Raw genomic sequence first — 115343 nt, forward strand, 5'->3', positions numbered from 1 at the left:
TCGTGGACCGTGGGCTCATCGTTCGGTCCGCAGGCCGCGGCCGACGTATCGAGCACGCCCTCACCGAGGCGGGGCGTACCGCGCTCGCGGCGGGCGGCAGGTGGCAGGCGGCAGGCGGCGGCGACCGCGCCGCCCGCCTCACGGCGCGGCGGCGCGGGACGCCGACGGGACGGCCGGGTGTGCCGCGCCGTCCACCGGCAGCTCCGCCCGCACCACGAACCCGCCCTTCCCCCGCGCCCCGGCCGTCAGCGACCCGCCCGCCGCCGCCAGGCGTTCCGTCAGCCCGGTCAGGCCCGTGCCCGGACCGGCCGACGTGCCGCTGGGCCCCGGACCGTCGTCGGTGACGGTCAGCCGGACCCGCTCCGCGCTCCCGAGCACCGCGATCTCGCAGCGGCTCGCCCCGCTGTGCCGTACGACGTTCGTCACCGCCTCCCGCACCACCCACCCCAGCAGTGCCTCCGTCCGCGGCGGCAGCGGCGGCCCGGACCGGTGCACCACCGGTGCCACGTCGGCCGCGGACAGCGCCGACCGGGCCCGGTCCAGCTCCGTGCCGAGGCTGCCCTCGCGGTACCCCGTCACCGCCTCCCGGATCTCGGTGAGCGCCTGGCGGCCGACCGCCTCGATGTCGGTGACCTGGGTGAGGGCCGCCGGGAGGTCACGGGAGGACAGCCGGCGGGCCGCCTCCGCCTTCACCACGATCACGGACAGGGTGTGGCCGAGCAGATCGTGCAGGTCGCGGGAGAAGCGCAGCCGCTCCTCCGCCACCGCCCGCCGGGCCAGTTCCTCACGGGCGGCCCGCAAGTCCCGTACCACGTCGGACAGGCCCAGGATGGCCGCCGTCACCATCGTCGACAGCAGGGTGCCGTACGCGATGTTCACACCGCTCCAGCCGTCCTTGACGCCCGCGACCACCCCCGCCAGGGTCGCCAGCGTCCAGCCCCACCGGGCCAGCCGCCGGCCGCGCAGCGCGGCGCCCGCCGCGAGGCCCAGCAGCGGGAAGAACAGCAGCCAGGTGCCGCCGTAGCCGAGGCCGAGGACGCAGGTCAGCAGGCCCATCAGGACGAGCGCCAGCCGGGTCGCCGGCGACCGGCGCTTCGTGTGGTCGAAGGAGCGGAACGTGACGTAGACGTAGAGCGAGTTGAAGGCCAGCAGGCCCGCGCCGGCCAGGATCGGCTCGGACGTCTCGTCCTGGAAGATGTTGGCGAGCGAGCCCAGCCCCATCAGCAGCCAGGGCAGCAGCGCGAAGCCGGTGGGCGGCGGGCCCGGCGGCTCGTCCCCGCCGCGCGGATCGCGGGCCAGGTCCCAGGCGTCCAGTCGGCAGGCGATCCGGCGCGGCAGCCGTGGTCGGGTCATGGTTCCGGTCCTCTTTCCTCGCGTTCCCTCGCGTTCCTCGCGTTCCCTCGCGGTGCGTCCGATTCTCGTCGGGGGCGGCGGGGCGCGGCAGAGGTGCTTGTACGGGTTTCGGCGGGACGAATGTCCTGGTTCCCTCGGAGCAGCCGGTCAGCAAACAGGAGAGACAGGAGAACCGTGCCCGTCGACGCCGCAGCGGCCCTCGCCGCCGCACCCCGCACCACCGAGATCGCCTGGGACCACAAGGACGTACTGCTGTACCACCTCGGCATCGGCGCCGGTGTCCCCGCCACCGACCCCCGCGAACTGCGCTACACCCTGGAGTCCCGGCTGCACGTACTGCCGAGCTTCGCCACGGTCGCCGGCGCGGGCGTGCCCGGTGTGATCGACGGGCTGTCCTGGCCCGGCGTCGACGTCGACCTGGCCCGGGTCCTGCACGGCGGCCAGCGGGTACGGGTACGGCGGCCGCTGCCGGTGCGCGGCACGGCGACCCTGACCTCCCGGATCGTCGCCGTGTACGACAAGGGGAAGGCGGCGGTGCTGGTGCTGCGGCGGGAGGCGGCGGACGCCGACGGGCCGCTGTGGACCGACGACGCCGAGATCTTCGTACGCGGGGCGGGCGGCTGGGGCGGGGAGCGCGGGCCGGCCGGGCGGGCCGAGGTGCCCGGCGGGGAGCCCGGGGCGGTGGTGGAGCGGCGGGTGCGGGAGGAGCAGGCGCTGCTCTACCGGCTCAGCGGCGACTGGAACCCGCTGCACGCCGATCCCGCGTTCGCGGCGCGCGCCGGTTTCGAGCGCCCGGTCCTGCACGGGCTGTGCACCTACGGCAGCACGCTCAAGGCGGTCGTCGACACGCTGCTGGACGGGGACGTGACCCGGGTGCGGGACTGCCGGGCGCGGTTCGCCGGGGTGGTGTACCCGGGGGAGACGCTGCGGGTGCGGATGTGGTGGGAGCGGCACGAGGACCCGGCGGTGGCGCGGGTGGCGCTGGCGGTGGGGGTGGCCGAGCGGGCCGACGCCCCGGTGCTCACCGGTGCCGTCGATGTCCTCCGGGACCCCGGTGCCGACGCCCTCGGTGCCGGTTCCGGTGCCGTGCGGTGACGTGCGACGGCCCCGGCCGTCGTGCTGACGGGCGGGGCCGTGGTTTCGCGCGGTGTGCGTCAGGCGGCCGTGCCGTTCTCCTCGGCCGCCTCCTTGCGGTGCCGGCCCTGCGGGGCCGTCTCGGCGTCCTGTGCGGAGACCGGACCGCGGTGCCGGCCGTGGCCGAAGTCGGCCGTCGCCCGAACGTCGGCACCGTCGGCCCGCATCGGCTGGTTCGTGCTGGCGTCGTTCATCGGAAGGAATTCACCCCGTCAACATGATCTTTCCACAGCCGAAGGAGTGTATCCGGCACGCCTCGGGGCGAATCCAGACGGCCGTACCAACCGGCACTACTTCGTTACAAGCCGCGCCAGCGGGGCCTCCTGGAGCGGGACGGGACGGGGGGCGGCGGAGGCCGGCTCCGGCTCCCGTTCCGGGTGCGGCCCGGAGCGCGGGTCCGGGCTGCCCGGCACGGCCAGGGCGGCCACGGCGCACGGGCGTTCCGCCGTGCTGTACGGCAGCTGGAGCAGGCCGTCGGCGGACCACCAGCCCGCCCCCGCCAGCCAGCCCCGCGGCGCGGGCAACTGGTGCAGGTGCCGCTCGGAGGGCCGCCACATCCCCACCCAGCTGCCGGTCGGCCCGTCCACCCGCAGCGCCACCGCGCACCGCTCCGGCGTCAGCATCTGGCCGGGCTGCGTCGCGAACGGCGTCACCACCCGGTCCGGCAGCCGCAGGCAGCGCGGGAAGCGGACCGGCAGCGTGCTGCCCAGCACCCCCCAGCCCAGCCGGGCGCCCTGCCCGGGGGCGGGCGCGTCCGAGCGGATCAGCAGCAGCCCGCTGTCCGGATCGGCCAGCAGCAGCCGGTCGTCGCTGCCGGCGGCGATCTGGAGCAGCGGCGAGACCTCACCGCCTCGTTCCAGGTCCACCACGACCGTCTTGACCACCGGTCCGGCGGGCCCTTCCACCGCCCGGTCCAGGGCGAGTATCCGGGCCGTGCGGTCCAGCCACACCCCGCCCGAACAACGACCCGGCACTTCGGCCAGGTGTTCGGGCCCGAAGGTGCCGCCGGCCACCAGCCACACGGCCGTGGACCGCGGTCCGACCTCCAGGGCGTACGCCGTCTCGCCGTCCGGCGCCGGCGGCAGCAGCCGCAGCCGGGTGCCGTCGTCCGGACACCGCACACCGCCCAGCGGCAGCTCACCGGTGCCGGGACCGGTCGGGTAGAGCAGCGCGAAGACGTGCCGTCCGGCGGTCCGGCGGTGGATCAGCACCCGGCCGTCGCCCATCGGCTGCACCTCGGTGTCCGGCTCCTCCGGCTGATTGCCGGGCAGCGGTACGGCGTACGGCTCGGGGCCGTCCAGCGTCCAGCGCTCCGGGTAACGGGCCTCGCCCCGGCCCGCCAGGCGCGCCGCGTACGTCCCGTCCACGGTGAGGGAACAGCCCGCCCGCGGTGTCCCGTCGTTCCCCTGGTCCGCCGAAGGCTCGATAGCACAGGCTGTCATCGTTCGGTCACCTCCGGCGACGAACGCTAGTTTTCGCACGCACGGACGTGGCACGGGCAGCGCCCGCTTCACACGAACGGATGGGAGCGAAACGGTTCGCCTGAGGGAGGAGCAGCGGATGTGCTGGTCCGGCTCGGGCCGGCGACGGGGGCGGCAGCGACGGTACTGCGCCGCGAAACAGGCAGGTAGCCTTGGGTCCGTGCCCCGTCTGTCAGAAGTCATCGCCGCGCTGGAGAGCCTGTGGCCCGCCGAGCGGGCCGAGTCCTGGGACGCGGTGGGCACGGTCGCGGGCGACCCGGACCAGCAGGTCAGCCGGGTCCTGTTCGCCGTCGACCCGGTCCGGGAGACCGTCGACGAGGCGGTCCGACTGGGCGCCGATCTGCTGGTCACCCACCACCCGCTCTACCTGCGCGGGACGACCACGGTCGCCGCCTCCACCGTCAAGGGCCGCGTGGTGCACACGCTCATCAAGCACGACATCGCGCTGCACGTCGCCCACACCAACGCCGACACCGCCGACCCGGGTGTCTCCGACGCGCTGGCCGGCGCGCTGGACCTGCGGGTCACGGGCCCGCTGGTGCCGGACCCGGCCGACCCCGCCGGCCGCCGCGGCCTCGGCCGGATCTGCGCCCTCGACCACCCGCTGACCGTCCGCGAACTGGCCGCCCGCGCCGCCGAGCGGCTGCCCGCCACCGCGCACGGCATCCGGGTGGCCGGCGACCCCGAAGCCCTGGTGCGCACGGTCGCCGTCAGCGGCGGCTCCGGCGACAGCCTCTTCGACGCCGTACGGGCGGCCGGCGTCGACGCCTTCCTCACCGCGGACCTGCGCCACCACCCGGCGTCCGAGGCCCGCGCGCACAGCTCCCTCGCGCTGCTCGACGCGGCGCACTGGGCCACCGAGTGGCCCTGGTGCGAACTGGCCGCCGGCCAGCTCGACGAGATCTCCGACCGGCACGGATGGGACCTGCGGGTCCACGTCTCGAAGACGGTCACCGACCCCTGGACCAGCCACTCCCCTTCACCTGGAGCCCCCAACTGAACGCCGCGCCCGCCGACCAGATCCGACTCCTCGACGTCCAGGCCCTCGACGTCCGCCGCCAGCAGCTCGCCCACAAGCGGCGCTCGCTGCCCGAGCACGCCGAACTGGAGTCGCTGAGCAAGGACGCCACCCAGCTGCGCGACCTGCTCGTCGCCGCGCAGACCGAGGAGAGCGACTGCGCCCGCGAGCAGACCAAGGCCGAGCAGGACGTGGACCAGGTGCGCCAGCGCGCCGTCCGCGACCAGCAGCGCCTGGACTCCGGGGCCGTCACCTCCCCGAAGGACCTGGAGAACCTCCAGCGCGAGATCGCCTCGCTCGCCAAGCGCCAGGGCGACCTGGAGGACGTGGTCCTGGAGGTGATGGAGCGCCGCGAGTCCGCCCAGGAGCGGGTCGCCGAGCTGACCGAGCGGGTCTCCTCCGTGCAGACGAAGATCGACGACGCGACCGGCCGCCGGGACGCCGCCTTCGAGGAGATCGACGGCGAGGTGGCGTCGGTGACCAAGGAGCGCGAGGTCGTCGCCGCCTCCGTCCCCGCCGACCTGCTGGGGCTCTACGACAAGCTGCGTGAGCAGCAGGGCGGCATCGGCGCCGCCAAGCTCTACCAGCGCACCTGCCAGGGCTGCCGCCAGGAGCTGGCCATCACCGACATCAACGAGATCCGCTCGGCCGCGCCCGACACGGTGGTGCGGTGCGAGAACTGCCGCCGCATCCTGGTGCGTACGTCCGACTCGGGCCTGTAGGCCGCGGGCGGGCCGGGGCGAGGTGGTGGCCGTGCGGGAGTTCGTGGTCGAGGCGGACGGCGGGTCGCGGGGCAACCCCGGTCCGGCCGGTTACGGCGCGGTGGTGCGGGACGCGGCGAGCGGCGAGACGCTCGCCGAGACCGCCGAGTACCTGGGCGTGGCCACCAACAACGTCGCCGAGTACCGGGGCCTGCTGGCCGGCCTGCGCGCCGCCCGCGAACTGGACCCGGCGGCGCGGGTGCGTGTCCGGATGGACTCCAAGCTCGTCGTCGAGCAGATGTCCGGCCGCTGGAAGATCAAGCACCCCGACATGAAGCCGCTCGCCACCGAGGCGCGGTCGGTCTTCCCGCCGGACCGGGTGACGTACGAGTGGATCCCGCGCGCGAGCAACAAGCACGCCGACCGGCTCGCCAACGAGGCGATGGACGCGGGCGCGCGGGGGGAGCGGTGGTCGCCGTCCGGGTCGACGGCGGAGCTGGACAGCGGTGACAGGGGTGACAGGGGTGACAGCGGTGGCAGCGGTGGGGGGACGGCGGTGGCTGACGCGGGTGCCGCGAAGGCGGTGGCTGACGGGGACGCCGCGAAGGTGGTCGAACAGGCCGTGGCTGACGGGGACGCCGCGCAGGTGGTCGAACAGGCCGTGGCTGACGCGGGTTCCGTGCAGGCCGTAGCTGACGTGGGTGCCGCGCAGGCGGTCGCCGCCGCCCCCGGCTGGGGACCCCCGGACCTGGGCGCCCCCGCCACCTTCGTGCTGCTCCGGCACGGCGAGACCCCGCTCACCCCGCAGAAGCGTTTCTCGGGCAGCGGCGGCAGCGATCCGGCCCTGTCGGACATCGGCCGCGGACAGGCCGAGAAGGTGGCCGCCTCGCTCGCCCGGCGCGGCACCGTCCAGGCGATCGTCGCCTCCCCGCTGGCCCGCACCCGGGAGACCGCCGCGATCGTCGCCGCCCGCCTGGGCCTGGACGTCACCGTGGAGGAGGGCCTGCGCGAGACCGACTTCGGCGCCTGGGAGGGCCTGACCTTCGGCGAAGTACGGGACCGCTGGCCGGACGACCTGAACGCCTGGCTCGCCTCCCCGGCGGCCGAACCCACCGGCGGCGGCGAGTCCTTCGCCGCGACCGGCGCCCGGATCGCGGCCACCCGCGACAAACTGGCCGCGGCGTACGCGGGCCGGACCGTGCTGCTGGTCTCGCACGTCACGCCGATCAAGACGTTCGTGCAACTCGCCCTCGGCGCACCGCCCGAGGCCCTGTTCCGGATGGAACTGTCGGCGGCCTCCCTGTCGGTGGTGGCCCACTACGCCGACGGCGGCGCCAGCGTCCGGCTCTTCAACGACACCTCACACCTGCGCTGAGCGGCGCAGCCCCGCCGCCTCCCGGGCCAGCGCCTCCACCCGCGCCCAGTCCCGCCCGGCGACCGCGTCCGCGGGCAGCATCCAACTCCCGCCGACGCAGCCGACGTTGGGCAGGGAGAGGTAGTCGGGGGCGGAGGCGAGGGTGATCCCGCCGGTCGGACAGAACCGCGCCTGCGGCAAGGGCGAGGCCAGCGCCTTGAGATAGGCGGTGCCACCCGCCGCCTGGGCCGGGAAGAACTTCATCTCCCGCACCCCGCGCTCCAGCAGCGCCACCACCTCCGACGTGGTCGACACCCCCGGCAGGAACGGCACCCCGGACGCCCGCATCGCCGCCAGCAGCGCATCCGTCCACCCCGGACTGACCAGGAACCGCGCCCCGGCCGCCACGACCGCCTCGACCTGCGCGGGCGTGATGACCGTCCCCGCGCCCACGACCGCCGCCGGCACCTCCGCGGCGACCGCCCGGATCGCGTCGAGCGCGGCCGGCGTCCGCAGGGTGACCTCGATGGCGGGCAGCCCGCCCGCCACCAGCGCCCGAGCCAACGGCACGGCATCGGCGGCGTCCTCGACGACCACGACCGGGACCACGGGTGCGAGGTCAAGTACGGAGGGGGCGGGGATGCTGGGAGCGGAGGGGGCGGAAGTGGCAGCGGAAGTGGCAGCGGAAGTGCCAGCTGGGGTGGCAGCGGGGGTGGCGGCGGGGGTGGCGGCGGGGGTGGCGGGCGGCACAGACGTCATGCCGCCATCGTGCCCGCCCCCGCCAGCATGCGCAACGATCGTTGCACATGCTGCAATCGCGCAATCGGACCCTCTTCGGTCAGTGCACCTCGTCCACCAGCACGTCCAGTGCCCAGGCCCGCCCGGCCCGCCCGGGCGCCGCCGCCTCCACCACGTACCCGAGATCCCGCAGCGCCTCCACCAGCCCGGCCGGGTCGGCGGGCGCGACCCCCTCCGCCAGCAGACTCCGCACGATCCGCCCCTTGGTCGCCTTGTTGAAGTGGCTGACCACCTTGCGGGTGGGCGCGTGCAGCACCCGCACGGTCGCCGTCCGCCCGGCCACCTCGCCCTTGGGCTTCCAGGCAGCCGCGTACGCCGCCGACCGCAGATCCAGCACCAGCCCGTCGCCGGCGGCCGCGGGCAGCACCTCGGCCATCGGCGCCCGCCAGTGCCCGGCGAGCGCCCCGATCCCCGGCAGCCGCACCCCCATCGAGCACCGGTAGGAGGGAATCCGGTCGGTCACCCGGACCGCACCCCACAGCCCGGAGAAGACCAGCAGCGACCGCGCCGCCCGCCGCTTCGCGTCCGCCGCCAGCGAACCGAGGTCCAGGGCGTCGTACAGCACCCCGGTGTAGATCTCCCCGGCGGGCCGGGCCCCGGCCGACCGCAGCGCGGCGTTCTTCCCGACCTCACCGCGCAGCCCGTCACTCAGCCCGAGCACTTCCCGCGCCTTCTCCTCGTCCCCGGCGCACAACTCGACCAACTCGTCGAGCACGGCGGCCCGCGCCCCGGCGAGCCCCGGCAGCGACAGCGACTCCGGCTTCAGCGGGGCACCCCGCCCGGACGACGCCTTTCCCTCGGACGGCGGCAGCAGGACAAGCACACGTACTCCTCGAATCCGGTTCCGGGCCCCGGGACAGGGTACGGGCCCGGCCCGTGTGCCACGATCGAGGGAACGGTTCCCGATCCCGGCGACAGGTGATCTTCCGATGTCCCACTCTGGCGAGCGACCGAAGGAGGGGCGTGACATGACCGCCATGGCCCACGAACCGCTCACGCAGGCGGATGTCCTGCTGGAGGGGTTCCTCGCCCTCGACACCCCGGAAGGCTTCCGGGCCGAGCTGATCGAGGGGGAGATCGTTGTGACACCGCCGCCGGACGGGGATCACGAGGATTACATCAATCTGATCGTCAAGCAGGTGATCAGGAAGTCCGCGACCGACATGGACTTCTCGGGCAACAAGGGCCTGAAGCTGAGAAGCGGGGACGGCTGCCCCAAGGATCACGCGATCCCGGACGGCACCTTCGCCCCCACCCGGCTACGGCTCTACCGCGGCGCCGATCCTTGGATGCCCTGTGACGGCGTCGCCATGGTCCTGGAGGTGACCTCCACCAAGCCCCGGGCCGACCGCGAGGCCAAGCGCCGCTGCTACGCCCGCGGCGGCATCCCGCTCTACCTCCTCGTCGACCGGGAGGATGCGTCGATCACGCTGTTCAGTGATCCGGAGCGGGTCGATCATCGGGACGACTACCGGGACCACCGCACCCGCCCCCTCGGCAAGCCCCTCCCCATCCCCGCCCCCTTCGCCTTCGACCTGGACACCGCGGATTTCCTCTGACGTCCGGCCCGGTACCATGGTCGACACGGCAGACGAGCCGGGCGGACGGCCGCGTGAAGTCCCTCACCGGGCTTCCCGAGGAACGTCCGGGCTCCACAGGGCAGGGTGATGGCTAACGGCCACCCGGGGTGACCCGCGGGACAGTGCCACAGAAAACAGACCGCCCAGCACCCAGGTGCTGGGTAAGGGTGAAACGGTGGTGTAAGAGACCACCAGTGCCCAGGGCGACCTGGGCAGCTAGGTAAACCCCACCCGGAGCAAGGTCAAGAAGGAAGCACCTTGGTGCTTCTGCGCGGACGATCGAGGGCGGCCCGCCCGAGTCCGCGGGTAGACCGCTGGAGGCCGGTGGCAACGCCGGTCCTAGATGGATGGCCGTCGCCGGACGGTCCGCGAGGACCCTCCGGAACAGAACCCGGCGTACAGCCCGACTCGTCTGCCGCTCTACGTTTCAGCAGGTCAGAGGCCATGTTTAGTAGCTGAACAAACCCTTCGGGTCGAATCCGGGTCGAATTCGCCCTCGCGTATTGTCCGGTGTGTCCAACCCGTCGAGGGGCAGACGGGTCATTTCGGACGCCCCGGGGGTGTAAGGGGGCTCAGGAGGCGGCGGGCGGCGGGACGGGAAGCGTCGAGCGCACTCAGCAGTATTGTCCGGCGCGTCCCATGTGGAGAGGGCTGGTGTCACGGGGGAGGCCGCGCCCCCCGGGTCGGGGAGGTCGCCACGGGGCAGCCGCCCGGCGGGCCACGGTCTCCGCGCGGATCAGGATGCTGGAGAAGAAGGAGGACCGACGCGGCAGCGAGGTCGAACTCGCCGCCCTGCGGAGGCTGTCGGAGCTGGCCGCCAACCGTGCCGAGGCGGACTCCGCCAAGTTCGCTGCTCTGGTGAGGCAGTTGTGCGACGAGATCGGGGTGGGATCCGGCTCCGAGGCGGGGCAAGACCGTCGACGTCGCTGGACTCCGTCTGGCTGCCCGGTGACGGCGGCGCATCGGTCAGAGCTGTCCCCCTCTCCCCCCACTCGGCCGGCTCGGCGAGCGGAAGCCGGTGGGCACCAGGGTTTGCTGCACCGCGATCTGAAGCCGGCCAATGTATGCCTCGGCCCGTTCGCTTGTTCGCCATGGCGGGGCCGACCCCGACGCGCCTTAGGAGGGACCGCTAGACCACGCCTTGAGGGATGGGCATGCTACTCAGCTCGGGTGGCACGGGCGAACCCTGATCCGGGCCGTGGTGAAGGTGCGACGGTTCCGCAGGACGGACGCCTCGCGTCACTCTTCGTCGGCCGTGCCGGTGTCCGGATCAGCGACCGGAGGTGGCGTCGGCGGAGCCTGCGTCGGCTCGGGCCGACTGCCGACGGGCCGGTACCCCCTCTTCCCGTTGGGGTCCAACTGCGGTCGTGTCTCGGTCACCTGCCGTGTCTCCCTCTTCGGCCCCAGGAACCTCGACGAAGTCGAGGAACTCCACATCATCCATCCGAATATAGATCCCGCCGGAATGCGGCAGCGGACGTTCGAACGATCCGGCGCCGGACATGGCCCACGTGGTCTGCAGATACAGGTCTGCGGCTTCCGGGTAGCCGGAGGTGTAGGACCTCTCCCCGTAATACCCTCCCACCCAGTGACCGCTCTTCAGACGGGCACGTACCAGACAGTGGCTCCGACGCTGGAAGAGCTTGTCCCATGCTGTGGGGATCGGGTCGTAGGTGGATCCGCTTCCTCGCGAGCCCAGCCATGACGTGAGCCCGGCGGCAGCCGCCGGCACCACGATAAACAGGGTTGTCGCTGTCAGCGCGGCGATGCGAGGGTTGTCGGCCGCGCCGGTCAGCCAGCCCCGGCGACGGTCGTAGACGAGGTGCACCAACCACGGGCCGGCGAGCAGGACGTAAAGGGTGTCGAGAGCGATACCCGCGGTCACGGCTCGGAGTATGCGCTCTCCGAGGTCTCTGTGGCCCGGGATCGGACCCCGGGCGCGTTCGCGGACGAACTGGTAGGTCACGCCGGGGAGTACCAGAAGAAGAACGATCACGACCTGGGTGACCGTGGTGGGTGCGTGCGGCATCGTCGTATGCCCTTCCGGACAGCGGGTGCAGGATCCTCGCGACCTGATGGCCTGATGTCCCCTGACCCCGCGATGACTTGTGGGTACCGCAGACATACTGGCGTGGCGATTGCTCACTGTAGGGGAGGCCGGGACGAGTGATGCGGGACCATCTGCTTCGAATACGCACCACATGGGTCGACGGCCTAGCAAGGCAGGTCTGCCACAAACTCAGACCCGAGACATGCCGTTCCGACATGTTCCCCTCATGGGTCGCGGATGATCAGCTGACGCTTGCTACCGTGCTGACCCGCATCGCAACGGATGACATGGGATGCAGCTCTCCGCAGACCATCGGCAATCAGCTCCGATCGACCGGCCTTGTCGTCCCAGGGGTACCCGAATCAGTGGTGGCCTGCGACCTCGTCATGCCTGTCCTGCGCACGGTTCGCAGCGGTGGGGTGCCGTGGGAACGGTGGTGGGACGTGGGCGGACTCCACGCCTTGCTGATTGAGTTGTGGGCGGGACGCCAGCTGTCGACACACTCACCGGAGAAGGTCCGCGACCAGCTCACGGCGGTCTGGTGCCTTGAAGGCGACCGGCTTGTCGACGGCGTCCTGACCAACGCTGCGGATCCCTTCGCCTTTCTGCCCCCGGATCTCCTGCACGAGTCCGCCACCGGAACGGCGAAGGCGTGCGCGCAGTTCCTCGTCACCAGAGGCTTGATGAAGATCACCCTCCCTGATGCTTTTCTGAGCACAAGGCCGGGGCTGGCTGATAGGCCGGACCTCACGGAGGTCGTGAAGCGTTGGCACCACCGCCTCGATCTGGAAGACACCGTGCATCGCGTCAGGGGCCTCTCACCAGAACTCTTGACGGGTTTACGCAGGGACCTCGACGCGTGGGATGCGCAGATGGGTCAACTGGCATCTCACCTCACAGCACATGAGCTCAAGCTGATCGTGCCCATGACGGAGGATGAACGGTACGGAGAGGAGTGCCTTCGGGCGGGCTGGGGCATGCATCGAGCCGAACTGAGTCCAGATGACGCCTTGTTGTGGCAACCGGATTCCGTCGCCCGGAACTCCTCGGTACCCGACTGGATGTCCGAGGAAATCATTACATGCGGAACCCGCTTCTTCCACAGACAGGCAGGTCCTCACCCCGTCTGGCTGGCCACAGTGGAGACGGACACGCATATGGCGGCCGTGCGGGAGTTTATGGAGCCGCCAACACGGTATGGCATCGGAGTCGAGGACTACGGTGATGGTCTGAGGCTGTGGTTCGAGTTCCCCACGCTTCCGGCCGACCCTGACCCTCCGTTCCGGGCTCCGTACACCTACTCCCTCTCCTGGGCGGAGCAGGCTTGGGAACTGCTGCATCTTGCGACCGTTGGTTACGCCCGCCTCAGTATCGTCCGGCTTGTCGGCGACGGTGAGCTCAGGGCCGTGGGGAGCATCCGGCTCGGTCTGTCGGAAGAGGTGTGCGCCCGTGTCAAGGAAGCTGCGATCGCGGCGCTCCGCCGCCTGGTCGGGGACGAGACGCAGACAATAAGGCAGAGGATCGCCCTTGAGGGCCACGATCAGGCCGCAGAGGTCGCCTTCCAGACCTGCGAAACGGCGAAGGGCGAGGACATTCATGACGAGCTAGTCCTGGAGTCCGACGGCGCTGAGTACCAATCTTTCGTAACGGCCGCACGCCACCTCGCCCGGGTACGTGCTCGGCATGCCGCCGGCCTGCTCGACGGGGAAAGCTCATTGGAGGTGGGCGCGGAGTTGAAGGCCGCTGTCGAGGGCAGGCAGCGCACTATGGAACTCCTTCGGGCGGCCACAGGGCGAGGGAACGGCAAGGCACGGTTGAGCGGCCGTTCCGGCCAGCCCTCGGTGGACGAACAAACGGCGTTCGTCCACCTCATCAACCGGTACGGAACACTTCAGCTCGCGGTGTGCCGGACTAGTGCGGGCCACTCGCACTTCGATCTGGTTACGTGCGAGGAGTTCCCCCTCGGGCCTCTGGCCAGCGCGGTTGATGAATGGACACGGCAAGCACCGGATCACCCGCGACGTGCGTGGCACGACTACCTGGAGCAGTTGGTCGCCGAGTGCGTTGGGCCGGCACAAGCCATCATCGAGACGGTTACGCCCCATGAAGTCCGTCGGTTGGTGCTCAGCCCCACGGCTCCGCTGGAGCTATTGCCTCTCCACGCAGCTCCGCTTGACAGCGCGCGCACCTCAACCTTGTCCGATGCTTTCGAGCAGGTGGTCTACGCCCCTACGGCTCGACTTGTGTCCGCCATCGAGAGTTCCCAGCGGCATGCGGCCGTGGTCGAGGTGTTGGTGGTGGCACACGGCGGTGGTCACCTCCCCGGCATCGAGCTGATCGGCGGGCCACTGTGCGAAGCCGACGTGATCGCCGGTCTCCACGACAGCGTCGAAGTTCTCACGCAGGAGGAGGCGACCCCGGACCGCGCTCTGCACATGATGCCCATGGCCCGGATCGTCCACGTCGCGGCACACGGCCTCACACATCCGAATCGCTGGGCTGCCGGACTCGCTCTGCACGGCGGTTCGCTGGGGACGGCCATGCTCACTTCCAGCGGGGTCCTCGCAGACGGGGCCTTCTCCAGTGTCGACCTGGTCATCCTGAACGCTTGCAGAACGGGCACGCACGAAGGCACCGGTCGTACTGTGCAGACCTTGCGTAGCATCGAGTCCGCGTTTCTCGCCCGCGGCGCAAGAGCGGTGATCTCCACTCTGTGGGACATCACTGACCTGCAAGGCGTCGTGTTCTCCGCTGTGCTTCACGCATACCTCGGCGTCGGCGCGGACTCCAACACCGCTTACGCCGACACCATCCGCTACCTACGTGAGCACCGGTGGCGAGTGTCCTCGGAGGCAAGTCCGGTGTGCGCCGCCGAATCAGCAATCGATGCGATGCTTCCGGACTGGCGAAGCCACCTTGACCAACAGGTCGCCGACAACCCGCTGTTCTGGGCTGCATTCAAGATCACCGGAGTTGTCTGAGCCACATCTCCATACCGCTCCCTTTTGGCATGCTGTCAAGCTCAGAGCTGCCCACGCCGGAAAGGTGTCGAGAATGACGTGTCCGATGCCCGAGCCACAAAGGTTGCCCCATTCCGTAGTGCGCCTGCCGGTGTGTCGATGTGTGAGAACGCTGTTCCGAACACGGTGACCGTGACTTCCTCTACAGCGAGGGGTGGGTGGGCGTAGGTGTCCCAGGTCTCGGAGAATTTGGCGTGCCGGGAGAGTGCCTGCACTGTCTTCGGATCGTGCCTGCCGGAGCCGCCGAGCGTGGTGGTGTAGAAGTGCTTGAGGTCGTGGAAGCGGGTCCTTTCCGGAAGCCCGGCTTGCTTCACTGCTTTTCGCCATTTCTGATGGAATTCGCTGATCAGTACGGGCCGGCCATAGCGGTTCGTGACGATCAGGCCCTCGTCCGGCGGCTCGACGTAGCCGCGTGCCCGGCGGCGGCGCTCGGCGCCTGGCGAGACGGGCTCCGGTTCGGAGAACCGTGACACGTGGTGTGTCAGCCGCTCGGTCAGGAAGCGATCCACCGGCAAGGTGGCGTAACTGGCCTTGGTCTTGAGGCGTACGGCCCTACCTCGCTGCCGTTGCTCTTCGATGTGAAGCAGATCGTGTTGCCAGGCCACCTGACTTCGTTTCAGCCCGAAGGCCTCGCCCTGGCGTAGTCCGGCACAGGCGCCGAGCCAGATCAGGACCTCATACCGCGGCGCGACCTTCCGCATTGCCGCTGCGGCCGCCGCGACCTGCCCAGGGGACAGTGCGACCTTGACGCGGGGGGTGACATCCGGGAGCTCGATCCGCGCCACGATGTTGGGAGGGAGCGGGACATCCTCGTCCAGCATGTAATGCACGAGGATGCGCCAGGTCTTGAAGATCTGGACGACGGTGCAGGCCGAGTCGATACCTTCCTTGTCGAGGAGGTAGTCGACGAAGGTCATGGAATCGGGGCGGCGCAGGCTGCTTGCAGTGCGGTGGCCGACGAAGGGCAGGATGTGGCTGCGGAGATGGCTTTCGTAGGTATCGCAGGTATTGGAGTTCTTCTTCCTCTTGCGTCTCCTCTCCATCATTTCGGCTGCGAAGTATTCAACCTGCAGGCTGCCCGGATTGTTGTCCCGCGACGCCTTCCTATCGGATTCTGTGAGCACCTTGTCCAGGCAGTCGCGGGCTTCCTGCCAGGTGGCAAAGGCAGGCCGTTTCTCCCTTCCTGAACTGTCGGTGTACCGGGCCTGCCAGCGATGGCCCCTGCCGTGGTCGGCGGACGGATACAGGGGCTGCAGTGGCGTGCCGCATCGGCACGGCACGTCACCGCGTTCTGGTTTTGGATATCTCTTGTGCCAGCGGTCGAAAGGCTCGACTGGTTTGCTCATGTGTCCTGCCCACGAAACTGAGCTGCGTGCCGGACCTGTCGCCGCCCCCTTTCGCACTGGCTTGGCGACGTGTGCGGCTGCCTGGTTGCTGTCCGCCAGGGCGATGCTGTCCGCTACAACCAGTAGTTATGCACAGCTGTTCATGGTGTACGCAAAGGTGTGACGGTCGAGTCGCCGTGTGCCAGCACGTGAACCGTCACCGGACCCGCGACTCCTGTCCCTGGGTATGCAAATCCGTCGCCTCAGAGAGGGGCGGGGATACAGCCTGGAAGAACTCGCAGAACGCAGCGGACTGAGCTTCCGGGGTCTCATCTATATCGAGCACGGACAGCGCAGCCCCAGCGTTCTTACGCTCTTGGACATCGCTGCAGGGCTCGATGTGGAACCGGGGGAACTCGTCAATCACATCGCCCAGGAAGAATCCGGTAAATCTGCCCCTGATGGTTTGAGGTGACAATCCGAGGATCGTGATTTCGTCAGGTGCGCTGGGGCCGTGGATTGTCCTCGCTGTCTGGCGGTTCGTCCTGAGTCCCGCGCGTGTGGTGGGCAGGAACCCGTCGAGGCATCCAGCCCTTGCCGCACTCCCGTGCATGGACGGCCTGAAGGCCACCTACCTGCGGCCGTCCCGGGACGCGGAGGCTGAGCTGCGCTCGGGCCGGGGATCGAGGCTGTCGCAGATCCTCGCTAGCTACCCGGCCACGCGCGCCCAGGGCGAGGACGACTTTCGACGAGGAGGGTGACAGCGCCAGCACCCTGGTCGGGATCCTGCGCCGCGCGGAACACCACATCAGCGACAACGATGCGATGGCCGCGGCCCGGGACGACATCAACACCGGCTACCTGCAGAAGTTCTCCATCGGCTCCGACGTCCTGCGCGGCGAGATCGGCGTCGCCGGCGACGCCACCCTGGCCCACGCCTTGGAGCGGCTGGAGTTGACCCTGTTCGCGGGCGCGGGGGAGTGGACCAGGCACGGACTGGGCTACAACAACGCCCTGTTCATGGCGGCCGAACTGCTCCTGCTCGGCAATAGCGCCATCGCGTCGCTGCTGCTGATCAACTTCAGCGTCGTGTGCTTTGGCCTGCATGCACGGATCCCGGAGTGATCGATCAACGGCCCTGCTCATGAGGTGCTGGGCGGCTCCGCCACATAGTCATCGTCCACGTCGGGTTCCGTGGACAGTCCGGCTGCATCGGTCAGGTCTGGGTCGAGGTCCTCTGTTCTCTGTTCTGCGTTGGCCTCAGTGGCTTCCTCGCCCGGGTTCTCGTCGCGCTCGGCAAGAACAGGGAGGACGTAGGCCTGGGCCAGTCCCGCCAGATGAAGTGGCAACGGGAGCGACAGCGCTGAGACATAGTCCGGTGCCTGGCGCAGCTGGTGCATGGCGAGGGCGAGTGCCTCGGCGTCGTCGGCCTGTCCCGGTACTCGGGCATTCAGGTCGGCGTCCTCGTGGCAACCCAGTACCGCGATCTCCATCAGAGTTGGGTTCCAGGCGCTGGTGCCCGCCTGCGAGGTGAGGTTGCCTGCCGCGTTGACCCTGGTGGCGAGCCGGTCGAGGGAGGGTGAGACCGGGTGGCTTGCGGGGCGTTCTGTGGTGCTGTAGAAGATTCGCTCACTCACGGGTTCTCCATGGTCCTGGCCGGGAGTCTGCTTCCAGAAACCGGCCGGTTGACCATGGGGATTGCCAGGGTCAGCCAGTCCCCACCACTGGGCGCTCTCGCGTCCACCGCACCCGCGTACACGGACGAGCCGGAGCTCGTCGTCGAGACGGCCGGCGGGGGCGTGACCGGTCCTGATTAGGTCGCGTTCGATGCGCCCGTCCTGGAGCCACGGCCAGTGAAGCCTGCTGTTCTGCGCATGGGTGATCAGGACGGTGGGCTGCCCGCGCAGGGAGTGCAGGACGCGCTGGAGGAAGGCCGCGGTCTCCTTGCGCTGCTGGGTGAGGTTGGTACGCCACTGCTTGCCGGTGACTCGGGGCGCGCTGGTGTGCGGGCCATCGGTCGAAGGCTCGGGCTCCGCGAATCCTTCGGGGTCGATCTCGGCCTGCTTCACCAGGCCTAGGAGGAAACGTGGGTAGGAGACCCACTCCCCCGTACTGTCGTCCCAGCCGCGTACGGACGCGATGCCTTCCCCATCCGGCAGCGGGGTGACCAGGACGGCCACGGGCAGGTGCTTTGGCAGCCGGGTCGGGCCATCCTTGCGGCGCTTCACCATCCACACCGCCGCGTATTGCAGCGCGTCGGGGAGGTCGTCGCCGAGGGTGTGCTGGGGCAGGACGCGGACGCCGAGCTGGCGCAGTCCGTCAAGCCAGGAACTGTGCGTGCGGTGATCGATATCTTCCGCGTTGTCGATCTGACGGTCGGTGGACGGGGTCACGACGAACTGGGTCAGCAGCCCGGCGTCGGCGCACCCGAGACGGACAGCGAACTTTGGGTCCGTCGATGTGGGACGGAAGGTGCTTCGGTGCGCGATCTCCACCAGCGCGAGGCCCGGCCGGGAGGGGACAACACCGTCCGCGTGAAGCCAGGTATGCAAGGCGCGGCGACGTTCGGCGACGGCCGATGCGAGGGCTGCGTCCCTTGCCTTGACGGCGGGATCGGGTACAAGCCGGTCACCGAGCCCATCGGCGAGGGGCAAGCAGCGCAGGCGGAGGGTAAGTTCAGCCGTCCGCCATTCGAGGACGATCGGTGACCCAGGCCTGGCCTCGTCGAAGTCCTGATCCGTGACGTGTGCGACGGAGACACCGCCGTCGCCATCGAGTCCCAGGACCTCAGCAAACTGTGCCACCGCCTCCTTGCGTACCTCAGGCGACTGCCACAGCAGCCGGGCTTCCACCACGGGCGGGGCATCCTGGTGTGGACCACGGCCGTCGATCCGGGCTTGCGTTGCGAGTGCCACGCGCCGGGCCTGGCCCTCGGCTTTCTTGATTTCGTCGGTCCTCTTCTTGGGCCGCCGGTTCTCCGGCGCGGCGATGCCCTTGCCGCGTCCCCGTGTCAGATCGGGCACCCGGACCAACGCCTTGGGAAGGGCCTGTTCGGCCCATTCGGTCAGCTGGGCCCGCTGGTTGGGCATGAAGCCGACGCCGATCTCGTGCTTGCCCATCCGGGTGCTGTGGACAACGGCGGCGCGGACGCCTCGGCCCTCGCCGATCCAGGAGACCGGCTCGGTAAGGAGTTGTTCGGGGTCGGGGAAATTGCCGGCGAGGCTGAGTCCGCGCAGGATGCCAGCGGTGTCGTTCTCTGACCAGACGAAGGTATCGGCGGCCCGGTCGCGATGCAGCCGGGCGACGGCGTAGCGTTCGGTGGCCGGTGCTCCGGGGAGCCAAGGGATGGTGGGACGGAGGTAAGCCGTAGTGGCCTCACGGTAGGGCAGGTTGAGGCGCTTGGTCGTGCCCCGCGGGTGGGTGGCCCAGCGTCGTACGCCCCAGTGCAGGTGGAGGCGCGGCCTGGGGTCGAACGGTGTTGTGTGCAGTGAGATGTTCAGGACGACGGAGAACCACCATTCCTTCCGCTTGACGGTCCGGCATAGGGGCTGCGACATGAGCTCAGCGCCCTGGTCCCGCGGCCCCCGGGGCAGAGCACGGAAGCGCAGCTGTCCGCCCTCGAACGGGTAGGCACCGAGGGCCAGGATGCGGCGTGCCAGTGCGTCGGTGGCGAGCTGGAACTGCCTTGGCTCGGGGGCCGCGGTGCCGCCCGCGGTGGTCGGCGCGGTGAGCAGTTCGACGCCGGCGACCGGTTGCCACGTGGGCAGGTTTCGCTTCAGGTCGGCGCTGCTGGCGAGCAGAAGCGAGCGAAATCCGGGGTCCTGTGCGGCGCCCTTGGGACCCAGTGTGCGCAGCCAGGCATCAAGGAGCTGTTGCATCGAACGGCCCGGCAGCGGATCAGGGACCGAGGCGGGTACGTACATCCAAAAGTCCTCGGCTACCTGCGGACCCGGCTCGACGGGCGTCCGGGGCCGGGGGCGGACGATCACGTCAGGGGCGAGGGTCTGGAGGACACCGTCGAACCGGCGGGTGGGTAGAGTCAGCAGCTGCTTCCCCTCGTCCCGCCCGTGGTTGTGCAGATCGAGGAGTCCGGCGTGCCAGTGTTCGGGGAAGGCCAGCGCGCGGAAGTCCTCAGTCCAGGGAGCGCTGTCTTCGGCGAGGTGGTACGCGGATCGGCGGGTATTTTTGTACATGTCGGTTCTCCCTGCGAAGTCGTACGTGGTCGATGGCAGGCCAGATCATCGACGGCGTCGGTCGATGCCTGTCAGCCCGCGTCGAGAGGGTCGGGCGGAGGCGCTCCCATGACGCACAGCGCCTCGTATAGCGGGCGGTAGAGCAGTTTGACGAGCTCGGCGTCAGCGGGGTCGGGGAGCGCGCCCCCAAAGGCGCCCCCGCTCTCCCCGAAGTACGGGGCGAGGACGTCCCGCAGCCGCACGAGCAATCCCGGGTCACTGGTACGGCGGGGTCGCCGTCCCTGTTCGGTGAAGGGCGCCTGGGCCGCTGCGAGCTGTGGCGCGAAGGCCGCGTCGACGAAGACGACGCGGGCGGGCACGCCGCCGCGCACGAGGCGTCCGATGACCTGCCAGATGGTGACGAGCTGGTCCCAGACGAAGGATTTCTTCTCGTCTTCAGGGAGCGAGGAGTAGATATAGGGCCGGGACAGCAGGTGCCGCCAGACGCCGCGCGCGGTGGTTCGGAAGGCGCCGCCAGCCGCGTCCAGGCTGCCCGCCTCGGCAACCAGCTCGTCGAATGTCCCTTCCTGCCATGTCAGTTGACCGCGTACGAACCGGGTCGCCCAGTCGTTGACGGCGAAGACGGCCAGGGTCAGGTCGTCGGGGCGCGGGTGCGGTCGGACCAGAAAGAACACCGTCCCGAACGCCGCCACTCTCTCCTCGCCCGGACGCTGGGGGACGGTGAGGATGTTGTGCCCTCGCTCGACGGCCAGGAGGGGAGCGACGAGGAGTTCGGCGTCCGAGTCGTCGGCGAAGGAGGCGAGGTCTCCGCGCCGGACCGCTCCGGCCCCTGATCCCGTACGCGATCCGGTGTCCGATGTCCGGCTGCCCGATGGGGGCGCACCGTCGACCGCGGTCTCCAACTCGGCGTCGTCAGCTGCCAGAACACGCACCCGGCCGCGCCAGCGCGGGATCTCGTCCAGGGCGGCGGCGGCCACCTTGGCCTCGGCGTAGCTGCCCACCAGGAGCAGGGCGCGCTTGCGGCGCTGGTCGGGGATGCGGGCCAGTTCACTCTGCAGCGGAGAGGAGTTTCCGTCGCCCCGGGACCGGGCGAGCCGGTCGATCATCAGACGCAGGACGTCCTCGCGATGGTCAGGGTCCTGCCCGGAGAGCCGGATCGGCTGCCCGGCGGCGTCGTAGAGGAACTCGGTACGGAAAACGGTCTTCCGGATGGCGTCCAGCGCCTTTCTCTGCGGTTTGAGTACCGCGCGCACGGGAGCCAGGACGTGTGCCCTGGTGGAGGTGCCGGCCCAGCTGGTGCCCGACATCAACAAGACATGCGGGCCCGCCTGACCGCGGCCGGGGTCGGCGCCGAGCTGGGGAAGGTTGAGAAGCAGCTCGCGGCCCACGCCTGCGCAGCGGAAGAAGCGTAGAGTACCGGTGCGGTGACCGTCCTTGTTACGGGCCGCGGCACGTTCGTCTACCAGGTACTGGAAGCCGAGCACATTTCCCATGGGCGCCTCGGGTAGGAGGGGCGCGTAGTCGAGGGGCGGGCGGCGGGTCAGTTCGTGGCTGGCTGCGTCGAGCCGCAGTGCCGCCTCCACCTGGGGCCACAGGAACGTAACTCGGTCCAGGCGTTGGTGCAGGGCAGCGAGGACGAGGGTGAATTCCAGTCGGCGCGCGTTGAGTTCGCGCCATGCCTCGGTGAGGGGTACGTCCTCGGAGGCCGGTTCCTTGCCGCGCTTGGTAACGGGCGCGCGGCGCTGCTCCGGCACCGGCGCTCCGATGAGGAGCGAGTCGAGGAGGCTGCGGACGCGGCGCCGTGTCCGCTTCTCGTCAAGGGTGTGCAGAACGTCGTGGGCGAGGGCGGTCAGCTCGTCTGCGGGCGTCCCGTAGGGGCCGCGCCCGCCGAGCGGATCGTCGCGGAACGTGTCGAAGAACCGGGTGATCTCGATACGGCGCTGTGCCCAAGGAGCCTCCGGAGCTGTGTTGTCGCCGTCGTCTCCGAGACCGTCTTCGTCTTCGTACAGCGCGCTCTCATCTTCGATACCTCCTTCGTCCGTTCGGTCGTTCGACTGCCCTTCGGCCCGGCCTGACACTGGCGGGTACCAGGCGTGCAACAGCTTCTCCTGGAGGGTCCAGGCGCTGAAATAGTCGATCTGCGCCCAGTTCCGCAGCCCTTCGTCGTCGATGAGCATGGCGTACAGCCTGTCTGCTGCGGATCCGACGATGTCCAGTGCGGCCGACCACCGTTCCACGTCCTGCTCGGAGAGTTGGAGTCGTCCCTGCCGGGCGAGTTCGGCGATCTCATGGGTCTGCAGTTGGTCGAGCCAGGATTCGGAGACACCGGTGGTGACGAGGGTGGCCGACGGCGCGAACATTTGGTCGAGCTGCATCTGTACGCGGTCGGCCTCGTCGACAATCAATATGTCGCTGCGTAGGCAGGCCAGTTCCAAGTACCGCAGGCGTTCGGCGTTGAGTTGGCGCGGTACGGCGGTCTGGACCAGGCTGGCGGGGTTGGCCACCCAGATAAGCGCGTCGACGAGGTCACGGGCGGATGAGTGCCGGGGGCAGACGCTCCACAGCGGACAGGCGTGCGGGGTGCCCAAGTCCTCGTTGTCGGCATCGTCTGCGGGCGTCTCCCTCCCGACGGCTCCGCGGGCGCGTTCGAGTTCGCGCACGACGCGCTCGCCTGCCAGCTCCTCGATGGCTGCTTTGCTGGGCGCGGGGTGGAGGGCGCCGCACGGTGCGTCGGTGTAGCGCAGCGGCTCCGACGTGTCGAGGGCCCGGAGGGCGTCCAGCGGGCATGCAGTGCTCAGGTGGCCGAAGACGGGGAGGGTGTGGGCCAGCAACGAGTGTTCCCCGCGAGCGGCGAGCCTGCGGTGCAGCCGCTGGGTGTGCTGGGGCCGCGTGGTACCGCCCTGGACGAGGGCGGCGTTCAGGCCGAGCGCGCGGAACAGTTCGGTCAGGGTGAGCTGTTCGGCCACGTCGCCGACCACAAGGGTGATGCGCAGGTCGTTCCGGTGAGCCCAGACGGCTAGCAGGGTCATCAGGGTCGACTTGCCGGCGCCGACCATGCCGACGAGGTGGGTGAGCCGGTCGAGTCGCAGTGCTTCTGCCTCTTCGAAGGCCGCTGCGTCCGGGGTGCGGGTGTCGAGATCGAGGTGGTCGAGGCGCTCCTCCCAGTTTCCCGCCGCCAGCCCACGCCGCCCCTCCTCCGCATCCATCCACCGTGCTACATCCGCGAGTTCGTCGAGTGGTACATCGAGGGGGCCTGCGGTGGCCGGGCGTTCGGAGGTGAGGGGGTGGCCGGGGAAGGGGTCGCGTACGAGGTCGGCGGGGATCGAGACGGAAGTGCGCCGGTGGCGACGGTCCATGAAGCGGTGTTCTCCTGCCTCCGCCTGAGGGAGCGGCTTCGTAGTGAAGCCGGGGAGGTCCGCGAGGGCGTCGTCGTAGGTGGTGAAGCGATCGGCGGCCACTTTGAGGGAAAGCCGGAGAGCAGGCTCCCCGGCCGCCGGTACGTAGTACGCGCGCAGCCGTTCGGGCAGCTCCAGGTAGGCATCCAGGCTCTGCCGCCACATCCGGCCGCGGCGCATCGGCCAGAGCAGGTGTCGGGCTGCGGTCAGCGCGGTCTGCTCGGCGGTTCCGATGGGGAGTTTCGCGGCCTGCGCGAACCGGAGACCATGACCGCCGAGAAGTGTCCACGCTCCGTCGGCCGCGTGGCCGGGTGCCACGGTCTCCAGTAACCGCAGGGCGAGCTCGACCTGGCAGAGTAGGGTCGGCCGGGTCCGGGCATGCTCTTCGGGCCAGGGACCCAGAGCGGCGACGACTGGCTGGTACCAGCTGCTGCGGTCACGCATGATCCGCTCCGTTCTTCCGGGCGCCATCGGCCGGCGCCGTGTGGTTTCCGGTCGGGGGCGACTGGGTGCGCACTGTGCGGGTGGGCGCGATGGACGCGTCCGGTCCGCGTTCGCCGGACAGCCGCAGCCGTGCGGCCCGTATCAGTTGCTTGTCAGTCAGAAGCCGCAGACCGTCCGCCCCCGCACCACGCTCCCGGGTGTAGACGTCGAGGTAGTCGCGGCGGGCGCGCACCCGGAAGCTCGGCACCACCCAGCAGGCCTCGTCGTACGGCGGCTCGGCGCGGACCGTGGTGGCGGCGCGTCCGAGGAAGGCGGGGTGTGCCCAGTCCTTGACGTCGACGGCCCACACGTGGCCGTCGGGGAAGGTGACACGCAGGTCGTACGCGTCGAAGCCGGGCCACATCTCGACGGTGAGCCCGAGGGCACGCAGTTCGCTCTCCAGCGATACCTCGGAGCGTCCGGGACCGGTGACGAACTGCCGCAGGGGCTTGCGCAGTTGGCGCAGCTCACCCACTTCCGCCGCGACGAGTTCCCTCCCGTGCGGTGCGGGGCCCCGGTGCCGACACTGGTCACGCTCGCACCACCACTCGTTGTTGGACACCGGGTGGAGCAGGGTCAGGCAGCGGTGGCAGCACAGGTAAGCCCCGTTCCGGCGGAACCCGAGGGGGACGGGGGCGTAGATCTCCTCGATGAGGAAGCGGACCGGGTCGAGGAAGAGGTCCGTACTGACCTCGGTCCAGTCCGCCTCCGTGAGCACAGGCTGGGTGACCAGAAGGCGGCGGAAGGCCGTGTACGACTCGGGCGATGACATGGCGCGGCAGGCACGGAGGGCCTCGTGGATCACCAGACGGTCGTACTGTCGTCCGGTGCTGTCGCCGTGTCCCCGCACGGCGAGTTCGTGGCAGAGCTGCGCGGGCTCTCCCGAATCCGCGTCGATGAGTCGGTCGGCGGCGTCGAACAGGTCGGCGGGCAGCCTGTCGAGGGGCCAGCTGCCCAGGGGACGGGCTCGGGCCCAGCGCATCATCTCGGGCACCCCTGCTGGAGGCTTGGCCCTGTTGCGCAGGCACTGGAGCACGAGGGCGTCCAAGGCGCGCTGCGCGGCGGGCGGGTAGGGCAGGGTGAAAGAGTCGAGGCGGTCGACGGCCGCCAGGTGTAGGACGGCGGTGGCGACGTCCCGGAGGAGGACGACATCGGGGTTGGACAGCCAGTCCGGTACGAGTTGCTGGTCAGTCATGAGCGGAGGCCTCTCCTCTCGGTGTGGGCCCCGCATCCGGCGAGGTCGCTGCGCCTGGGGCGGACAGGCGGTCGGGCGCAAGCTGCTGGTCAGGTACGCGCCGGGGTGTCTCCTCGTAGGGGGTGTCCACGGCGGGGCTTCCCGGGCGTGGATGGTCGTTGACGTAGGCGGTGCCGGGCCGGCACCAGATCCGGGCTTGGCAGCCGTGGCAGTGGCGCCCGGTCCTCGGTTCGTACGTGGTGTCGTCCAGGAGTGGCTGGGCGAGTTCGGCGATGACGGCCCGGGCTTCGTCGACGTTCTCAGCGCGGCCGGGGTCGATGGGTTCGAGCCGGCTCTCCCCATGACCTTCGCGTAGGTGCTCCAGTTCGACCCAGGACCGGCGCGGCTCGGCGCCGAGCGCACCTGCATGGAACAGCAGTACCCCGAGGGCGAGTTGAGGGTAGGTCCGGAGCAGTGACTCGCGTTCCCACAGCGGGCGGGCCGACGTCTTGGTCTCGCGCCAGATCCATCGTCCGCGATGGGTGTACACCAGGTCGGGTACGGCGAGGACGACGACGTCGAGCTCGGGCACGTACGTCGTTACTCGATGCTGTACAAGCACCTCCTCGTCGGCGCCGAGCCCGTTGAGCGGACACAGCAGCCGGTGCTCGGCGAGCATGGCGGCGGCCTCGCGTGCAGACGCGTCGTCGAGTACGGTACGGGCGCGAATGTCGACCGCCCCCGGGGGCTGACGGTCCCGGCAGCCCCGCGTTGGGCGTTCGGCGTGCTGCGCGTCGAGCCAAGCATCGACGGCCCGGCCGCGCTGTGCGCCCTGGTTCTCTCTGGACAGATCGTTGAGGTGCAGCCGCCGTACCAGGTGGTACTGGGCAGGACACTCGGCGTGCAGGCGCAGATCCCAGACAGATATGGAGCGGCGTTTGCGAACGGGGACCGGGGGCCGCCCGTTCCACAGCCGCGGGGTGCGTTTGAGATCCGTACAGCTGGCGAGGGCCTTGCAGTCGACGCAGCTCTCCCCGGGCCGCACACCGGTTCCGGTCGCGGCGGAGAGGAAGGCAGGCACGGCGTCTTCCGTGAATCGCCGGCTCGCCTCGGCCGGGTCTGTGGAGAGCAGCCCCTGTACGGAGCCGTCGGCGCATCCGACATCGAAGACGCGGACCAGTCCGGGCGGCCGGACGACATCGGTCGCAGTGGGCGGAGGTTCGCTGCGCGCCTTACGCCGCGGCGTGGGCGCGCCGTACGCCATCACCTTGGCCACGGCCGCGAGTTCGGCATCGGGGCGGCCGGTCTTGGCGCGGCCCAGGGAGGGGAGCCACAGGTCGCGCACCGTTCCGTCCTCAGAGGCGTACATTCGCCCCCAGAGGGTGTGCTCGTACTGCCGGACACCACGCGGATCGGGGGTGTCCGTGCGGAGGGTGCGCCACGTCCATGGCTTCAACACCGGCTCGGTCGGGGGCAGTCCGGCCTCGACGGCAGCAGCCTGCTCCTGGTGGCGGGCGGCCACGTAGCGCTCCAGGGTGTGGGCGGTCCAGGCCAGGTGAGCGGGGTGGACCGGGGCGCCCCACCCTCGAAAGGGGCCGCGGGTGTTGCGGAGTTCCTCACGCACCCGCTCGATGGGCCAGCCACTGTGCTCCACAAGGTCGAGGGCCGTGAAGAGAGGGGCGAACGGGAACTCCTCGCGCGGGTCGGGCCGGAACGGTACGGGCGGTTCGGCGACGAGGAGGGGGCGCATCGCCGTGCGCCGGTGGGTGGGACAGGCCGCGTCGTCGGGCCGGGCCATCCGGGGGCTCGCCTTGATCAGCCAGTCATGGCCGACGACACCCGATGGATTCTGCATGGTGACCCCCGTGGATGGCGGCATGGGCAGGAGGTGCCCAGGACTGATGGGACTCCATTGAGGCCCAATGCCAGTCGAGCATGACATACGTTTGTGAACTCAGTCCATGGACTACTCGCGTGACGCTCCCTTCACGCTACTCTGGTGTGCCTGATAAAGCAGGAGCGCAAAGGGGCATGGCGGTGGATGCGGATACGTACAGGCCCAGTGCGGGTGATCTCATCGACGGGCGTTACGAGTTGAGAGACTCGCTCGGCAAGGGCGGGATGGCCCAGGTCTGGCGGGCCCGCGAGGTGTCCGGGGGCCGGGAGGTGGCGGTGAAGTTCCTGCGCCACGACTCCGAGGCCCTCTATTGCCTCGAACCGTACGAGCGGGAGGCCGAACTCGCAGTCAGGAACGCCCGGTTCCGGCGTGAGGCCGGCCTCCTGGGTACGCTCGACCACCCGGGTATCACGGAGCTGTACGGCAGCGGATCGCACCAGGGCATGCCGTATATCGCCATGCGACTGGTGAACGGGGTGAGCCTGCGGACCTTCCTCGACGAGCACAATCCCCTGCCCCTTGCCACGGCGGTCGCCGTCGCCGCGCAGATGGCCGGGGCACTGGCCTGCGCGCATACGCTCCCCGTCGTTCACCGGGACCTCAAGCCCGCGAACATCATGATTGACGACGAGGGGGCGGTGGTCCTCATCGACTTCGGGATCGCCAAGCCACTGCGCGCCGATGCCACGCGGTACACGGCGCACGGTTCGACGCTGGGCACCCGTGGCTATCTGGCGCCGGAACAGCTCCTGGAGCTGGAGCCGACCGCTCGTACGGACGTCTACTGCTTCGGCTGCATCTTCTACGAACTCCTCACCGGACGGCCCCCGTTCCCGCTCGGTGCGGACTCCGGCCTGACCGACAAGCACCTCCACGAGGAGCCGCTGCCGCCGAGCGTGTACGCCGCGGGCATCCCGGAGCCGATCGAAGATCTGGTGGTACGGATGCTTGCCAAGAAGCCCGAGCAGCGTCCCGCCGTCGGCGAGGTGCTGGCGATCCTGGCCCCGTTCGCGCCTCGGCCCGGTGCCCCAGGGCCCAGTCCGCGTACGCACCCCGACCCCACCGCCCCGTTGCGTCGGCCGCAGGAGCGGACCCCGCGCCGCCCCGCCCCCGCTCCCTTGCCCGCCGAATCCGCGTCGACCGAGGAGGAGTGGTTGGATCAGGGTGCAGTCGACCAGCTGTGCACGCAGGCCGAGTCGGAGATCGCCTCCGGCGAGCCGGGCGACGCGGCCGCCGTGCTGGTTGGCCTGACGGAACGGGTCCGCAGCGAGTGGGGAGAGCGTCGTCCCCTGGTACGCCGCGTGTGGCAGGGAGCGGCGGACGGACTCCGCTTGGTCGGCGATTTCGGCTCCGCGACCCGACTTTATCAAGCCATCGGTGACGACCTCATCCACGGGGACGGCCCGGCCGAGCGGGCCGAACGGGCGGTCATCCGGCTGCGTCTCGCCGAGTGCCGCCTCGCCTTCGGTGAGCTGGAGTCCGCCATCAGGGCGGTCGAGGCGGCGGGCCGCACCGCCGCCGGGTTGACACCGGATCTCGCGGCCCGCGTCGAGGCCGTACGCGTCGCGGTCGACACCCAGCTCTCGGCCCGCCTGGCGGACCCGGGGGATGTGGGGGCGTGACCGCCCGCCGAGCAGCTGGGCGATGTCGTCGACGCACGGCCGCATCCTGCGGACGACCGGAGACGGCCCGCTGGTCCCACGGACACGAATACGTAAGCACGGTCCGCGCAGGCGGCCGCATGACGCTCACAGTTGGCGGCAGAGCCGTTGCGTGAGCCACACGGACCCGGCCACCGTGTCACGTTCGCCGTCCTACGCCCCGCCCGCCAGGCGTCCGGCCGCGACTTCGTCGCCGAGGTCGCGGACGAGGTCCGCGCCGAGGTCGGTGGCGCGGCGCAACACCCGCTCGAAGGAGTCCAGTTCACGGAAAACCTCGCCGTAGCGGCGCTGTTCGCTGAGCGGGACCTGGCGGACTTGGAGGCGGCGGACGTCGATGCGGGAGGAACTGGTCGTGTGGGTGCCGGCCTGCCGGGCGTTGGCCGGGGCGCGGAGCGAACCGGCGAGGAACCAGGCGTCGAGCTGCTCGGGCTGCACCCGCACGGCATGCAGCTGCGGACCGAGGGCGGTCGGCGGCCCCTCGTGGACCCAGGCGGAGAATTTCCGCGCCACGCCCACGACCACGATGTCCCCGGGTTGGACGATCACGGCCTCGCGGGCCGAATCGCCGTCGGAGGCGAGCCAGCCCCCGGGTTCCCCCGTCCCCAATAGGTCGGGAACGGTGAGGAAGGGGATGTCGCCGTCGGACGAGGGGCTGGTGCGGATCGACTTCTCCGGTGGCTGTTGGCCGCCGCGCAGGGTGAGTGCACCGGCCCGGGCGAGTTCGGCGACGGTGGTTGCTGTCGGTGTGTCCGCCGTGGCTGCGACAAGGTCGAGCGCGGCGAGCAGCTGCGCCGACTTGTCCACGCTTGCGGTGAGTGCGGTGAACTCCCCCCAGGACGCGGCCAGTCGGGGCACGGCGTCCGCTGGGGACGGGCTGATGTGGCGTCCCGGGGTGAGGTCGACCTCGTCGTCGAGGAGTTCGATGACGGGCACCTGTGCGACGTAGGCGGGGAGCTGCGGGGAGTCGGCCTGCTCGACGGCCTCGCGGACGAAGGCGCCGATCGATGCCCAGTCGGGGGCGGGGGCGCTCTCCCGCGTGGAATCCCGGGGGAAGCGTGACGCGGCGTCGGCGACCAGGAGCCGCTCGCCCGCCTGCTTCTCCTTCCCGGGCACGGGCGTTTGCAGCAGCCACAGGTGCAGGGAGACGCTGTGTGGTGCCGCGCATCCCGGCGGCAGTGCGACGACGGCCCGGAGGTGGCCGGTGCGCAGCAGCGAACCGCGGATTCGTCGTCCGGCCTTCCTGGCGGCGACGGCGGGCGGCAGCAACAGCACAGCGGCGCCGCCGGGACGCAGCCGGGCCAAGCAGTGCTGGACCCACGCGAGTTCGGGCTCGGTACGCGGGGGCAGCCCGTAGCTCCAGCGGGAGTCGGTGGCGAGCTCCTCATATCCCCAGTCCCGTTCGCTGAAGGGCGGATTGCACAGGACGATGTCGGCGGGGTCATCGGCGAAGGGGTCATCGCGCAGCGAGTCGCCGGCTCGCACATCGATGACGGCCCGCCCGCCCTCCCTCTCAGCGAGTCTCAGGCGGGCGTCCGCAAGTGCGGCGAGGACAGGGTCGCGGTCACCGCCGAGCAGGGTGGGCTCCCCGCCTCCGGCTGCCTTCACCGCTTCGGCCCCGGCTACGAGCAGGTGCCCGGTGCCACAGGCCGGATCCATCACTGTGACGCTGTTTGAGCCGCTCCCAGCGCTGGTGGCCGCGCTGAGAGCGAGGCCCGCCATGAGTGCCGCTAGGGGTTCCGGCGTCGTGGCGATCTGGCGTACGTGGACATCGAGCCACCGGCGCAGCAGGAACGCGAATGTTTCGGCTTCCCCCTCGCGCCGACCCAACTCCACGGCCCGGTCGATCAACGCCGCAGTTTGAGGGGGGAGTTGACCACCTTCCTCGTTCTTCTGGCCAGCGAGGCGCTGTCCCGTCCGTGCGACGGCGGCCCCGGTCTCGTCGCGTCCGCCGAGCGTCTCGAAGCGAGGCCAGAGCCATTCCCGCTCGACGGACTTCTTGAGTTTCTTGTTCTCGCGCAGCCAGCTCTCGATGTCGGTCATGGAGAACTGCGGGTTGACGTCGGTGCCCGCGATGCGCTGGGGGAAAGTCGGATGCCGCCGCCGCCAGTTGCTGACGGCAGCCCGCCCGACGCCGGCGAGGCGGGCGATTTCGGCCAGGGTCACCGGTACGGCGCGAGGCGTGGTCATCTGCACTCCCAGGGCGTTTCTGATCGAACGAGGATTTGCCCCCGACAGCGGGTGCGTGATCACGCCACCCTTCCTTTCTTACGCCTGACAGGCTACTACGGCCATTGACTTTGTTCACAGGTCAGACGTGGCCGTCCGGGTCTTCTCTTTCACCTATGACGTCTCCCCACGACGGGGGAACGCGGTGTGCGCCCTGGGGTCGGCCGATAGTGTCACCGCTGGTGATCGAGCCGGGGCAAAGGCCACCCCAATCCGACGGGGAGCATGAGCTGGCCCGGCAGACAGTGGGGGAGAGGCGCGTGCACGCTCAGGAGACCACGTTCAAGGAGCTCGTCCAGGGCGAGAAGCAGTTCCAGGTACCGCTTTACCAGCGCACCTACAGCTGGCAGCAGGACGAGCTGCAGCAGCTCTGGGACGACGTGCTGGAGCTGGTTGAGGAGCACCTGGAGGGCAGGACGCCCGCGACCCACTTCCTCGGCTCCGTGGTGCTCGCCCCGGGAAGGATCACCGCGGGAGGCATGCAGCGTTGGCTCGTCGTCGACGGGCAGCAGCGGCTCACCACCCTCATGCTGGCCCTCACCGCGCTGCGTGACCGCTACCGGGAGCACGGCGCCGAGCGGGACGCCGACCGCATTCACGACCTCGTGCTCGTCAACAGGTACCGCAACGGCGACGACCACTACCGTCTCCTGCCGACGCAGGCGGACCGCGAGGCCTTCACCGCGTGCGTCGAGAACACCCCCAAGGCCGGTGGCCCCGGCAATGTGGGCGCCGCCTACCGCTTCTTCATGGCCGTCCTCACGGAGGGCGAGGAGAACGGCGGCGAAGCGTGGACGGGCTCGGTGGAAACCGTCCTGAGCAGTCTGGTGTCCATCGTCGAGATCACCGCGGCCGAAGGCGACAACGTCTACCGCATCTTCGAGTCCATCAACAACACCGGCGTCGGTCTCCGCCAGAGCGACCTGCTGCGCAACTACCTCTTCATGTGCCTGCAGACCCGCGGCGAGTCTGTCTACCGCAACCACTGGCTGCCCATGCAGGACCTCCTCGGTCCCGACCACCTCGAACTGCTCGTCTGGCTCGACCTGGTCGTGGCCGGCAACAGCCGGGCCAAGCAGAGCGAGATCTACCGCGACCAGAAGAAGCGCCTGGAGCCGCTGAGCACCGACGAGGCGGCACTGGAGGCCGAGATCGCCTCCCTCGCCCGGCGGGCCGAACGGCTGATGCGCATCCTGGAGCCCCGGCGGGAGCCGGACCCGGAATTGCGAGAGGTCCTGGAGCGGTTGTCCCGTTGGGGCGGTCAGACCCACTACCCGCTGGCGCTCCAGCTGCTCGACCGTGTCGACGGCGGACGGGCCACGCCCCAGCAGGCCGCCCGAGCGCTGGCCTACGCCGAGAGTTACATGGTGCGCCGCCTCTTGGCGGGCCTGTCCACCACGGGCAGCAACCGGGTCTTCATGGAGATGCCCAAGGAACTGGAGAAGGACGACGACCCGGCGGAAGCCGTACGCCGTTTCCTGTCGCGGAACAGGACGGGGGCACGTGTCTGGCCCGGTGACGACGCGCTGCGCGAGGCTGTCCGCACCCGCCCCTTCTACAAGGCAGGCCGCAGCAACCAGCGGTTCCAGGTGCTGCGCCGACTGGAGGAGAGCTACGACGGTAGTGAGCCCGTCGACTACGCCAAGGCATCCCTCACCGTCGAGCACGTGCTGCCGCAGAGCCCGGCCCAGCAATGGTACGACCTTCTCGCCGAGGACGCCGAGGACGGCCAGAGCCCGGACGAACTCCACGCCCTGCTCGTCCACACCCTGGGCAACCTCACCCTCTCCGCGGACAACGCGCGCCTGTCGAACCACCCCTTCCGCCGCAAGCAGGAAATCCTCGATGCCAGCGCCCTGCGCATGAACCAGCGGATCGCCGCCGAGGAACGGTGGGCGAGGAAGGAGATCCTCGCCCGCGCCGACGAACTGGCGGACAAAGCGGTGAGGTTGTGGCCCGGCCCCGCCGAGGGAGTCGTCCAAGCAGAGGACGAATGGGCTGGCTGGAAGGAGCTCCGGGCTGCGCTCCTCGCCATGCCGGCTGGCACGTGGACGACGTACGGCGATGTGGCGGCACTGATCGGCACCCATGCCGTCCCAGTGGGCCAGCACCTGGCGACCAGGGTTGGTCTGCACGGCGCGTACCGCGTGCTGACGGCGGACGGCCGCGTCTCGGCGGGCTTCCGGTGGCCGGACGGCAAGGAGTCCGGCGACGCGCGAACCCGCCTGGAAGCGGAGGGAGTTCCCTTCGACGACGCGGGACGGGCCCGCCGGTCCCACCGGCTGACCACCGCCGACCTGGCTGCCCTGCTCGGCAGGGACACCGCAGATGAGTCCGTGCCGTCCGCGCAGGCCGAAGTCGAGCAGCAGACAAAGGCCGACCGGTTCGAAGTCCAACTCCGCGACAACCAGACCGAGGAGACCGTGCAGGGCGTCCTCGGCGCACTGCGTTATTGGGAGCAGCAGGGCGGCCACCTTGCCTACGGCCGAGCCGACGAGACCAGTTGCTTCCCGATGGTGCGGTTCGGCGACACACGCGACACCGCCCGTGCGCTCTGGCCGCTGGGGATCTACCCGGTCGCGGGCACTGTCGAAGTGGTCTTCCAATACTTGAAGCGGCGGCCTCCGTTCGATGACGAGCCAGTGCGCCGGGAGCTGATGATCCGGCTGAACGGCATCGAGGGCATCGACCTGGCGGAGGCCAAACTGGACCTGCGTCCATCCTTCCCCCTGGAGGTCTTCTCCGGGCACAGCGAGGAGGTCTGCGCGGTGCTGGAATGGTTCGCGCAGACCGCCGCTCTGGCTGAGGCCCGCCGCATGATGGACGACGGTCCGGACACGCTCTGACGTTGTCAACACGTGTGTGAGGCCCGAGAACGCATGGGCCCCACACACGTCGAACCCAAAGTGCTACGGACGCGGACCGCTGATGACCGGTGCCAGGAACGGGCTCGGCGTCCCGTGCCAGGACACACGTAGTGCCTCCCGCGCCCGCGTGCACGCCACGAACAGCACGCTCAGCTCGCTATTCATATCTTCCTGGTGCTGCTGGGCGTCGACGTCCACCGGAGTCACGGCGGACGTCATCGGGACTGTGCCGTCCATCACCCCGGCAACGGCGACGCAGCGGAACTCCAGTCCCTTCATCCGGTGCATGGTGCCTATCCGCACCCCCGCACCACTGCGCCCGGCCCCCAGGACGAAAGCAGGGATCCCGGCGTGCTCCAGGGCCTTGGCGATGTCCCGCCCGAACTGGATGAACCGCACGGCGATGGCGATGTGTTCCGCCTCCACGCCCGAGGCTATCCACTTCTCCACCTGGGCCACCAGCGCCGCCGTCTCCTCGGGCTTCGTGGCGTGGCCCGCGGTCTCGGGCCGGTCGCCGTGCATGGTGGAGCGATAGCCGGCCAGGGTCTCCTTGTCGTCGTCCATGTCGTCGGGCTTCTCTCCGGTCAGCAGCGCGGTGGACCAGACGAGGATCTCCTGCGTGGTGCGGTAGTTGACCCGCAGCCGGTACGAGCGTCCGACGACCTCGATGCCCAGCGAGCGAAGCGAGACCCGGTTGCCGTAGATACGCTGATGGGTGTCCCCGGCGAGGAACAGGTCGTCGGCGCCGGAGCCGACGAGGGCCCGCAGGAACCGCCACTGGGCGGGGTGCAGGTCCTGCGCCTCGTCTACCACGACATGCCGGAAGGGCCGCTCACCGCTCCCGTCCAGGACACGTGCGGCCTCCGCGCACACCTGCAGGAACGTCCATTCCCCGGCCAGGCGCAGCTGCTCCTCGAAAGCGGAGACCGCGCGCCACACCTGAAGGCGTTTCAGCGGCCCGAGCCCGCTCCCACGGCCTGTCCGCAACACTTTCAGGTACTCCTCGGGAGTGGCGACGGCATGCGCGAGGACGACGTGCCGCCACTCCTGGTCGAGGAAGACGTCCGTGAAGTCGAGGTTCAAGCGTCGCGCGATCCGCGCCCACCGGGCGGTGATCTCCTTCTGGTCGAAGACCAGTTTCAGCGGTGCACCGCCGCGGTCCGCCCGTACGATCTCGTTGGCCAGGGCGTCGACGTTCACCACCCGGATTTTCGCGCGGACGGCGTCCTCCGTGATCAGCAGCTCCATGCAGCGCTGCAGTTCGGCGGCCAGGTCCTTCGTGTAGGTCGTCAGCAGCACACAGCCGTCGGGCGCGTCGGTGGGCAGGCGCCGCGCGAGGTGGTATGCCCGGTGCAGCGCGACGACGGTCTTGCCCGTACCCGGCCCGCCGGTGACCCGCGCCGACCCGGCGTGACTCTCCTGGTAGGCCACCCGGTACTGGCTCGGATGCAGGAAGACCCGCCAGGCGTCGAAGGGGCGCTGAAGGATCTCCAGCAGTTCATCGGCTCCGGAGACGAGGGCGATACGGCCGCGTGAGCGGCCCATCGCGGTGCCCAGCTCGTCGCCCTCGGAGGCGCGGGCGCTCTGCACGGCGGTCCGGGCGTACGCCTGCACGAGCTCGCGGTCGATCTCCTCGGGCTTCATACCGGTCGCGAGCCCGAGCAGCACGTCGTACTGCTGCTCGGGAAGCACCTTGTGCAGCGCCTCCAGGTGGGCCTCGTCGGGGACCAGCCGGATGATCGGCAGGATCTCCTCGTCCACCCCGAGGCTGCGCAGCACCTTGTCCGGATACGCGGCGGCGGGGAACAGACGGGACGGCTCGTCGGCGGCCAGCGCCCGCAGCCCGGCTGTGGCCCGCTCCAGGGCCACGTCGTTGCGTATCTCGATGCCCTGGGTGGCCTCGTTCACCGACGCCCGGTGCTTGGCGGCCCAGTCGTTGGCCTTGTCGTGCGGGAGCACCTTCAGCAGCAGGTAGCTGTCGCCGGACTCCGCCTTGAGGACGACGCCGCGCCAGAAGTCGGTGATCCGGATGGTCCGCAGCCGCGGATCCTTCTGGTGCGTGAGCTTCTCCAGATGCAGTCCCGCGTGCGTGGCTGCCGCGAACTTCTCGAACACCTCGAAGACACGTTTCTGGACAGGTTTCTCCAGGGCGGCGAACTCCATCAGAAAGTCCCGGTGCATGCCCAGCGTCGCCATCCCCGCCCCCTCCGGCCAGCCTTCCAGGAACTACGATCACTTTACTGATCGCCCCGCCAGGAGGGGGAGTTCGTGCACACCATCGGCCAGGGCACCGTGCTCGGCGACCGCTACGCACTTGACCGACCTCTCGGACGCGGCAGCATGGGGCAGGTCTGGCAGGGACGCGACCTGCACCTGGGGCGTCCGGTCGCCGTCAAGACAGTCGCCGCAGAACTCCTCGCCGAGGCGGAGGACCGCGAGCGGGCGCGGCGCCGCTTCGTACGGGAGGCGAAGGCCGCGGCGGCGCTCGACAGCGACAACATCGCCACCGTCCACGACGCGGCCGTCACCGGTGACACCCACTGGCTCGTGATGCAGCTCGTCGATGGGGCGACGCTCGGTACGGTCATCGACGAGGCCGAGGAGGAACGGCTCGACGTGGCATCCGCAGCGGCCGCCGCCGCCCAGATCTGCTCCGGCCTCGCCGCCGCGCACGCCGCAGGTCTAGTCCACCGGGACCTGAAGCCCGAGAACGTCATGATCCGTCGCGACGGCGTGGTGAAGATCCTGGACTTCGGCTTGGTGAAACTGATGGCGGACGACGGCCCGAGGCTCACCGCCACTGGTGAGCAGCCCGGCAACCTCCGCTACGCGTCGCCCGAACTGCTGTCGGGCGACGCGGCGCTCGACGGACGCAGCGACCTGTACAGCGTCGGCTGCCTGCTGCACCATATGCTCGCCGGAATCCCGCCCTTCCCCGCGGAGCGGCCGATGGCCGTCCTGCGAGGGCATTTGTACGACGCGCCGCCCAGCCTCGCCACGGCGGGCGTCCCCGTACCGGACGCGCTCCAGGAACTGGTCCTCGCCCTGATGGCTAAGAGCCGCGACAATCGGCCTGCCTCGGCCGCCGAGGTGTACGGCGCGCTCGGACCGTGGCTGCCCGCCGCCCGCCCCGGACCCGGCACCCTGCGCGGCTTCGGTCCCGAGGACCCACGCCGACCGTTCGTACTCCCGCAGGGCCCGTACCCGGTGTGACCACCCGATCACCAGGCGCGTGAGAACATGCCGTACGGGCGACCGCACGAACTGGGCAGGGGGCCGAGCGCGGCGTGACACGACGGATCAGAGGACACTACGAGCTGATCGACCGCCTGGGCCGCGGTGGCATGGGCGATGTGTGGTCGGCCCGGGACCTGCGGCTGGACCGGCCCGTCGCAGTCAAGTTCCTGTCGGCGGGTGGCCGCGGTGTCGACCTCGACCGCATGGAACAGCGCTTCCTGCGCGAGGCCCGCCTCACCGCCCGGATCCGCCACGCGAGCGTGCCGGTCGTCTTCGACTCGGGTCGGCTCGACGGAGACGACGGCGACGGACTGTACCTCGTCATGGAACTCGTGCAGGGCGATACCCTCTCCCGGCTCCTCAAGCGCAACGGCCCTTTCCCGATCCACCTCGCCGCCGAGGTTGCCGCACAGGCGGCCGACGCCCTGGCCCACGCCCACCGCATCGGCGTCGTCCACCGTGACCTGAAGCCGTCCAACCTGATGCTCACGCCGAACGGCACGGTGAAGGTGCTCGACTTCGGCATCGCGGCGGCCCTGGAGCCGGACGTCGGCGAACCCCGGCTCACCCGCACCCAGGAAGTGCTGGGCACACCCGGGTTCATCGCACCGGAACAGGCGGACGGCGGGCGGGCGACGGAGCGGAGCGACCTGTACGCCCTGGGCTGCGTGTTGTACGAGATCCTGGCGGGCCGACCGCCCTTCACCGCGGGGACGGCCGTAACACTCCTCTACCGGCACGCGTACGAGGAACCGCCCCGGCTCGGCGATCTGCGCGGTGACATACCCGCGGGCTTCGCCTCCCTCATCATGGAACTGCTGGCAAAGTCCCCCGACGACCGCCCGTCGACGGAAGAGGTCCGCAGCGCGGCACGCCCATGGCTCACCCGGTCGCCCGGCCGGGCTGTCCCCGGGAGAACGTCCGCCACCTCCGGGAGCACGTCTGCCAAGCCGGGCAGCGCGGCAGCCACCGGCTCCGGTGCCCTGCGGTCCGCTTCCGTCTCCGTATCACCCCCGGCCGGCCGCTCCCTTTCCGGGCCGATCCCTGCCCCGCGCCCCGCGCCTACCGCAGACCCCGCCCCGGCCGCCGCCATACCTCAAGAGATCCTCGACCAGGCCGCCCGGGGCGACCACGCGGCGGCTGCCGCCTCGCTGGAGCGGATGCTGCACGAGACGGCCCGCCCGCTCGGCGACAGCGAGACCGTGGCGGCGCGGCTCACACTGTGCGACCTGCTGGTGAAGTCGGAAGAGTTCACCCGCGCCCACGGCGGCTACTCCGCACTCGGCGACGCGCTCCGCCGCAGCCGCCCGGCCACCGACCCGGATGTACTGGCCTGCCGGGCCGGCTCGGCCACATGTCTGGCCGAGCTGGGGCACACCACCGAGGCGCTGCACGAGTTCGAGAGTCTCCTGCCCGTGCAGCGGACCGTCTTCGGCGCCGCCGATTGGCGCGTGTTCGACACCAGGTTCCGGATCGGCTCGCTCGTTGCCCGGATGGGACAGCTGCGCGAGGCGCGTGACCAGCTCACCGCCCTGCGGCAGGAGCAGCAGCGGATTTTCCCGGCTGACGACGAACGCCACGCGCGTACAGATAGCCTGATCACCCGATTGGAGTGGATGCTGACGGATTCCGAAAGAGGTTCGTGAACTTAGTTCACAAAGGTCGATGCTGGCTTACTGCAGGAGGCGGGGCGAAGGCCCTGTATTGGCTAGTGTTCTGGCCGTATGCCAGGCCAAGGGGAGGCGGAACACCGATGACGCAGACGGCTCACCGGGAGCGAGGTGCGGCGGCTCCTCAGGAGCGACTGCCCGGGGACGGTGAGCTCGTCGAAGTACGGGGTCAGAGCTGGGTCGTCGCCAGGGTGGAACCCGCCCCGCCCTCCGACGGCCGCGCCGCCACCCTCGTCCACCTCCAGTCCGTCGCCGACGGCCGCTTCGGGGACACCCTCTCCGTCATCTGGGAAGTCGAGCCCGGCCGCCGCGTCCTCGACCGCGGCTCCCTGCCCGACGCGTCGACCGGACAGTACGACCCGCCGTACCGTCTCGCCGCGTTCCTCGACGCCGTCCGCTGGTCGGCCGTCGCCTCCGCCGACGTCAAGACCCTCCAGGCGCCGTTCCGCTCCGGCGTCGCCGTCGAGCCCTACCAGCTCGAACCCGTCTCCCGCGCGGTCGGCGCCCCCCGTGTCAACCTGCTCCTCGCCGACGACGTCGGCCTCGGCAAGACCATCGAGGCTGGCCTCGTCGTCCAGGAGCTGCTGCTGCGAGGGCGTGCCCACCGCGTCATGGTGATCTGTCCGGCGGGCCTCACCCTGAAGTGGCGCGACGAACTCGCAGAGAAGTTCGGCCTGGACTTCACGATCGTCGACGCCGAGCGCTGCGCCCGGCTGCGCCGCACCCACGGCACCGCCGCCAACCCGTTCCGCGTCCACCCGCTCACCATCGTGTCCCTGCCTTGGCTGCGCGGCACCAAGGCGCAGCGCCTCCTCGACGAGGTCGTCCCGACCCGCCAGGAGACGAGGGAGGACGGAACCGACCGCCGCTTCTTCGACCTGCTAGTCCTGGACGAGGCCCACCACGTGGCACCCGCCGCGCCCAAGCAGGTGTACGCCGTCGACTCCCAGCAGACCAAGCTGATCCGGCGGCTCGTCCCGCACTTCGAGCACCGCCTCTTCCTCTCCGCCACCCCGCACAACGGCTACCCCGAGTCGTACACCGCACTGCTGGAGCTCATCGACAACCAGAAGTTCGCCCGTGGTGTCGATCCCGACGAGCAGGCCCGCAAGGAGACCGTCGTCCGACGCCTGAAGTCCACCATCGCCAACCCCGACGGCTCCCCCCGTTTCCGCACCCGCCGCACCCGCGAACTCCCCGTCGAGTACACCGACACCGAACGCGAGATCCACGGTGTGCTCAGCAGCTTCTCCGACCTTCGCCGCAAGCGGATGACCCCGAAGGCCCGCGGTGGCCGCCGCGCCGCCGACCTGGTCACTCTCCTGCTGAAGAAGCGGTTGTTCTCCTCCCCGGCCGCCTTCCTGCACACCGTTCAGGTCTACCTCTCCCACCTGGACGACACCCGGACCCGTTCCCGCTCGGCCGCTGCCGAAGTCCCCGATTGGCTGGAGGACTTTTCCGACCTCGTCGCCGAACTCGACGACCTGGGCCTGGCGGAGGCAGAGGACGACGCCCTCACGCGCTCAACCAGCCTCACCCCGCAGGAGGACGGCGAGGAACTCACCCTTCTCCAGCAGATGGAGCGCTGGGCACTGACCCACGAGGCCGCCGCAGACTCCAAGGCCGACGCGCTCATCCGCGAGCTGAAGGCCATCTGCCGCCCCGATGGCCAGTTCTGGACCAACGAACGCGTCGTGATCTTCACCGAGTACCGCGACACCCAGAAATGGCTGCTCAACCTGCTCCAGCAGCAGGAACTCACCGACGGCGGCCGCGTCGCCGTCCTCCACGGCGGACTCAGCACAGACGACCGCGAGGACATCCGCCTCGGCTTCCAGGCCCATCCCGCCACCGACGAGGGCAAGGTCCGCATCCTGCTGGCCACCGACGCCGCCAGCGAGGGCATCGACCTCCAGAACCACTGCCACCGCCTGTTCAACTACGACATCCCCTTCAACCCCAACAAGCTCGAACAGCGCATCGGCCGCATCGACCGCTGGGGCCAGAAGACCGACCCGGAGATCACTCACTTCATCGGCGCCGGCTGGGAGAACGCCGCCGCCGGATCCTACGAGGCCGACCTGGAGTTCCTCTCCCGCATCGCCCGCAAGATCGCCCGCACCGAAGCCGACCTGGGCTCCGTCAACGCCGTCATCGCCGACGCTGTACAGCGCCGTATGACCGGCGACACCACCCCCGTCGACATCGACAACGCCAAGCCCAAGCAGATCGCCGGTCGCCGCACTGGCGGCACCGTCGCCGCCGAGCAGAACGTCACTGCGCAGGCCAAGCGCCTCGCCGAGCAATACCAGGAGACCGTGGACGCCCTTGGCCTCACCCCGGCCAACATCAAACGGGTCGTCGACACCGCTCTCACCCTGGACCACCAGCAGCCCCTGACTCCGCACTACAGCGAGGACATGGAAGGCCTCTGGACCGTCCCGCCGCTCTCGGGCACCTGGGAACGCGCCACCCGCGGCCTCGCCCACAAACTCCGCCCAGCCGAGCAGCGCCCCGTCACCTTCACCCCGCAGGTCGCTGCCCTCGGCCGCGACGACGTGGTGCTCGCCCACCTCAAGCACCCGCTGGTCGCCCTCTCCGCCCGCCTGCTCACGGCCGCCGTGTGGAACGCCGACACCGTCGGTCTGCACCGCGTGACCGCCGTCGTCACCGACGACCCCGCCGTCGAGACCGCCCTCGTCTCCGCCTACGCCCGTTACGTCCTCGTCGGCAACGACGGCACCCGCCTTCACGAGGAGATCCTCTACGCGGGCGGCTGGTTCGGCGACACCGGCCGCTTCCGCCGCTGGGAGTCCGTACGCACCCAGGGCGCAGTCCTCGCCCGCGCGCTCACCGACGGCGCCGAGGCCGCCCCCGACCTGCGGCACGCCTTCACCGACGCCTGGTCCCGGCTGGAGAAGCCCCTCCACGACTCCCTCACTGCCCGCGCCCGTGAACGCGGCACCTCCCTCGAATCGGCGCTGGCCGCCCGCCGCACCGAGGAGGAGAACCGCATCCGGGCCACCCTGGACCGCTTCGAGGCCACCCTGCGCGCCAAGCTCAAGGAGGAGGGCGACGACGACAACGAGCAGATCGCCCTCTTCGGCACCCGCGAGGTCACCACCGCCGAACAGCGCCAGTACCGCGAGGACCGAGACCGCTGGCAGGCCCGCATCGAAGGCCTCGCCGCCGAGCGCGAGCGTGAACTCGCCGCCATCGCGGCCCGCTACCACGAGCCGCGCTCCCACCTCTTCCCCGTCGCCGTCGTCGTCGTGATCCCCGCAAAGGAAGCCAGCCGATGAGCCGCTCCGCCGCCTCTTCCGTCCGTGGCTCCTCCCGCGGAGTCGCCGCCGCCAGGGCCAAGGCCATGGACGGCCGAGGTCAGCACCAGGAATGGCTGGACCTCACCGAGGTCTCCGGCCCTTTCCTCACCATGCCCATCCTGCTCCAGGCCTGGCCCCAGCTCGACGCCCTCGACAAGGACCAGCGCACCCGGCTGCGCGCCCGCCACGCCGACTGGCAGGCCGACACCAACGCCGGCCGCGACGAGTGGACCGGCTACATCCTGCGCTCGCTGCTGGAGTGGGGCGATGCGCTTGTTCTGCGCGAGGGCCAGGACGACGACCTCTCCCTGGACCGCCTCACTCTCGACATCCCCGAGCACAACGCCCGTGTCCGGGCCGACTTCGCGCTCACCGAGCCTGGTACGGAACTCGCCGCCGAACCGGACACGGGGTCTGCTGCCAAGCGCGTACGCATGCTGGGCATGACCATCCCCAGCGGCACCGCCCCAACGGCCCGCCCGAGCTGGGGCGACGACTGGGCGGCTGGCCCCGCCGACCGCCTCGCCCGACTCCTGCGCCACCACGACGTACCCCTCGGCCTGGTCACCGACGGCCGCTGGTGGTGCCTGGTCTGGGCCCCGGTCGGCGGCGTCACGACCACGGCCGTCTTCGACGCCATCGGCTGGAACGAGGCCGCCGAACGCACGGTCGTCCGCGCCTTCGTCTCCCTGCTGCGCCGCCGTCGCTTCTTCGAATACGACGAGTCCGAGACTCTGGTCGGCCTGCTGAGGAAGAGCCTCGACGCGGGCGACGAGGTCACCGAGGCCCTCGGCATCCAGGTCCGCCAGGCCGTCGAGCAACTGGTGGACGCCATCGGCCGCGCCGACGCCAGCGCCATGGAACGCGGTGCCCCCGGCCTGCGCGCGAGCGGCGCCGAGGCGAGCGAGGTCTACCGGGGCGCGGTCGCGGTCATGATGCGCATCGTCTTCCTCCTCTTCGCCGAGGAACGCGGACTGCTGCCCGCCGACAACGAGGTCTACGCCCGCTCCTACTCCGCCCGCTTCCTGCGCGCCGAGCTGAAGTCCCGTGCCGACGCCGAGGGCGAGGCCTCCTTGGAGTACACGACCGCCGCCTGGCACCGCCTGATCGCGCTGTTCCACGCCGTGCACGGCGGAGTGCTGCACCCTGAGCTCGAACTCCCGGCGTACGACGGCTCCATCTTCGATCCGGACAAGTACCCCTGGCTGGAGAACAGCTTCCCCCTTCTCCCCATCGACGACCGCACGGTGCTGCACATGCTCCAGTCCGTGCAGGAGGTCCGTGTCGGCACGGGCAGGCAGAGGGAGACCCGCACGCTCAGCTTCCGCGCGCTGGGCGTGGAGGAGATCGGCTACGTGTACGAGGGCCTGCTCTCGTACGACGCCCGGCGCGCCGTCGAGACGATGGTCGGCCTCATCGGCCCGGACGGCGTGGAACACGAGGTACCGCTGAGGGAGTTGGAGTCCCTGGCGGCCACGTCGAGGGACGTGAAGACCCTCGCGAAGAAGATCTACGAGACGTGGAAGGACCCCAAGCCGCCGGCGAGCGCGGTGCGGCTGGAGAAGCTGCTGGCCCCGGCGAAGGCGGAGGCCGCGACGGAGGCGAGGCGTCTGCTGCTCGCAGCCTGCCGCGACGCGGCCCTGACGGAACGTCTGCTGCCCTTCTTCGGTGTGATTCGGAGGGACCTGCGGGACCTGCCGGTGGTCATCCCGGCGGGCGCGCTGTTCGTGACGGAGTCCTCGCTGCGGAAGAACACGGGTACGCACTACACCCCGCGCCGGTTGGCGGAGGAGGTCGTGCTGCACGCGCTGGAGCCGCTGGTGTACGAGCCGGGGCCGCTCCAGACGGCGGACAGGGATGCCTGGGTGCCGAAGACAGCTGAGCGGATCCGTGAGCTGAAGGTCGCGGACATCGCGATGGGCTCGGCGGCGTTCCTGGTGGCCGCCTGCCGGTACTTGGGGGATCGGCTGATCGAGGCGTGGGAGCGGGAGGGCCGCGAGGAGGCGGTCAAGTACCGGGCGGGGCGCGCTGTTGACGCGGTCACTGCAGCGGACGCGGAGTCCGACCCGGTAGTGATCGAGGCCCGGCGCCAGGTGATCGAGCACTGCCTGTACGGGGTGGACATCAACCCCATGGCCGTGGAGATGGCCAAGCTCTCGCTGTGGTTGGTCTCCATGGACCCGACGCGTCCGTTCACTTTCCTGGACGACCGGTTGGTGGCGGGGGACTCGCTGCTGGGTGTGCACAACATGGAGCAGATCAGAGCGGAACACCTGGAACCGACCGAGAAGCGCAGCCTGCTCACCAAGCACGCCGACGAGCGCGCGGAAGCACTGAAGAAGAAGGCCAAGGAACTCAAGGACCTTCGCTTGGCGATCACTTCGGTCAGGGGTGTGGACCTGGTCGCGCTGCAGCGTAAACGGGAGAAGCTCTCCGAGGTGAACCGCCACTCCGCACGGCTACGGCTTGTCGGCGACCTTCTCGCCGGTGCGGCACTGGCTACCTGTGCCTCGGGACGCGTCGAGTGGTACGTGGAGGACGGTGGCAAGCGCATCAAGGATCTCTTCCCGCAGGCTGAGCTCATCGTGGAACGGATCATCGACGAGGAGGTTTCGGAAGACTCGGATGAAGTGCGGGAAGCCCATGCCACCGCTCAAGAGTGGCTTTCCTCCGAAGCCCCGAGCGGAGGGCTGGCCCGACGACCTCTGCACTGGCCCCTGACCTTCCCTGAAGTCTTCACGGAACATGGAGGCTTCGACGCGATCATCGGCAACCCGCCGTTCCTCGGCGGCCAGAAACTGACGGGCGCTCTGGGTGAGGCGTACCGCGAGTACATGGTCGACTACCTCGCTGACAAGAAGCGTGGTAGCGCCGACTTGGTGGCCTACTTCGAACTCCGCGCTCACCAGCTCCTCAACAAACATGGCCAGACGGGACTCATCGCCACCAACACTCTGGCTCAAGGCGACACCCGTGAGGTCGGCCTGGACCAGTTGGAGGAGAAGAGGAAGGTCAGCATCCGGCGGGCGGTGAAGAGCGCACCCTGGCCTTCAAAGTCGGCGGCCTTGGAGTACTGCGCCGTCTGGACTTCGGTGCCGCCGCTCGCGAACGAGGCGGACAGAGTGCTGGACGGCGAGAAGGTTCGGGGCATCACGACGTCGCTGGATCCGCAGTCACGGGTGAAGGGACGGCCGTATCGACTGGTATCCAATGCCGGACAGTCGTTCCAGGGATCGATCATCCTGGGCAAGGGATTCATTCTGCCGCCCCAGCAAGCCGAGGAGCTCATCCACCGGGATCCACGCAACCGCGACGTCCTCTTCCGCTACCTCAACGGCGAAGACCTCAACTCCCGTCCGGACTGCTCGGCCAGCCGTTGGGTGATCAACTTCCACGACTGGCCCGAGGAACAAGCACGCGAGTATCCCGACGTCTTCGCCATCGTGGAACGCGACGTGAAACCCGAACGACTGAAGAACAACCGCAAGGTACGCCGAGAACGGTGGTGGCAGTTCGCAGAGCGCGCCCCAAGGCTCTACGCATCCATCGCCGGACTGGAACGCATTTTGGTGGTAGCGCTCGTGTCGCGAACCGTGATGCCGGTTCCGGTACCGACAGGACAGGTCTTCTCGCACATGCTCGGGGTGTTCACAACCGCGGACTCTTCCCACTTGGCGTTGCTTAACAGCGGAATTCACTACTCGTGGGCGATTACACGCGGATCCAGCCTCAAGGGAGACCTCCGATACACGCCGTCAGACATCTACGAGACGATGCCGCAGCCAGCTAGCAGTACCTCCATGATCGCTGCAGGTGCTGAACTTGATCGGACCCGGCGCTCCATCATGGCTCAACGAAGTGTGGGGCTGACCAAGCTCTACAACCTTCTCCATGATCCCGCTTCAAAGGATGAGGAAATCGAAGCTCTGCGACAATGCCACCGAGCCGTGGATAACGTGATCTCAGAGGCCTACGGGTGGACCGACCTGAGCTTGGAGCATGGCTTCCATGAGACTCGCCAAGGCGTGCGCTACACGTTTCCGATGCGTACTCGTACCGAGATCTTGGACCGACTTCTGGAGCTCAACCATGAGAGGCATTTTCAGTCACCCACAGAAGATGGCGAGGGACTACTTTTCTGACCTTCAAAAGAGAACGGAGTCAGCTTTCCCTGTGTGCTGGGCGTAGTTCAGTTCGAGTAGGCGATCGATGACTTCAGTCTGGATCACCTGCGACAGGCTGAACCGCATCCCTTGTCGAGTCGTTGTGAAGCCGTGGTACAGGTTCAGGTCTTGCCAGTTGTAGGCATCCACCACGGCGTGGTCGACCTCTACATGTGCGGCGCGCAGAGCCTGAATGTCTCCGTCGATCACGCTTGGATCGTGGACGAGGTTGTACAGCCTGGTCAGGCCAACCTTACGCTGACTCATGATTGAGCGCCTGATCCGATCGAGTTCGGCGCCCGTGGTGGCCATGGCGGTGGTGCGCGATGGCTGGGGCAATGTCTCGTAGATATCCGACGGAGTGTAGCGGAGGTCTCCCTTGAGGCTAGACCCCCGTGCGATTGCCCACGTGTAGTGGATGCCGCTGTTGAGCCAAGTAAGGTCCTCAAGGCGATCGGAGGCGAACACTACAGTCTGTTCGCTCGTGACCTGACCAGTGGGCACGAAGACTGGTAGCCCCGTCTTGCTCACGCGTGCTACCACCAAGACACGGTCCAGCTTTCGGATCTTTGAGTACAGGTCTGGCCTGCTGCGCTCGTAGAGCCACCACTTCTCGCGCGCGTTCTTGCTGTGCGTGATCTTCAGTCGTTCGGGTTTCACGTCGCGTTCCACGATGGCGAAGACGTCGGGATACTCGCGTGCTTGTTCCTCGGGCCAGTCGTGGAAGTTGATCACCCAACGGCTGGCCGAGCAGTCCGGACGGGAGTTGAGGTCTTCGCCGTTGAGGTAGCGGAAGAGGACGTCGCGGTTGCGTGGATCCCGGTGGATGAGCTCCTCGGCTTGCTGGGGCGGCAGGATGAATCCCTTGCCCAGGACGTAGGAGCCGATATAGGCGCCTGGTCGCCCCGGGGCGTCCCCAGATACCAGTCGGTGCTGAAATATCTCATTTTAAGACATTGTTGAATGTTTTATGGCCATGTGAGGATGATCCCGGTTTGGCTGCTCCGATAGTGCACACGTTCCCCTCATGGTCCTCGATGCCTTCAGTGCTGCACAGCATGTGGACGGATACTCGATCAACACCATCCGTGCCAGAGTCCGCTGTATTCGCGCCATCGCCAAGGCGGCCCTCGTTCGAGTTGAGGACTTGACCGTCGATCATGTGATGGCCTACTTCGCGGCGCGCTCGCTCAAGCCGTGGTCCCGGCGGACTTATCTCAATCACCTGCAGGCTTTCGGTAGATGGAGAGGCGTAGACCTTGTCACCGGCATTCGAAAGCCGCCGGCACCACGTTCAACGCCGAACCCTCTGCCGGAGGGGGACCTGTCCCGCATTACTTCAGTCGCGCGCGGCCATCATCGCGCGTGGGTGCTTCTGGGAGCCTTCTGCGGTCTGCGAGCGCATGAGACAGCCAAGCTCAGGCGTGAGGACATATCGGTCCTCCAGGATGGCGAGGTAGTCCTGCGGGTGCAAGGTAAAGGCGGACGTATCGATGTCGTCCCGGTCCCTCCTGTTGTTACTCAAAAGCTGGACCTCACGGCCGAGGGCCGTCTGTGGGGCGGAGTCACCCCTGAGCGCGTATCGCGCACGGTCGCTGCCATCGCGGCCAAGGAGGGCATCCGTATGCGCTACCACCAGTTGAGGCACCGCTTCGGGACGGCCGTCTATCGCGCCTCCGGCCGCGACCTCCTGCTCACCCAGCGCCTGATGAGGCATGCTTCGCCGGCGACGACCGCAGGGTATGCGGCAGTGGCCGACGATCAAATCCACAAGGTGGTCGGGTTGTTGCCGGGCGCAGACCCCAACCGCAAGAGGCGCGATGGTGAGCGAGGGGTGACAGGCTGTCAACAGTGTCGCGCCCGCATCGCCTGATCCCGCACAGCTGCATCTTGCAGGGTGCACGGTTAATCCTCTGCCGATGCTGACACCCAGCCTCATGCCCAGGGCGGATGGTGGCGGGACGGGGGCGTGAGCCGGAAGTTTCAAGTCTCGTACCTCGGCGTGCACACCCCAGCCCCAGCCCAGGCTGCCGGCCCTGTCGTTCCGCGAGCAGCTCACTTCGACCCGGCGAGGGGCCCGGCTCGCCCGGCTGCTCGTCGTGCAGTAGCTCGGCGACTGGGGACTCCCCGAGGCGGCCGTACGGCGTCCGCCGTGGCGGCCGTCGCCGCCAACGCCGTCACGCACGGACGGTCGCCCGGACAGGACTTCGCGCTGCGCCTGACACTGACGCCGGAGTCGGTGCACGTCGAGGTTACCGACACCCGGCCGGACAGGCTCCCGCTGGCACCCGGGAAACTGCCCGAACTGCCCGAACTGCCGCTGCCGGAGGCGGAGGCGGAGTCGGGGCGCGGCCTGCTCCTCGTCGAAGCCCTCGCCGACCGATGGGGCATGGGACCGCGGAACCCCTACACCAAGACGCTGTGGGCCGAGATCGATCGGGCATCCAGTCACCGCTGACGGCTTCGATGCGGCCTTCCGGCAAGGGTAACTACAGTCCACGAGTGCGACATTGGGTAACGCGACTCGGTATCGCCACGACTGCAGTCCTCGGCTTTCCCTCCCTCCGCGCGAGGCATGCCGGATATCGTTCCCGCATGACGTATGGGGGGACCGAGCGAACCGACGTGTCGTTTGGCGCAGGCGTGGCGCCCTGGACGCCGGCACCGCCCGTGATACGGGATGCCACGCATGATGCGGTGATCGTGGTGCCGGGGATCATGGGCAGCGCTCTGCGCGACACCACGACCGGGCGGTTGGTGTGGGGACTGCGTGATCCACGGTGGGTGGTCGCGGCCTGGCGCCACGAGGACGGGATGCGCCCGCTGCACCTGGACGACGACGAACGATCCGGCCGGTACGGCCGGATCGAAGCCACCGAGTTGCTACGCGTTCCGACCGCGGCGCCGTTCCTGAAGGGCTTCGAGCCCTACGGCGATCTTCTTGAAGCCGTCCGTGCGGTCGCCCGCCCCAAGGCCATACTTGAGTTCGCGTACGACTGGCGGCTCCCCGTCGCCGTCAATGGAGCGCGTCTGGCGGAAGCCGCTCACGATCACCTGGCGCGGTGGCGCGCCAGCGAGGAGCACGCTCGGGCACGTCGCTCGCATCCGGACGAGCGCGAGGCCCGTCTGGTGTTCGTCGCCCATTCCATGGGCGGCCTGGTCACCCGGGCCGCCTTCGCACATGCCGCCTCCCAGGGCAGCGATCTGGCCCCTGAGACCAGGGCCGTGGTCACCCTCGGCACCCCGTTCCTGGGTTCGGTCATGGCGGCCGTCACCCTCAACGGTGACCACTCCGGCCGGCTGCCCGCCCGGCTGCGGCGCCGCATGCAGGCCCTGTCCGCGACACTGCCCGGCGTACACGACCTGCTCCCGGACTACCGCTGCGTCGACGCGGGTCTCGATGTCCACCGGCTCACCCCGGCCGACGTGGCAGCGCTGGGAGGAGACGCTGAACTCGCCCGAGAGGCAAGGGAGTTCCAGCAGCGCATGCGGGAGAAGGGGCCTGCGCTGCCGGGCCACCGCGCTGTCGTCGGCGTCGCGCAGCCGACCGTACAGAGTCTGCGCCTCGACAGTGGTTTGGTGCACGAGCAGTACCTCTCGTTCGAGCGCAACGGTGACGGCGATCTGGCCCGTGACCGCAACGGCATCCCGCTCCGCAGGGACCGGGCCGGGGACGGCACGGTCTACCGGGACGCCGCTTCTTTCGGCCCGACCATGGGCGTGACCTCACTCCCGCTGCAGCACGGTGCACTGGCCAAGGACAGCGTCGCCATCACCTACGTCCGTGCGGTGCTCACCGAGCACGACCAGGACCTCGGCCCCGCGTTGGGTGAGGGGGACATCGGTCTGGACGTCCCGGACTGCGTCGAGGCGGGGCGGCCCTGGCTGCTGCGTCTGCGACCCGGACCGGGTTCCGTCCTGGACACGTATGCCGGGATCACATGCACCGTGCAGGACGCCGAGACCGGCCTGCGCGTTGCCACCGGCCGGCTCGGCTGGCACGACGGTGAGATCGGTGCCTCGATCACCCTTCCCGGACCGGGCCTCTATCGGGTCAGGGCCGATACCGGCGGCAACGCCCCCGTCACCCAGCTCGTGCTGGCGCTCGACTCCGACGACGACTGAGCGCAGTGCGTCATGACCATCTCCGACAGCACTGACGAAAGACCTCTGCAGTTCTTCCCCATCGGAATCGGTGTCTATCTCCATCACCCGGGGCTGGAGACGGATCCCGAGATCGAAGGTATCGAGGCGCTGCTGAAGCCGTTCGGTTCCCAGACCGAACCCTGGCCTGTTTCCCCGGAGGACCGCGGGGTCGAAGCCGTCACCACGCGCCTGACGACGTGGTCCGCTCCCCGAGACATCGGCGACACCGTCCTCTACTGGGTCGGTCACGGCTTCAGCGACGGAGGGCCCACCTCGTTGCTGGCACACGCCCACAGTCCCAAGCTTGTCGCCCCGGACGGCATCGACCCACCCACTCTGCTCCGGCACCTCAAGGCCAGGCAGGGCAGGAACGGCGCCGGCTGGGCCATCGTCATCATTGACGCCTGCACCTCCGGGCGCTTCGTCGAACTGCTGACCGGGGACGCCTACCGGGACGGGGACGTCCACAACTTCCTGCTGGTGGCAACGTCCAAGGACGGAAGCACCACGCTCGGTGCGTTTCGCAGAGCGCTGACCACCGTCCTCACGGTGACCTTCCGCGCGCAGCAGACCATCGACCTGCACGACCTCGCCACAGAACTGAACCGCAACCTCCACGGCTGCCCTGTCACGCCGAAGACGGATACGGGGCGTGCCGTGCTGCGGCGCATGCGGTCGACCATCGCGGCGCATACTCAGGCACCGCTGGATGTGGTCGCCGAGATCGATGCCGTCATCGCGTCCCTGACCGACGACGAACGGCGTCACTTCGTCCCCAAGGCCAGTGGTGCCGAACTCGGCGAGCAGACCTGGTACTTCCAGGGGCGCGTCGAGGAACGTCATGAGATCCTCTGCTGGCTCGACCGTGCCGCAGCGGGCATGCTCGTTGTCACCGGAGCGGCAGGATCGGGAAAGTCCGCCTTGCTCGGGCATGTCCTGGTGCACTCCCGGCGTGAGCTCTCCGACATCCTCATCCGCCACCGGCAGCTTGACCCCCTTCCCCTTGGCAGCCCCCGCCCCTATGAAGCCTTCGATCTGGTCCTCCACCTGACTGGGGCGACACCCAGGGAGGTCGTGCTGCGGATCGCCGTGGCAGCCGGGTTCCCCACCCCTCCCGAGGGGCCGATCGCCGAACAGTGCACGTGGCTGATCCAGCAGTTCCGCAGGACGGACGACCCTGTTGCGGAACATGTTCCTGAGGCCGACGATCCCGCGTTCACCGTCCTGGCGGACGCACTCGACGAGGCCCGCCTGCCTCTGACGATCGCCGAGCGGATACTGAGCCCTCTGGCGGATCTCCCCGGTGTTCGGGTCGTCGTCGGCACGCGCGGCTCCACACTCGAAGGCCCCGACCTGCCGGAGCCGGCGGACCGGGACCTCACTGACGCTCTGGGCGTCGGGGAGCAAAACCGGAAGGTCGTCCACGTTGACCGTGACGAGGAGGCCATGACCAGCTACATCCAGCGGCGCCTGGAGGTAGCGCGCAGCAGGGGTGAACTACAGGTGGAGCCCGCACAGATCGACCACCTGGCGAAAGCACTCGGGTGCCTTGAGCGTGAGTTCCTTTACGCACGCCTGGCCGTGCACGAGATTATCGCCACTCCGGGACTCGCCGACGGCCCCGGGCCGCTGCTTGAGGACGACCACCGTCGGCTCTTCGCCCGCGCCGTCGACCGGCTGGCCGAGAAGGCTCCTGTCAACCAGGCCCTGCTGGAGGCACTGGCCCTGGCACAAGGACACGGCCTGCCCCTGACCGGTGGTGTGTGGGCCGACGTCGCCACAGCACTCGCCGACAGCCCCGACATGAAGGTCACCGACGCGGATATCGAAGAACTGACATGGACGGCGGCCCCCTACCTCCTGCTTGACACGGAATCCGGGCAGAGCGTGTACCGACTGGCCCACCGGACCTTCTCCGAGCACTTCACCCGGACGGTTCCGCCCTCCGCGCACGACGACCGGCACCGCCGTATCACCGAGCACCTGGCGGCACCCCCGACCGGTACGCTGCCGGAGCAGCGCGCCAACCCCTATGTCGTGCAACACCTGCCCACCCATGCCGGTCTCGCCGGGCCCGACGGATGGCAAGCCCTGGCGGACCGTCCCCAACTACTCGACCGGCTGAACCCCTCGGCGGTCGTCGCCAGCGTCATGCTCAGAGCTCTTGGCCGATTCGAGCTGCCTCCGGCGGTGGCGGGAGTCCTGTTCGCCCGAGAGCAGCTCACCAAAGCGGACCCCCGGGACCGGCGAGGACTGCGCGAGCTGGCGAGCCTTCGCTGCACGCCGGAGACCGTCGTACAGCGCTTCGGCAGGAGATCTTCCGACCCTGATGCGGCCTGGTCCGTGGCCTGGGGCCAACTGAAGCGCCATGCACCCCACTTGTGTCTCACCGGTCACACCGGCTCGGTGCAGACCCTCGTGGCGTTCACGGACGCCTCACAGCGGGTGCTCCTGGCTTCGGGCAGTGACGACGGGGCGGTGCTGATCTGGGATCCGGTGAGGGGGGAGACCGTGGGGGACCCGGTGACGCCGCACGACGGCGCCGTCCAGTCGATCGCGGAGTTCACGGGCCCGAGGGGGCGGACTCTGCTGGCCACCGGGGGCGCGGACGGCACGGTACGCATCTGGGACCCTGTCAGGGGAGAGTCAGTGGGGGAGCCACTGACCGGCCACGACGACTGGGTTCACTGCGTGGCGGCGTTCGAAGACGCCGACGGGCAAACGCTGCTGGCCACGGGAGGCGGAGACGGGACGCTACGCGTCTGGGAGCCGCTGACCGGCAAAGAACTGGCGGTGGGAGGCCTGGACGAGTATGTGATGGACCTGGACCTGCACACCGACCAGGAGACCGAACGGCTAGTGGAGACCGGCCACGACGGCGACGTCTACTCGGTGGTGGCGTTCGCTGGCCTGGACGGCCCAGATAGGCATGTTCGCCTGGCCACCGCGGGCAACGACGGCACGATACGGATCTGGGACCCGGCCACCGGGAAGGAGACCACCGATCCCCTCACCGGTCACGAGGGAGCCGTCTTGTCCGTCGCGGCGTTCAAGGGGCGGGAAGGGCAGGTGCTGCTGTCGTCGGGCGGTGAGGACGGGACGGTACGGATCTGGAACCCGGACACCGGCAGACAGACCAGGGCACCTCTCACCGGCCACGGCAAGCCGGTCCGCGTGGTGGGAACGCTGGTCGAGAAGACCGAGGCCGGTGCACGGACCTTGCTCGTCAGCGCCGGCGAAGACAACGGCGTACGACTGTGGGATCCGGTCGGCGGCGAGCCGGTGACTGCACCTCTGACAGGCCACGAGAACTGGGTGAGGACTGTGTCGCCGGTGCCGCCTCTTTCTGGCACACACGCGCTGCTCGCCACCGGCGGTGATGACCACACCCTACGGATCTGGGCACCGCACGACGGCCGACCGGCAGGCGTGCTTTTCGAGGACGCCGTGACGACCACGCGGACGGTGACGTCCTTCGGCGGCGAGGAAGAACAGACCCTGATCGCTGCCGTGGACGCCGGGGGAGTGCTGCGTGTGTTCGACCCGGCTGAGGGAGAGCAGGACGATGTCGGGCTGCAGACCGAACACGACGGAGACGTCCTCACGGTGACCACGATCCGAGTCCGCCAGGACGATGAAGACAGGCTCGTCTTCGCCACGGGTGGTGAGGACGGGGTGGTGCGGTTGTGGGATCCGGGTACCGGTGAGAAGACCGGTGAGGTGGTGACGGATCACGCCGGTGGTGTGCGGGCGCTGTCGGCGTTCGTCGGATTCGGTGGGCGGGCTTTCCTGGCCACGGGTGGTGAGGACGGGGTGGTGCGGTTGTGGGATCCGGGTACCGGTGAGAAGACCGGTGAGGTGGTGACGGATCACGCCGACGGCATACGGGCCCTGTCCGCGTTCATCGGACTCGGTGGGCAGTCCCTCCTTGCCGCGGGGGGCGCGGAGGGGATCGTGCGGCTGTGGAACCTCATGACCGGCCAGGCCGTAGGGGAGCCGTTCGCCCATCCAGGCGTGACCGCCGTGGAGTCGTACCCGATCCCGGGCTGCGAAACCATGCTGGTCACTGGTGATGACGACGGAACCGTCCGCTTCTGGAACTGTGAGACGGGAACCGAGGCGCTGCGGATCCCCCTGGGCCTTAGCGTGCACGACGTCGCCTTCGTCGACGGAGACCTGGCCCTGGCCACAGCGGAAGGCCTGGTGCAGGTGAGCCTCGAAGCGGCATCGAACCTCACGGGCGGGTCCTGAACCCCGCTTCCGGCCCAGGTGCCCGGCCTCCCGCCCGGCAGCGGCGCACTCCGTGTCGGCCTGGCCGTGCCGGACGCCAGGCACCTTGCTGCCGGTCGGAGGTGGCGTCAGCCCGTGGTGGCGATGAGCTCGTCGAGCAGTTGCTCCAACAGGCTGTTGTCGCCGAGGAAGCTCTTCACCGAAGCGTCCTCATTGCGCTGGGCGTCCATGCCCGACCAGTTCACGTCGTATCCCGCGTCAGCGCTGAGCTGGGCCAGGAACGCCCGCTGGGCGCGGCCGTTGCCCTCGCGGAACGGGTGGAGGACGTTCATGTCGCCGTACAGCTCGGCCAGTTGGATTGCGAACTCCTGGCGGGGGAGATCCCGCAGATGGCCGGAGGAGGCGAGACGACCGAAGACCTCTGCGGCGTAGGGCACCAGGTTTCTCGCCGGACAGAACGGCGTGCGCTTGGCGATGTTCACGGTGCGTAACTCGCCTGCCCACGCATAGATGTCCCCGAAGACCGCGGCATGGAACGCCTGGAGATGACCGAGGTCGTACGCGCCAGGCAGGGGGCGTTCGGCGAGCAGGACGAGGCGCGCCCGGGTGATGTCCGCTTCCGCTGCCGCGAGCGGTTGATGGTCGGTGATGCCCAGCTTGTTGCGCAGCACGCCGTTGGGCATGGCGTACGGATCGTTCACCCTGCCCGCCGCTCCGAGGTCTGACGGTGGCGGGTGATCGCGCGGGCGACAAGGGCGTCCGCGTCGAGGTCGCCCTTCACATACGCCTCGGTGTCGCGGTCGGAGGCCTCGGAGGCGTGGAGCCCCTCGGCCTTGATGGAGCCGGTGGCCGAGGCGACGGCCGCACGTCGTGCCGCTCGGCTGCTCAACGCCTCGAAGGCCTCGACGGACAGGAGGACGCCCTGGGGCTTGCGGTGGGCGCCGATCAGGACCGGGTCGGCATCCGCGCCGGACTCCGACAGGTCGGTCAGGATCCGCGACAGTCTCGCGCGCGCGTCGCTGACAGTCACGACTTCGGGGATCTCCATGCTGTCACCGTACCCATATAGAGTCTTGATTCTGTACAGATTCTAGTACGGATTCCGGTGGGATGCGTGGGTGTGGCGGAGAGCGCGGCTCATTACGTCCGCTGATCTCGCGAAACTGGTGTGAACTAAGTCAATCGACATCATGCTGAAGTCGCTCGCACTGTCACACCCCCGCGATAGCCTCACCCCATTGGCTCACCACCTGGCAGAAAGGGCCCGCCCCATGCCGTCGTCCCCGCCCGCCTCCCCCGGCGTGCCGCCGCATCCGTTGAATGAGGTGCCGCAGACCTTCCGCCCCGGGGACTCGTACGACGTACGTGACGGGCTGGTGACGTACATCCGGCGGGACCTCCTCGGCCCATGGGACGGGGAGACGGAGGAACTGCCGCATCGGTCGGCGGGGCCGCGCGACCGGTACCTCGTGGGCATGCTCGGGCCCCGCCCGGATGGTGGCGACGACGCCCGCCGGATGGCTCGCAGTGCCGCCCAGACCGGCGACGACGAGCTCGGCAGCGACGACGGGCAGGCCGCCGAGGGCGGCGAGCTGCCCGAACGCCTCACCCCGCAGGCCGCCGGCCGTATCTGGGCCTCCTCCATGGGGCTGTCCTTCGTGGTCCCGGCGTCCATCGGCACCCTCAGCGTCGCCGCCCGCTGGGGGCGGTACTCGCTGACCGACAGGATCGTCGACACCAGCCCCAACCCTGTGCGGGTGTGGGGGCGCGAGCCCGTGATGCACCACCCCATCGACATCCAGGTCACCCGTGCCGGCGACCAGCGCCGCGTCCTGGAGGGGGACGACACTCACGGCATCCACCTCGACGTACAGGTCCGCGAACGCCCGGCGGGAGCGGTCGGCGAGGACCTGCGCGTCGTGGAGGTCGCTCTCGTCAACCGGCTCCCCGAGAGCACGTCCGACCGCAGGGACACCCAGTGGCTGTTCCAGGCCGGTCTGGAGATGACCGCGTTCCCCGACGACCGGGCGGCCGTCTTCCTGCCCATCGACGACCCGCTCGACCCCCGGTCCGCTGGGGCCTCCGAGGAACCGGAGGAGCGGCGGCTGCGCCTGCTCTACCGCGACAGCCTCCGCTTCGCCGTCGGCCGCAACGTCGCCGTCACGGCCGGCGTCCGCCACGGCGAGCGGCGGGCCCACCGGCTGGCCACCACCTGGCTGCCGGAGTACGACGTGCGCGCCACCACCGCCCCCAAAATCGACGAACAGCCGCTGCTGGCCGGGCTGGAACTCGGCATGGACGAACTCGCGGCCCTCACCGTGCCCGGACGCCGCGCGGAACTGAGCGCAGCCCTGGCCCCGCTTGCCGACGGCTACAGCACCTGGCTCCAGACCCAGCGGGAGAAGACGCGGACCCTCCCCGCCGACCTGCGTACAGCCGCAGAGGCGGCCATCGACCAGGCCGAGGACGTGTGTCACCGCATCGCCTTCGGTATCGACGTCCTGTCCACGGACGACGACGCGCTCGAAGCGTTCCGGTTCGCCAACCGGGCGATGGCCCTCCAGCGGCGCAACACCGCCATCGCTGGCCGACGCGCCGGACACGAGGACGACCCCGCCTCCTACCGACGCGCCCATGAGGAGGTGCACGCGCAGGGCAAGGAGGCGGCCGAATGGCGGCCCTTCCAGCTCGCCTTCGTCCTGCTCAACCTCGCCTCACTGAGCGCACCCGGCCACCCGCACCGCGGCACCGGCCGCGAGGCCTTGGTCGACCTGCTGTTCTTTCCCACCGGCGGCGGCAAGACCGAGGCCTATCTGGGCCTCGCCGCGTACACCTTCGCCCTGCGCAGGCTCCAAGGCATCGTGGGCAGCGGCACCGAGGCCCACGACGGCAGTGCGGGCGTCGCCGTCCTCATGCGCTACACCCTGCGGCTGCTGACGGCCCAGCAGTTCCAGCGGGCCGCTGCCCTCATGAGCGCCTGTGAGGTGCTGCGGCGCGAGGAGTACGCGCGTGACCGACGCTGGGGCGGCACCCCGTTCCGTATCGGACTGTGGGTGGGGACCTCCGTGTCTCCCAACTGGTTTGGCGAGGCACAGGAGCAGATCGCGGGCGCCCGGGAGAGTGCCAGCGACAAGCACGCACGCGTCATCCAGGTCCTCAGCTGCCCATGGTGCGGACAGGGCCTGACCGCCCACTCCAACATGGACTACGACGCCGACCGGCGCCGCGTGCTGCTGTACTGCCCGCGAGGCGAGGGCGAGGACCGCTGTCCCTTCTCCCGGCTCGGTTCACCCGGCGAGGGTATCCCCGTGCTCACCGTCGACGAGGAGATCTACCGCCTCGCCCCCGCAATGGTCATCGCTACCGTCGACAAGTTCGCCCAGCTGCCCTGGAACGGCTACGCCGGACTGCTGTTTGGCCGAGTCACCGAATGGTGCCCGCGCCACGGCTACCGCCACGACGACCTCGACGAGCGCACCGGCTGCCGCAGCCGCCACACCCGAAAGGGGACGCTGGAAGCGGTGGCTGCCCAGCCCGTCACCCGGCTGCGGCCCCCGGACCTGATCATCCAGGACGAGCTGCACCTGATCTCCGGCGCCCTCGGCACCACCGTCGGACTCTTCGAGGCCGCCATCGACCAACTGTGCAGCTGGACGTACTCCGACCGCGACGGCGTACGTCACGACGTCGGTCCGAAGATCGTCGCGTCCACCGCCACCACCAAGCGCGCCGCCGAGCAGGTGCGCGGGGTCTTCGCCCGCCAGGTCGCCGTCTTCCCGCCACAGGTCCTCGACGTTGGCGACACCTTCTTCTCCTGGCAGGTGGAACTCGCCCGGGACAACCCCGGCCGCCGCTACCTCGGCGTGTGCGCCCACGGCACCCGGCTCAAGGCCGCCGAGATCCGGGTCGCCGAGATCCTGCTGCTCGCCGCGCAGGAGCAGTTCGACACCTACGGAGACGTAGCCGACCCGTACATGACGCTCGTCGGCTACTTCAACGCCACCCGTGAACTCGCTGGCATGCGGCGCTACCTCGACGACGACATCGCCACCCGTGTCCGTAGCAACGGCGGCCGCAAGGGGCACGACACGATCGCGAACCGCATCCCCACCAAATCTGGGATGCTCACCATCCAGGAGCTGACCTCCCGCATCTCCTCGGCGGACATCAGTGCCACCCTCAAACGGTTGGAGTCCCCCTTCGACCCGGAACGGGACACCACGGAGCGCCGCAGAGCCTTCGCCGCCGAGTACGTGGCGGCACGGCGGGACAAGCGCGAACCGCGGGCCCGCATGACGCCCGTGCAGGAACGCGCGGTGGACGTCGTCCTGGCCACCTCCATGCTTCAGGTCGGCGTCGACGTCTCCCGCTTCGGCCTGATGCTCGTCGTCGGCCAGCCCAAGAACACGGCCGAGTACATCCAAGCGTCCTCCCGCGTCGGCCGTGACGCGCGACGTCCCGGCCTGGTCGTCACCCTCTACAACTGGTCCCGGCCGCGCGACCTGGCGCACTTCGAGGACTTCGCGCATTACCACGCGACCTTCTACCGTCAGGTCGAATCCCTGTCGGTCACCCCGTTCACCCGCCGCGCACTCGACCGCGGCACCGCACCGACGTACATCGCGGCGCTGCGACAGGCCGCGTACGAGAACTCCCGCAACACCGACGCCCAGCACGTGGACCTTCACGGCGACCTCGCCCGGCAGGTCGAACAGCGGCTGCTGGAACGGGCGGACCGAGTCGGCGGTCAACGCGCGCAGGACTATCTCACCGAACGCATCGACGCCCTCAAGGACCGCTGGGAGGAACGGCGCGAAGGCGGTGGCATCCTGGGCTACCGCAAGGAGAAGAAGAAGGACACCCTGGTCACCGGACTTCTCCACCGTGCCGACGGCTCGCGATGGGACGAACTCACCGTGCCCATGTCCATGCGGGAGACGGAGAATGAACTCAACCTGCTGCTGCCCGGCGGCGGTAACTTCGTGGACCAGCCCACCAACGGCGGCCCCGCCTGGTACTTCGGGGCTACGGGCAGCAAGGACACGTCCGGCGATGAGGACACCGACGGTGACGGCGGCACACCGGTCGACGCCGACGAGTACGGAGACGCCGCCACCGCGGCAGGAAAGGGACGGCGATGAGCGGCAACTACTATCGGCGCGTGGGTGCCGCACGCCCCAGCCACCTCATGTATACGGCCGGCGTCGGCGCGCTCGTCGACCTGCCCAACTTCTCCGTCCTGGTCAAGGGACTCGAATCCTGGAGCCACACCGGGCTCCTCCCCGACGATTACCTCATCGAGGAACCCCGGCTGCGCACCGCCGTTAACAGGGCCCTCCAGCTCTACGGCCGGGCACAGATCAGTGAACTGCGCTCCGCTCCCTGGATGGAAGGTGCCGACGGCGCCCCCAAGGACTGGGCCGCCCAAGGCATCGGCGTGCCCGTCACGCCCTTCCCGCAGTGGCTGCGCTGCACCGCGTGCAACCTGCTCGCACCCATCGACTCAGAGGCTTTCACCTTCCTCAACAACAACCCGCGCACCCCGCACGAAGCGAAGTTCGCTCACAGCGACTGCAAGTTCGGCAGGCCCCTCGCTGTGACCGCCCGCTTCACGCTGGTCTGCACGAATGGGCACCTCGACGAGTTCCCGTACGCGATGTTCGTGCACCACGGCAACCCGTGCGCGAAGAGTCCCCGGCCGCTGATGCGCATGAAGGACCACGGCGGCAACCAGGCGGCCAACGTCACCCTCGAATGCGTCGCTTGTGGGGAGAAGCGCAACATCCGTGACGCGATGGGGGAGCGGGGCCGCGCCGAGCTGCCCGCCTGCCGCGGCCGCCATCCGCACCTGTCCGCCTTCGAGAGCGACGGGTGCGACCGCGAGGCCACTCTGATGGTGGCGGGCGCCTCCAACCAGTGGTTCCCGATGACGCTCAGCGCCCTCGCCCTGCCACCGAGCAGAGACCAGGACCTGACCGAACTCGTCGAGGAACGCTGGGTGGAGCTCCAGAACGTCACCTCGCGCCCGGTCTACGACGCACTGGCCGCCATGCCGCAGTTCACCTACCTCAAGGAGTATGGCCCGGACGCGCTGATCGCTGCTGTCGAGGCCCGCAGGCAGGGCAACGCCGGACAGCAGATCCAGCCCGCTGCGGAGGTGGCGGCCGACCTGCTCAGCCCCGAATGGGACGTGCTCGCCGCACCGCACGTACCCGACCCGACCGACGACTTCGCGATGGAGAGCATCACCGTGCCCCCGGCACTCGGCGAACTCTTTGCGGACGTCCGCCAGGTGCAGCGGCTACGAGAAGCCCGAGCGCTGGTCGGCTTCACCCGGCTCGACGCCCCCGACCCTGAATCGGACGAGATCGCCACTCTCGTACGCCTCTCTCGCACCTCGCAGAACTGGGTACCGGCTAGCGAAGTCCGCGGCGAGGGCATCTTCCTGCGGGTACGCGAGAACCTGATGGCGGAGTGGGAGGACCGGATGCAGAAATCACTGCAGATGGCCGCCCACCGGGAGGCCTTCGGCCGATTCCGCAGCAACCGGAAGTCGGACCGGATCACCGGGCCCTTCGACCCCATGCGAGGCTGGCCCGGCGAACGCTACATAGTCCTTCACACTCTCTCCCACCTGCTGATCCGCACCATCGCCCTCGAATGCGGCTACAGTTCGGCAAGCCTCGGCGAACGCATCTACGCCGGAGACGAGGAGACCACTCGTACCGGCATCCTCATCTACACCGCCGTTCCCGACTCCGAGGGCACTCTCGGCGGCCTCGTCTCCCTGACGGAGGACGCTCATTTCGAAAGAATCGTGCGCAGGGCCCTGGAGGACGCGGCCCGTTGCTCATCCGACCCGCTGTGCGCCGAACGGCTGCCGAAGGACCCTGCGGACTACCTGCACGGCGCGGCCTGCCACGTCTGCCTCTTCGTCTCCGAGACCACCTGCGAACGCGGCAACCGCTTCCTGGACCGGCGTTTCCTTGTCCCGCTCGGTGACGACACCGACCAGGTACTCACCCCCGCGAGTCTGAGGCCGTGAGTCGCCAGGGATTCGAGGCGGCAGCCGAGCAGGCGGTCATCCTGCTGGGGCCGTCTCGGACCAAGGACTTGGCGGGTGTGTTCGCCCGCGGCCGGGGCCTGGAGCACGCCCTGCTCCTGGTCCAGGTCCCGGCTGCAGGCGACGCCATCAGGGCGCTGTACGAGGCAGCCCAGAGCGATTGCATACCGTCGGCCGAGGCTGCTGCCTACCTTCGCGGCTTCGTGGCGGGGTGGTCCCGGCGCGGAGACGAAGTAGAGGTACGGACGGTGTGGAGCGGGCCGGCGACACCGGGCGTCCCGGTCCGCGCGACTGCACGCGTACTCACCGAGGTCGTCAGCCGGGCCCGCTCTGAACTGCTGGCCATGACATACGCGGCCCGCCGCCACCCACCGCTCATATCGGCCCTGCGCGAAGCCGTCGCACGAGGCGTGGAGGTCCATGTCGTCGTCGAAACCCGGCAAGGTGCGGCCGGACTGCTCGACGGACCCGAACCTGCTGCTGCGTTCGCCTCGGTGCTCGGCCTGAGACTCTGGCACTGGGCTCCTTCTGCACGCGAGCACGAGCGTGCACGGCAGCACGCCAAGCTGGCTGTGGCCGACCGCCGCGTCCTTCTGGTGGGCAGTGCAAACCTCACCGAATCCGGAGTACGCAGGAACCTGGAAGCCGGCGTGCTTGTCACCGGCGGTGCCGCTCCACAGAGGGCCGCCGAACATATTCGGGAACTGCAGCGTCGTGGAATTCTGAGGCTCTTGCCTTAAGACGGTTGGGTGGGTATCCCTTGGCTCGCAAGAAGATGTCGAGAGCAATTGCGACTATGTCGCCGTGCGCCATACCCGAATCAGCATTGTATCGGCGGATGCGCCGTTGGAGTTGGAGTACATCGGGGACGGCGTAATTGAGTTGCCCACGCGTGATATGGCGGCCACCGACGATCTCCAACGTGTCTGGATGGGGTTCGAACGGGTCTTCGCGGGGGCCGGATTGCGCTTCGAGTGCGTCAGCCAAGTCCCGCAACTGACGGGCATGGTGCGAGAGATCAGGCATGTGTGCTCCGGTCGGGCCCACTATTCGACTAGTGAGCCGCCTATTGGCCTAGGGAACTATTGAAATAGTCGGCGACGGGTGGCGGTGAACGTGTAACGTGTTCGCCGCCACCCAGGCGCCGCTTGGCACGTCAGAAGCCGCGTGCGGTGAGCCATTCGTCCAGCGCGACCGAGACGATGTCGCCGATGGGCAGGTGGTCGAGCTCGTTGTCCAGCGCGAAGCGTTTGATCCGCTTCTTGAGTTTCAACGCGGCGGGGACGGAGGAGTCGAGGCTTTCGCGCGTGATGATGCGCTGGTTGAGGATCACGGCCGTCTCGGGGATGTCCTTGGGACGGCCGGGACCGTGAGCCCACGACGCCCCCTCGCTGGGCGCCGTCGGCGATCGCACGTCCTGTTCGTGGTGAGCCCCCGGAACATCGGCCCTGACCGGGAACGCTGTGCCGCCTGCTGCCGGCTGAGCTGCCGGGCGAATTGCCACCTCGGCAGCCGAGGCCACACCCGGAGCCGCGGACGTGATGGGGGACGGCCCGGTCTGCGAAATGGGTTCGGTCGATGGCAAGGGCTTGACCGCAGGTGCGGCGGGCTCTGGAGCCGCGACCGCAGGCGGCACATGCCGCTCCTTCGGCTCCCCAACGTCCATTCCCGCCTCGGGGGCGACGACGGCCAGCTCTTGTACGGGGCCGGTCGGCACAATTTTGACGGGCGGCGGTGCGGAAGCCTGCACTACCTCGGGCACCATTTTGGTCCGGGCTTGAGCCGGTCCTTGGACGGGGACCTTGGCAGGCTGAGCCTGCGGCGTGCCGACAGCGGCACAGTCTTCGCCCTGGTCGGCGGTCTGTTCAACGGCGAACTGCTCGGGGGTGAGTTCGGCGGCCGGGGGAGGGGGCGGCGGGGTCGTCTTCTTGGCCCCGCCCAGGGTGCGCCCGCCGGTGCGGCGGGCCGGAGGCCTCGGCCTCTCGTTCTTCTCGCTCATGCCTCGGTCAGCTCCTTCATCAGGTTGGCGTACTCGCTCAGTTCGGTCGGGATTTCACCGAAGGCCTCCATGTAGTGCACCCAGGAGTGGATGGTGGTCTCGGCGAGCGGGAACGGTTCGTCGCGGTCCGGGCCGATGCCCTCGCCCTCGGCGGGCTCCAGCAGCTGCTCCTTCGCCCGGCTGGGCAGGCTGGTGCGGTCGTCGGCCTTGACCATGACCACGTGTGCGGTGACGTCGCGGGTGTTGCGGGCGGCGGCGCGCTCGGCCTCGTCGAAGGTGGCCACGAGCTTGCGGCGCTCGATCTTGGTGGGGGCGACCGGGACGAGCAGGAGGTTCGCCTCGGTGACGGCCTCGTGGAAGATGCGGGCGCTGCCGCCGCCGGCGTCGACCACGATCGCCCCGAACTCGGCCCGCTTGGCCCGGATGTACTCGGCGATGTCGTCGAACGGGTACCGCTCGACCACCAGGTTGGCGGGGATCTCGAAGCCGGCGGCCTGGGCGACCTTGAACCAGTCGTAGGCGGACTGGCTGGTGGCGTCGGCGTCCAGCAGCAGTGTCGGCAGGTCGAGGACGACGGCGTAGTAGAGGGCGATGAACCAGGCGGAGGTGGTCTTGCCGGTGCCGCCCTTGAGCATGCCGACGACGATGACGAAGGCGTCCCAGGCGCTGGCCGTGGCCGCGGCCAGGGTCTTGGTACGGGTGTTCTCACTCACGTGTGCTTGATCTCCTGAATCGGGAAAGGTGCGTTGACTTGCGTGCGTCGGCGAGAAGGCCGACGTTCGGTGGCGGCTGAGCGCGGGCGAAGGAGGACCCCGAGCAACGCTGTATCCGGGATGGCTTGCCATCGGTCCCGCGGTCTGTCGGGCCCGGCCGGGGACCTGTGTGGGGGCGCTCATGACCGTTTCCTTGGGGTGCGGGCCGGGCCGTGGTGGTGCTTGGGCCGCATGGGGGTGCCCGCTTGGTGAAGGAGCCGGTAGACGGTGCCGATGGAGTAATTGCACTCCTCGGCGAGGTCCGGCACGGTGGCGCCCGCCTCGTACCGAGTCCGCAGGGACTTCGCGAGCTTCATCCGCCGTGCGGTACTGGCTGCGGAGCGGATACGGAGCGTCTGCTGGGTGGTGCGGGGCGTGCCCCCGGCCTCGATCAGCAGCCGCCGAGCCATACGTCGCGTCACCGACCCCGCCGCAGCCAACTCCGCGAGCGTGGCGCCCTGTTGCTCGTAGAGGCGGCGCAGACGGGCTGCGAGATTGCGGCGGGCTTGCCCGTCGCGCATCCGGCGCGTCTGCCACGAGGTGCGCATCACGGTCCCGGCCTCGCGAAGGCGGTTGAGGACCGTGCCGTAGGACAGGCCACTGCTCGCCACGAGTTGGTCCACGGTGGAACCGGACTCGTACCGCTCCCGCAGTGCTTGCGCGGTGACCTGATCGTCGTGAACTGCCGTGGGTCCAGGGGGTGGGTTCACGCTGCGGACTCCCATTCGCTGCGGGCTTCGGCATGGTTGGCGGCCAGCTCGTCGTAACTGCGCTGGTCGGCAGGGGTGATGAGGATTAGCCGTCCATCGGTGGCGATCCGCCAGTCGGGAGCGGCGCGGCCGGTGACCGGATCGAGGACACAGCCATCCGGGGCGTGCCACGCGGTGGGAACCTCGTCGGGGCGTGGCGCGGGAACCAGCACCTGGCGCCCGTCGCGGACGATCACCACGGCCTTGCTGCGGTGCTCCGACAGCCGCTCCAGCGCCCGTTGGTACGCCGCGCGCTCGGCGGTGTGCACCGCCTTGCGCCGGGACGCGACGCCCGCGGTCCCGTGCCGCGTCGCGACTGCGTCCCAGCCGCGGGCCGGCTCGGAGATCTCTTCGGCCGCAGCCTCCGGAGGGAGGTCACCGAAGCCCTCCAGAGCATGAGGTGCCAGGGTCCAGGTCTCACCGCTGTGGTGGACGAGACCGTGGTCGGCCAGGCGCCGCAAGGTGCGGTAGAGGGTGGCGCGGGAGACGGAGGACGAGCAGACGAGCTCGGCGACCGTCTGCGCTGCACGGGCGTGCAGTGCACCGATGATCACCAGTGCGGCGCTGCCGAGACCGCGGTGGGCGAAGGCGTCGTGGCCCATCAGCTGGCCGATGACGGTGGAGTCGAGGTCGGCCGTTGTACCCGTCTCAGGGGTGTGCCACTCCTCAAGTGCCAGGTCGGGGGGGTACTGAGTGGTTTGGAAACGAGATTGCGCTACGGGGGTGCTGTGGCGGTCGGGGCTGCCTTCGGCGAGATACCAGGTCGAGCCCTCGCGGCCGTGGCCGACGCGCAGACGTCGCAGCCAGCCCCGTGGTTTGAGGACGGTCTCGTAGGCGACCCGGAGGGTCGTGCGGGATATCCCCGCTTCCTCCGCGGTCTGCCGCTCGCTGGCGTGGTGCAGGGGACCGCCCGCGGTCTCGGCGAAGTTCAGATGCGCCCGTAGGACCCGCAGTGCGGTCCGCCCACGTTCCCCACGCCAGGGCGTCGTCTCGATGCGGTCGCGCAGCGCGGCGAGGACCTCGTACGAGTGGTGCCGCGATTCCAGCGCCGTCGTGCTGCTGACCGCGGCCGAGGCGCTGGCCCACACCCGGCCGATGTACGCCAGGGCACGTGACTGGCCGGAGCGCAGCGCGATGTTCCGGGCGTGCCGCCCTCCTTCGTGATCGGGGTGGAGCAGTAGTCGGGTCAGTTCGTCGACGGTGCCGCCGGCGCGGGCAACGTGGCAGGCGATGGCCGCCGTGATCCGGTGCCCGTGCTCGGCCGCGCCTTGACAGTCTGCTCGCAGGACCAGGGTCCGGCCGTCGGAGGCGAGCTTGCTGTAACTGCCCGCCGCATAGCGGCCGGTGAGATCCCCGAGCAGGATGAGATCGGCTGCAGCCGTAGGCAGCTGGTGAAGACCCAGTCGCTCGCCTGGGTGAAATGGCCGTCGGAGAGAACCTGTCTGGTAGGCGCTGTGTGGCACTGTGGAGCCGTCCCGCAAGGACAGAGACGCCACCCAGGCCCGCTAAAACCACGGGTGGTGTCCGGTACCGACCTCCAATCGGTGCCAGCGAAGCCTCCAGGATGGCCATCCTGGAGGCATTCGTATGCCTGGCTCCGATGCTGGAGGCAGGCGTCCCCATCGCGGCTCGACCGAGGACGATTCCGAGTGCTGTCAGTGGGTTCACAGCCTGATCAACGCCGTCTGACCTGGGCCGACCCGGACCAAAACAGAGGGCGATTGCCTCTGATTGGCTCCGAGCAGCTCGGTTCGAATCGGGGTCGAATCAGAGCGGTTTCCTCTGACTGCCTCCGGTCGCCTCTGCAACCCGACCTAGCAGGTCACAGCCGATCCGAACCGCGAAGCCGCAGGTCAGAGAGGTGCGTCAGGAAAACCCGGCGTACAGCCCGACTCGTCTGCCGCCCAGCGGCCCGGGGTGGCCAACAGGGGCGTTCGGCGAAAAAAGCGCATCCGCGGGGGCACCACCCGCGTCGACTGGAACGTGGACGTTCCGCCGGACCCCGTGTCCTGCGCCGGTGAGCAGGCGCAGGTCCAGGTGACCGCCACTGACACGGACTGCCCCATCGGCTACGGCAAGACGTACTGTCTGCTCGGTCAGCGGTCCGGCGACTCGATCCCTCTCGGCCTGCTGACGGCCGTGGACTGCCGGAGGGCGCCGACGCGAACGACTGCCGCCGAGCGGCAGGCGACCAGACCCGCTACTGGGCCGTCCTGGTGGACGACGGCGCCACGCTGCTGTGCACCACGATCTACCAAGGCGGCTGACCGGCGGCTCAGTTCCTCCGGAACGACAGTTCGGCCCATACGGTCTTGCCGGGGGCGGCCGGGCGGGGCACGACACCCCAGTCGTCCGCGAGGGCGCTGACGAGGAGGAGCCCGCGGCCGGACTCGGACGCGGAGTCGGGGGCCGAAGCGGTGGGCGGGGGCTGGGCCTCCGCGCGGGTGTCGGTCACTTCGACACGGACGACGGCCTCGGTCAGGACGAGGTGCAGATGGAAGTCCCGGCCGGGCACGTTGCCGTGCTGCACGGCGTTGGCGGTCAGTTCCGCCGTGATGAGGGTGAGCGCTTCGTTGACCGGGGTCGTGTACGGGTGACCCCAGTCGGCCAGGCGGTGTGAGACCAGCCGGCGGGCGAGGCGGGCGCCGCGTGGTGTCGAGGTGAAGCGCATGGCGAACTCGCGCGCTGGGACGCGGTGCTGTGGCGCATGCCCGTTCGGGGGAGATGCTGACTTCATGCCGTAAACGGTCGCGGACTTTGCGTAGCGTTGAACAGGAGTGACGCATTGACGGGTGTGGGCTGTACCCGTCGCCGGAGCGCCTGTACGCGACGTGCGTCCAGTGACTGTGCAGGTCGTACGGGAGGAGTTGCGGCGTGGACGACGAAGTTCAGCAGCCGGAGTACGAGTTCGGGACGGGCATCCTGTGTGTGTTCGGGCGGCAGTTGAAGCTGTTCCGGGAGCGGGCGGGGATGGACCGGGCCCGGCTCGGGGCGCTGACCGGGTACTCGGCCTCGACCATCGCGTCGTTCGAGCAGGGCAGACGCATCCCGCCGCCGAAGTTCATCGACCGGGCCGATGAGGTCCTCGAAGCGTGCGGGGTGTTGAAGGCGAGCAAGGGGGAGGTGGCTCGGGCGCAGTATCCGGCGTTCTTCCGGGACGCGGCCCGGTTGGAGGCCAAGGCGGCAGCACTGCATGTGTACGCGACCAAGGCAGTACCGGGGCTTCTTCAGACGGAGGAGTACGCACGGGCGGTGTTCTCCATGTGGCGCCCTCTGTTGGACGAGGAGACCATCAACCAGCGGGTGGCGGCTCGCCTGGCACGTCAGGAGATCTTTTCCAGGCCGCTTCTGCCCACCATCAGCTTTGTCATCGAGGAGTTCGTTCTGCGTCGACCCCTTGGTGGACGGGCTGTGATGCAGGGCCAGTTGGAACAGGTCCTGTTGCACGGGCAGCGGCGGAACGTGGAGATCCAGGTGATGCCGATCGAGCGGGACGAGCACGCCGGGTTGGAAGGGCCCTTCACCTTGATCGAGAGGCACGATGGGCAGAGGATCGCCTACGTGGAGGCGTACAAGGACAGCCGTCTCTACACGGAGCGGAGACAGGTTCGGGAGATCGAGGAGCAGTACGGCATCCTCCGGGCCCAGGCGCTCACTCCGCGCGAGTCGCTGGCCCTCATCGAGAAGTTGCTTGGAGAGAGATGAACGCCCAGAAGCTCATAAAGCCGGTTCCTGAGTCGGCCTGGTTCAAGAGCAGTTACAGCACAGGCTCGGGCGGCGAATGCGTCGAGGTCGCCGCTCGCCCGGGCGAGGTTCACGTCCGTGACTCCAAGGACAAGACCCGCGCCGCACTCACCGTGGACCCTGCGGCGTGGACCGCGTTCGTCGGATTCGCGGCCCCCTGACAGGAGCAGGGCCCTCGGCTGGTGCCGAGGGCCCTGTGCGTCTGCATCCGAAGAGCGAGGGAGGCGACTCCCCCTCGCTTATCACCGCGAACCGCGAGATCTCGTCTGGGCACCCGCCCCCCCGCGGCGGTGTCAGAAGGCTGTCTCCCGCTCGAAGAACGCGTGGAAATCTTCACCGCGCTTACGGAGCGAATCGAATCTCCAATTCGTTCCCCGGATCAGTGAGCCGTCGGTATAACGGTTGGCTCTGTCCGCGTTTCCGTCGTCGTCATAAATGACCCCGTACATCACCGCATTGCCGAGGACGACGACTTACGGCGCCGGGTGGATCTTCTCGGGAATTCCATGCCTCCCAGCTGGCGAAGCCGCGCTCCAGCTTGTTCAGGAAGCCGATGCCACTGGTGCAGAGCTTGCCGAGGTCCGTGTGGTAGGTAGGACATCCAGGCGCTTGCCGACGCCGGTGGGGAAGGAGTCAGGCACTGGGGATGTCCGGTTTCGCCGCGATGAGCATGTTCCTGGGGATGACCACGAGGCGTTCGTCCGACCCGATCGAGACTCCCTCGGGGAGGTTCTCGCCGAGCGGCTCGGTCAGGTCGCGGCCGATGACAGCGATGTCCCCGTTGGCGAGTTCCCAGATGTCGGGACAGTCGGGGGTTCCTGTGGTAATCCCGAGTTCTTGCGGTGTTTTTCCCAAGCGCCTTTTGAAATTCGTGCCCGGATCCGCTTCCCAAGGCCTGGCCATGTTCATCGCCCCCTCGATCGACCGGAAAGCTTCACTGTAGCCCGCAGCCGGCTGCCCTGGCCATGTGTCGGGTCCGGCCTGTCAGGGACCCGGCAGTGACCGCTCTCGCGCAGAGCGTGGGAACCGCCCTGGTCACGTTGACGGCAGCGGATGCCTGGCAGCGCACGCGTGACGGGTTCGCGCGGCTCTGGCGTCGGATGCCGCCCGAACGGGTCTGGACCGTGGCCACCGAGTGCGAGCAGGTTCGGTAGACCCTCGACGAAGTGCGCCCGCAGAGGCAGGGCTTGCTGCTGCAGTTGATCGTCTGCCGGCCCGACGCCGCCGGGGAACTGTGCCGAAGCTGGACGAACTCGTACCCGACGGCCCGGCGGATCAGCCAGCTGCTGTCCCGCACCCGGGCCGCGCTCGGCCGGCCGGACGAGGCGATCGGGCTGATGACCGATGTCGTCGCCCGGCGCGAGCGCGGCCTGGGCCCCGAGCATCCGTTCACGGTGGCGGGGCGGCGGCTCCTGGACACCTACCGGCCGGATCGAAGATGACTAGCCCTGCCCCTGGGTGCCCTTGAGGGTCTGGTCGGTCATGTCGGTCACCTGGCCGGCCGGCGGGGCCTCGGCGTCGACCTCGGTGCCGAAGTCCGAGAAGGTCATCACCGTGCTCATCCGCAGCTGCTGCGGGGACGCGCTGCCCTGGGCGGTCGCGGACGCCGACGCCGGGGCCTCGACGGTGATGTCGAGCTGCTGGCGGCGCAGCCGGCCCTGGTCGTCGAGCCACACCTGCATCGGCAGTGTCGGGCCGAGCTGCCCGGCCAGCAGCTCGCCGGCCGGCAGCCGGGAGACGTCCACGGAGACCTTGTAGTGCGTGGTGTCGACCCCGCCGACCTGCTCGGGGCCGACCTCGGCGACGTCCTGGTCGGTGATCGCCTTCGCGAAGGCGGCGGTCTGCGCAGGGTCACCGATCTGCTGGGTGCTCAGGCCCTGCTGGGCGGCGACCTTCGCCAGATCGACGCTGATCCAGGGCTTGCCGGCCGACGCCTGCTGGTCGGGGACCTGCTGGTAGAGGACCTGGTCGACAACGCGCTGCTCGATGGCCGTGTCCTGCGCGGTGATGGTCATGACGCTGTCGCCCTCGGCCAGGTCGATCGCGCCCTTGCCCTCGGAGGTGACCGTCCGGCCGCCGGCGGCGAGTTCCATGTCGATCGTCGTCCGCGCCGACTCGGCCTCGGCTGTCTTGTCGTAGGCCGCCCGTACCTCCGCCGTGCCCGGTTCCTGGGCGGCCGGGCTGCTGCTGCTCGCGCTCGCCGAGGCGCTGCCGTCCCGTGCCTTCGGCGTACCGTCCGTACCGTCCGCACCGCATCCGGCGAGGACGGCACCTCCCAGCAGCGCGGCAACCGTGATCGCGCCGGTTTTCGTCCCCCTGCTGCGCATACGAGACCCCATCTCATCCGTCGCTGCCGGCCACCACGCGACGGGGCCGGCTTGCCGACCCGAGTGCCCCGGAGATACGTCAATACGCTTGTGAGGGCGACGAGTTGAGTGCGGTCGTCGATGCGTCACAGGTAGCGTCGGATCGGCTGGACCGCGTACTCGCGGGCGCGTTGGAGCGGGGAGCGTCTGCTCCAGCGGCCGGGCTGGATGGACCGGCTCGCCGCCCGGTCGGCGTCGAAGTGGGCGTCGAGGGTCGCGGTGAACTCCTCGTCCAGGACGGCGAGCATGACTTCCTCGTCGTGGTTCAGGGAGCGCCGGTTGAAGTTGGTCGAGCCGACGAGCGCCGCCGTGCGGTCCACGGTGATGACCTTCGTGTGCAGCATCGTCGGCTGGTACTGGTACAGCTTCACTCCGCAGCCGAGCAGGTCCTCGTAGTAGTGCTGACCGGCCAGTTGGCAGACCCGTTTGTCGGTGTGCGGGCCGGGGAGCAGGATCTCCACCTCCACGCCGCGCCGGGCGGCGGCGCACAACAGTTCGATGAAATAGGCGTCCGGGGAGAAGTAGGCGGTGGCCAGCCGGAACCGCTCCTCGGCCGACTCGATCATGACCCGGAGCAGGGTCTGCATGTCCTGCCAGCCGAAACTGGCCGAACCGCGCACCACCTGCACCACCGCGTCACCTTGCGGGCGGTGGCCGGTGAACCGGTCGCGGTCGTCGAAGAGCTCGTCGTGGCACTCGGCCCAGTTCTGCGCGAACGCCGCCGCGATGCCGTCCACGGCCGGTCCGCGCACCCGCACATGGGTGTCCCGCCACTCGTGCGGGCCGCGGGCGTCGCCGCACCACTCCTCGGCGATGCCCACGCCGCCGGTGAAGGCCGTCCGCTCGTCCACGACCAGCACCTTGCGGTGGCAGCGGTGGTTCTGCTTGAGGGGCGAGAGGTACAGCGGCTTGCGGAACCAGGCCACCTGTACGCCCGCGCGGCCCATCTCCGCCAGCAGGTCCTTGTCGATGAGCCGGCTGCCGAAGCCGTCCAGCAGCAGCCGTACCCGGATCCCGCCCCGGGCCCGCTGCGCCAGCGCGTGCGCGAACTCGCGGGCGACGGAGCCCTTCCAGTACACGAAGGTCATCATGTCCACCGTGTGCTCGGCGGACCGGATGGCGTCGAGCATGGCGGGGAAGATCTCGTCGCCGTTGCGCAGGGCGACCAGCTCGTTGCCCTCGGTGGCCGCGATGCCGATCAGCCGCTCCAGCCGGCGCCGGATCCGCACGGCCCGCTCACCGGCCGCCCTGCCGGTGAGCGGGCCGTCCGCGGTGTCCGGTATGGACTGGGTGTCGGTGTCGGTCATTCTCTTCCTTACTTGACTTGACTTGACTGGACTGGACTGGACTGGACTGGACTGGACTGGACTGGGCTGGACTGGACTGGACTGGCCGGCGCGGGGAGGGGCGGGAGTGTCCTTGCCCGGAGTCAGAACGGCATGCGGCCACGGGCCCGGCGGCCCGCCGAGCCGCTGCGGCCGACCGCCTTGGAACTGCTGCGGAAGGGCTTGCTGAGGACGCGGCCGAGCAGGCCGGGGGCCTTGCCGCCGGTTCGTGAGCCGACGTCGAGCGTGCGCTGGGTGCCGCGCTGCGGGTGGTGCGACAGGCGCGGCAGGAGGAAGGCGAGTACGGCGAGAACGACACACACGGCGACTATGCCGACGATCATCATGGCGGAACTCCTCGACGTGAGACGTGCCTTCCGCATGCCCGGCGGACTCGCGGCCATGCCGTCCGGGCACCGGCCGCGGCGGCCGGGCGGGCCAGGGCCCGTCAGCCGAACAAGGCGTCCAGGTCCAGCTTCTCCCCGTGCTCGCCGAACAGCCCGTCCGCCTCGCTCAGCTCCGCCAGCTTCTTCAGGGACGGCATGTCCACCTCGGCCGGCCAGGCGGGGAGGATGAGGTCCTGCCTGGCCTGGGGGCTGATCTTCGTGTACTCGGTGAGGATCTGGCGGGCCTCGTCGGGGTGGGCGGAGGCGTAGCGCAGGGACTCGGTCATCGACGCGCGGAAGTTCCGCACCAGCTCCGGGTTCTCCCGCTGGAGCTCGGCGGAAGTGAAGTACGTCGCCACCGTCAGGGCCGGGTCCGTCTCCGCGAAGGGGGACGCGATCACCCGGGCGCCCTGGGACTTGGCGATCGTCTGGGCCGGTTCGCCCATCCACGCGGCGTCCACCCGGCCGTCGGCCAGCGCGGCCGGCATCTGGTCGAAGGGGATCTCGACGAACTCGACCTCGGACGGGTCGCCGCCGTCCGCCCGGACCGCCTCCCGGACCGTGGTGTCGCCGATGTTCTGGAGCGCGTTGACGGCCACGGTGCGCCCGGCGAGGTCCTTCGCCGACCGGACCGGGCTGTCCTCGGCGACACCCACGCAGGTGACGTCGCCGCCCACCTTGCCGTTGGAGGCCGCGCCGTTGACGACCGACCGCACCGGTACGCCCTTGACCTGGGCGATCATCAGCGACGTCGGGTTGCTGAAGCCGAACTGGAACTGCCCGCTCAGCACACTCGGCACGATCGCCGCGCCGCCCTGGGCCGGCACCGCCCGCACGTCGATGCCCCGGTCGGCGAAGAAGCCCTTCTTCTGCCCGAGGTAGAGCGGGGCCACGTCGACGATCGGGATGACGCCGACCGTCACCCGGGTCGTACGGGACGACTCGTCCTGCTGCGGAGACGAGGACGAACCGCACCCCGTGACACCGGCCAGCGTGATCATCGCTGCGGCGAACCCCAGAACGCGCCTGCGCATGAGCCCTCCAGAGGGGTGGCACGGGCCGATGGTGCGGTGCGAGCAATGTATAGAGGCCGCCGCGTGCTGTCAGCACCGTGGGCGGGACCGGGGACCGGCGGTGGCAGAGTGGAAAGGATCGTTCCGCCGCCCTGTGATCCGCTTCCGGAGGTTCCCGTATGCGCCTGCTGCTCATCCGCCATGGTCAGACCCCGTCCAACCGCAAGCACCTGCTGGACACCGCGGCGCCGGGGCCGGGGCTGACGCCGCTGGGGCAGGAGCAGGCCGCGGCGTTGCCGCAGGCGCTGGCGGCGGAGCGGATCGAGGCGCTGTACGTCTCCACGCTGGTGCGCACCCAGCTGACCGCCGCGCCGCTGGCCGCCGCCACCGGGCTGGCGCCGCGGGTCCGGGACGGGCTGCGGGAGGTGGCCGCGGGGGAACTGGAGATGCGGGGCGACGAGGAGGCCGCCGCCCGCTACCTCGCCACCGCCCTCGCCTGGTCCGCCGGGGACACCGGCCGGGGCCTGCCCGGGGGCGAGGACGGGGTGACGGCGCTGGGCCGCTTCGACGCCGTCGTCGCCGAGGCGGCGCAGTCCGGCGCCAACACGGTGGCCATGGTCAGCCACGGGGCGATGATCCGGACGTGGGTGGCCGCGCGGGCGGCCAACGTCGACGTGGCGTACGCGGCGGCGCACCCGCTGGGGAACACCGGTGTCGTCGTCCTCGACGGTTCGCCCGGTGAGGGCTGGCGGGTGCTCCAGTGGGAGGGGCGGCCGCTGGGTCCGGAGGGTGCCGGGGCGGAGGACGGCGAGGGCGGTCCGGCCGGCGAGGCGCTTCCTGGGGCCGACGGCTGAGGCGTCGGTGTCGTCGTCCTCGACGGTTCGCCCAGCGAGGCGCTTCCCGGGGTCGGCGGCTGAGGCCCGGGTCCGCCCCCCGGGGAGGCGAGGGTGGTCCGGCCGGTGAGGCGCGTTCCGGGGCCGGGCCTGCGGCTGAGGCGCTGGTGTAGTCGTCCTCGACGGTTCGCCCGGCGAGGCGCTTCCCGGGGCCGACGGCTGAGGCCCGGGTCCGCCCCCCGGGGAGGCGAGGGTGGTCCGGCCGGTGAGGCGCGTTCCGGGGCGGGGCCTGCGGCTGAGGCGCTGGTGTAGTCGTCCTTGACGGTTCGCCCGGCGAGGCGCTTCCCGGGGTCGGCGGCTGAGGCGTCGGTGTCGTCCTCCTCGACGGTTCGCCCAGCGAGGCGCCCCCCCCGAGACCGGCGGCTGAGGCCCGGGTCCCCCCGGGGAGGTGAAGGCGGTCCGGCGGCGAGGCGCTCCCCGGGCCGGCGGCTGAGGCCGGGAGTCGCCCCCAGGGCTCACCGACCGCCGCGCGACCGCGCCGCCACCCGTGCCAGATGTCGTTCGAACACCTGCGGTGCCTCGGGGGTCAGGGTGCGCAGGGTCACCAGGGCCGTGATGGCCACGTCGCACAGTTCCGCCTCGACGTCCTCCCAGGTGTGGGTGACGCCCTTGCGCGGGTTCTGGCCGGTCGCGCCGATCACCGCCTCGGCGACCTCACCGACCTCCTCCGACAGCTTCAGCAGGCGCAGCAGCAGGCCCTCGCGGCCGGCCGTCTCGGGCTGGGTCGTCTCCAGCCACTGCCACAGGCCGTCGATGACGGGGAACAGGTCGGTGCGCTCGTCGTCCATGACGGGCAGCCTGCCACGACACGTCAGTCGAACAGAGGTTCCTGCTCGGTGGCCGCCGCCTTCCGGAGCCGGCGGTTGCGGCCGCCGACCACCAGCGCGGTCGCCGCGGCCGTCACCGCGAACGCCACCGGCACCATCCAGTTCCGGTTGACCGTGTGCCCGAGGGCCGCGTCGAGGGAGAGCCGGCCCGGTCCGGTGACCGCGAGGCCGGCCGCCGTCAGGCCCAGGGACGCGGCGTACTCGTAGCCGCCCTCCTGCGCGAAGAAGCCGTTCGGGGCGTGCACGGCCGCCGCGCCCGCCATCGCGCCGGCCGCCGCCGCGCCCGCGGCCGGGGTGGCCAGGCCCATCGCCAGCAGGAGTCCGCCGCCCGCCTCCGCCGCCCCCGCCAGCGTCGCGCTCACCTTGCCCGGCACGTAGCCCATGGACTCCATGGCCTGCCCGGTCCCCTCGATCCCGCCGCCCCCGAACCAGCCGAGCAGCTTCTGCGCGCCGTGCGCGGCCAGCACCCCGCCGGTCCCCAGCCGGAGCAGCAGCAGGCCCAGGTCGCGCCGGTCGTAGCAGCAGGTCATGGTGGCTCCCTCAGGTCGGCTATCCGCACATCTCCCACCGTCGCACCGCACGGGGCGGGTGGGCCTGCCGCGAGTGCCGTTCGGGTGGCGGGGCCCGGCGGGCGGTGTGAGGCTGCCGGCATGACGATTCAGCCGACCCGACTGAGCGACCCGGCCGTCCGTGCCTTCGTCGCCGCGGTGAACGCCCACGACCGCGCGGCCTTCCTCGCGCTGCTCGCGCCCGACGCCACCATGTCCGACGACGGGGCCGACCGGGACCTCGACGACTGGATCGACCGGGAGATCTTCTCCTCCCACGGGCACCTGGAGGTCGACCGGGAGTCGCGGGGCGGCCGGGCGCTGGTCGCCCGCCACCGCAACGACACCTGGGGCGAGATGCGCACCCGGTGGGCGTTCACCGTCGGCCAGGACGGGAAGATCACCCGGTTCGAGACCGGGCAGGCGTGACGGCGGCCGGCAACTCGGCGAAAGCGGGCTTGCCTTCGGGTTCGCTTCAACTCCTAGCGTCCCGGCCATGCAGAAGATCCGTGAAAGCAGCGACAGGGTGCTCGGGTTCGGGTGCTGGGCGATCGCCGGGGAGTGGTGGGACACCGCCGGGCAGCCGCTCGGCTGGGGCCGGACCGACGACGAGGAGTCGGTACGGGCGGTGCGGCGCGCCCTCGACCTCGGCGTCACCTTCTTCGACACGGCGGACGTCTACGGCGCCGGGCACGGCGAACGGCTGCTGGGCCGGGCCCTCGGCCGCCGCCGGGCCGAGGTGAGAGTCGCCACCAAGTGGGGCAACCTCTTCGACGAGCGCACCCGCACCCTCACCGGCGCCGACGACACACCGGAGTACGCCCGCCGCGCGCTGACCGCCTCCCTGACCCGCCTCGGCACCGACCACGTCGACCTCTACCAGCTCCACCTCGGCGACGTCGACCCGCGCCGGGCCGCCGAACTGCGCGACGCCTGCGAGGAGTTCGTGAAGGAAGGGCTGGTCCGGGCGTACGGCTGGTCCACCGACGATCCCGGGCGGGCCGCCGTGTTCGCGGCCGGCCGGCACTGCGCGGCCGTGCAGTACCGGGCCAACGTGCTCCAGGACGCTCCCGAGATGCACGCCCTGTGCGAGACGGCGGACCTGGTGGGCGTCATCCGCAGTCCGCTCGCCATGGGGCTGCTCACCGGCGGGCACGGCGGCGGCCGGACCCCGGCGGCGGGCGACATCCGCAGCGCCCCGCCCGCCTGGCTGCCAGGGTTCGGGGACGGCGGCGGCGCCGATCCCGAGTGGCTGGCCCGGGTCGAGGCGCTGCGCGAGGTGCTGACCAGCGACGGCCGTACGCTCACCCAGGGCGCCCTGGCCTGGCTGTGGGCGCGCGGCCCGCGCACCGTCCCCATCCCCGGGTTCCGGTCGGTCGCGCAGGCCGAGGAGAACGCGGGCGCGATGGCGAAGGGACCGCTGGGCGAGGCGCAGACGGCCGAAGTCGAACGGATCCTGGGGCGCTGACGCCCGGCACCGCACGGGCCTGCGGCAGCCGTCCCGCGTACTGGCGTGCACCTCGCGAGATCTCGCGGGCCACCCCCTGCCGGTAGCGCGGAACGGCTGCTCTCATCCCCCCTCGGGATGGTCCGTGGCAGACAACTGCCCACCGGCGCTCCGAGTGTGGAGCTTCGGTGAAGAAGAGTTGAGCATAAGTCAGCTACCGGCCGCAATACCGCGGACCCGATGACTCCGCTCGTGGAGATCGAGATCCGCCCGGCCTCACACCGCCGCGGCCACCGGCTCCTCGCCCGGGTAGCGGACCCCGACCCGCTCCCGGATCGCGTCCAGCGTCCGCATCACCGCGAGGGTGCCGTCCAGCGGGAGCAGCGGGGACTCGGTCTCCCCGGCGCGCAGCGCCCGCATCACCTCCCGGGCCTCGTGCTTCAGGCTGGCCCGCGGCCCGTCGGCCGGGTCGGCCGTGAACTCCTCGGGGTCACGGCCGTCCCGGTGCAGTACGAAGTGGTCGGGGAAGAAGAAGCCGTTCGGTACGTCGATGCGGCCGGCCGAGCCGGTGATCGAGGCGGAGTTGGCGGTACCGCCGACGATGGAGCAGTGCAGCGCGCCGAGCGCGCCGTTCTCCCAGGAGAGCAGCGCGCCGGTCTGGAGGTCGACGCCCTCCTCGGAGAGCGTCGCGCTCGCCGTCACCCCCGACGGCTCCCCGAGCAGCAACTGCGCGAAGGAGACCGGGTAGACGCCGAGGTCGAGCAGGGCGCCGCCGCCCTGGGCCGGGTCGCGCAGCCGGTGCGCCGGCGGGAACGGGCCGGCCAGCCCGAAGTCGGCCTGGATCGTGCGCACTTCACCGACCGCGCCGTCGTCGACCAGTGCCTTCAGTCGGCGCACCAGCGGGTTGCAGTACATCCACATGGCCTCCATCAGGAAGCTGCCGCGGTCCCGGGCCAGGGCGACCAGTTCCGCCGCCTCCCGGGCGTTCAGCGTGAACGGCTTCTCGCACAGCACGCCCCGGCCCGCCTCCAGGCAGCGGCCGGCCGCCGCCCGGTGCGCCGCGTGCGGGGTGGCGACGTACACCACGTCGACGTCCGCGTCGTGCGCCAGCGTCTCCCAGTCGCCGTACGCCCGCGCGATCCCGAACCGCTCCGCGAACGCCCGCGCCGACGCCTCGGTCCGCGACGCCACCGCCACCACCTCCGCGTCCGGCAGATCCACCAGATCCGCCGTGAACGTCGCCGCCATCCCGCCGGTCGCCAGAACTCCCCAGCGCACCTTCTGTTCGGCCACTGCTGCCCCACCCTCACGCAATTGTCGTACGAACTGATCGTCCGAGCTGAGAGCATAGGTGGCGGGTCTGCCTAAGGGGGAGGGACACATGCCGGAGCCAAGGGGGTCCGCCACACGCACGTCACAGGGGCCGACGGAGCCCGCGGCGGCCGTCCGCCCGCCCGCCGGCCCGGTCGTCACGTTCGTCCTCGGCTCCATGACCGCGATCGGCGCGCTGTCGATGGACATGTACCTCCCCGCCCTGCCCGAGGTCACCGGGTCGCTGCACGCGCCCGCCGCCACCGTGCAGCTCACGCTGACCGCCTGCCTGGCCGGCATGGCCCTCGGCCAGCTCGTCGTCGGACCGCTGAGCGACCGGCTGGGCCGCCGCCGCCCGCTGCTGGCCGGCCTCGCCGTCTACGTCGTCGCCACCGCCCTGTGCGCGGTGGCGCCGAACGTCGAACTCCTCGTCGCCTTCCGGCTGGCGCAGGGACTCGCGGGCGCGGCCGGCATCGTCATCGCCCGGGCCGTCGTACGCGATCTGTACGACGGCGCCGCCATGGCCCGGTTCTTCTCCACCCTGATGCTCATCTCCGGGGTGGCGCCGGTCGCCGCGCCGCTGATCGGCGGCCAGGTGCTGCGGTTCACCGACTGGCGGGGCGTGTTCGCCGTGCTCACCGGCGTCGGGCTGGTGCTCGGCGCCGCCGTCTGGGCCCGGCTGCCGGAGACGCTGCCGGCCACCGAACGGCACGCCGGCGGGGTCGGCGAGGCGCTGCGGTCGATGCGCGGCCACCTCGCCGACCGGGCGTTCACCGGGTACATGCTGGCGGGCGGGTTCGCCTTCGCCGCGCTGTTCGCCTACATCTCCGCCTCCCCGTTCGTGGTCCAGGAGATCTACGGCGCCTCCCCGCAGACGTTCAGCCTGCTGTTCGGCCTCAACTCGGTCGGTCTGGTGCTGGCCGGCCAGCTCAACGGCAAGGTGCTCGTCGGCCGGGTCGCACTGGAACGGGTGCTGGCCGTCGGCCTCGCGGTCGTCGTCGCCGCCGCGACGGCGCTGCTGCTGATGACCCTGGGTGCCTTCGGCGACGTGGGGCTCGCGCCGGTCGCCGCCGCGCTGTTCGTGCTGATGTCCGCGATGGGCATCACCCTGCCCAACACCCAGGCGCTGGGTCTGCTGCGGGTGCGCCGCGCCGCCGGTTCCGCCTCCGCGCTGCTCGGCACGTCCTCCTTCCTGGTCGGCGCGATCGCCTCGCCGCTGGTCGGCGTGGCCGGGGAGGACAGCGCGCTGCCCATGGCCGTCGTCCAACTGGGCGCGGCGCTGGTGGCGGCGGGGTGCTTCGTGGGAATGTGCCGACCCTGGAAGGCGGGCGACGCCGTCGCGGTCGCGGAGGGAGCGGACAGCTGAGCGCACCGAGACTGCGCAGCGACGTGCCGGAACGGGCCGGACTGGACCCGGACCGGCTGCGTCGGCTGGCCGCGACGGTCCACGGCCTCACCGCCGGGGACCGCCCCTGGGCGGCCGGGGCCGTGCTGGCCGTCGGGCGGGGGCCGGTGCTCGCCGTCGAGGAGGCGGCGGGCTGGGCCGTGCGCTACGCGGCGTACGACCCCCGGGGCGGCGCCGGGGTGGAACTGCCGGCCGCCGCCCGGGTGCCGGTGACCGCCGGCACCCCCTTCGACCTGGCCTCCCTGACCAAGCTGTTCACCGCGGTCGCCGCCGTGCAGCAGATCGAGCGGGGCACCCTCGGCATCGACGCCGAGGTCGGCGGATACCTGCCGGACTTCCGCGCCGCCGCCGCGCACCGGCTCACGGTGCGCCAGCTGCTCACCCACACCTCCGGGCTGCGGCCCGAACTGCCGCTGTACGACTGTGCCGACGACGCCGAGCGCCTGGCGCGGCTGCGGGCCGAGGCGCCGGCCGGGGCGGCCGGCACGTACCGCTACTCCGACGTGAACATGCTGCTGCTCCAGCAGGTCCTGGAGCGGATCACCGGCCGGGCGCTGGACGTCCTGGTCCACGAGGGCATCACCCGGCCGCTGGGCATGACCGCCACCTGTTTCGGGCCGTGCCCGGGGGCGGCGGCCACCGAGGACCAGCGGCGGCCGTGGGCCAAGGCGGACCGCGGCATGCTGCGCGGGGTCGTGCACGACGAGAACGCCTGGGCGCTGGGCGGGGTGGCCGGGCACGCCGGGCTGTTCTCGACCGCCCGCGACCTGGCGGTGTTCTGCCGGGCGCTGCTGGCCGGCGGCTCCTACGGGCCGGCCCGCATCCTCGGCCCCGACTTCGTGGAACTGCTGCTCACGCCGCCGGGCCTGGGCTTCGCCCTCGACCAGCCGTGGTTCATGGGGGAACTGGCCGGGCGCGGGGCGGCCGGCCACACCGGCTTCACCGGGACCAGCCTGATCCTCGACCGGGCCACCGACACGTTCGTGGTGCTGCTCGCCAACACGGTCCACCCCTGCCGCCGCCCACCGGACAGCCGGCCCCGGGCGGCCACGGCGACGGAGGTGGCGCGGGCGGTGCGGGGGCGGTGACCGCCGGCGCCCCGGCGGCACGGGCCCCGCTCGCCCGAGCGGACCGCGCACGGCTCGGCGGCCACCGCTCGCCTTTAGAATCGCCGGGTGAACGCCCCCGCCCCCGCCCCCTCCGCCGCCGACACCCTGCGCACCGCCCTCGCCGGGCTGCTCGACGGGCTGCCGCCGCGGCAGGCCGCACGGGCCGTGGAGCGGCTGATCGCCAACTACCGCGGGGCCACCCCGACCGACGCGCCCATCCTGCGCGACCGCGCCGACGTGGCCGCCTACGCCGCCTACCGGATGCCCGCCACCTTCGAGGCGGTGCGCTCCGCGCTGGCCGCGTTCGCGGCGGCCGTGCCCGGCTGGGCCCCCGCCACCCACACCGACCTCGGCGGCGGCACCGGCGCGGCCACCTGGGCGGTCGGCGCCACCTGGGACGGGCCGCGCGACTCGACCGTGCTCGACTGGGCCGAGCCCGCCCTCGCGCTCGGCCGGGAGATCGCCGCCGCCGACCCCGCCCTGACCGCCGTACGCTGGCAGCGCGCGCGGATCGGAGCGGCGCTCACCCTGGCGCCCACCGACCTCGTCACCGTCTCCTACGTCCTCAACGAGCTGGCCGCCGCCGACCGCACCGCCCTCGTCGACGCCACCGCGGCCGCCGCGCGCGCCGTCGTGATCGTCGAGCCCGGCACCCCCGACGGCTACGCCCGGACCATCGAGGCCCGCGACCGGCTGATCGCCGCCGGATTCCGGATCGCCGCCCCCTGCCCGCACAGCGCCGCCTGCCCCATCGCCCCCGGCACCGACTGGTGCCACTTCTCGGCCCGGGTCAGCCGCTCCTCCCTGCACCGCCAGGTCAAGGGCGGCTCGCTCGCCTACGAGGACGAGAAGTTCGCCTACGTCGCCGCCACCCGGCGGCCCGCCGACCCGGCCGCCGCCCGCGTGGTCCGGCGCCCGCAACTGCGCAAGGGACAGGTGCTGCTCGACCTGTGCGAGACCGAACCGGCACTGCGCCGCAGCACGGTCACCAAACGCCACGGCGACCTGTACCGGGCGGCCCGGGACACCGACTGGGGAGACCCTTGGCCGCCCGCGTGACGAGACGCACCGTCTTGCCGCCCTGGTAGATTCGGCCCATGCCCGCATCCGACCCCGCCCCCGACCCGGCCCCCGCCCCCCGGCGCCGCAGCGAGAAGTCCCGCCGGGCCATCTACGCCGCCGCCCTCGCGCTGGTCGGCGAGGTCGGCTACCCGAGGACCACCGTCGAGGGCATCGCCGCCCGGGCCGGCGTCGGGAAGCAGACCATCTACCGCTGGTGGTCCTCCAAGGCGGACGTCCTGCTGGAGGCGTTCCTCGACCTCGGCGACGGGCCGAAGCCGCCCGCCCTCCCGGACACCGGCGACCTCGCCGCCGACCTCAAGGCCGTGCTGCGGGCCACCGTCGACGGACTGCGCGACCCCAGGTTCGACGTCCCCGCCCGGGCCCTGGCCGCCGAGGGCGTGGTGAACGAGGAACTGGGCCGGGTCGTCGTCGCCAAACTGCTCCAGCCCTCGCTCCAGCTCCACGTCGACCGGCTGCGGGCGGCGCAGCGGGCCGGCCAGGTCCGCCCGGAGATCGATCCGCGCATCGCCCTGGAGCTGTTCGTCTCGCCGCTCGCGCAGCGCTGGCTCCAGCACACGGCGCCGTTCTCCCACGAGTACACCGACACCCTGGTCGACTACGCCCTGAACGGTCTCGCCCCGCGCTGACCGGCGGGCCCTGTTGACCTGGGAACTTTGTCCCTTCCCGGCCCCCGACGCACGGAATGGTGCGACCATGGGGCATGCTGATGCGCACGACGGCGAGGCGAGGGGATAGATGAGCGCGGAGTTCGGCGGCCGTAGCGGCCTACAGGACAGGCTCTCCCAGTGGTTGCGCGGACGCCGCCCGAAACCCGCCGCCGACGAGGGCGGCCGGGAGGCCCTGCTGCTCGCCGCCGCCGCGGCCGGACTGCCGCTCGCGCCCGCCGCCCACCCGGCCGGGTACCGCTGCTCCTGCGACCGCGTGGGCTGTCCCACCCCGGCCCGGCACCCCGTCTCGTTCGCCTGGCAGACCCAGTCCACGACCGACCGCGCGCAGATCGAGCGCTGGGCCCGCCACCAGCCGGGGGCCAACTTCGTCACCGCCACCGGCATGGTGCACGACGTCCTCGACGTCCCCCTCCAGGCCGGCCGCGAGGCGCTGGAGCGCCTGCTGGGCACCGGCGTCGAGGTCGGCCCGGTCGCCGAGAGCGACGACGGCCGGATGCTCTTCTTCACCCTCACCCGCGGCACCCCCGAGGACGAGGACGAGTGGTGGCCGTGCGAGCTGGACTGCCACCCCGACACCACGGACGAACACCCGGGCCTGCGCTGGCACTGCCGCGGCTCCTACGTCCTGGTGCCGCCCGCCCGGCTCCCCGGCGACCACGGTGTGCACTGGGTCCGGGGCCCGGAGCATCCGCTGCCGGACCCGCTCACCCTGCTGGAGGCGCTCACCGACGCGTGCGCCCGGCACGCCGGCGGCGACGCCGACCAGGCGGACACCGCCTGGCCGCTGCGGCACTGACCTACTCGCCCTTCGCCGAGGTCAGTCCCTGCACCCGCCCCAGGATCGTCACCTCGTCCTCGGCCGAGTCCGCCGCCGGGTCGAGGGCGACCTCGTTGGAGACGAACTCCATCGTCAGCGTCTGCTTGATCTCCCCGTCGGTCAGCGCCAGTACGTCCCGGTTCGGCGTGGGCACCGACGCGCCGCGCGCGGCGGTCTGCTTCTCGAAGTGCCGGGTGGTGAAGAACACCAGCGCCCCGCCGTCCTTCGTGCGCAGCGCCAGCGGCGCGTAGTCGCCCTCCGTCAGCGGCTCGTCGATGTACTGCGTGGCCAGCCCCGGCCGGCTCGCCTGCGTCTCGCGCTGGGCCCGCCAGGCGCTGGTGTTCGAGCCGGCCGCGAAGGCGTCCCCGCCGTCCTGGAGGTAGCCCGTGTAGCCCTTGCTCAACTTGGCCGGGCTGACCGCCAGTTGGGCGGTGTTGGCGGAGACGGCCTCCGCCCAGCCGTCCTGGTCGGTCTTGAACTCGGGCACGTCGTCGGGGGAGACCAGGGTCAGGTACGCCGCCTGCCAGGTCTCGTCCAGGCCGTCCCGGGTGAACACCAGCAGCCAGCGCACGTCGCCGCCCTTGTTGCCGCGGGCGTCGGCCACGAACCAGCGCGGCCAGCCGGCCTTCTCGGGGATCGTGAACTTGGCGTCGGACAGCTTCAGCGGGGTGTGCGACGGGTTGCCGTCGGGGTTGTTGGCCTTGCCGGCCTTCAGCCGGGCCGAGTCGATGTCGGCGAGGGCGCCGGTGGTGTACTCGGCGTCCAGGGAACCGTCGTACGCCTTGTCGGCCTTGTTGTACGCGGCGGTGAACTCCTTCAGGGCCTCGGCGGCTTCCGCGCGGGTCGCCCCGGGCAGCACCTCGCGCTCGCCGTGCACCACCACGCACCCGCTCGCCGTCAACGACAGAGCGACGACGGCGGCTCCTGTCAGGACGCTCCGGTCAAGCCTGCTCATCAGGTTCCTTCACCTTCCCCTTCCCGGAGGCGAACCCTACCGGTGCCCGGCGGCACGCGGACGCCGGGATGCGGTTCCGGATCGGCCGGTGCTCAGCGGTCCCGGCGCGGGGTGACCAGGACGGCGCCGGTGCGCGGGTGCGGGAGTACCTCCACGGGCTGGTCGTAGACCTCGGAGAGCAGGTCGTCGCGGAACACCTCGGCGGGCGGTCCGTCGGCCGCCAGGCGGCCGGCCCGCAGCACCGCGACCCGGTCCGCGTAGGCCGCCGCCAGGCCCAGGTCGTGCAGGACGACGACCACCGCGTCCCCGGCCCGGGCCCGCTCCCGGCACAGCCGCAGCACCAGTTCCTGGTGGCGCAGGTCCAGCGCGGCGGTCGGCTCGTCGAGCAGCAGCAGCGGGGTGCGCTGGGCCAGGACCCGGGCCAGCGCCACCCGGGCGCGTTCGCCGCCGCTCAGCGCGGCGAACGGCCGTCCGGCGAAGGCGCTCACCTCGGTTCGGGCCATCGCCTCGGCCACCACCGCGTCGTCCTGGTCCGCGGCCGGCGTACCGGCGTAGGGGGCGCGGCCCATCCGGACCACCTCCGCGACCGGGAAGGGGAAGGACAGCGCCGCCGACTGGGGCAGCACCGCCCGGCGCAGCGCCAGTTCGGCCGGGGACCAGGCGGACACCGGCCGTCCGTGCATCCGGACCACGCCCCCGGTGGCCGGCAGGTCGGCGGCCAGGGCGGCCAACAGGGTGGACTTCCCCGCCCCGTTGGGGCCGACCAGCGCCAGCAGCTGGCCGGCCCGGACGGTGACGTCGACGCCGTCCAGCACCGGACGGCCGCCCAGGCGGACGCGTACCGCCTCGGCCTCGGCCAGTACGTCGCCGGGCGCGGCCGGGGCGGGCGGCGCCGGCCGGGACCGCAGGAACCGCAGCGGTCTCATGCCCAGCCTCCCTGCCTGCGCCGGGTGCGGCGCAGCAGCCAGAAGAAGAACGGACTGCCCAGCAGCGCCGTCAGCACCCCGAGCGGGAGTTCGGCGGGCTGCGCGACGGTCCGGGCCGCCAGGTCGGCGGCGAGCAGCACGAGCGCGCCGAGCAGGGCGCTGCCCGGGATCAGGAACCGGTGGCCGGGGCCGGCCACCATCCGCAGCAGATGCGGTACGACCAGCCCGACGAAGCCGATCACCCCGGCCACGCTCACCGCCGCCGCCGTCAGCAGCGCGATGACCAGCACCAGCACGATCCGCAGCCGTTCCACGTCCACCCCCAGGTGCCGGGCGGGCCGTTCGCCGAGCGCGAGCAGGTCCAGGCGGCGGGCGTACAGCGGGGCGAGGCCCAGGCCGAGCGCCGCGCACGGCAGTACGGCGAGCACCTTCGGCCAGGTGGCCTGGGCGAGCGAGCCGAGCTGCCAGAAGGTGATCTGGTTGACGGCGGCGGTGTCCGCGAAGAACAGGAACAGGCCGATCAGCGCGCCCGCGAAGGCGTTCACCGCGATGCCGGTCAGGATCAGCGTCACCACCTCGGTGCGGCCCCCGGAACGGGACATGGCGTACACCACGAGGACGGTGCCGAGACCGGCGGCGAAGGCGAAGGCGGCCACCGTCCAGTTGCCGAGGAAGTCCAGGCCGAAGGCGATCGTGGCGACCGCGCCGACCGCCGCGCCCGAGGAGACGCCGATGACGCCCGGTTCGGCCAGCGGATTGCCGAACACGCCCTGCATCAGCGCGCCCGCGCAGCCCAGCGAGGCGCCGACCAGCAGCGCCAGCACGATCCGCGGGAACCGTACGTTCCACAGCACCGACTCGGCGACCCGGTCCAGTTCGAAGCCGCCGAGCCCGGTCCGGTGCAGCGCCGAGCCGACCACGTCACCGACCGGCACCGGATAGGCGCCGGTGCCGGCCGCGACCGGCACCAGGAGCAGCAGCGCGACGGCCAGCCCGGCGGTCAGCGGCCAGGCGGCCGAACGCCGGCCCACCGGTCTCTCGCCCACGGTGTCCACAGAGGTCATCGGCACAGCTTAGGTTAGCCTTGCCTACCCCCGCCACCGAAGTCCCGGTGCCGAAGTTCCGCCACCGAAGACCCCGGCGCCCCCGGTGTTTCAATGCTCCCGTGACTGACTACGACGTGCTGCGCGTCTTCTGCGCGGCGAACGGCGGCTACGGCAACGAACTCGGCGTCGTCCGGGAGGGTTCCGTGCTGCCTGACCCGGCGGACCGGCAGGCCCTCGCCGGCAAACTCGGCTTCAGCGAGACCGTGTTCGTCGACGACCCCGAGCGCGGCGTCGTCGACATCTACACCCCCACCCTGCGGCTGCCCTTCGCCGGCCACCCCTGCGTCGGCACCGCCTGGCTGCTGGACGTGCCCGAACTGGTCACCCCGGCCGGGACGGTGGGCGCCCGGCAGGACGGGGAGTTCAGCTGGATCGAGGCGCGCGCCGAGTGGGCCCCGCCGCGCACCCTGCGCCAGTACGCCGCCCCCGCCGAGGTCGACGACCTGCCGGTGCCGCCCAAGGGGGAGTGGATCTACGCCTGGGCCTGGGAGGACGAGGCGGCCGGCCGAGTCCGGGCCCGGGCCTTCCCCGGCCGGGACGACGGCATCGACGAGGACGAGGCGACGGGAGCCGCGGCCCTGCTGCTCACCGACCGGCTGGGCCGCGCCCTCAACATCACCCAGGGCGCCGGATCGCAGCTCCTGACCGCACCGCAGCCGGGCGGCTGGGTGGAGATCGGCGGACGGGTGTTGCTGGAGCGCTGACTGCCCGTCATCCGCCGTTCTTGACAGGGCAACAAGTGATCGATTTACTCGGGCGACGCTGGCCCCCACAGCCGGCAAAGAGGTACGCCCAGCCGGTAATTGGCGCCCCCAGCCAGCAGCCCGGACCGAGTCGCCAGGACCGCCGTACGGCGTCCGAGGCGGGGACGTATCCGCAACACATGGAGCTCGAAGGATGAGCCGTTCTCCCCTGCACTCCCGTACTGCCCTGCACTCCCGTACTGCCCTGACGGCGGCCGGCGCGGCGGCGCTGGCCGCCCTGGTGTGCGCCCCCGGCAACGCCACCGCCGCCACGGTCACCCTGCCGCCGGCCGGCGCCGGCTTCGATTACCAGATCGGCGGCGCGTACACCCCGCCCAGCGGGGTGGAGGTGGTCACCCGCGACCACGAGGACGCCCCGGTCGGCGGCCTGTACAACATCTGTTACGTCAACGCCTTCCAGACCCAGCCCGGCGCCACCGACGAGTGGAAGGACCTGCTGCTCAAGGACGCCGACGGCAATGTCGTCTACGACGACGAGTGGGCCGGCGAGGCCGTCCTGGACATCACCACCGAGGACAACCGCAAGGCCATCGCCGAGAAGGTGGGCGGCTGGATCGACGACTGCGCGGCCAAGGGCTACCAGGCGGTCGAGCCGGACAACTACGACACCTACGACCGCTTCTCCGACCTGCTCGACGCCGCCCAGGCCCAGGACCTGATCCAGCGGCTCGCCGACCGCGCGCACGCCGCCGGCCTGGCGATCGCCCAGAAGAACGCCGCCGACCTGGCCGAGAACCGCGAGGCCAACGGCCTCGACTTCGCGGTGGCCGAGGAGTGCGGCAAGTACGAGGAGTGCGACACCTACACCGACGCGTTCGACGACCACGTGATCGTCATCGAGTACGACGACGAGGGCATGGCCAACGCCTGCGCCGGCTGGGGCGACACGCTCAGCATCGTCAAGCGCGACTACGACGTCCTGACCCCGGACAGCGACGAGTACGTCCGCGAGACCTGCTGACCCCCTGAACAGGGGCGCCGGAGCGGAGCACCGCCCCGGCCCGGCGCCCCCTCACCCGCTACGCGCTGAGCGGGAACTCCTCGCCCAGCGCCCGGAACACCGCCGTGTTCAGCGCGAACGCCCGCTTGCACTCGGCCACGATCCGCTGCCGCTCCAGCTCGTCGGCCCGGATGCCGTCCAGCAGCTCCCGGTACTCGCGCTTGAACGCGGCCGGGTTGCCGAGCTCCTCGAAGACGTAGAACCGGACCCCGTCGCCCTTCTTCGCGAAACCCCAGGTCCGCTCGGCCTTGTCGCGGATGATCTGGCCGCCGGAGAGGTCGCCCAGGTAGCGCGTGTAGTGATGGGCGACGTAACCCGCCGGCCACTGCTCGGCGCACTCCCGCACCCGGGCCGCGTACTCCTCGGTGGCCGGCAGCGGCGCCAGCCCGCCGCGCCAGTCCGCGCCCCGCAGATGCGCCAGGTCCCGCTCCAGCGAGGGCAGCCGCAGCAGCTCCGGCCGGATGAAGGGCCCCGCCACCGGATCGGCCGCGAGCCGCCCGGCGGCGGCCTCCAGCGCCTCGTACACGAACCACAGCTGCTCGGTGTACCGCGCGTAGGCGGCCACGCCGAGCCGGCCGCCGAGCAGGTCGCTCATGAACGTCGAGGTCTCGGCCTCCACGTGCTGCGCGTGGGAGGCGGTGCGGATGAGCGTCGAGAAGGAGTCCATACGCCCGATCTTCTATGGTTAGGCTAACCTAAGTCAATAGGTTGCCGACGGCCTGTCGGTAAAAGCGTACCCAGTGGCGCGCGAAAAGACCCGCCCTCCAAAGGAGAGCGGGTCCGGAGAGCGGGTCTGCGGCAGGCGCGCGGCGGGTACTACGGCAGCGTGAGGATCTCCGCGCCGGTGTCCGTGACGACGAGGGTGTGCTCGAACTGGGCGGTCCGCCTGCGGTCCCTGGTCACCACCGTCCAGCCGTCGTCCCACATGTCGTACTCGTGGGTGCCCAGCGTCAGCATCGGCTCGATGGTGAAGGTCATCCCGGGGCGGATCACGGTGGTCGCGTGCGGGCTGTCGTAGTGCGGGACGATCAGCCCGGAGTGGAACGAGGAGTTGATCCCGTGCCCGGTGAAGTCCCGCACCACGCCGTACCCGAACCGCTTCGCGTACGACTCGATGACCCGGCCGATGATGTTGATCTGGCGGCCCGGCCGGACCGCCTTGACCGCGCGGTTCAGCGACTCCCGGGTCCGCTCGACCAGCAGCCGGCTCTCCTCGTCCACGTCACCGACCAGGTAGGTGGCGTTGTTGTCGCCGTGCACACCGCCGATGTACGCCGTCACGTCCAGGTTGACGATGTCGCCGTCGCGCAGCACGGTCGAGTCCGGGATGCCGTGGCAGATCACCTCGTTGACGCTGGTGCACAGCGACTTGGGGAAGCCGCGGTAGCCGAGCGTCGAGGGGTAGGCGCCGTGGTCGCACATGTAGGCGTGCGCCACCCGGTCCAGTTCGTCGGTGGTGACGCCCGGCGCGATCAGCTTCGCCGCCTCGGCCATCGCCCGCGCGGCGATCCGCCCGGCCACCCGCATCGCCTCGATCGTCTCGGGCGTCTGCACCTCCGGGCCGGTGTACGGCGTCGGCGCGGGCTTGCCGACGTACTCGGGCCGGCGGATGTTTCCGGGTACGGAACGGGTGGGAGACAGGTCCCCTGGTACGAGCAGCGACTGGCCAGACATGTCAGCGAGTTTAACCAGCGGGCATACGAGACCATGTCCCTCGCGACATCTGGCGGAAGGAGCCGGCGATGGCCCTGTTCAAGAAGCGTACGGTCGGAAAACCGGGCGAGTGGTACTACTGCCTTGAGCATCAGAAGGTGGAGGAGGGGCCGGAGTGCCCGGCCAAGGACCGGTTCGGTCCGTACGCGTCGCGGGCGGAGGCGGAATCGGCGATGCGGACGGCGCGGGAACGCAACCTCCAGTGGGAGAACGATCCCAAGTGGCACGACGCGCCCGCCAGCGGCACGGAGGACTGACCTCGCGGGGCGGGTGCGGGTGGTGCGTGGCTGGTCGCGCCCACGCGGCGGAGCCGCATATCGACACAGCCCCGCGCCCCTGAAGCCTGGGGCTGCGCCGCGCTTTCCCGGGGAGACGCCGCGCGAAGCGCGCGTCTCAGGGGCGCGGGGAACTGCGCGACCAGCCACCCACCGCCCGCACCCGCCCCCCGACCAGGAGCCCCCATGACCGCCGCAGGCCCCGGCACCCGCCCGGAGGGCACCCCCTCCGTCCCCTTCCGCGCCGGCGACGACGGCTACGCCAGCTTCCGGATCCCCGCCGCCGTCCGCACCCCCACCGGCACGGTCCTCGCGTTCTGCGAAGGCCGCGTCGCCGGCCGGGCCGACCACGGCACCATCCGGGTCGTCGTCAAACGGTCCACCGACGACGGCCGCACCTGGGGCCCGCTCGTCGTCGCCGCCGACAACGGCGCCGACCTCGCCGGCAACCCCGCCCCGGTGGTCCTCGGCACCGGCCGGGTCCTCCTCGTCCACGTCCGCAACGCCGGGTACGCCACCGAGGCCGCCATCCGCCGCGGCGAGATCGCTCCCGAGGACGGCCGCCGGGTCTGGGTGACGCACAGCGACGACGACGGACTCACCTGGTCCCCGCCCACCGAGATCACCGCCGACGTGAAACGCCCCGAGTGGCTCTGGTACGCCACCGGCCCCGGCCACGCCCTGCGGACCCGCACCGGCCGGGTGGTCGTCCCCGCCAACCACTCCGTGCCCGACGACGGCCCCGACAACGGCCCCGACGGCGGCCACTGCCTGCTCAGCGACGACGGCGGCCGCACCTGGTCCCTCGGCTACGTCGACGACGGCGACGGCACCGCCGGCCGTGACGACGAGGTGGCCGCCAACGAGTCCACCGCCGCCGAACTCCCCGACGGCCGCCTCTACCTCAACGCCCGCACCATGTCCCCGTCGCCCGCCCCGCGCGCCGACGCCTACTCCGCCGACGGCGGCCGGACCCTCACCGCGCCCTTCCGCCCGCAGCCCCACCTGCCCGGCCCCGTCTGCCAGGGCAGCGTCCTCCAGTTCGGCGCGAGCGGCCCGCTGCTGTTCTCCGGCCCCGCCGACCCCGCCGCCCGGGCCCGGATGACCCTGCGCGTCTCCACCGACGCCGGGGCGACCTGGCGCCCGGCCCACACCCTGGACGACCGCCCCGCCGCCTACTCCGACCTGGTCCCCCTCGGCGCCCGCACGGTCGGCCTGCTCTACGAGACCGGCGCCGGCGGCCCGTACGAGACGATCACCTTCCGCCGGCTCGCCGTGCCCACCGGCGGGCCCGCATAGAGTCGGGCCATGACCTCTACCGACAATGCCGCACAGGGCGCACAGCAGGCCCCCGCCAAGGACCCCTGGGACCTCCCCGACGTATCCGGACTGGTCGTCGGCGTCATCGGCGGGACCGGGCCGCAGGGCAAGGGCCTCGCCTACCGCCTCGCCCGGGCCGGCCAGAAGGTGATCGTCGGCTCCCGGGCCGCCGAGCGCGCCGTCGCCGCCGCCGAGGAGATCGGCCTCGGCGTCGAGGGCGCCGACAACGCCGAGACCGCCCGCCGCAGCGACATCGTGATCGTCGCCGTGCCCTGGGAAGGACACGGCGACACCCTGACGTCCCTGCGCGCGGAACTGTCCGGCAAGCTCGTCGTGGACTGCGTCAACCCGCTCGGCTTCGACAAGAAGGGCGCCTACGCCCTCAAGCCCGAGGAGGGCAGCGCCGCCGAGCAGGCCGCCGCCCTGCTCCCCGACAGCCGGGTCACCGCCGCCTTCCACCACCTGTCCGCCGTGCTGCTCGCCGACCCGGCGATCGAGGCCATCGACACCGACGTGATGGTGCTCGGCGAGGCCCGGGCCGACGTGGAGACCGTGCAGGCGCTGGCCGGCCGCATCACCGGCATGCGCGGCGTGTTCGCCGGGCGGCTGCGCAACGCGCACCAGGTCGAGTCGCTGGTCGCCAACCTGATCTCCGTGAACCGCCGCTACAAGGCGCACGCGGGACTCCGCGTCACGGACGTATGAGGCGATGGGGGACACTGGTGGGCATCAGTCATGCCGACCGTGTCCCCCGACCCGTGTCCCCGACAGGAGCCGACCTCATGCCCCGCCTCGCCCTCTACGCCCTGGTCGTCTGCGTGCTCGCCGTCGTCGCGGCCGTCGTCTCCTTCGTCCAGGGCGCGGTCCTGGTCGGGGTGGTCTGGGTACTCCTGGCGGGCCTGTCCTCCAACATGTGCTGGTACTACCTCAAGCGCCGCCGGGCCTGACTCACGGCGCCATCGAGCACAGCTCGTCGGTCTGCCAGAACCGGTACAGCTCGAAACCGCAGTACGAGTCGAAGTCGCTGATCCCCAGCCACCGCAGCACCGCGTCGATCGCGTCGAAGAACACACCGTTCAGCGCCGGGATCCACAGCAGCGCGAACACGAACAGCAGCCCGAACTGCGCGAACGGCTCCAGCTGCCGCCGCACACTGTGCGACAGCCAGGGCTCGACCACCCCGTACCCGTCCAGGCCCGGCACCGGCAGGAAGTTCAGGATCGCCGCCGTGACCTGGAGCAGCGCCAGGAAGGCCAGGGCCAGGCGGAAGTCGCGCGGTACGCCGTCCAGCGCGTCCAGCCAGAACGGGGCGGTGCACACCACGGCGAACAGCACGTTGGTCAGCGGGCCGGCCGCCGAGATCAGGCTGTGCCGCCAGCGCCCCCGGATGCGGCCGCGCTCGATGAAGACCGCGCCGCCGGGCAGCCCGATCCCGCCCATGATGACGAAGAGCACCGGCAGCACGATGCTCAGCAGCGCGTGGGTGTACTTCGCCGGGTTCAGCGTGAGATAGCCCTTCGCGCCGACCGAGATGTCGCCGCTGTGCAGGGCGGTGCGGGCGTGCGCGTACTCGTGCAGGCACAGCGAGACGATCCAGGCGGCCGTCACGAACAGGAACACCGCGACGCCCGGCTGCTCGGCGAACCCGGTCCAGGTGGCCCAGCCGGTGACCGCGGTGACGGCGACGATCCCCAGGAAGACGGGAGAGATGCGCCGCTCACTTCGGCGGACGGGGACGGTGGTCATGACGGCGGGGCTCCCAAGGATCAGACGGCGGCGGAAGGGCCGACCGTACCGGTGATGTGAGGGGAACGTCACGCGGACGGCCGCGGGTTCCAGGTCCGGTAAACCCGGAGGCGGCGCCGGTGCGTCCCCGGGGACAATGGACCCCGTGCGCTACCGCATCCTCGGCACCACCCAGGCAATCCGTCCCGACGGCAGCCCCGTCCCGGTCGGCGGGGCGCGGCTGCGCGCGCTGCTGACCGTGCTCGCGCTGCGGGCCGGCCGGACCGTCCCGCCCGGCCTGCTGGTCGAGGAGGTGTGGAACGGCGACCTGCCCGCCGACGCGCCGGGCGCCCTGCAGGCGCTGGTCGGCCGGCTGCGCCGGGCGCTCGGCGCGGACGCGGTCGCCTCCGCCGCCGGCGGCTACCGGCTCACCGCCGTCCCCGACGACGTCGACCTGCACCGTTTCGAGCGGCTGGCCGGCGAGGGCACCCGCGCGCTGGCCGACGGCGACGCGGACAAGGCGGCCACCGTCCTCGACGACGCGCTCGCCCTGTGGCGCGATCCGGTCCTGGCCGACCTGCCCGACCGCACCGCCGAGGCGGCCCGCTGGGAGACCCGGCGGCTGGACGTGCTGCGCGCCCGGCACACCGCCGCGCTGCGGCTCGGCGCGGCCGAGCGGTCGCTGCCCGAGCTGACCGCCCTGTGCGACGCCCACCCGCTGGACGAGCCCCTCCAGGCGCTGCGGCTGCGCGCCCTGCGCGACACCGGCCGCACGGCGGCGGCGCTGGCCGCCTACGCGGACGTACGTCGGCTGCTCGCGCAGCGGCTCGGCACCGACCCGGGCCCGGAACTGCGCGGCCTGCACGCCGAACTGCTCCGCTCCGAACCCGCGCGGCCGGCCGGGGACACCGGCGGCCGCCCGCAGCACCCGACCGACTCGCAGCACCCGACCGGCCCGCAGCACCCCATCACGCCCCGGCCCTCCACCGACCCCCACCCCTCCACCCCGCGTCCTTCAACCACCCCCCGCCCCGCACCCCGCCCCCGCGGCAACCTCCGCGCCCGCCTGACCTCCTTCGTCGGCCGGGGCGGCGACATAGAGACGCTCCGGGCCGACCTGACCGGCGCCCGGCTGGTCACCCTGCTGGGACCCGGCGGTTCCGGCAAGACCCGGCTCTCGCTGGAGGCCGCCGAGGCCGCCGGGGACACCGCCCGGGACGGCGCCTGGCTCGCCGAACTCGCCCCGGTCGACGACCCCGCCGCCGTACCCGAGGCGGTGCTGACCGCCGTGGGCGCCCGCGAGACCGTGCTCTACGGGGCCGGCGCCGAGGAGCTGCGGGCCGCCGCCGACCGGCGGACCACCGCCGTCGAACGCCTCGTCGAGCACTGCGCCCGGCGCCGGATGCTGCTCGTCCTCGACAACTGCGAGCACCTCGTCGACGCCGCCGCCCGGCTCGCCGAGGAACTCCTCGCCCGCTGCCCCGGCGTGACCGTCCTCGCCACCAGCCGGGAACCCCTCGGCGTGCCGGGCGAACTGCTGCGGCCGGTGGAACCGCTGCCCGAGCCGTCCGCGCTGCAACTCCTCGCCGACCGCGGCAACGCCGCCCGCCCCGGTTTCCGGACCGAGGACGACCCCGACGCCTGCGCCGAGATCTGCCGCCGGCTGGACGGCCTGCCGCTCGCCATCGAACTGGCCGCCGCCCGGCTGCGGGTCCTCACCCCCCGGCAGATCGCCGACCGGCTCGACGACCGCTTCCGCCTGCTCACCTCCGGCAGCCGTACCGTGCTGCCCCGCCAGCAGACCCTGCGCGCCGTCGTCGACTGGTCCTGGGAGCTGCTGGACGAGGCCGAACGGGACGTGCTGCGCCGCCTGTCGGTGTTCGCCGGCGGCTGCGACCTGGCCGCCGCCGAGGCGGTCTGCGGCCCCGCCGCGCTGCACGCGCTCGGCTCCCTCGTCGACAAGTCGCTGCTCGTCGCCGCGCCCGCCGAGGAGGGCGGCGAGATGCGCTACCGGCTCCTGGAGACCGTCGCCGAGTACGCCGGCGAGCGGCTCGACGAGGCCGGCTGCCGCGCCGCCGCCGAACGCGCCCACCTGACGTACTACCGCGAACTCGCCCGCACCGTCGACCCGTTGCTGCGCGGCCCCGGCCAGATCGCCGCCGCCCGGCGGCTGGAGCTGGAGTACGAGAACATCCGCACCGCGCTGCGGCACGCCGTCGCCGAACGCGACGAGCAGGAGGCGCTCTGCCTGGTGCTGTCGCTGGTCTGGTACTGGCAACTGCGCGACCTGCGGATCGAGGCCCGCACCTGGAGCCGCGAGGTGATGGCACTGGGGCCGGACCCGTTCGCCGCCCCGGTCCGCCCCGCCGCCCCGGTCTGGGAACGGCTGACGGACGCTCCGCCCCCGCTGGCCGGCGAACTGCTCGCCGAGGCCCGGCGCGGCGTCCACCTGGCCCACCTGGCCTGCATGGACACCGAACTGAAAGCCTGGCAGAACCCCGCGGCCCAGGACCGACTCCGCAACATCGCGGACACCTACCGGCCCGGCCTGCCGCAGACCTGCCGCAGCCCCGGCATGATCTGGTTCTACGCCGTGCTGCTCTCCGGCGACCTGCCCCGGCTGCGCGCCATCATGAACGCCTCCGTCGACACCTGCCGCGACCACCCGGACTTCGAGTGGGAGCTGGCCGGCGCCCTCCAGATGCGGGCCAACCTGCTGGCCAACCGCGTCGACCGGGCCGGCGAGGCCGGCCGCGACGCCGACGAGGCGCTGGAGATCTACCGGCGGCTCGGCGACGGCTGGGGCATCGCCGAGGCGCTCTCCGCCCGCGCCGAGGCCCGCGAGCGCACCGGCGACTTCGCGGGCGCCGCCGCCGACTACGAGGCCGCCGCCGAGTACGCCGAACGCCTCGACGCGCACGCCCAGGTGGACGTCCTCAACGCCCGGCTGGGCAGCTCACTGGTGGAGACGGGGGAGCCCGAGCGGGGCGAGCGCATCCTGCGCGAGGTGATCGCCCGTACCCAGACCGGCACGCACAACGGCGCCATGCCCGCCGCCCGGCTGTTCCTGGCCCGCTGGCTCGGCTCGACCGGCCGGGTCGCCGAGGCCCGCGAACAACTGCGGGCGCTGCGCGAGGACGCCACGATCGACAGCTTCGTCGTCTTCGAAGCCTTCCTGCTCGGCGCGGAGTCCTGGATCGACGCGCTGGAGGAACGCTACGACGACGCGCTGGCGCACGTCCGGGAGGCACTGGCGCGGGCCGGCGACCCGGTGTCCGCGATGATCGCCCCGCACATGCACGGCGCCTACCTGGTGGTCGCCGCGCTCTCGCTGGCCCGGATCGACGGCGGGCGCCGGGCCCGGGACGCCGCCCGGTGCCTGGGGGCCGCCACCGAGGCGCTGCCCTCCGGCCATGTCGACGACGTGATGGAGCGGGTCGCGCGGGCCCAGGCGGTCCGGGAGACCCGGGCCGCGCTGGGCGAGGAGGCGTACGCGGCCGCGTACGCCGAAGGCCGCGGCCTCGCCGTGGAGGAGGCCGCGGCCCTCGTCTGACCCACCCGGCTCAGCTCTTGGTGCGGAACTTGTGGATCGCCACCGGCGCCATCACCACCGTGATCGCCGCCGACCAGCCCAGCGTGATCCACAGGTCGTGCGCGACCGGACCGCCCACCATCAGTCCGCGCGCCGCGTCGGCGAGCGTGGAGAGCGGGTTGTAGTCGGTGAACGCCTGGAGCCAGCCCGGCATCGACTGGGTCGGCGCGAAGATCGACGAGCCGAACTGGAGCGGGAACAGCACCAGGAAGCCCATCGCCTGCACGGACTGCGCGTTCTTCAGCACCACGCCGAGGGTGAGGAACACCCACATGATCGACGAGGCGAACGCGGCGGACAGACCGACGGCCGCGAACAGCCCGCCCCAGTGCTCGATGTGGAAACCGACCAGCACGGCGACGATCATCAGTACGGCGGTGGCGAACAGCATCCGCACCAGTTCCACCGAGATCTTCGCGAACAGCACCGAGCCGCGCCCGATCGGCAGCGACCGGAACCGGTCCATCACCCCGGAGTTGAAGTCCTGGCTGAACCCGGTGCCGACGCCCTGCGACAGCGTCATGCTCATCATCGCGATCATGCCGGGGATGACGTACTGGACGTAACCGTCCTGGCCGCCGCCCAGCGCCTGGCCGATCGAGCCGCCGAAGACGTACACGAACAGCAGGGTGAAGACGATCGGCATCAGCAGCGCGTCGAACATCGACTCCGGGTCCTGTCTGATCCACAGCAGATTGCGGCGGACCAGGGCTCCGGTGTGGCGGAGGTGGCCGCGCAGCGGGATGCGCGCGTCGGCCGTGCTGACAGTGGTGGCGGCGCTCATACGGCGACCTCCTCGCGGGTGTCGGTGGCGGGGGCGGGGTCCTGCGGGGCACTGGCACGGTGGCCGGTGAGGGACAGGAACACCTCGTCCAGGCTGGGCAGTTCGGTGGTGACGGCGGCGAGCGTGATGCCGCGCGCGGTGACCGCGCCGACCACGGCGGTCAGCTGCTCGTCGCTGAGGATCGGCACCAGTACGGCGCCGCGCTCGGCGTCCACGGTGGAGGAGGCCAGCCCGGTGATGCCCAGCTCGTCCAGGAAGGCGGCCAGCGGGCGCAGTTCGGCCGGGTCGGCCGGCTTCACCCGCAGGGTGCGGCCGCCGACCTTCGCCTTCAGCTCCTCGATGCCGCCGTTCGCGATGACCTGGCCGCGGTCCACGACGGTCAGTTCCGAGGCGAGCTGCTCGGCCTCCTCCATGTACTGGGTGGTCAGCAGGACCGTCACGCCCTCCCCGACCATGGACTTGACCTCGTCCCACACCTCGTTGCGGGTCCGCGGGTCCAGGCCGGTCGTCGGCTCGTCCAGGAACAGCACCTGGGGCCGCCCGATCATCGAGGCCGCCAGGTCCAGGCGGCGCCGCATGCCGCCGGAGTAGGTGCTGGCCGGCCGCTTGGCGGCGTCGGTGAGCGAGAACCGCTCCAGCAGTTCGTCGGCCCGCGCGCGGGCGTCCTTGCGGGACAGGTCCAGCAGCCGGCCGATCATGTAGAGGTTCTCCCAGCCGGGGAGCTTCTCGTCGACGGAGGCGTACTGGCCGGTCAGACCTATCACCCGGCGCAGTTGCCGGGGCTGGCGCAGCACGTCGTAACCGGCGACGGTGGCCTCGCCGGAGGTCGGGGCGAGCAGGGTGGACAGGATGCGCACCAGCGTGGTCTTGCCGGCGCCGTTCGGCCCGAGCACGCCCATCACGGTGCCTTCGCGGACGTCCAGGTCGACCCCGTCCAGCGCCTTGGTCTCGCCGTAGTGCTTGACCAGCCCCCGGACGCGGACGGCGGGGCGCGGGCCGCCCTGGCGGTTGTCGATTCGCTTCATGCCGACGACGGTGCCAGGCCGTACCGACAGACGGCCGACAGAGCGCCGACATCCGCCCACGGGTATGGCAGGGCCCCGCCGACGGGGGAAGATCGGCGGGGCCCGGCGTCGTACCGCGATGGCTTCTCGGTGCCTCAGTGGACGGAGTGCTCCTCCTGCGGGAACGTTCCGCCGACCACGTCCTCGGCGAACGCCTTCGCCGCGTCGCCCATGACGCCGCGCAGGTCGGCGTACTTCTTCACGAACTTCGGCATCCGCCCGCCGGTCAGCCCGAGCATGTCGGTCCACACCAGCACCTGGGCGTCCGTCTCGGGGCCCGCGCCGATGCCGACGGTCGGGATGTGCAGCACCCGGGTCACCTCGGCGGCCAGCTCGGCCGGCACCAGCTCCAGCACGACCGCGAAGGCGCCCGCGTCCTGCACGGCCTTGGCGTCCCGCAGCAACTGCTGGGCGGCCTCCTCGCCGCGCCCCTGCACCCGGTACCCCATGGCGTTCACGGACTGCGGGGTCAGCCCGATGTGCGCCATCACCGGGATGCCGGACTCGACGAGCAGCCGGATCTGCTCGTGCGAGCGCTCACCGCCCTCCAGCTTCACGGCCCCGGCGCCCGCCTCCTTGACCAGCCGGGTCGCCGAGCGCAGCGCCTGCACCGGGCCCTCCTGGTACGAGCCGAACGGCAGGTCGGCGACGATCAGCGCCCGGCTGGTGCCGCGCACCACGGCGGCCGACAGCATGGTCATCTCGTCGAGGGTGACGGGCACGGTGGTGTCGTAGCCCAGGTGACAGTTGCCCGCCGAGTCGCCGACCAGCATCACCGGGATGCCGGCCTCGTCGAACACGGACGCGGTCATCGCGTCGTACGCGGTGAGCATGGGCCACTTCTCGCCGCGCTCCTTGGCCAGCGCGATGTCCCGGACGGTGATGCGGCGGGTGCTCCGGCCCCCGTACAGCGCCTTGCTGCTGCCGTCGGAGGGCTTGCTCGGTGCGTTCTGGGCAGCGGAGAGCTGCGTCATGACAACGGCTCCTTCAGTCATCTCGAGGCGCCCTGACGGCGTCCCCGGATCCCCTCCATGGTGGCACCTCGTGCCCGGGAACGGCTAGAGGCCCCGCACGGACGGCAGCCGGACGGTCAGCCGGGCGCTCGATCGCGGCCGCGCGCCCCCGCGTGCACGTCCCCCTGCCCGCCCGGCCCTCGCGGGAGGTCGGGAAGGGCACGTTTCATCCCCTAGGGTTTGTCGCACGGGGTGACCGCAGGCACAGCAGTCAGTGAGGCGACGAGGGTATGGCGCAGCAGGTTCACGTGACGGAGACGGACAACGGCGGCTCCGGACCGGAGCGCCGCGAAACCCGGCTGCGGAGCCTGCTGGACCGGCTGACCAGGGGCTGGCGCGGGGATCGCCGGATCTGGCGCCGGGGCATCGTGACCGCCGTGGTGGCCGTCGTGCTGGCGGGCGTCATGGCCGGGCACGCGCGCATCCCGAACGCGATCGGCAACCTGGGCAGCCTGGTCGAGACCTTCCTGCCGTGGTTCGGCCTGCTGATCCCGGTCCTGCTGCTGATCGCCCTGGTCCGCAAGTCGGCGACGGCCCTGATCGCGCTCCTGGTGCCTGTGGTCGTCTGGGCCAACCTCTTCGGCGGTCTGCTCACCACCAAGTCGCACGGCGGCGGCGACCTCACGGTGGCCACCCACAACGTCAACGCCGACAACGCCGACCCGGCCGGCACCGCCCGCGCGGTCGCCGCCTCGGGCGCGGACGTGGTGGCACTGGAGGAACTCCAGGCGTCGAAGGTGCCGACCTACGAGAAGGCGCTGAAGTCGGTGTACGCGCACCACGAGGTCGTCGGCACCGTCGGCCTGTGGAGCAAGTACCCGATGAGCGACGTACGGCCCGTCGACATCAAGCTGGGCTGGACCCGCGCGATGCGCGCCACCGTCACCACCCCGGCCGGGCAGGTCGCCTTCTACGTCGCCCACCTGCCCTCGGTCCGGGTGAAGCTGGCGGCCGGCTTCACCGCCCGCCAGCGCGATCACAGCGCCGACGCGCTGGGGCAGGCCATAGAGCGGGAGAAGCTGGCCAAGGTCGTCCTGCTCGGCGACCTGAACGGCACCATGAACGACCGCGCGCTGAACGCGGTCAGCTCCCAGCTGCGCTCCACGCAGGGCGCGGCGGGCGACGGCTTCGGGTTCAGCTGGCCGGCCGCGTTCCCGATGGCCCGGATCGACCAGATCCTGGTGCGCGGCGTCGAGCCGGAGCGCAGCTGGACCCTGCCGGCCACGGGCAGCGACCACCTGCCGGTGGCGGCCCGTGTGAAGGTCGACACGTCGGCATCCTGAACCGTCCCGACCGTTCACCGAAACCCGCCCGTCACCTCGCGGAATACTCAACCTGAGAGACTTTGTTCCGTACAGGAACATATAGCTCCGCCCTCAGGAACATATAGCTCCGCCCTCTTGAAAGGTGACCCCCTTCATGCCCCTGGCCCTGCTCGCCCTCGCCGTGGGCGCCTTCGGCATCGGCACCACCGAGTTCGTGATGATGGGCCTGCTGCCCGACGTCGCGGACGACCTCGGCATCTCCCTCCCCGCCGCCGGTCACCTGGTCTCGGCCTACGCCCTGGGTGTCGTCGTCGGCGCCCCGCTGCTCGCGGCACTGACCGCCCGGCTGCCCCGCCGCACCGTCCTGATCGGCCTGATGGCCCTGTTCGTCATCGGCAACGCCCTGTCGGCCGTGGCCCCCGGCGAATCGTCGCTGCTCGCCGCCCGCTTCCTCAGCGGGCTGCCGCACGGCGCCTTCTTCGGCGTCGGCGCGGTGGTCGCCACCGGCATGGTCGCGCCGGAACGCAAGGCCCGCTCCGTCTCCCTGATGTTCCTCGGCCTGACCATCGCCAACGTCATCGGCGTCCCGGCGGCCACCGCGATGGGCCAGGCCCTGGGCTGGCGGGCGACCTTCCTCGGCGTCAGCGCCATCGGCGTGGCCGCGATGGCGGCGCTGCTGCTGCTCGTCCCGCGCGACCGGGCCGCCGTCCCGTCGGCCGGCGGCCTGCGCGGCGAACTGCGGGCGCTGCGCTCCGTCCCCGTCTGGCTGGCGCTGGGCACCACGGTGGCCGGCTTCGGCGCGCTGTTCTCCGCGTACAGCTACATCACGCCGATGCTCACCGACTCCGCCGGGTACGCCGACACCAGCGTGACGCTGCTGCTGGCCCTGTTCGGCGTCGGCGCGACGGCGGGCAACCTGCTGGGCGGCCGGCTGGCCGACCGCTCCCTGCGCGGCACGCTGATCGCGGGCCTGGTCTCGCTGGCCGTCATCCTCGCCCTGTTCCCGCTCCTGATGCGCACGCCGTTCACGGCCACGGCGGCGGTACTGCTCCTCGGCGCGACGGCCTTCATCACCAGCTCCCCGCTCCAGCTGATGGTCATGGAGAAGGCGTCGGCGGCCCCGTCCCTGGCCTCCTCCGCCAACCAGGCCGCCTTCAACCTGGCCAACGCGGGCGGTGCCTGGATCGGCGGCCTCGCGCTGGCGGCGGGCCTGGGCGTGACCTCACCGGCGCTGGCCGGTTCCGCGCTGGCGGTGCTCGGCCTGGCCGTCGCCGGGGCGGCGTGGGCGGTGGACCGGCGGACGGTGGCACCGGGTGCCGGGCGGGTGGTCGCCGGGCATGTCCCGGAAACGGAGCCGGAACCGGCGGTACGTCGCGGATAGCGGGAGGGGGGAGCGGCTCCAGCGGCTCCCTCTGCCATTTGACTGACTGGCCACTCTCCTACATGCTGTGCTCATGGCCAGGCCGAGAAGTGACGACAAGCGTGCGGCGATCATGGCCGCCGCCACGCGAATCATCGCCGCTCAGGGGCTGGGGGCGGCGACGGCGGCCATCGCGAAGGAGGCCGGCGTCTCGAACGGGTCGCTGTTCACCTACTTCGACACCAAGGCGGATCTGTTCAACCAGCTCTACCTGGAACTGAAGGCCGACATGGGGGCGGCCGCCCTCGGCGGCCTGCCCGCCGCCGATGAGCGGGCGCAACTGCTGCACATGTGGTCGCGGTGGATGCGCTGGGCCACGACCCACCCCCACAAGCGCCGCGCGCTGGCGCAGCTCCAAGTCTCCGACCAGATCACGGCGTCCACTCATGAGGCCGCGAGCCGGACCATGACGGGCATGGGGAGAATCCTGGAGCGCGTTCGGGCGAACGGCCCGATGCGTGCCGCGCCGGCGGCTCTGGTGTTCGCGCTGTGCAACGCCCTGGCCGAGGCCACCATCGACTACATCATCGGCGACCCCGATCACGTCGACGAGCACACGCGGTCCGGTTTCGACGCGCTCTGGCGAATGATCGGCTGACCCGGCCCGGGTTCTCCCTCGCACCGGAGCGCGACCATCAATGACTGTCTAGTCAGACATAAAAGGAGCGCCATGTCCGCCAATGCCTACGTCATCACCGGCCCGACCTCCGGCTTCGGCCGCCGCACCGCTCTCGAACTCGCCGGCCACGGCACCGTCGTGCTGGTCGGGCGTGACGCCGCCAAGCTCGACGACGTGCGCGGGAGCATCGAGAGCGGAGGCGGAAAGGCGATGTCCGTCGTCTGCGACCTCTCGGACCTGACCAGCGTGCGGCGCGCCGCCGCGCGGATCATCGAACTCGGCCTCCCGATCACCGGCGTGCTGAACAACGCCGGCGTCTTCCCGAACCGCCCCGGCAGGAATGCCCTCGGCTGGGACCTCGCCTACGCCACCAACCACATCGGGCCGTTCGTGTTCACCGAGCTGCTCGCGCCCCACCTCGAAGACGGCACGCAGGTGGTGTTCATCGTCTCGGCCGTGGAGGATCCGGACCGCAAGGCCGCCACGATGTCCGGTTTCCGCGGCGCCCGGTACGTCTCCGCCCAGGCGAGCGCACGTGGCGAGTGGCAGCCCGGCGGCTCGAAACTGCCCGGCGGGGACGCCTACGCCACGTCCAAGCAGTGCAATCTGGCAACGGTGCTGGCCTTCGCGCGCGAGACACCCCGGCTGCGGTTCAACGCGATCGAGCCCGGCTTCGCCCCCGGTACGGACCTCGGCCGTGACGCCAACCTGTTCCTGCGTCTGCTGTCGAAGTACGTCCTGTCGCCACTGGCCCCGCTCATCAAGTACTGGACCAACCCGGGCACCGCCGCTCGCGTGATCACCCGGGTACTCACCGACGAATCGGACGCCACCGGCGTCTATTACGACGAGAAGGGGCGTCCAATGCGGGGGTCCGCGCAGGTGCACGACCCCGCCTTCAACGCCCGGGTGGTCGCCGAGACCCGCGCGCTGCTGGAGACAGTCCCCGTTTGAGCGCGGCGGTGACGAAGGCCCCGCCGGTCGTAGCTGAACCGGCGGGGCGCCGGCGACCGTACGCGCGTCAGACCAACTCGACGAACCCCGCCCACGCCGCACGGGACAGCGTGAGGACGGGGCCGGGGGTGTTCTTGGAGTCGCGGATGTGTATGGCGGTCGTACCGGCGGCTACCTCTACGCAGTCGCCGCCCTCCGCGCCGCTGTAGCTGCTCTTGGACCAGGCGAGGGTGAATTCGGCGGTCGAGGACTTGGCGTTGTTCATAGCGATCCCAGAACCCCTTCGATGAACTCCGTTGACTCCCTCGGAGTGAGAGCCTGCGATCGGATGATCCCATAGCGGGCGGCGGAGAGGGCCGCTTGCTTAGGGGCAGTCTCGAGGGCACTGGTCCCCTGGGCCTCGGCGTACACGAACTTCTTGCCGTCTTCGCGCGTGACGACGGTGAACGGCCCGTCTACGCCCGCACTCTCCCCGCAGTCGAGCGGCATGACCTGGATCTCGACGTTTCGCTTCTGGCCGAAGAGCAGGATCTGCTCCAGCTGCCCCCGCAGCACGCCTTTCCCGCCGTAGGGGCGTCGCAATACTGATTCGTCCATCACGAAACCCAGCAGCGGTGCGGGACGCCGGTCGAAGATGTTCTGGCGAGCCTGCCGCGCGGCTACCCGCTGTTCGATGATTTCCGGGTCCAGCGGCGGACGCCGCATCCCCAGCAACGCCCTCATGTACTCCTCGGTCTGAAGCAGTCCTTTGACCACAAGCGTGTCGTAGGCGAGCAGCTCAATGGCCTCCTTCTCCAGTTGCGCCATCCCCTGGAAGAACCCCGGATACTGAGCCTTCTCCATCTCCTCCTTCCAGTTGCTCAACAGCCCGTCCGCCCCGACCGCTTCGTCCGCGCGGTCGATCGTCCGGGGCGACGGGATCCGTCGGCCCTGCTCGTACGACGCCACCGTGGACGCGGCGTACCCGATCCGTCTGCCGAACTCCTCGCGGTCCAGGCCGGCCCGCAGCCGCAGCGTCTTCAGGTTCTTCCCGAAGGCGCAGACCACGCCTTTCCCCGCGCCCTCCTCGGGAAGGGCATCCACATCCGTATGTTCCGTCAACCCGACCACCGCCTCCTCGGCCCAACGCCTGTCGCAGGGGCGGCGTCACGCCGCGCGCCGCGTACCCGTGGCCGCACCGCGCGTACAGCGAGCCGACGTCGGTACGTCACCGCTGGTCACGCTACGCGACCATCGGCATCGTGGTCGGTGTGATGACCAAAACCGACAACTCCACCGGCACCACCTTCGACATGCGCTTCACCTCGACGCCCCGGGGCGCCCGCCTCGCTCGCCGTCTGGCAGCCGTCCGGCTGGACGCGTGGGGCATCCCGTACGGCACCCGCCCCCACGACGACATCGTCCTGATCGTCGCCGAGCTGACCACCAACGCCGTCCGGCACGGCCACGTCCCCGGCCGGGACTTCCGCCTCCGCATGGCCGCCGACACCCGCACCGTACGCGTCGAGGTCACCGATGCCCGCGCCGAACGCCCCCCGCGCCGTGCCTCGGACGTCGGCGGCGACGACGAGACCGGGCGCGGACTGCTCCTCGTGGCGCACTTGGCCGCCCACTGGGACTGGCATCCACGCCCGGACGGGCCGGGCAAGACGGTCTGGGCGGAGTACGCGCTCGCGCCCGACAGCGGAACGTGCGGCGTCGGTGACCCGGACTTCCCGGCTCTCGAAGGGCCCGTGCTCGATGACGACGAGATCGAAACGACGCTGCGGGACATGGGCGGCACGGAAACGCCAGCACGTGCCAAGTCCACGTGGCGGGCGCGAGAGGCCACCGAGGCGCAGGCAGTGGAGGCCGCCTTGGAACGGGACCCGGATCTCGCGGCCCGGCTGCGTACCCTGGAAGACCGGGCCGACGTCATCACCGACCTGGCGGAGGCTCGCGAGACCGCCCGGCAGATCGCGACTGTTCGCCGCGGCGCCGCCGTCGCCGCCGGAATCCTGCCCGAGGACACCGTCCGGTGAGCCACCGGCAACGGGTCAGGGCTCACGCCCCCACGTACGCCGCCAAGTGCTCGCCCGTAACCGTCGAGCGCGCCGCGACCAGCTCCGCCGGCGTCCCCTCGAACACCACCCGGCCGCCGTCGTGCCCGGCGCCCGGTCCCAGGTCGATGATCCAGTCCGCGTGCGCCATCACCGCCTGGTGGTGCTCCACGACGATGACCGACTTGCCGGCGTCGACCAGCCGGTCGAGCAGGGCGAGGAGTTGCTCGACGTCGGCCAGATGGAGACCGGACGTCGGCTCGTCCAGGACGAACACCCCGCCCTTGTCCGCCATGTGCACCGCCAGCTTCAGCCGCTGCCGTTCGCCGCCGGAGAGGGTGGTGAGCGGCTGGCCCAGGGTGAGGTAGCCGAGGCCCACGTCGGCGAGGCGGGCCAGGATCTTGTGCGCGGCGGGGGTGCGGGCCTCGCCCGCACCGAAGAACTCCAGCGCCTCGGCCACCGGCAGCGCCAGGACCTCGGCGATGTTCCGGCCGCCGAGCCGGTGGACCAGGACGGACGCGTCGTAGCGCCGCCCCTCGCACTCCTCGCAGGTCGTGGAGATGCCGGCCATCATGCCCAGGTCGGTGTAGACCACCCCGGCGCCGTTGCAGTTCGGGCAGGCGCCCTCGGAGTTGGCGCTGAACAGGGCCGGCTTGACCCCGTTGGCCTTGGCGAACGCCTTGCGGACCGGGTCGAGCAGGCCGGTGTACGTGGCCGGGTTGCTGCGGCGTGAGCCGCGGATCGCGGTCTGGTCGACGGAGACCACGCCCTCGTCGGAGTGGATCGACCCGTGGACCAGGGAGCTCTTGCCGGAACCGGCGACCCCGGTGACCACGCACAGCACGCCGAGCGGGATGTCGACGTCCACGTCCCGGAGGTTGTGGGCGCGCGCGCCGCGGATCTCCAGCGCGCCGCTCGGCTCGCGGAACGTCTCCTTCACGGCCGCCCGGTCGTCGAGGTGGCGGCCGGTGAGCGTGCCGCCGGCCCGCAGCCCCGCCACCGTGCCCTCGAAACAGACCGTGCCGCCGGCCGTTCCGGCGCCCGGCCCGAGGTCGACCACATGGTCGGCGATCGCGATCGTCTCCGGCTTGTGCTCCACCACCAGCACCGTGTTGCCCTTGTCGCGCAGCCGCAGCAGCAGGTCGTTCATGCGCTGGATGTCGTGCGGGTGCAGGCCGACGGTCGGTTCGTCGAAGACGTACGTCACGTCCGTGAGGGACGAGCCGAGGTGGCGGATCATCTTCACGCGCTGTGCCTCGCCGCCGGACAGGGTGCCCGAGGGGCGGTCCAGGGAGAGGTAGCCGAGGCCGATCTCGGTGAAGGAGTCCAGGGCGTGCTGGAGGGCGGTGAGCAGCGGCGCCACCGAGGGGTCGCGCAGTTTCCGCACCCACTCGGCGAGGTCGCGGATCTCCTTCGCGCAGGCGTCCGCGATCGAGACGCCGTCGATCTTCGAGGCCCGGACGGCGGGGCTGAGCCGGGTGCCGGCGCAGTCGGGGCAGGTCCCGGTCGTCGTCGCCCGCAGCACGAAGGCGCGGATGTGCGGCTGGAGCGAGTCGACGTCCTTCGACAGCATCGACTTCTGGATCTTGGGGACCAGGCCCTCGTAGGTGAGGTTGATGCCCTCCACCTTGATCTTGGTGGGCTCCTGGTACAGCAGGGCGTGCCGTTCCTTCTTCGTGAACTTCGCGATCGGCTTGTCGGGGTCGAAGAAGCCGCAGCCCCGGTAGATACGGCCGTACCAGCCGTCCATCGTGTAGCCGGGGATGGTCAGCGCGCCCTCGTTCAGCGACTTGGAGTCGTCGTAGAGCTGGGTGAGGTCGATGTCGGAGACCGTGCCCCGGCCCTCGCAGTGCACGCACATGCCGCCGGTCCGGGAGAAGGTCACCTTCTCCGTCCTGGACTTGTCCGCGCCCCGGTCGACGGTGATGCCGCCGCTCGCCGACACCGAGGCCACGTTGAAGGAGTACGCGCCGGGCGGGCCGACGTGCGGTTCGGCGAGGCGGCTGAAGAGGATGCGGAGCATCGCGTTGGCGTCGGTGACCGTGCCGACGGTGGAGCGCGGGTCGGCGCCGAGGCGGGACTGGTCGACGATGATGGCGGTGGTCAGGCCGTCGAGGACGTCGACCTCCGGGCGGGCCAGCGTCGGCATGAAGCCCTGCACGAACGCGCTGTACGTCTCGTTGATCAGCCGTTGCGACTCGGCCGCGACGGTGTCGAACACCAGCGAGCTCTTGCCGGACCCCGACACTCCGGTGAACACCGTCAGCCGGCGCTTCGGTATCTCGATGCTGATGTCCTTGAGGTTGTTCTCGCGTGCTCCGTGGACGCGGATCAGGTCGTGGCGGTCGGCGGCGTGCGTGTCCATGGTCGTTCCGTCTCCCCGTTGCTGCTGTGCGGACTCGTGCGAGCCGGGAGACCCTAACGCGGGCGGGCCTCCCGGTACGTGCTTTCTCGGTGGATCGCTACTGGCCCTTGCGCGGCTGGTTGAAGCGGAGCATGTTGCCGGCCGGGTCCCGGAAGGCGCAGTCCCGCACGCCGTACGGCTGGTCGATCGGCTCCTGGAGCACCTCGCCGCCGGCCGCCCGGATGCGTTCGAACGTCGCGTCCACGTCGTCGGTGGCGAAGATGACGCCCCGCAGCATGCCCTTGGCCAGCAGTTCCGCCATCGCCCTGCGGTCGGCCTCGGGGGCCATCGGGTCGGCGAGCGGCGGCTCAAGGACGATCTCCACGTCCGGCTGGCCGGGCGGCGCCACGGTCACCCAGCGCATCCCCTCGAAGGCGACGTCGTTGCGGACCTGGCAGCCGAGCACGTCCCGGTAGAAGGCGAGCGCCTTGTCGTGGTCGTCGACGGCGATGAAACACTGCGCGAGTCTGATGTCCATGCCGTCGACGCTACGAGCCGGCGGCGCGTCACGCTTCTCGATTCCTGACCGAATCCCTGACCGGTCTCGTACGGACCTTCGCGACGCACGCCGGGATCGGCGCCCCCGGCTCGTGGTCCCGCGCCCGGTACGCGCTCGGCGACTGGCCGACCAGCTCGGCGAAGCGGGTGCTGAACGAGCCCAGCGACGTACAGCCCACCGCGAAGCAGACCTCCGTCACGCTCAGGTCCCCGCGCCGCAGCAGCGCCTTGGCCCGCTCGACGCGCCGGGTCATCAGATAGCTGTACGGCGTCTCCCCGTACGCGGCCCGGAAACTGCGCGCGAAGTGCCCCGGCGACATCAGCGCGACGCGCGCCAGCGCCGGGACGTCCAGCGGCTCCGCGTAGTCGCGGTCCATGACGTCCCGGGCCCGGCGCAGACGTCTGAGATCCTCCAGGTCCATCGTCCCTACGATGCCTCACGCGCCGCCTGCGGGGCGGCCGGCAGGGACTCCCGATAGACCCTGGCCAGGGCCGTCATCCGGTCCAGGGTGGCCCGGGCCCGCAGCAGCCCGTCGATCTGCACGGTGATCCGCTCCCGCTCGCGGGCCATCCGCTCCAGCGTGGCGTCGGAGTTGTGCTGACTCGGAGCGTCGCGGCACGGCATCAGGTCGGCGATGGTGCTGCTGGACAGACCGGCCGCGTACAGCCCCTGGATGAAGCCGACGCGGTCCACGTCGTCCTCCGTGAACAGCCGCTGCCCGCTCGGTGTGCGGGTACTGCGGAGCAGCCCCTGCTGCTCGTAGTAGCGCAGCGACCGCACGCTCACTTCGGCGCGCGCCGCGAGTTCCCCGATCCGCATGAGTTCTCCGCTTGCCTCTGACACTGGTGTCAGGTTTTAGCGTACCCGTGCGCCTCGACGACCGGAGCGCACATGTACCTGAGGAGACCGACATGCCGTCCCTGTTCAGCGGTTACCGCCTCGGCGGGCTCGAACTGCCCAACCGGACCGTCATGGCCCCGATGAGCCGGGTCCGGGCCGCCGCCGGCGGTCTGGCCACCCCCTCGATGGCCGCCTATTACGCACAGCGCGCCACGGCGGGTCTGATCGTCGCGGAGGGCGCCCAGCCCAGCCTCGTCGGCCAGTCCAACCCGGGCACCCCCGGCCTGTCCACCGACGAGCAGGCGCGGTCCTGGCGGCAGGTGACCGACGCGGTGCACACCAGCGGCGGACGCGTCTTCGCCCAGATCATGCACGGCGGCCGGATCTCGCACCCGGAGACCACCGGCTTCCAGCCGGTCGGCCCGTCGGCCGTGCCCGGCGAGGGGAACGTCTTCACCCCGAGCGGCCCGCAGCCGGTGCCCGTGCCCCGGGCCCTGGCGACCGACGAGGTCCCCGAGCACGTCCGGTCCTACGCGGACGCCGCCCGCCGGGCCGTCGACGCGGGCTTCGACGGCGTCGAACTGCACGGCGCCAACGGCTATCTGATCTCCCAGTTCCTGTCGTCAAACGCCAACCTGCGCGAGGACCGCTACGGCGGTTCGGTGCGCGACCGGATCCGGTTCGCCGTCGAGGCGGCCGCCGCCACCGCCGAGGCCGTGGGCGCCGACCGCACCGGCATCCGGCTGTCGCCCGGCGGCGGTTTCTGGGGTGTCGTCGAGGACGACGCGGTCGAACTGAACACCGCGCTGCTGACCGAACTGGCCCGCCTCGACCTGGCCTACGTGCACCTGGAGGCCACCGCCGACGAGGAGACGCTGCTGCTCCTGCGCAAGACCTGGCCGGGCACCCTGATCGTCAACCCGACCCTGCCGGGCGGTCCGCGGTGGACCGGGCGGGCGGAGGCCGACCACTGGCTGGACCTGGGCGCCGACCTGATCGCCTTCGGCCGCGGCTTCCTCGCCAACCCCGACCTGGTCGAACGCCTGCGCATCGGCCTGCCCCTCGCCCCCGCCGACGAGGCCACCTTCTACCAGGGCGGCGACGCGGGCTACCTCACCTACCCGACGTACCGGCACCCGGCCTGAGGCAGGCCCGGACAGCTCTACAGCACCGGCAGGTTCTTCCGCAGCTCGAACGCGGTCACCTCGGAACGGTACTCCTCCCACTCCTGGCGCTTGTTGCGCAGGAAGAAGTCGAAGACGTGCTCGCCGAGGGTCTCGGCGACCAGGTCGCTGCGCTCCATCAGGGTCAGGGCCTCGCCGAGGTTCTGCGGGAGGGGCTCGATGCCCAGGGCGCGGCGCTCGGCGTCGGACAGGGCCCAGACGTCGTCCTCGGCGCCCGGCGGCAGCTCGTAACCCTCCTCGATGCCCTTCAGGCCGGCGGCCAGCAGGACGGCGTAGGTCAGGTACGGGTTGGCGCCGGAGTCGATGGAGCGGACCTCGACCCGGGCCGAGCCGGTCTTGCCGGGCTTGTACATCGGCACGCGGACCAGCGCCGAGCGGTTGTTGTGGCCCCAGCAGATGTAGGACGGGGCCTCGCCGCCGGCGCCCGCCGTACGCTCGGTGCCGCCCCAGATGCGCTTGTAGGAGTTGACCCACTGGTTGGTGACCGCGGAGATCTCGGCGGCGTGCCGGAGCAGGCCCGCGATGAAGGAGCGGCCCACCTTGGAGAGCTGGTACTCGGAGCCCGACTCGTAGAACGCGTTGCGGTCGCCCTCGAAGAGCGAGAGGTGGGTGTGCATGCCGGAGCCGGGGTGCTCGGAGAACGGCTTCGGCATGAACGTGGCCTGCACGCCCTGCTCCAGCGCCACCTGCTTCATCACCAGGCGGAACGTCATGATGTTGTCGGCCGTCGAGAGCGCGTCGGCGTAGCGCAGGTCGATCTCCTGCTGGCCGGGGGCGCCCTCGTGGTGGGAGAACTCCACCGAGATGCCCATCGACTCCAGCATGGTGATCGCCTGGCGGCGGAAGTCCATGCCGATGTTCTGCGGGGTGTGGTCGAAGTAGCCGGAGTTGTCGGCCGGGGTCGGCACCGAGCCGTCCACCGGCTTGCTCTTCAGCAGGAAGAACTCGATCTCCGGGTGGGTGTAGAAGGTGAAGCCGGAGTCGGAGGCCCGGTTCAGGGCGCGCTTGAGGACGTAGCGCGGGTCCGCGAAGGACGGCGAGCCGTCCGGCATCAGGATGTCGCAGAACATCCGGGCGGTGCCGGGGGCCTCCGCGCGCCACGGCAGCACCTGGAACGTCGACGGGTCCGGCTTGGCGATCATGTCGGACTCGTAGACCCGGGCGAAGCCCTCGATCGCGGAGCCGTCGAAGCCGATGCCCTCGTCGAAGGCCTGCTCCAGCTCGGCGGGGGCCACGGCGACGGACTTCAGGAAGCCCAGCACGTCCGTGAACCACAGGCGCACGAACCGGATGTCGCGCTCCTCGAGCGTCCGGATCACGAACTCCTGCTGCTTGTCCATCTTCCGCTTCCCCATCCTTGCTGGTCAGGCCGCCTGTCTCCGACACCGTCTCGGGTACCGCAGGAGGCGGTCGGGCACCTGAGCATCCCACCACAGCACCGTTTCGTACGCGTTGCGGACCTTGATCGGGCGGGCGGCCCGGGCCTGAACACCGTACGTACGGGTTCTGTGTCGCTCCGGCGGTTTTCATGCTCTCCCCGCAGCGTAGAGGCCATGTGTTCGATCGGGCCATTCCTGGGTCGGGAGACCCCCCCATTGTGTCTGATTGACGATTACACTGACCGGGTGCCTCGACTACGACTCGCCCTCAATCAGATCGACTCCACCGTCGGTGACCTCGCGTCGAACGCCGAGTCGGTGCTGCGCTGGACCCGGCACGGTGCCGAGCGGGGCGCCCACCTGGTGGCGTTCCCGGAGATGACGCTGACCGGCTACCCGGTGGAGGACCTCGCCCTGCGGTCGTCCTTCGTGGCCGCCTCCCGGGCCGCGCTGCGCGCGCTGGCCGCCCGGCTCGCCGCCGAGGGGCTCGGCGAGCTGCCGGTGATCGTCGGCTACCTCGACCGCTGCCCGACCGCGCAGCCCAAGTACGGCCAGCCCGCCGGGGCCCCGCAGAACGCGGGCGCGGTCCTGCACCGCGGCGAGGTGGTGCTGAGCTACGCCAAGCACCACCTGCCGAACTACGGCGTCTTCGACGAGTTCCGCTACTTCGTGCCCGGCGACACCATGCCGGTGCTGCGGGTCGGCGGGGTCGACGTGGCCCTCGCCATCTGCGAGGACCTCTGGCAGGACGGCGGACGGGTGCCGGCCGCGCGCTCGGCGGGGGCCGGGCTGCTGCTCTCCATCAACGCCTCGCCCTACGAGCGCGACAAGGACGACACCCGCCTCGAACTGGTCCGCAAACGCGCCCAGGAGGCCGGCTGCACCACCGCCTACCTGGCGATGACCGGCGGCCAGGACGAACTGGTCTTCGACGGCGACTCCATCGTGGTGGACCGGGACGGGACGGTCCTCGCCCGGGCGCCGCAGTTCACCGAGGGGTGCGTGGTGGTCGACCTCGACCTGCCGACCGCGGCGCCGGTGGCCGAGGCGCCGGCCGGGGTGGTCGACGACGGGCTGCGGATCGAACGGGTGGTGCTGAGCGCGGAGCCGCCGGCTCCGCCGGCCGGGGAGCGGGCGGACGGCGGGCACGCGGACCGGCTCGACGCCGACGAGGAGGTCTACTCGGCGCTCGTCGTGGGACTGCGGGCGTACGTCGCGAAGAACGGGTTCCGCTCCGTGCTGATCGGGCTGTCCGGCGGCATCGACTCCGCGCTGGTCGCGGCCATCGCGTGCGACGCGGTCGGCGCGGCGAACGTGTACGGCGTCTCGATGCCGTCGAAGTACTCCTCCCAGCACTCCCGGGACGACGCGGCGGAACTGGCGCGGCGCACCGGCCTCAACTACCGGACCGTGCCCATCGAGCCGATGTTCGAGGCGTACATGGGGGCGCTCGGGCTGACCGGCCTCGCCGAGGAGAACCTCCAGTCCCGGCTGCGCGGCACCGCGCTGATGGCGATCTCCAACCAGGAGGGTCACATCGTGCTGGCCCCCGGCAACAAGTCGGAGCTGGCGGTCGGCTACTCGACGCTGTACGGCGACTCGGTGGGCGCGTACGGGCCGATCAAGGACGTGTACAAGACGTCCGTCTTCCGGCTGGCCGAGTGGCGCAACCGCGCGGCGCGCGAGCGCGGGCAGACTCCGCCGATCCCGGAGAACTCGATCACCAAGCCGCCCAGCGCCGAGCTGCGGCCGGGACAGGTCGACACCGACTCGCTGCCGGACTACCCCGTCCTGGACGCCATCCTGGAGCTGTACGTCGACCGGGACCGGGGCGCGGACGAGATCGTCGCCGCCGGGTACGACCGGGAACTGGTGACGAAGACCCTGCGGATGGTCGACACCGCGGAGTACAAGCGGCGCCAGTACCCGCCGGGCACGAAGATCTCCCCGAAGGGCTTCGGCAAGGACCGCCGGCTGCCGATCACCAGCGGCTGGCGGGAGGGGGCCTGAACCGCTCCGGTCCCCCTAACGCTGCGCTGCCAGCTTCCCCAACAGCGCGTGCAACGGCTCCGTGGCCCGCTGCCGGTACTCCTGCACCGACCACCCGTTGCCGTCCGGGTCCTTGAAGTACATGAACGTCGCCCCGTCGTCCGGCGAGTACTGGACGGGTTCCGAGACGTCCAGTCCCCGCCCGGTCAGCTCCGCGTGCGCCGCCTTGATGTCGGCGACGCAGAGCTGGAGCCCCTGGTAGCTGCCGGGGGCCGGGGGCCCGCCGCCGGTCAGCTCCCAGATGCTGTCGCCCAGCGCGATGGAACAGCCCGAGCCCGGCGGGGTGAGCTGCACGATCCGCATGCCGGGCATGACCTCCTGGTCGATGTCGACGTGGAAGCCGACCTTGTCCCGGTAGAAGTCCCGGGCCCGGTCGAGGTCGCTGACCGGCAGCGGGATCACTTCGAGGGTCATGTCCATGGTGCGGCTCCCTTCGGACGGCTGGTGTCCAGCCAAGCGGATGGCCGCGC

93 protein-coding genes and 1 other RNA gene are annotated in these 115343 nt (G+C 70.8%); 48 read left to right on the plus strand and 46 right to left on the minus strand.

What is annotated here, in order from left to right; translation table 11 throughout:
* Window positions 1-138 precede the first annotated feature (138 nt).
* Window positions 139-1353, minus strand: a complete 1215-nt coding sequence (locus AB0G32_RS18140) for a sensor histidine kinase (RefSeq protein WP_361163742.1) — start codon at window positions 1351-1353, stop codon at window positions 139-141.
* A gap of 174 nt (window positions 1354-1527) precedes the next feature.
* On the opposite strand from AB0G32_RS18140, the gene AB0G32_RS18145 reads away from it, so the two are divergent.
* On the plus strand, window positions 1528-2448 hold the full coding sequence (locus tag AB0G32_RS18145; RefSeq protein ID WP_361163744.1) for a MaoC/PaaZ C-terminal domain-containing protein: 921 nt from the start codon (window positions 1528-1530) through the stop codon (window positions 2446-2448).
* 59 nt (window positions 2449-2507) lie between these two features.
* Here the strand turns inward: AB0G32_RS18145 and AB0G32_RS18150 are convergent, their stop codons facing one another.
* Complete coding sequence (locus AB0G32_RS18150; RefSeq protein ID WP_361163746.1) at window positions 2508-2681, minus strand: hypothetical protein; 174 nt, start codon at window positions 2679-2681, stop codon at window positions 2508-2510.
* 96 nt (window positions 2682-2777) lie between these two features.
* On the minus strand, window positions 2778-3929 hold the full coding sequence (locus AB0G32_RS18155) for a hypothetical protein (protein ID WP_361163748.1): 1152 nt from the start codon (window positions 3927-3929) through the stop codon (window positions 2778-2780).
* Between the two features lie 199 nt (window positions 3930-4128).
* Between AB0G32_RS18155 and AB0G32_RS18160 the strand changes: the two genes are divergently transcribed.
* The 3 genes from AB0G32_RS18160 to AB0G32_RS18170 are packed head-to-tail and all read left to right on the plus strand — an operon-like array spanning window position 4129 to window position 7062.
* The gene (locus tag AB0G32_RS18160; protein WP_361163750.1) at window positions 4129-4968 is read left to right on the plus strand and encodes a Nif3-like dinuclear metal center hexameric protein; all 840 of its coding nucleotides are present in this window, start codon (window positions 4129-4131) and stop codon (window positions 4966-4968) included.
* On the plus strand, window positions 4965-5708 hold the full coding sequence (locus tag AB0G32_RS18165; RefSeq protein ID WP_361163989.1) for a C4-type zinc ribbon domain-containing protein: 744 nt from the start codon (window positions 4965-4967) through the stop codon (window positions 5706-5708). Before AB0G32_RS18160 ends, AB0G32_RS18165 begins: the two co-directional genes overlap by 4 nt.
* 31 nt (window positions 5709-5739) lie before the next feature.
* A complete protein-coding gene (locus AB0G32_RS18170) occupies window positions 5740-7062 on the plus strand; it encodes a bifunctional RNase H/acid phosphatase (RefSeq protein WP_361163752.1) in 1323 nt (440 codons plus the stop codon).
* On the opposite strand, the gene eda is transcribed toward AB0G32_RS18170, so the two are convergent.
* Window positions 7048-7683: a bifunctional 4-hydroxy-2-oxoglutarate aldolase/2-dehydro-3-deoxy-phosphogluconate aldolase gene (gene eda / locus AB0G32_RS18175; RefSeq protein ID WP_361163991.1), complete on the minus strand. Its 636-nt coding sequence runs from the start codon at window positions 7681-7683 to the stop codon at window positions 7048-7050. The genes AB0G32_RS18170 and eda overlap by 15 nt on opposite strands.
* A 196-nt stretch (window positions 7684-7879) precedes the next feature.
* A complete protein-coding gene (yaaA, locus tag AB0G32_RS18180; protein ID WP_361163754.1) occupies window positions 7880-8662 on the minus strand; it encodes a peroxide stress protein YaaA in 783 nt (260 codons plus the stop codon).
* Window positions 8663-8816: 154 nt separating this feature from the next.
* On the opposite strand from yaaA, the gene AB0G32_RS18185 reads away from it, so the two are divergent.
* The gene (locus AB0G32_RS18185) at window positions 8817-9398 is read left to right on the plus strand and encodes a Uma2 family endonuclease (RefSeq protein WP_361163993.1); all 582 of its coding nucleotides are present in this window, start codon (window positions 8817-8819) and stop codon (window positions 9396-9398) included.
* A gap of 33 nt (window positions 9399-9431) precedes the next feature.
* Window positions 9432-9834, plus strand: an RNA gene (rnpB, locus tag AB0G32_RS18190) — RNase P RNA component class A.
* Between the two features lie 855 nt (window positions 9835-10689).
* On the opposite strand, the gene AB0G32_RS18195 is transcribed toward rnpB, so the two are convergent.
* The gene (locus AB0G32_RS18195) at window positions 10690-11448 is read right to left on the minus strand and encodes a DUF6338 family protein (protein ID WP_280843824.1); all 759 of its coding nucleotides are present in this window, start codon (window positions 11446-11448) and stop codon (window positions 10690-10692) included.
* 281 nt (window positions 11449-11729) lie between these two features.
* Between AB0G32_RS18195 and AB0G32_RS18200 the strand changes: the two genes are divergently transcribed.
* Complete coding sequence (locus AB0G32_RS18200; RefSeq protein WP_280843823.1) at window positions 11730-14450, plus strand: CHAT domain-containing protein; 2721 nt, start codon at window positions 11730-11732, stop codon at window positions 14448-14450.
* A 41-nt stretch (window positions 14451-14491) separates the two neighbouring features.
* Here AB0G32_RS18200 and AB0G32_RS18205 read toward each other — a convergent pair whose 3' ends face one another.
* Window positions 14492-15835, minus strand: a complete 1344-nt coding sequence (locus AB0G32_RS18205; protein WP_361163756.1) for a site-specific integrase — start codon at window positions 15833-15835, stop codon at window positions 14492-14494.
* A 226-nt stretch (window positions 15836-16061) separates the two neighbouring features.
* Between AB0G32_RS18205 and AB0G32_RS18210 the strand changes: the two genes are divergently transcribed.
* From AB0G32_RS18210 to AB0G32_RS18220, 3 genes are all read left to right on the plus strand, one after another.
* Window positions 16062-16289 carry a helix-turn-helix transcriptional regulator gene (locus tag AB0G32_RS18210; protein ID WP_361163758.1) on the plus strand — a complete coding sequence of 76 codons (228 nt, stop codon included), beginning with the start codon at window positions 16062-16064 and terminating at the stop codon, window positions 16287-16289.
* Between the two features lie 136 nt (window positions 16290-16425).
* Window positions 16426-16575, plus strand: coding sequence for a hypothetical protein (locus AB0G32_RS18215; RefSeq protein ID WP_361163760.1), 150 nt, complete (start codon window positions 16426-16428; stop codon window positions 16573-16575).
* Between the two features lie 64 nt (window positions 16576-16639).
* The gene (locus AB0G32_RS18220; RefSeq protein WP_361163762.1) at window positions 16640-16939 is read left to right on the plus strand and encodes a hypothetical protein; all 300 of its coding nucleotides are present in this window, start codon (window positions 16640-16642) and stop codon (window positions 16937-16939) included.
* 17 nt (window positions 16940-16956) lie between these two features.
* On the opposite strand, the gene AB0G32_RS18225 is transcribed toward AB0G32_RS18220, so the two are convergent.
* From AB0G32_RS18225 to AB0G32_RS18240, 4 genes are all read right to left on the minus strand, one after another.
* The gene (locus AB0G32_RS18225; protein WP_361163764.1) at window positions 16957-20007 is read right to left on the minus strand and encodes a DUF3962 domain-containing protein; all 3051 of its coding nucleotides are present in this window, start codon (window positions 20005-20007) and stop codon (window positions 16957-16959) included.
* 71 nt (window positions 20008-20078) lie between these two features.
* Window positions 20079-23846: a hypothetical protein gene (locus AB0G32_RS18230; RefSeq protein ID WP_361163766.1), complete on the minus strand. Its 3768-nt coding sequence runs from the start codon at window positions 23844-23846 to the stop codon at window positions 20079-20081.
* Window positions 23839-25080 carry a hypothetical protein gene (locus AB0G32_RS18235; protein WP_361163768.1) on the minus strand — a complete coding sequence of 414 codons (1242 nt, stop codon included), beginning with the start codon at window positions 25078-25080 and terminating at the stop codon, window positions 23839-23841. The genes AB0G32_RS18230 and AB0G32_RS18235 overlap by 8 nt, the downstream gene beginning before the upstream one ends.
* Window positions 25073-26914 (minus strand): PD-(D/E)XK nuclease family protein, encoded by a 1842-nt coding sequence (locus AB0G32_RS18240; RefSeq protein WP_361163770.1) that lies wholly within the window; start codon window positions 26912-26914, stop codon window positions 25073-25075. The genes AB0G32_RS18235 and AB0G32_RS18240 overlap by 8 nt, the downstream gene beginning before the upstream one ends.
* Window positions 26915-27153: 239 nt before the next feature.
* Between AB0G32_RS18240 and AB0G32_RS18245 the strand changes: the two genes are divergently transcribed.
* Window positions 27154-28578, plus strand: coding sequence for a serine/threonine-protein kinase (locus tag AB0G32_RS18245; protein WP_361163772.1), 1425 nt, complete (start codon window positions 27154-27156; stop codon window positions 28576-28578).
* A gap of 192 nt (window positions 28579-28770) precedes the next feature.
* Here AB0G32_RS18245 and AB0G32_RS18250 read toward each other — a convergent pair whose 3' ends face one another.
* Window positions 28771-30804 (minus strand): N-6 DNA methylase, encoded by a 2034-nt coding sequence (locus AB0G32_RS18250; RefSeq protein ID WP_361163774.1) that lies wholly within the window; start codon window positions 30802-30804, stop codon window positions 28771-28773.
* A gap of 299 nt (window positions 30805-31103) precedes the next feature.
* On the opposite strand from AB0G32_RS18250, the gene AB0G32_RS18255 reads away from it, so the two are divergent.
* On the plus strand, window positions 31104-33689 hold the full coding sequence (locus tag AB0G32_RS18255) for a DUF262 domain-containing protein (RefSeq protein ID WP_361163776.1): 2586 nt from the start codon (window positions 31104-31106) through the stop codon (window positions 33687-33689).
* 63 nt (window positions 33690-33752) lie between these two features.
* On the opposite strand, the gene AB0G32_RS18260 is transcribed toward AB0G32_RS18255, so the two are convergent.
* A complete protein-coding gene (locus AB0G32_RS18260; protein WP_361163778.1) occupies window positions 33753-35906 on the minus strand; it encodes a UvrD-helicase domain-containing protein in 2154 nt (717 codons plus the stop codon).
* Between the two features lie 72 nt (window positions 35907-35978).
* Here AB0G32_RS18260 and AB0G32_RS18265 point away from each other — a divergent pair, with 72 nt between their 5' ends.
* The 4 genes from AB0G32_RS18265 to AB0G32_RS18280 all read left to right on the plus strand — a co-directional run bounded on the left by AB0G32_RS18265 (window position 35979) and on the right by AB0G32_RS18280 (window position 46082).
* Window positions 35979-36923 carry a serine/threonine-protein kinase gene (locus tag AB0G32_RS18265; protein WP_280843811.1) on the plus strand — a complete coding sequence of 315 codons (945 nt, stop codon included), beginning with the start codon at window positions 35979-35981 and terminating at the stop codon, window positions 36921-36923.
* Between the two features lie 74 nt (window positions 36924-36997).
* Window positions 36998-38593: a serine/threonine-protein kinase gene (locus AB0G32_RS18270; protein ID WP_361163781.1), complete on the plus strand. Its 1596-nt coding sequence runs from the start codon at window positions 36998-37000 to the stop codon at window positions 38591-38593.
* 107 nt (window positions 38594-38700) lie between these two features.
* Complete coding sequence (gene drmD / locus AB0G32_RS18275) at window positions 38701-41919, plus strand: DISARM system SNF2-like helicase DrmD (protein WP_361163783.1); 3219 nt, start codon at window positions 38701-38703, stop codon at window positions 41917-41919.
* Complete coding sequence (locus AB0G32_RS18280; protein ID WP_361163785.1) at window positions 41916-46082, plus strand: DNA methyltransferase; 4167 nt, start codon at window positions 41916-41918, stop codon at window positions 46080-46082. Before drmD ends, AB0G32_RS18280 begins: the two co-directional genes overlap by 4 nt.
* 3 nt (window positions 46083-46085) lie before the next feature.
* Here the strand turns inward: AB0G32_RS18280 and AB0G32_RS18285 are convergent, their stop codons facing one another.
* Window positions 46086-47045: a type IIL restriction-modification enzyme MmeI gene (locus AB0G32_RS18285; protein ID WP_361163995.1), complete on the minus strand. Its 960-nt coding sequence runs from the start codon at window positions 47043-47045 to the stop codon at window positions 46086-46088.
* An 85-nt stretch (window positions 47046-47130) separates the two neighbouring features.
* Between AB0G32_RS18285 and AB0G32_RS18290 the strand changes: the two genes are divergently transcribed.
* From AB0G32_RS18290 to AB0G32_RS18305, 4 genes are all read left to right on the plus strand, one after another.
* Window positions 47131-47976: a site-specific integrase gene (locus AB0G32_RS18290; RefSeq protein ID WP_361163787.1), complete on the plus strand. Its 846-nt coding sequence runs from the start codon at window positions 47131-47133 to the stop codon at window positions 47974-47976.
* A gap of 279 nt (window positions 47977-48255) precedes the next feature.
* The gene (locus tag AB0G32_RS18295; RefSeq protein ID WP_361163789.1) at window positions 48256-48561 is read left to right on the plus strand and encodes an ATP-binding protein; all 306 of its coding nucleotides are present in this window, start codon (window positions 48256-48258) and stop codon (window positions 48559-48561) included.
* 260 nt (window positions 48562-48821) lie between these two features.
* The gene (locus tag AB0G32_RS18300; protein ID WP_361163791.1) at window positions 48822-50228 is read left to right on the plus strand and encodes a hypothetical protein; all 1407 of its coding nucleotides are present in this window, start codon (window positions 48822-48824) and stop codon (window positions 50226-50228) included.
* Window positions 50229-50240: 12 nt separating this feature from the next.
* Entirely contained in the window at window positions 50241-54500 is a 4260-nt protein-coding gene (locus tag AB0G32_RS18305) for a hypothetical protein (protein WP_361163793.1), read from the plus strand.
* Window positions 54501-54607: 107 nt separating this feature from the next.
* Here the strand turns inward: AB0G32_RS18305 and AB0G32_RS18310 are convergent, their stop codons facing one another.
* Window positions 54608-55180, minus strand: coding sequence for a Fic family protein (locus AB0G32_RS18310; protein WP_361163795.1), 573 nt, complete (start codon window positions 55178-55180; stop codon window positions 54608-54610).
* Window positions 55177-55527 (minus strand): type II toxin-antitoxin system Phd/YefM family antitoxin, encoded by a 351-nt coding sequence (locus tag AB0G32_RS18315; RefSeq protein ID WP_280843803.1) that lies wholly within the window; start codon window positions 55525-55527, stop codon window positions 55177-55179. Before AB0G32_RS18315 ends, AB0G32_RS18310 begins: the two co-directional genes overlap by 4 nt.
* A gap of 223 nt (window positions 55528-55750) precedes the next feature.
* Between AB0G32_RS18315 and drmA the strand changes: the two genes are divergently transcribed.
* Genes drmA through drmC form a run of 3 tightly spaced genes read left to right on the plus strand, consistent with a single transcriptional unit; the run spans window position 55751 to window position 62282 of the window.
* Entirely contained in the window at window positions 55751-59620 is a 3870-nt protein-coding gene (gene drmA, locus AB0G32_RS18320; RefSeq protein ID WP_361163797.1) for a DISARM system helicase DrmA, read from the plus strand.
* 20 nt (window positions 59621-59640) lie between these two features.
* Window positions 59641-61524, plus strand: coding sequence for a DUF1998 domain-containing protein (locus AB0G32_RS18325; protein ID WP_348540866.1), 1884 nt, complete (start codon window positions 59641-59643; stop codon window positions 61522-61524).
* Window positions 61521-62282 carry a DISARM system phospholipase D-like protein DrmC gene (drmC, locus tag AB0G32_RS18330; protein WP_280843800.1) on the plus strand — a complete coding sequence of 254 codons (762 nt, stop codon included), beginning with the start codon at window positions 61521-61523 and terminating at the stop codon, window positions 62280-62282. Before AB0G32_RS18325 ends, drmC begins: the two co-directional genes overlap by 4 nt.
* Window positions 62283-62698: 416 nt before the next feature.
* On the opposite strand, the gene AB0G32_RS18335 is transcribed toward drmC, so the two are convergent.
* The 5 genes from AB0G32_RS18335 to AB0G32_RS18355 all read right to left on the minus strand — a co-directional run bounded on the left by AB0G32_RS18335 (window position 62699) and on the right by AB0G32_RS18355 (window position 67713).
* On the minus strand, window positions 62699-63541 hold the full coding sequence (locus tag AB0G32_RS18335; protein ID WP_361163800.1) for a hypothetical protein: 843 nt from the start codon (window positions 63539-63541) through the stop codon (window positions 62699-62701).
* A complete protein-coding gene (locus tag AB0G32_RS18340; RefSeq protein ID WP_361163802.1) occupies window positions 63538-64254 on the minus strand; it encodes a ParA family protein in 717 nt (238 codons plus the stop codon). The genes AB0G32_RS18335 and AB0G32_RS18340 overlap by 4 nt, the downstream gene beginning before the upstream one ends.
* A 179-nt stretch (window positions 64255-64433) precedes the next feature.
* Entirely contained in the window at window positions 64434-65018 is a 585-nt protein-coding gene (locus AB0G32_RS18345; RefSeq protein WP_361163804.1) for a helix-turn-helix domain-containing protein, read from the minus strand.
* A complete protein-coding gene (locus tag AB0G32_RS18350) occupies window positions 65000-66538 on the minus strand; it encodes a transcriptional regulator (RefSeq protein ID WP_361163805.1) in 1539 nt (512 codons plus the stop codon). The genes AB0G32_RS18345 and AB0G32_RS18350 overlap by 19 nt, the downstream gene beginning before the upstream one ends.
* A gap of 779 nt (window positions 66539-67317) precedes the next feature.
* Window positions 67318-67713, minus strand: coding sequence for an ATP-binding protein (locus AB0G32_RS18355; RefSeq protein WP_361163807.1), 396 nt, complete (start codon window positions 67711-67713; stop codon window positions 67318-67320).
* A 203-nt stretch (window positions 67714-67916) separates the two neighbouring features.
* Between AB0G32_RS18355 and AB0G32_RS18360 the strand changes: the two genes are divergently transcribed.
* Both AB0G32_RS18360 and AB0G32_RS18365 read left to right on the plus strand, forming a co-directional pair.
* Window positions 67917-68747, plus strand: a complete 831-nt coding sequence (locus AB0G32_RS18360; protein WP_361163809.1) for a helix-turn-helix transcriptional regulator — start codon at window positions 67917-67919, stop codon at window positions 68745-68747.
* Entirely contained in the window at window positions 68744-68947 is a 204-nt protein-coding gene (locus tag AB0G32_RS18365) for a DUF397 domain-containing protein (protein WP_361163811.1), read from the plus strand. Before AB0G32_RS18360 ends, AB0G32_RS18365 begins: the two co-directional genes overlap by 4 nt.
* A gap of 472 nt (window positions 68948-69419) precedes the next feature.
* Here AB0G32_RS18365 and AB0G32_RS18370 read toward each other — a convergent pair whose 3' ends face one another.
* Window positions 69420-69689, minus strand: coding sequence for a hypothetical protein (locus tag AB0G32_RS18370; protein WP_361163997.1), 270 nt, complete (start codon window positions 69687-69689; stop codon window positions 69420-69422).
* A 263-nt stretch (window positions 69690-69952) separates the two neighbouring features.
* On the opposite strand from AB0G32_RS18370, the gene AB0G32_RS18375 reads away from it, so the two are divergent.
* Window positions 69953-70228 (plus strand): tetratricopeptide repeat protein, encoded by a 276-nt coding sequence (locus AB0G32_RS18375; protein WP_361163813.1) that lies wholly within the window; start codon window positions 69953-69955, stop codon window positions 70226-70228.
* Here AB0G32_RS18375 and AB0G32_RS18380 read toward each other — a convergent pair whose 3' ends face one another.
* The 4 genes from AB0G32_RS18380 to AB0G32_RS18395 form a co-directional block, all read right to left on the minus strand.
* Window positions 70229-71113, minus strand: a complete 885-nt coding sequence (locus tag AB0G32_RS18380) for a hypothetical protein (RefSeq protein ID WP_361163815.1) — start codon at window positions 71111-71113, stop codon at window positions 70229-70231. It lies immediately after the preceding gene.
* A gap of 125 nt (window positions 71114-71238) precedes the next feature.
* Entirely contained in the window at window positions 71239-72459 is a 1221-nt protein-coding gene (locus tag AB0G32_RS18385) for a phospholipase D-like domain-containing protein (protein WP_361163817.1), read from the minus strand.
* Window positions 72460-72581: 122 nt separating this feature from the next.
* The gene (locus AB0G32_RS18390) at window positions 72582-72824 is read right to left on the minus strand and encodes a DUF6411 family protein (protein WP_361163819.1); all 243 of its coding nucleotides are present in this window, start codon (window positions 72822-72824) and stop codon (window positions 72582-72584) included.
* Window positions 72825-72925: 101 nt separating this feature from the next.
* Window positions 72926-73897 (minus strand): ABC transporter substrate-binding protein, encoded by a 972-nt coding sequence (locus tag AB0G32_RS18395; protein ID WP_361163821.1) that lies wholly within the window; start codon window positions 73895-73897, stop codon window positions 72926-72928.
* 158 nt (window positions 73898-74055) lie between these two features.
* Between AB0G32_RS18395 and AB0G32_RS18400 the strand changes: the two genes are divergently transcribed.
* A complete protein-coding gene (locus AB0G32_RS18400) occupies window positions 74056-74730 on the plus strand; it encodes a histidine phosphatase family protein (protein WP_361163823.1) in 675 nt (224 codons plus the stop codon).
* Between the two features lie 494 nt (window positions 74731-75224).
* On the opposite strand, the gene AB0G32_RS18405 is transcribed toward AB0G32_RS18400, so the two are convergent.
* Both AB0G32_RS18405 and AB0G32_RS18410 read right to left on the minus strand, forming a co-directional pair.
* Window positions 75225-75557 carry a MazG-like family protein gene (locus tag AB0G32_RS18405; protein WP_361163825.1) on the minus strand — a complete coding sequence of 111 codons (333 nt, stop codon included), beginning with the start codon at window positions 75555-75557 and terminating at the stop codon, window positions 75225-75227.
* A 23-nt stretch (window positions 75558-75580) separates the two neighbouring features.
* A complete protein-coding gene (locus AB0G32_RS18410) occupies window positions 75581-76126 on the minus strand; it encodes a DoxX family membrane protein (RefSeq protein WP_361163827.1) in 546 nt (181 codons plus the stop codon).
* 120 nt (window positions 76127-76246) lie between these two features.
* Here AB0G32_RS18410 and AB0G32_RS18415 point away from each other — a divergent pair, with 120 nt between their 5' ends.
* Complete coding sequence (locus tag AB0G32_RS18415; RefSeq protein ID WP_361163829.1) at window positions 76247-76573, plus strand: nuclear transport factor 2 family protein; 327 nt, start codon at window positions 76247-76249, stop codon at window positions 76571-76573.
* 67 nt (window positions 76574-76640) lie between these two features.
* Window positions 76641-77612 (plus strand): aldo/keto reductase, encoded by a 972-nt coding sequence (locus tag AB0G32_RS18420; protein ID WP_361163831.1) that lies wholly within the window; start codon window positions 76641-76643, stop codon window positions 77610-77612.
* A 255-nt stretch (window positions 77613-77867) separates the two neighbouring features.
* On the opposite strand, the gene AB0G32_RS18425 is transcribed toward AB0G32_RS18420, so the two are convergent.
* A complete protein-coding gene (locus tag AB0G32_RS18425; protein ID WP_361163833.1) occupies window positions 77868-78884 on the minus strand; it encodes a Gfo/Idh/MocA family oxidoreductase in 1017 nt (338 codons plus the stop codon).
* Window positions 78885-78972: 88 nt separating this feature from the next.
* Between AB0G32_RS18425 and AB0G32_RS18430 the strand changes: the two genes are divergently transcribed.
* The 5 genes from AB0G32_RS18430 (at window position 78973) to AB0G32_RS18450 (ending at window position 83963) form a co-directional block, all read left to right on the plus strand.
* Complete coding sequence (locus AB0G32_RS18430) at window positions 78973-80268, plus strand: multidrug effflux MFS transporter (RefSeq protein ID WP_361163835.1); 1296 nt, start codon at window positions 78973-78975, stop codon at window positions 80266-80268.
* Window positions 80211-81395 (plus strand): serine hydrolase domain-containing protein, encoded by a 1185-nt coding sequence (locus AB0G32_RS18435; protein ID WP_361163837.1) that lies wholly within the window; start codon window positions 80211-80213, stop codon window positions 81393-81395. Before AB0G32_RS18430 ends, AB0G32_RS18435 begins: the two co-directional genes overlap by 58 nt.
* Window positions 81396-81482: 87 nt before the next feature.
* On the plus strand, window positions 81483-82475 hold the full coding sequence (locus AB0G32_RS18440; protein ID WP_361163839.1) for a small ribosomal subunit Rsm22 family protein: 993 nt from the start codon (window positions 81483-81485) through the stop codon (window positions 82473-82475).
* Window positions 82476-82513: 38 nt separating this feature from the next.
* A complete protein-coding gene (locus tag AB0G32_RS18445) occupies window positions 82514-83125 on the plus strand; it encodes a TetR/AcrR family transcriptional regulator (protein WP_361163841.1) in 612 nt (203 codons plus the stop codon).
* Between the two features lie 109 nt (window positions 83126-83234).
* On the plus strand, window positions 83235-83963 hold the full coding sequence (locus AB0G32_RS18450) for a bifunctional DNA primase/polymerase (protein ID WP_361163843.1): 729 nt from the start codon (window positions 83235-83237) through the stop codon (window positions 83961-83963).
* A 1-nt stretch (window position 83964) separates the two neighbouring features.
* On the opposite strand, the gene AB0G32_RS18455 is transcribed toward AB0G32_RS18450, so the two are convergent.
* From AB0G32_RS18455 to AB0G32_RS18465, 3 genes are all read right to left on the minus strand, one after another.
* A complete protein-coding gene (locus tag AB0G32_RS18455; RefSeq protein ID WP_361163845.1) occupies window positions 83965-84939 on the minus strand; it encodes a hypothetical protein in 975 nt (324 codons plus the stop codon).
* A gap of 92 nt (window positions 84940-85031) precedes the next feature.
* On the minus strand, window positions 85032-85865 hold the full coding sequence (locus AB0G32_RS18460) for a heme ABC transporter ATP-binding protein (protein ID WP_361163847.1): 834 nt from the start codon (window positions 85863-85865) through the stop codon (window positions 85032-85034).
* The gene (locus tag AB0G32_RS18465; RefSeq protein WP_361163849.1) at window positions 85862-86929 is read right to left on the minus strand and encodes an iron ABC transporter permease; all 1068 of its coding nucleotides are present in this window, start codon (window positions 86927-86929) and stop codon (window positions 85862-85864) included. The genes AB0G32_RS18460 and AB0G32_RS18465 overlap by 4 nt, the downstream gene beginning before the upstream one ends.
* Before the next feature lie 101 nt (window positions 86930-87030).
* Between AB0G32_RS18465 and AB0G32_RS18470 the strand changes: the two genes are divergently transcribed.
* Both AB0G32_RS18470 and AB0G32_RS18475 read left to right on the plus strand, forming a co-directional pair.
* Window positions 87031-87675 carry a PhzF family phenazine biosynthesis protein gene (locus AB0G32_RS18470; protein ID WP_361163851.1) on the plus strand — a complete coding sequence of 215 codons (645 nt, stop codon included), beginning with the start codon at window positions 87031-87033 and terminating at the stop codon, window positions 87673-87675.
* A 193-nt stretch (window positions 87676-87868) separates the two neighbouring features.
* Window positions 87869-88696 carry an endo alpha-1,4 polygalactosaminidase gene (locus AB0G32_RS18475; protein ID WP_361163853.1) on the plus strand — a complete coding sequence of 276 codons (828 nt, stop codon included), beginning with the start codon at window positions 87869-87871 and terminating at the stop codon, window positions 88694-88696.
* 58 nt (window positions 88697-88754) lie between these two features.
* Here the strand turns inward: AB0G32_RS18475 and AB0G32_RS18480 are convergent, their stop codons facing one another.
* Window positions 88755-89402, minus strand: coding sequence for a biliverdin-producing heme oxygenase (locus tag AB0G32_RS18480; protein WP_361163855.1), 648 nt, complete (start codon window positions 89400-89402; stop codon window positions 88755-88757).
* Window positions 89403-89551: 149 nt separating this feature from the next.
* Window positions 89552-90409 carry a type I methionyl aminopeptidase gene (map, locus tag AB0G32_RS18485; RefSeq protein ID WP_361163857.1) on the minus strand — a complete coding sequence of 286 codons (858 nt, stop codon included), beginning with the start codon at window positions 90407-90409 and terminating at the stop codon, window positions 89552-89554.
* A 68-nt stretch (window positions 90410-90477) separates the two neighbouring features.
* On the opposite strand from map, the gene AB0G32_RS18490 reads away from it, so the two are divergent.
* The 4 genes from AB0G32_RS18490 to AB0G32_RS18505 all read left to right on the plus strand — a co-directional run bounded on the left by AB0G32_RS18490 (window position 90478) and on the right by AB0G32_RS18505 (window position 92990).
* Window positions 90478-90705 (plus strand): hypothetical protein, encoded by a 228-nt coding sequence (locus AB0G32_RS18490; protein WP_361163859.1) that lies wholly within the window; start codon window positions 90478-90480, stop codon window positions 90703-90705.
* A gap of 204 nt (window positions 90706-90909) precedes the next feature.
* Window positions 90910-92022, plus strand: coding sequence for a sialidase family protein (locus AB0G32_RS18495; RefSeq protein ID WP_361163861.1), 1113 nt, complete (start codon window positions 90910-90912; stop codon window positions 92020-92022).
* A gap of 9 nt (window positions 92023-92031) precedes the next feature.
* Window positions 92032-92748 (plus strand): NADPH-dependent F420 reductase, encoded by a 717-nt coding sequence (gene npdG / locus AB0G32_RS18500; protein WP_361163863.1) that lies wholly within the window; start codon window positions 92032-92034, stop codon window positions 92746-92748.
* A 77-nt stretch (window positions 92749-92825) separates the two neighbouring features.
* The gene (locus AB0G32_RS18505; RefSeq protein WP_361163865.1) at window positions 92826-92990 is read left to right on the plus strand and encodes a hypothetical protein; all 165 of its coding nucleotides are present in this window, start codon (window positions 92826-92828) and stop codon (window positions 92988-92990) included.
* Between the two features lies 1 nt (window position 92991).
* Here AB0G32_RS18505 and AB0G32_RS18510 read toward each other — a convergent pair whose 3' ends face one another.
* Window positions 92992-93789, minus strand: coding sequence for a site-2 protease family protein (locus tag AB0G32_RS18510; RefSeq protein WP_361163867.1), 798 nt, complete (start codon window positions 93787-93789; stop codon window positions 92992-92994).
* Between the two features lie 136 nt (window positions 93790-93925).
* Between AB0G32_RS18510 and AB0G32_RS18515 the strand changes: the two genes are divergently transcribed.
* Window positions 93926-97321 (plus strand): BTAD domain-containing putative transcriptional regulator, encoded by a 3396-nt coding sequence (locus AB0G32_RS18515; RefSeq protein WP_361163869.1) that lies wholly within the window; start codon window positions 93926-93928, stop codon window positions 97319-97321.
* A 10-nt stretch (window positions 97322-97331) separates the two neighbouring features.
* Here AB0G32_RS18515 and AB0G32_RS18520 read toward each other — a convergent pair whose 3' ends face one another.
* The 3 genes from AB0G32_RS18520 to panB form a co-directional block, all read right to left on the minus strand.
* Window positions 97332-98144 carry an ABC transporter permease gene (locus AB0G32_RS18520; RefSeq protein WP_361163871.1) on the minus strand — a complete coding sequence of 271 codons (813 nt, stop codon included), beginning with the start codon at window positions 98142-98144 and terminating at the stop codon, window positions 97332-97334.
* Complete coding sequence (locus tag AB0G32_RS18525) at window positions 98141-99169, minus strand: ATP-binding cassette domain-containing protein (protein WP_361163873.1); 1029 nt, start codon at window positions 99167-99169, stop codon at window positions 98141-98143. Before AB0G32_RS18525 ends, AB0G32_RS18520 begins: the two co-directional genes overlap by 4 nt.
* A gap of 134 nt (window positions 99170-99303) precedes the next feature.
* Window positions 99304-100182: a 3-methyl-2-oxobutanoate hydroxymethyltransferase gene (gene panB, locus AB0G32_RS18530; RefSeq protein WP_361163875.1), complete on the minus strand. Its 879-nt coding sequence runs from the start codon at window positions 100180-100182 to the stop codon at window positions 99304-99306.
* A 269-nt stretch (window positions 100183-100451) separates the two neighbouring features.
* On the opposite strand from panB, the gene AB0G32_RS18535 reads away from it, so the two are divergent.
* The 4 genes from AB0G32_RS18535 (at window position 100452) to AB0G32_RS18550 (ending at window position 104479) form a co-directional block, all read left to right on the plus strand.
* Window positions 100452-101504 (plus strand): endonuclease/exonuclease/phosphatase family protein, encoded by a 1053-nt coding sequence (locus AB0G32_RS18535; protein ID WP_361163877.1) that lies wholly within the window; start codon window positions 100452-100454, stop codon window positions 101502-101504.
* Between the two features lie 136 nt (window positions 101505-101640).
* Window positions 101641-102867, plus strand: coding sequence for an MFS transporter (locus AB0G32_RS18540; RefSeq protein WP_361163879.1), 1227 nt, complete (start codon window positions 101641-101643; stop codon window positions 102865-102867).
* 73 nt (window positions 102868-102940) lie between these two features.
* A complete protein-coding gene (locus AB0G32_RS18545) occupies window positions 102941-103504 on the plus strand; it encodes a TetR/AcrR family transcriptional regulator (protein WP_361163881.1) in 564 nt (187 codons plus the stop codon).
* Window positions 103505-103576: 72 nt separating this feature from the next.
* Window positions 103577-104479, plus strand: coding sequence for an SDR family NAD(P)-dependent oxidoreductase (locus tag AB0G32_RS18550; protein ID WP_361163883.1), 903 nt, complete (start codon window positions 103577-103579; stop codon window positions 104477-104479).
* 67 nt (window positions 104480-104546) lie between these two features.
* Here AB0G32_RS18550 and AB0G32_RS18555 read toward each other — a convergent pair whose 3' ends face one another.
* Entirely contained in the window at window positions 104547-104744 is a 198-nt protein-coding gene (locus AB0G32_RS18555; protein WP_361163885.1) for a DUF397 domain-containing protein, read from the minus strand.
* Window positions 104741-105562, minus strand: coding sequence for a helix-turn-helix transcriptional regulator (locus AB0G32_RS18560; RefSeq protein ID WP_361163887.1), 822 nt, complete (start codon window positions 105560-105562; stop codon window positions 104741-104743). The genes AB0G32_RS18555 and AB0G32_RS18560 overlap by 4 nt, the downstream gene beginning before the upstream one ends.
* Window positions 105563-105732: 170 nt before the next feature.
* On the opposite strand from AB0G32_RS18560, the gene AB0G32_RS18565 reads away from it, so the two are divergent.
* A complete protein-coding gene (locus AB0G32_RS18565) occupies window positions 105733-106500 on the plus strand; it encodes an ATP-binding protein (protein ID WP_361163889.1) in 768 nt (255 codons plus the stop codon).
* Between the two features lie 22 nt (window positions 106501-106522).
* On the opposite strand, the gene AB0G32_RS18570 is transcribed toward AB0G32_RS18565, so the two are convergent.
* The 4 genes from AB0G32_RS18570 to AB0G32_RS18585 all read right to left on the minus strand — a co-directional run bounded on the left by AB0G32_RS18570 (window position 106523) and on the right by AB0G32_RS18585 (window position 110240).
* Window positions 106523-108883, minus strand: coding sequence for an excinuclease ABC subunit UvrA (locus tag AB0G32_RS18570; RefSeq protein ID WP_361163891.1), 2361 nt, complete (start codon window positions 108881-108883; stop codon window positions 106523-106525).
* Between the two features lie 97 nt (window positions 108884-108980).
* Window positions 108981-109400 carry a VOC family protein gene (locus AB0G32_RS18575; RefSeq protein ID WP_361163893.1) on the minus strand — a complete coding sequence of 140 codons (420 nt, stop codon included), beginning with the start codon at window positions 109398-109400 and terminating at the stop codon, window positions 108981-108983.
* Between the two features lie 28 nt (window positions 109401-109428).
* Window positions 109429-109842: a helix-turn-helix transcriptional regulator gene (locus AB0G32_RS18580; RefSeq protein ID WP_361163895.1), complete on the minus strand. Its 414-nt coding sequence runs from the start codon at window positions 109840-109842 to the stop codon at window positions 109429-109431.
* Window positions 109843-109847: 5 nt separating this feature from the next.
* The gene (locus AB0G32_RS18585; protein WP_361163897.1) at window positions 109848-110240 is read right to left on the minus strand and encodes a MerR family transcriptional regulator; all 393 of its coding nucleotides are present in this window, start codon (window positions 110238-110240) and stop codon (window positions 109848-109850) included.
* A 92-nt stretch (window positions 110241-110332) separates the two neighbouring features.
* On the opposite strand from AB0G32_RS18585, the gene AB0G32_RS18590 reads away from it, so the two are divergent.
* Window positions 110333-111406 (plus strand): alkene reductase, encoded by a 1074-nt coding sequence (locus AB0G32_RS18590; RefSeq protein ID WP_361163899.1) that lies wholly within the window; start codon window positions 110333-110335, stop codon window positions 111404-111406.
* Between the two features lie 17 nt (window positions 111407-111423).
* Here the strand turns inward: AB0G32_RS18590 and AB0G32_RS18595 are convergent, their stop codons facing one another.
* Window positions 111424-112785: a glutamine synthetase family protein gene (locus AB0G32_RS18595; RefSeq protein WP_361163901.1), complete on the minus strand. Its 1362-nt coding sequence runs from the start codon at window positions 112783-112785 to the stop codon at window positions 111424-111426.
* 285 nt (window positions 112786-113070) lie between these two features.
* On the opposite strand from AB0G32_RS18595, the gene AB0G32_RS18600 reads away from it, so the two are divergent.
* On the plus strand, window positions 113071-114834 hold the full coding sequence (locus tag AB0G32_RS18600; protein WP_361163903.1) for an NAD+ synthase: 1764 nt from the start codon (window positions 113071-113073) through the stop codon (window positions 114832-114834).
* A gap of 15 nt (window positions 114835-114849) precedes the next feature.
* Here the strand turns inward: AB0G32_RS18600 and AB0G32_RS18605 are convergent, their stop codons facing one another.
* Complete coding sequence (locus AB0G32_RS18605) at window positions 114850-115293, minus strand: VOC family protein (protein WP_361163905.1); 444 nt, start codon at window positions 115291-115293, stop codon at window positions 114850-114852.
* Window positions 115294-115343 lie beyond the last annotated feature (50 nt).

Origin of the sequence: Streptomyces sp. NPDC023723, from assembly GCF_040639815.1 — a bacterium.
GTDB lineage: Bacteria > Actinomycetota > Actinomycetes > Streptomycetales > Streptomycetaceae > Streptomyces.

Excerpts from the sequence above, each read along its gene's own strand:
- AB0G32_RS18140 (WP_361163742.1), bottom strand. The coding sequence starts at position 1,353 with ATGACCCGACCACGGCTGCCGCGCCGGATCGCCTGCCGACTGGACGCC.
- AB0G32_RS18150 (WP_361163746.1), bottom strand. The coding sequence starts at position 2,681 with ATGAACGACGCCAGCACGAACCAGCCGATGCGGGCCGACGGTGCCGAC.
- AB0G32_RS18155 (WP_361163748.1), bottom strand. The coding sequence starts at position 3,929 with ATGACAGCCTGTGCTATCGAGCCTTCGGCGGACCAGGGGAACGACGGG.
- AB0G32_RS18185 (WP_361163993.1), top strand. The coding sequence starts at position 8,817 with ATGGCCCACGAACCGCTCACGCAGGCGGATGTCCTGCTGGAGGGGTTC.
- AB0G32_RS18195 (WP_280843824.1), bottom strand. The coding sequence starts at position 11,448 with ATGCCGCACGCACCCACCACGGTCACCCAGGTCGTGATCGTTCTTCTT.
- AB0G32_RS18205 (WP_361163756.1), bottom strand. The coding sequence starts at position 15,835 with ATGAGCAAACCAGTCGAGCCTTTCGACCGCTGGCACAAGAGATATCCA.
- AB0G32_RS18210 (WP_361163758.1), top strand. The coding sequence starts at position 16,062 with ATGCAAATCCGTCGCCTCAGAGAGGGGCGGGGATACAGCCTGGAAGAA.
- AB0G32_RS18215 (WP_361163760.1), top strand. The coding sequence starts at position 16,426 with ATGGACGGCCTGAAGGCCACCTACCTGCGGCCGTCCCGGGACGCGGAG.
- AB0G32_RS18220 (WP_361163762.1), top strand. The coding sequence starts at position 16,640 with ATGGCCGCGGCCCGGGACGACATCAACACCGGCTACCTGCAGAAGTTC.
- AB0G32_RS18225 (WP_361163764.1), bottom strand. The coding sequence starts at position 20,007 with ATGTACAAAAATACCCGCCGATCCGCGTACCACCTCGCCGAAGACAGC.
- AB0G32_RS18230 (WP_361163766.1), bottom strand. The coding sequence starts at position 23,846 with ATGCGTGACCGCAGCAGCTGGTACCAGCCAGTCGTCGCCGCTCTGGGT.
- AB0G32_RS18235 (WP_361163768.1), bottom strand. The coding sequence starts at position 25,080 with ATGACTGACCAGCAACTCGTACCGGACTGGCTGTCCAACCCCGATGTC.
- AB0G32_RS18240 (WP_361163770.1), bottom strand. The coding sequence starts at position 26,914 with ATGCAGAATCCATCGGGTGTCGTCGGCCATGACTGGCTGATCAAGGCG.
- AB0G32_RS18250 (WP_361163774.1), bottom strand. The coding sequence starts at position 30,804 with ATGACCACGCCTCGCGCCGTACCGGTGACCCTGGCCGAAATCGCCCGC.
- AB0G32_RS18260 (WP_361163778.1), bottom strand. The coding sequence starts at position 35,906 with ATGGCGACGCTGGGCATGCACCGGGACTTTCTGATGGAGTTCGCCGCC.
- drmD (WP_361163783.1), top strand. The coding sequence starts at position 38,701 with ATGACGCAGACGGCTCACCGGGAGCGAGGTGCGGCGGCTCCTCAGGAG.
- AB0G32_RS18280 (WP_361163785.1), top strand. The coding sequence starts at position 41,916 with ATGAGCCGCTCCGCCGCCTCTTCCGTCCGTGGCTCCTCCCGCGGAGTC.
- AB0G32_RS18290 (WP_361163787.1), top strand. The coding sequence starts at position 47,131 with ATGGTCCTCGATGCCTTCAGTGCTGCACAGCATGTGGACGGATACTCG.
- AB0G32_RS18300 (WP_361163791.1), top strand. The coding sequence starts at position 48,822 with ATGGGCAGCGCTCTGCGCGACACCACGACCGGGCGGTTGGTGTGGGGA.
- AB0G32_RS18305 (WP_361163793.1), top strand. The coding sequence starts at position 50,241 with ATGACCATCTCCGACAGCACTGACGAAAGACCTCTGCAGTTCTTCCCC.
- AB0G32_RS18315 (WP_280843803.1), bottom strand. The coding sequence starts at position 55,527 with ATGGAGATCCCCGAAGTCGTGACTGTCAGCGACGCGCGCGCGAGACTG.
- drmA (WP_361163797.1), top strand. The coding sequence starts at position 55,751 with ATGCCGTCGTCCCCGCCCGCCTCCCCCGGCGTGCCGCCGCATCCGTTG.
- AB0G32_RS18335 (WP_361163800.1), bottom strand. The coding sequence starts at position 63,541 with ATGAGCGAGAAGAACGAGAGGCCGAGGCCTCCGGCCCGCCGCACCGGC.
- AB0G32_RS18345 (WP_361163804.1), bottom strand. The coding sequence starts at position 65,018 with ATGGGAGTCCGCAGCGTGAACCCACCCCCTGGACCCACGGCAGTTCAC.
- AB0G32_RS18355 (WP_361163807.1), bottom strand. The coding sequence starts at position 67,713 with ATGCGCTTCACCTCGACACCACGCGGCGCCCGCCTCGCCCGCCGGCTG.
- AB0G32_RS18365 (WP_361163811.1), top strand. The coding sequence starts at position 68,744 with ATGAACGCCCAGAAGCTCATAAAGCCGGTTCCTGAGTCGGCCTGGTTC.
- AB0G32_RS18370 (WP_361163997.1), bottom strand. The coding sequence starts at position 69,689 with ATGGCCAGGCCTTGGGAAGCGGATCCGGGCACGAATTTCAAAAGGCGC.
- AB0G32_RS18380 (WP_361163815.1), bottom strand. The coding sequence starts at position 71,113 with ATGCGCAGCAGGGGGACGAAAACCGGCGCGATCACGGTTGCCGCGCTG.
- AB0G32_RS18385 (WP_361163817.1), bottom strand. The coding sequence starts at position 72,459 with ATGACCGACACCGACACCCAGTCCATACCGGACACCGCGGACGGCCCG.
- AB0G32_RS18390 (WP_361163819.1), bottom strand. The coding sequence starts at position 72,824 with ATGATGATCGTCGGCATAGTCGCCGTGTGTGTCGTTCTCGCCGTACTC.
- AB0G32_RS18395 (WP_361163821.1), bottom strand. The coding sequence starts at position 73,897 with ATGCGCAGGCGCGTTCTGGGGTTCGCCGCAGCGATGATCACGCTGGCC.
- AB0G32_RS18400 (WP_361163823.1), top strand. The coding sequence starts at position 74,056 with ATGCGCCTGCTGCTCATCCGCCATGGTCAGACCCCGTCCAACCGCAAG.
- AB0G32_RS18405 (WP_361163825.1), bottom strand. The coding sequence starts at position 75,557 with ATGGACGACGAGCGCACCGACCTGTTCCCCGTCATCGACGGCCTGTGG.
- AB0G32_RS18410 (WP_361163827.1), bottom strand. The coding sequence starts at position 76,126 with ATGACCTGCTGCTACGACCGGCGCGACCTGGGCCTGCTGCTGCTCCGG.
- AB0G32_RS18415 (WP_361163829.1), top strand. The coding sequence starts at position 76,247 with ATGACGATTCAGCCGACCCGACTGAGCGACCCGGCCGTCCGTGCCTTC.
- AB0G32_RS18420 (WP_361163831.1), top strand. The coding sequence starts at position 76,641 with ATGCAGAAGATCCGTGAAAGCAGCGACAGGGTGCTCGGGTTCGGGTGC.
- AB0G32_RS18430 (WP_361163835.1), top strand. The coding sequence starts at position 78,973 with ATGCCGGAGCCAAGGGGGTCCGCCACACGCACGTCACAGGGGCCGACG.
- AB0G32_RS18445 (WP_361163841.1), top strand. The coding sequence starts at position 82,514 with ATGCCCGCATCCGACCCCGCCCCCGACCCGGCCCCCGCCCCCCGGCGC.
- AB0G32_RS18450 (WP_361163843.1), top strand. The coding sequence starts at position 83,235 with ATGAGCGCGGAGTTCGGCGGCCGTAGCGGCCTACAGGACAGGCTCTCC.
- AB0G32_RS18455 (WP_361163845.1), bottom strand. The coding sequence starts at position 84,939 with ATGAGCAGGCTTGACCGGAGCGTCCTGACAGGAGCCGCCGTCGTCGCT.
- AB0G32_RS18460 (WP_361163847.1), bottom strand. The coding sequence starts at position 85,865 with ATGAGACCGCTGCGGTTCCTGCGGTCCCGGCCGGCGCCGCCCGCCCCG.
- AB0G32_RS18465 (WP_361163849.1), bottom strand. The coding sequence starts at position 86,929 with ATGACCTCTGTGGACACCGTGGGCGAGAGACCGGTGGGCCGGCGTTCG.
- AB0G32_RS18475 (WP_361163853.1), top strand. The coding sequence starts at position 87,869 with ATGAGCCGTTCTCCCCTGCACTCCCGTACTGCCCTGCACTCCCGTACT.
- AB0G32_RS18480 (WP_361163855.1), bottom strand. The coding sequence starts at position 89,402 with ATGGACTCCTTCTCGACGCTCATCCGCACCGCCTCCCACGCGCAGCAC.
- map (WP_361163857.1), bottom strand. The coding sequence starts at position 90,409 with ATGTCTGGCCAGTCGCTGCTCGTACCAGGGGACCTGTCTCCCACCCGT.
- AB0G32_RS18490 (WP_361163859.1), top strand. The coding sequence starts at position 90,478 with ATGGCCCTGTTCAAGAAGCGTACGGTCGGAAAACCGGGCGAGTGGTAC.
- AB0G32_RS18495 (WP_361163861.1), top strand. The coding sequence starts at position 90,910 with ATGACCGCCGCAGGCCCCGGCACCCGCCCGGAGGGCACCCCCTCCGTC.
- npdG (WP_361163863.1), top strand. The coding sequence starts at position 92,032 with ATGACCTCTACCGACAATGCCGCACAGGGCGCACAGCAGGCCCCCGCC.
- AB0G32_RS18505 (WP_361163865.1), top strand. The coding sequence starts at position 92,826 with ATGCCCCGCCTCGCCCTCTACGCCCTGGTCGTCTGCGTGCTCGCCGTC.
- AB0G32_RS18510 (WP_361163867.1), bottom strand. The coding sequence starts at position 93,789 with ATGACCACCGTCCCCGTCCGCCGAAGTGAGCGGCGCATCTCTCCCGTC.
- AB0G32_RS18515 (WP_361163869.1), top strand. The coding sequence starts at position 93,926 with ATGGACCCCGTGCGCTACCGCATCCTCGGCACCACCCAGGCAATCCGT.
- AB0G32_RS18520 (WP_361163871.1), bottom strand. The coding sequence starts at position 98,144 with ATGAGCGCCGCCACCACTGTCAGCACGGCCGACGCGCGCATCCCGCTG.
- AB0G32_RS18525 (WP_361163873.1), bottom strand. The coding sequence starts at position 99,169 with ATGAAGCGAATCGACAACCGCCAGGGCGGCCCGCGCCCCGCCGTCCGC.
- panB (WP_361163875.1), bottom strand. The coding sequence starts at position 100,182 with ATGACGCAGCTCTCCGCTGCCCAGAACGCACCGAGCAAGCCCTCCGAC.
- AB0G32_RS18535 (WP_361163877.1), top strand. The coding sequence starts at position 100,452 with ATGGCGCAGCAGGTTCACGTGACGGAGACGGACAACGGCGGCTCCGGA.
- AB0G32_RS18540 (WP_361163879.1), top strand. The coding sequence starts at position 101,641 with ATGCCCCTGGCCCTGCTCGCCCTCGCCGTGGGCGCCTTCGGCATCGGC.
- AB0G32_RS18545 (WP_361163881.1), top strand. The coding sequence starts at position 102,941 with ATGGCCAGGCCGAGAAGTGACGACAAGCGTGCGGCGATCATGGCCGCC.
- AB0G32_RS18550 (WP_361163883.1), top strand. The coding sequence starts at position 103,577 with ATGTCCGCCAATGCCTACGTCATCACCGGCCCGACCTCCGGCTTCGGC.
- AB0G32_RS18555 (WP_361163885.1), bottom strand. The coding sequence starts at position 104,744 with ATGAACAACGCCAAGTCCTCGACCGCCGAATTCACCCTCGCCTGGTCC.
- AB0G32_RS18565 (WP_361163889.1), top strand. The coding sequence starts at position 105,733 with ATGACCAAAACCGACAACTCCACCGGCACCACCTTCGACATGCGCTTC.
- AB0G32_RS18570 (WP_361163891.1), bottom strand. The coding sequence starts at position 108,883 with ATGGACACGCACGCCGCCGACCGCCACGACCTGATCCGCGTCCACGGA.
- AB0G32_RS18575 (WP_361163893.1), bottom strand. The coding sequence starts at position 109,400 with ATGGACATCAGACTCGCGCAGTGTTTCATCGCCGTCGACGACCACGAC.
- AB0G32_RS18580 (WP_361163895.1), bottom strand. The coding sequence starts at position 109,842 with ATGGACCTGGAGGATCTCAGACGTCTGCGCCGGGCCCGGGACGTCATG.
- AB0G32_RS18585 (WP_361163897.1), bottom strand. The coding sequence starts at position 110,240 with ATGCGGATCGGGGAACTCGCGGCGCGCGCCGAAGTGAGCGTGCGGTCG.
- AB0G32_RS18590 (WP_361163899.1), top strand. The coding sequence starts at position 110,333 with ATGCCGTCCCTGTTCAGCGGTTACCGCCTCGGCGGGCTCGAACTGCCC.
- AB0G32_RS18595 (WP_361163901.1), bottom strand. The coding sequence starts at position 112,785 with ATGGACAAGCAGCAGGAGTTCGTGATCCGGACGCTCGAGGAGCGCGAC.
- AB0G32_RS18605 (WP_361163905.1), bottom strand. The coding sequence starts at position 115,293 with ATGGACATGACCCTCGAAGTGATCCCGCTGCCGGTCAGCGACCTCGAC.